Here is a 111,592-nt window from a genome sequence, read left to right on the forward strand (position 1 = left end):
TATCAGCTCCAATCCGGTAAGAATCTCTCCATAAGGGATCTTACCGAATACTTTGGTATCAGCAGAAGAACGGTGTTCAGAGACCTTAGAGTTATTCAGGACCTAGGTGTTCCTATTATTCATGATCCCGAAACGGGTTACGGCGTAATGCGTGACGGCATGATTCCACCCATTATGTTCCAATTCAGAGAGCTTGCTGTCATTGTTATGGGGCTTTCCTTCGTAAAAGCGCAGGTTGACAGGGAAATGGTAAAAGATGCAGAGAATGTTCTTTTAAAAATTAAAAACGCAATCCCCCCCTCTCTTCAGAAGCAAATAGACGAACTGGAAAAAAGAACACTGGTATCGCCATATATAAAAAACATTAAGGACAGAGAGAAGGGAGGTGACTGGTTTGTGCTATGTTCATCATTTATCGAAAACAGACCCGTGTCATTTGTATACTTGAACGAACAGGGGGTTAAAAAACAGAGGACCGTTGACCCTCACATTCTTGTCTATTTTTCTGATCACTGGAATGCAATAGGGTACTGCCATGACAGGCAAACACTCAGAAATTTCAGACTCTCAAGAATGTCCGATATCAAGCTTTTGGAAAGTACCATACAGAAACCTTTCCATGACGTAACCGTCGACGAGCTGCTTTATGGGAGATTTGAATCAAGTACCACGGTAGTTGTTTCCATAGCAAAGGAAAAAGTATTCCAGTTTTTAACCGAGCTTCCTGGCAAAATAATCGACAAACAACCTGATGGTGACAGGATCCGAATATCATTCTCCATCGACAACCTCTCATATATCAATGAATGGTTGCTGAAATTCGGCCGGCATGTCCAGGTAGTAGCCCCAAAAGCTCTTCAAACAATGAGAGCTTCCTTGCTTGAAGAGCTTTTGGTGTCAAATAAATAATTTCTCCCTAGCTCTTTCACCCTTTACCATGCAATGATTGCAAAGAAAGCATTATCGAATACGTGAACATCAAAATAGTTCCAGATTTTGAGACGTTCTAAGCCTGTCATTCCAATATAAACAAGGCTTCCTACTCCAGACTCATCTGACCACCGTTTTCATCATCCGGCTTGTCATTATCGTGATCCGAATCAGAATCATTATTATTGCCCGGACTACCTTTAAGATCTACCTCCTCTCCATTCTCTCCGACCTTTTTCACACTATTGGTATCATCCTCACTGACAACACGGGTGATTCCAGAGATAGTATCCCCTCCACCCAGTCTCATCATCCGGACACCCTGCGTATTACGGCCCATAGATCGGATATCTTTACTGTGCATGCGAATGATCTTGCCCTTTTCGGTAATGATCATCAAATCATCATTGTCGCTAACTTCTTTTAGCGCAATAAGTTTGCCGGTTTTGGGAGTAATCTTGAGAGTAATGACACCCTTACCTCCCCTTGTTTGTTCGCGGTAGTCTTCAACCAGACTACGTTTGCCATAACCATGTTCTGAAACAGCGAGAACCGTGGCATCTCGAGTATTCTTGATAACCACCATATCCACAACCTTGTCATTCTTGTCGGAAAGACTAATTCCGCGAACGCCTCTGGTATTTCTTCCCATCAGACGAACATCCGTTTCCTTGAAGCGAATAGCTCGGCCGTTCTTGGCACCAAGAAGGATCGTACTGTTACCGTCTGTTAGACTGGCGCTCAACAGTTTGTCATCATCATCCACATTGATTGCAAGAATTCCGTTCCTTCTGGGCCGGCTGTAGGCATCCAGACTTGTCTTCTTAACAACCCCTTTCTCTGTTGCCATAATAATATTATGGCTGTTGGTATAGTCCTGGTCATCAAGGGTTTTAACAGGTACAAATGCCTGAACATGATCATCTTTGTCAATCTCAATGAGATTGACAATAGCCCTGCCACGGCTCAGCCTGGAACCCTCCGGTATCTCATAAACCTTCAGCCAGTAACAACGGCCGTTCTTTGTAAAGAACAGGATATAGTTATGATTCGTCGCTACAAACAGATGCTCTACATATTCATCATCTTTTGTAGTTGCACCTCTCATCCCGGATCCACCCCGCTTTTGTCTTCTGTAGCCACTAACAGGAGTTCTTTTGATATAGCCCTTATTGGAGATAGTTACAACAACATCTTCATCGGCGATCATATCCTCGATATTAAACTCGTCCGCAGAGTGTACAATCTGCGTTCTGCGTTCATCCCCATATCTTTCCTGAAGAGAAACAAGCTCCTCAATAATAATTTCGTTTTGGGCGTCCCTGCTAGTAAGAATTCTGCGATACTCCTGAATTTGATCAAGAATGTCTTTGTATTCCAGCTCAATCTTGTCCCTTTCAAGGGCGGTCAGTTTCTGGAGACGCATATCCAGTATTGCTTTAGCCTGAAGGTCTGTCAGCCCAAACCCTTTTCGAAGCCTGCTGTTTGCTTCCGGGACATTCTTTGAAGAACGGATGGTTTGAATCACTTCGTCAAGATTATCGACACCAATCTTGAGACCTTCCAGAATATGAGCACGCGCCTCCGCCTGATCCAGATCATACAGGGTTCTCCGAATGATCACCACAATTCGGTGTTCAATAAAATGCTCGATAATCTCTTTGAGATTCATAACCTTCGGACGCCCCCTCACAAGTGCAAGGCTGTTAACTCCAAAGGTGTGTTGCATCTGGGTATACTTGTACAACTGATTCAACACGACACTGGGCACGGCACCGCGTTTGAGCATGATGACAATGCGCATACCCTCGCGATCCGATTCGTCCCTGACATCCGTGATTTCAGTAATTTTTTCTGTCTGAACCAGGAATGCGATTTTTTCAATAAGGCTCGCTTTATTTACCTGATACGGGATCTCGGTCACAACAATCTGTTCCCGGTTGCCGCGTAATTCTTCCACAGAAGCCAATGCACGCAGCACAACTCGGCCACGACCTGTTTCATAGGCCTCTTTTACACCTTCGTATCCGTAAATAATTCCACCGGTAGGGAAATCCGGAGCTGTAATATGCTTCATCAGCTCGGAGATTTCTATTTCGGGATTGTTGATAAGCGCCTTGATACCCTCGGTGACTTCCGTCAGGTTGTGAGGCGGCATATTGGTTGCCATCCCAACCGCAATCCCCGATGCACCGTTAATCAGCAGGTTGGGAACCATAGACGGCATGACCGTGGGCTCGGTCAGCGTATCATCAAAGTTTGGCTGATAATCGACGGTATTCTTATTGATATCCGCGAGAATTTCCTCCGAAATTCGATCCATTCGGACTTCGGTATATCTCATTGCCGCAGCCGAGTCACCATCCACAGAACCAAAGTTACCCTGCCCGTCCACAAGCGTGTATCTCATGGAGAAATCCTGAGCCATTCTGACAATGGTATCATATACCGCCGAATCTCCATGCGGGTGGTACTTCCCGAGCACTTCACCAACAATTCTCGCACTTTTTTTGTACGCCCGGTTGTGAAGCATGCCAAGTTCGCTCATACCAAACAGGACCCTGCGATGAACCGGCTTCAGTCCGTCCCTGACATCAGGCAGTGCCCGTGAAACGATAACCGACATGGAATAGTCGATGTACGAAGACTTCATTTCGTCTTCGAGATTGATTTTTATAATCTTATCAGACATTTCTTATAGTTGTGCTTTAGATATCAAGTTTGGCATACTTGGCGTTTCTCTCGATAAATGCCCTTCTGGGTTCCACAAGATCGCCCATGAGTACAGTGAAAAGCTTGTCGGCAGCCGCCGCGCTTTCTACCGTAACTTGTTGCAAGGTTCTTGTTTCCGGATTCATCGTTGTTTCCCAAAGCTGGTCGGGATTCATTTCACCAAGACCCTTGTATCTCGAGACATCGATTTTGCGTGTTGTTGACCTCAATGACTTCAGTATTGCATCGCGCGCATCATCATTCCACGCATACTCGATCTTTTTGCCTTGCGTGATTTTGTAGAGAGGCGGGGTGGCGATATAAACATGTCCTCCTTCAATCAGGGGTTGCATATATCTGTAAAAGAACGTCAAAAGAAGAGTGCGAATATGAGAGCCGTCGACATCCGCATCTGTCATTATGATGATTTTGTGATAACGCAGATTTGAAATATCAAAATCCTCTATAAATCCGACACCGACTCCAAGTGCGGTAATCATGGCTCTAATCTCATTATTCTCAAGAATCTTTCCGACTCGCGCCTTTTCCACATTGAGAATCTTGCCTCTGAGAGGAAGAATAGCCTGGAAACTTCTGTTTCTGCCGGTTTTGGCAGATCCGCCGGCAGAGTCACCCTCAACAAGATAGATTTCACAATGGGCCGGATCGTTTATGGAGCAGTCTGCCAGTTTGCCCGGCAATCCCATTCCTGCCATAGCACTTTTGCGCTGGACGAGTTGCCGTGCTTTTCGGGCCGCCTCACGCGCTTCGGCGGCCCTCATGACCTTTTCAATTACTGATTTGGCAATCTTCGGGTTCAACTCAAGGTATTCGTTGAGTTTTTCGTAAACCACAACCTCAACGGCACTCTGCACTTCCGAGTTTCCAAGTTTGGTTTTGGTCTGACCTTCAAACTGTGGTTCCGCTACCTTAATGCTGATAACGGTAGTAAGTCCTTCTCTGAAGTCTTCGCCGCTGACACTTACCTTGCCCCGGATCAATCTGTTCTTCTCTCCATAGTTTTTCAGAGCCCTTGTCAATGCCCTCCGAAAACCGGAAATATGTGTTCCCCCCTCATGCGTATTAATGTTATTGACATATGAGTGTACATTCTCCGAGTAGGAATTGTTGTACTGCATTGCCACTTCAACCGGAACATTGTCGATTTCTCCAGAAAAATAGAGCGGTTCCGGCACAATGGAGTCCCTTCCCTCATCCAGGTATTTCACAAAGTCTCTGATTCCACCTTCATAGTGAAACACTTCGCGAAGTGGTTCCGCCTCTCTCGTATCCGTCAATTCGATGGTAATTTCCGGATTGAGAAATGCCAGTTCCCGCATTCGTTCAGCAACGATATCAAAACGGAACTCGTGACCTTGTGTAAAAATGGTGGGATCCGGAAGAAAATGGATGCTGGTCCCGGTTTCATCCGTCGTTCCCGTCTTTTTAAGGGGCGTTACGGTTTTTCCATAGGCAAAACCCATACGGTGAATTTCGCCATCTCTGTGAATTTCGACATCGAACTGACTGGAAAGCGCGTTCACACAACTTACGCCCACACCGTGAAGTCCCCCAGAAACCTTGTACGAATCCTTGTCAAATTTTCCACCAGCGTGCAGTTTGGTGAGAACGAGTTCCACGGCCGGCATTCCGAACTTTTTATGCATATCTACCGGAATACCCCTGCCGTTATCAACTATCGTAATGGAGTTGTCTTCATTAATAGTCAGTGATATGTAATCACAATAACCGGCAAGCGCTTCATCTATGGAGTTGTCAACCACCTCGTTAATCAGGTGATGAAGTCCTCTCTGCGAGGTATCTCCAATATACATGGAAGGCCGTTTTCTTACCGCTTCCAGGCCTTCGAGAACCTGGATATTGGATGCTCTGTATTCCGGTTGTTTTGCTTCACTCATGGTACTATAGCCAGGTTGATTGAATTAATCACAGAGAGGCCGGAAGGACCCCACCATTTTTCTTCCATTTTAATAAGTGAAAATAGCCCTTAATCGCATCTTTTCAAAACAAGTAACCATCGAATTCGGCTTCAGACACAAAATGCCACTGCGCGCCATTATGACCCTGCCCCTGAACTTGTTACTTGTTTTGAAAGAGAAAAAATGTTTGTTACTTGTTGATAATTCCTCTATTTTTGCTTTCTGTTTGCAATAATTAACTTGAATGATCTGAACCACCATGTCATTACGAGACGATATATTCGGAAGCAAGGCCCAAAACGGCTATCGGTCTTCCAAGTCCAATAATAAAACGAAGCATCGTTTTAAATTGAATCTTCAGAAAAGGAGATTTTACATTCCTGAAGAAGATCGCTGGATCACATTGCGTGTTACTGCCAAAACCGTTCGGACGATCAACCGAAAAGGTGTAACAGCGGTTTTGCAGGAAGCCAGAAAAAAAGGCACCCTTAACAAAAACATCTGAATCCCGTTATGGCCAAGGCTAAAGGTAATCGCGTACAAGTCATTTTGGAATGCACGGAAGCGCCCGGAACATCCCGGTATGTCACCACGAAAAATCGCAGAACGACCACTAATCGTCTTGAGTTGAAGAAATTCAACGCGAAACTCAGAAAACACACTCTACACAAAGAGATTAAATAAGGAAAGGTATTATGGCCAAGAAACAGGTTTTCGGTGAAGAGGTACTTGCTGCAAAGGCAGCCCAGAGGAAAATGGCCAAAGTGATTCTCTCAAAAAAATCGGCCAAAGGAAAAGTCTCTTTCAGTGAGACAACCATTGACCAGGACAACGTGAAAGATTTTATCTCTCGCAACAAATCCTGACAGCATCTGTTTATTCGATTTAAAAAGGTTACGCATCTGTTTGTGTAACCTTTTTTTGTTTAATGAAACTGACTACTTTGCCATATATGCCGGGCCATCATTTTCGGGCATGGTATCCTGTTACAAACATGTATATTCCCCTTTCGCTATGAGCAAAACGTACGAAACCATTTTGTCGGATCTAAAAACAGCCATGAAGTCGAAAGATTCCGAACGGCTTCAGGTACTGCGTTCTCTCAAGTCCAAACTTCTTGAGAAGGAGATCAGTGAGAGAAAGGGCGATGAAGTAAAACTTTCCGAAGAGCAGGTCAGGGAGGTGCTGATGAAAGCAGCCAAGCAGCGCAAGGACTCGATTGCTCAATATCGGGACGCCTCCCGCAATGACCTTGCCGAAACGGAGGAAAAGGAGCTGGAAATAATTGAATCCTACCTTCCCGAAATGCTCTCGGAAAATGAAATCAGGTCGATCGCCATGGAAACGATCAAGGAGTTCGGTGCTGATTCTACTGCCGAAATGGGAAAGGTGATGGGAGCTTTGATGCCAAAAGTAAAAGGAAAGGCCGACGGGGCACTGGTTAACCGTGTTGTGCGCGAGTTACTTACTTAAGTTATGAATCTACTGGACGGCCTCGCACTTTTGTTCATTCTCTACTTTGCCTGGAGGGGATATCGAAACGGGCTGATCAAGGAGGTATTCAGAATCGTTGGCCTCGTTCTTGCGGGATTTGTCGCCTTTCAATATGCCGATTTGGCGGGTTCATTAATCAGGCCTGTACTGGATATTGACCCGCAGTTCATCCCTTATATTTCCTTTACGGCTCTGTTTGTTTTGGCCATGGTTGCCGTTCAGCTGGGCATTGCATTTCTGGACGCCCTTATCCAGCTCCTGTTACTGAGTATTCCAAACCGACTTTTGGGTTCCCTTTTTGGTGTATTAAAAAGCAGCCTCCTGGTAAGCATTGCCCTGATTGTGCTGTCCGGTTTTGGCATACCCGGCAGTGAAACCCGAAACCAATCCGTTTTATATAAATCGCTTGTAAAAGTTGCGCCGGCTTCCTACGACATTGTTGCCAGAGTGCTCCCCGGCGTCAAGCCCTACAAGGAGTCTGTAGAAGAGTATCTATCCATCCCTGATTAACCGATTAAAATTCATGTCCGCTTTTTTGCCCGTAGAAGAACAGCTTGAAATCATTGAACGAGGGACTGTCGAAATCGTACCCCGTGAAGAATTGAAACAAAAACTGGAAAAGTCGCGGGAAAGCGGCAAGCCTCTTCGAATCAAACTCGGATGCGATCCAACACGTCCCGATCTTCATCTTGGACATTCGGTAATCTTGCGGAAAATGAGACAGTTTCAGGATCTGGGTCATCATACCATACTGATTATCGGGGATTTTACGGCAATGATCGGCGATCCGTCAGGTGCAAACAAAACGCGGCCGGCCCTGACCAAAGAAGAGGTACTTCATAACGGAAAATCCTATTTCGATCAAGCTTCGAAAATTCTGGATCCTGATAAAACCGAAATCGTCTACAACTCGGAGTGGTTGTCACCCATGAGCTTCGGGGATGTCATCCGCCTGGCTTCCCACTACACCGTTGCACGTATGATCGAACGGGATGATTTCACCAAAAGGTATCAGAACAATGACACCATCTCCCTCCATGAGTTTCTCTACCCCCTTGCCCAGGGCCAGGATTCGGTACATCTCCGATCCGATGTCGAACTGGGCGGTATCGACCAGAAATTTAATCTTCTTGTGGGCCGCCACCTGCAGAAGGAGTTTAGCCAGCCTCAGCAAGTTTGCCTGATGATGCCTCTGCTTGTGGGTACCGACGGCACCATGAAAATGTCGAAGTCGTACGAAAACTACATAGGTATCGATGAAAAACCAGAGGACATGTACGGCAAGACCCTTTCTATTCCCGATGACCTTATTTACCCCTACTTCGAGCTGCTGACCGACGTTTCTCTTCACGATTTACCTGAAATCCGTGAAAAGGCTGAAGAGGATCCAAGAAACGCGAAGCACGACCTGGCCTGGACCATCACTAAAATGTACCATGGATCAGATTTGGCCGATCAGGCCCGGGCGTTTTTTGAAAAAACGGTGGTCAAAAAGGACATTCCGGATGAGATCCCTGAGTTTGCTTTGGATGCCGGCCGGCAGTTGCGACTTCTGGATCTTATGAAGCACGTCGGCTTTGTAGCCAGTAACAGCGAAGGCCGTAGAATGGTGACTCAGGGAGGTGTTACACTTGACGGAGAAAAGATCACCGATCCGCAATATGAACTGGTTTTGGAAGAGGACAAAGAGCTCATTTTGAAAGTAGGAAAGCGTAAATACGGCAAACTTGTCACGAAATAACTCTGTGTTCCGCCCTCCGGCAACTAACTGCCCGAGCGCAAAACCCGTCCGGCCCCATCTCCTTTGCTATTTCCCGTTTATTTTGCTCGCGTTGTAGATACACATCGGAGGAATGTTGCGGTATTCCATCTCCGTTTTGACACTGGGAAAAAACTTTTTCAAATGGGATTCGAGATGTTTTGAGGTTTGATATCCCAAAAACATGCCGTCCTCCGACAACAGCTCCCATGATTTTTGGAGAATGTTGTTCTTCACCTCTTGATCCAGAAAAGAGAACGGTATCCCGGATATTATGACATCGATGTTCTGCCAATCCAGCGATTTCGCTATCCGGCCGGCCTCCTCTGCGCTGGCATGAAATACGGAAAGCCTTCTGTCGTCGATGCTGACAAGGGAAAGGACAAAATCGTCGTTTGTTTCAATCGCCGCGATACCGGAACCTGCGGTCATCTTCTGAAGCAAAACCCTGGTAAAGACACCGTCCGCCGGTCCATACTCCATAATCCGCAGATCTTTGGAAAAATCAATATTCCGGCAAACCTTCTCAATGGTAAACCGGGATGTTGGCGTAACAGAGGCAACGCCGGGGTCTTTCAAAAAGTTTTTCAGGTAGCTGATAGTACCCATGGAAAAAATGAATTTGTATTCTCATTGGGAAGAAACTGGACAGCATCAACCTGCCTGCCGGAACTTCTTCAGATAACAGACCGGGCAAAATCCGCAACAAAAGCCGATCATCGAAAGCCAAATGTATCACGACTCCTATCATACGAATCGTCACGTTAAATTGAAAGATGCGGCCATATAGCAGTTTTATATCTGCTTTTCGACCTGTTCGATCTGATCCCTGATTCTAGCCGCTTCTTCAAATTCCATATTCTTCGCAGCCGTGCGCATGGCTTCCTTGAGGTAATCCACAAAATCCTTCTTCTTCTCAAATACGATCTCTTTCATAGCGGGAGAAGCCTGGTAGCGGATACCATCCTCGGCAACTTTTATCCTTTCCAGCGCATCGGTGCCGGCCCCTGATTCCGTCTCAATTTCAAAAGAGCGGGCTCCGATCAGTTCCGGATCAACCAGTGGCTTAAGTTCTTTGGCAACCGTCGTCGGATTAATTTTGTGCTTTTTGTTGTACGCCATTTGAATCGCCCTGCGCCTGTCCGTTTCATCGATTACCTTTCGCATGCTGTCGGTGACCTTGTCGGCGTACATGATGACACGACCGGCCACATTTCTGGCGGCCCGGCCGGAAATCTGAAAGAGGGAGGTTTCCGATCTGAGGAACCCCTCCTTATCCGCGTCCAGGATGGCTACGAGCCCAAGTTCGGGTATATCGATACCCTCGCGAAGCAGGTTAATACCGACAAGCACATCATAATCTCCCCGACGATAACGATAAAGGACTTCCACGCGCTCAAGCGCATCCAGCTCGCTGTGCATGTAGGCCGCCTTGAGACCGAGGTCCTTCAGATACTGCGACAGTTCTTCGCTCATTCGTTTCGTAAGTGTCAGGCAAAGAACGCGCTGACCCGCTTTCACGGCTACCCGGACTTCCCCGACGATATCGTCAATCTGGTGCTTAAGTGGCCTGACTTCAATTTTCGGCTCCATGAGTCCCGTGGGCCGGATTATCTGCTCAACAAATGCTCCTTCGCTTTTTTCAAGCTCATAATCAGACGGTGTTGCGCTGACAAAAATGCATTTCTTTATTAGTGACTCCCACTCCTCAAATTTCAGCGGCCTATTGTCAAGAGCCGAGGGAAGGCGAAATCCGTGCTCAACCAGATTGATTTTTCGCGATCTGTCACCGCCATACATGGCGCCGATTTGCGGAACGGTTTGATGAGACTCATCCACCACAAGCAGGAAGTCTTCAGGAAAGTAATCGAACAGACAATAGGGCCGTTCTTCCGGCTTTCGTCCCGCCAGATACCTTGAATAGTTTTCGATACCCGGGCAAAACCCGATCTCCTGCATCATCTCAATATCAAACATGGTACGCTGCTCCAGACGCTGCGCTTCCAGGAACTTTTCCTCGGATCTAAGTACCTCCAGCCTGAGATCCAGTTCATCCTGAATCTGCACAATGGCCGTTTTGAGCCGGTCCTTCGTCGTGACATAATGCGATGCCGGATAGATAAAAAACTGATCGACCTCATCCAGCAATTCCCCGGTAACAGGATCGAAGAGCGTAAGCTTTTCGATTTCATCACCCCAGAACTCAATGCGAAGCGCATGTTCGGAATAGGCTGGATACAGATCCACCACATCGCCCCTTACACGGAACCGCGCCCGCTCAAACTCCTGGTCATTGCGGCTGTAGTGCAGATCCACCAGATCATACAACAGCTTGTTTCTGGCAATTTCTTCACCGACCTTCAACCGGATAATCAGTTTGGCATATTCGCTGGGGGAGCCGATCCCATAGATGCAGCTGACCGAGGAGACAATGATGACATCCCTCCTGCCGGACAGCAGTGAACTGGTGGCGCGCAGCCGCAGCCGCTGGATTTCATCGTTAATCGAGAGATCCTTTTCGATATACTTGTCCTGGGCAGCGATGTACGCTTCCGGCTGGTAGTAGTCATAATACGATATAAAAAACTCCACACAGTTTTCAGGGAAGAAATCGCTCAGCTCCCGGTACAGCTGGGCAGCAAGCGTTTTGTTGTGACTCATCACAAGGGTTGGCTTGCCGGTTTGCTCAATCACCGAGGCAATGGTGCGGGTTTTACCAGATCCGGTGATGCCAAGCAGCGTCTGAAATCGCTCGTCTCCCCTGATGCCGCCAACAAGTTCGGCGATGGCCGCAGGCTGATCGCCGGCGGGAAGATAGGGCGATACCAGTTTGAAATCAGACACAGGTTCCTTTTCCATTAAAGAAATTCTTACTTTTTACAGCTCCCGGGCAAACAATCGGCAACTCCGAAGCCACTATTTCCCATGTTACTATGATATGATCCGCTGTTCCCCTGTTCATTACCAGGAAATTGGAGCAGGGTCACAAAAACGAAACAATGAGCGACAAACAACAAAGCCTCAACATCCACCGAAAGCGTATCGACGATATTGATGATGAGATATTGCGCCTGCTGCAAGAGCGCAACGATACGGTAAAACAGGTGATCGACACAAAAATCAAGAACAAGCTGCCGATTTTTGTAGCCAATCGTGAAGAACAAAAAATAACGGAATTTCGTGACAAAGCGAATCGCCTTGGGCTCGATCCTGAGTGGGCCGGTGATTTTCTTCGAATGATAATGAGTTCTTCACGCGCGTATCAGTCCGGCAAGACCTTTCCCCAGACCAGTGCCGGGCCAAAAAAAATTCTCATGGTTGGTGGCGGAGGAGGAATGGGCTCCCTATATGCCCGAATTGCCAGGGCGTCTGGCCACAGTGTCGACATACTGGAGCGGGACGATTGGGATCGTGTCGGTGAGTTAACCAGCGGCAAAGACCTGGTGATCATAACCGTACCCATCAAAGTTACGGAAACCACCATCGAGCGTATTGGTCCTCATCTCCAGAAAAACACCATTCTCGCGGATTTCACCAGCAACAAAACGCATATTCTGGACGCGATGATGCACGCGCATCAGGGGCCTGTCGCCGCGCTCCACCCGATGCACGGCCCGGATGTCACCCATGTTTCCAAGCAGCTGATGATGGTGTGCCACGGCCGCGACCGTCAAGCCTACGAGTGGATGCTGGAGCAGTTTCAGTTATGGGGACTCCGCATCAAGTCGGTGGATCCCGAACAGCATGACCGCGCCATGCATTTGATACAGGGCTTGCGTCACTTTGTTGCTCTGCTGCACGGTTCCTTCATGCGGGAATTCGAGCTCAAGCCGGAGGAGATGGCCGATTTTTCCAGCCCCATTTACCGGGCGGAGCTGATGATGACCGGACGGATCTTCGCCCAGGACGCCGAACTCTACGCCGATATTGTGTTTTCGAACTTCGAAAGAAGGACCCTGCTAATTGAGTTTCTCGAACATCACCATAAACTGGCCGATCTGGTCAAAAGCAACGATCGCGACGGATTTATCCGCGAATTTAACAGTATAACCGAGTTTTTCGGCGATTTTGCAGAGCAGGCGCTCGAAGAGAGCAGCTACATGATCAATCGCCTTGCTGACCGATTCGGCTGATCTCCCCCCAATAACCCCCACTTTATGCTTATGATATCCAAAACGCATGTATTGTTGATCGCCGGTATTATTCTGACCGCCGGCATGGTTACCCTTTCGGCCGCCCTGCCAGGCTCAATGCCGGGCAGTGAGTATGATAACAAGGACATTCCGTACGCGCAGAACGCGCTGACTCCTGAAAAGCTGTGGCAACTGAACCGAATTGGTGCACCCGAACCGTCCCCGGATGGAAGTCGGGTGATTTTCCCGGTTACAGAATATGATATCGATTCGAACAGCTCGGAAACCAATCTCTATCTCCACAGCTTTGAACGCGACGAACCCCGCCGTTTCACCTCTCAGGGATCGGACAGACAGCCGGCATGGAGTCCCGACGGAACCCGGATCGCATTTGTCTCCGGCCGTGGCGGTTCGCCGGCCCAGATCTATGTTATTCCGGCCGATGGCGGCGAAGCCATACGGATAACCGAAATGCCGGTGTCGGTTTCCGCTCCGAAATGGTTTCCCGACGGGCGCCATATTGCCTTTTCGGCAAGCGTTCTCCCCGGCTATGGCGGTGATTTTGACAAGCTGGAGGAGATGATACGTGAGCAGAATAATCAAAAAGTGTCTGCCAAAGTCACCGAACACAGGATTTACCGCCACTGGGACCGCTGGCTGACCGACGGGCGCTATCCCAGATTGTTCAAACTCGATGTGGAGACCGGAGAGGTGACCGACCTGATGCCCGGATCGAGAAATTATTTTGCCATGATGGGCGCACCCGAATATGATATCTCACCGGACGGCAGCGAAATTGCCGTTTCCGCAAACAGCAATCCGCCTCCGTACGAATACCTCAATTACGATATCTTCCTGATACCGACCGATGGCAGCGGAGATCTCATCAATATAACGGAACACAATCCGGCAAACGACCTGAGTCCGGCGTACAGTCCGGATGGCAACACCCTGCTCTATGGCAAAAGACGCAGTACCGATTTTTACGCCGATCGTGTCCGCCTTGTGTTTTATGACCGAAATACCGGTGTCCGAAACGTTGTTGAAGAGGTCGTACATGCCGGCATAGATCTGTCGCCGTCCGGTTTTGTCTGGGCGGATGACAGCCGCGAACTCTATTTCTCGGCGCAGGATCGCGGAAATACCTCCCTGTTTTCGTATGATGTTCGCCGCGACCGCACCCGGGAAATCTACCGGGGCGGCACAAACACCGGAGCGGCCCTTGCCGGTAACCGCCTGGTTTTTGTTCATCGCTCACTGAAACAGGCTCCGGAACTCTTCCGGATACAGCCCAACGGACGCAATCTTTCCAGAGTTACAGAGATGAACCGTGAGATCATGGAGGATACGCGTTTGGGCCGTGTCGAAAATGTGACCTATGAGGGTGCCAAAGGCGTTGATGTCCAGATGTTTGTGGTTTACCCTCCCGATTTTGATGAAGAGAAAACATGGCCGCTGCTGGTGCAGATCCATGGCGGCCCTCACGGAATCTTCGGTGACGATTTCCACTTTCGGTGGAATGCGCAGCTCTTTGCGGCGCCGGGCTATGTTGTGGCCATGCCCAACTTCCACGGCTCCACCAGTTTCGGTCAGGATTTCGCCAAGTCAATACACGGAGCCCACTCGGAGCTGCCCTATCGCGACATCATGAAGGCCACCGATTACATGGAGCAGAAGGCGTATATCGATCCGGAGCGAACGGCTGCTGCGGGAGGAAGTTACGGTGGATACATGGTGAGCTGGATTGCTGGACACACCGACCGGTACCAGGCACTGATCAACCATGCAGGGGTTTATAATATTATGACCCAGTTTGCAGCCGATGTAACCTACCACCGCGAAGCGGCCTACAGTGGCGCGCCATGGGACGGGCTGGAGCAGTTGCAGCAATGGAATCCGGCCGTTCATGCCGAGAATTTCTCAACGCCCATGCTGATTCTGCATGGGGAGCTGGATTACCGTGTGCCCGTAACGCATGGCCTTGAAGTTTACGGCGTGTACAAAGGATTGGGACTTGATGCCCGCCTGGTTTACTATCCCGACGAAAACCACTGGATTCTTACCCCGCAAAACTCCATCCACTGGTTTGGGGAATTCCACAGATGGTTGTTGCGTTATATTGGTTCAGGTTACGATAATTGATACAATAAATTGTTTGTAAGTCTGTTATAAACCCATACCATACCCTCCCCTCAAAAGCCCGTCCTTGATCGGACGGGCTTTGCTTTTTTATAAAGGTAGTATCATCGGTTCAGATTGAGCCTCCAAGCGGCTTGCCGAAAAAGCCGGCGCCCGTTGACCAAAAGTCCCACACTGACTCGTTGCCTGAATTCCCAGCCGGCAAACCAGCCCACCTCCCCATTTATCACCTGTTTTTAAAAAAGCTCCCCAAATCAAAAACCGGCCTTTTGCAGGATCGTATTCCACGTTTTTCAATTGAATGTCCGGACTTGCGGCTCATTTGATCAGGGTGACCGGGAAGGATTTTCGGTGGTAGCCCGCTTCAGCCACAATAATGTACACCCCGCTTGCCCATCCTCCCGCATCAATTCGAAGGGAATGCACGCCCCGCTGCAATCTCCGGTTATGCAACTCTCCGATACGCCGGCCATCCACCGAGTAGGCAGAAATCCTTACCGTCTTTTCCTCCGGCAATTCAATCTGCAGCACGGTGGAGTGGTTGAATGGATTCGGGCGGGGGGCCGCCGCTTTGAAGATATGCGGTCCATCATCATACTCTCCCTCACTGCCCGTTGAAGCATTCTTTCGCCGAAATACCGCTTTGAGGGATTCGTTCTCCTCAAACGAAAGCAGATCCAGCTGCCGCCCTGGTTCACTGTGCCCTTCCCAACCGGAAAATTCGTAGCCATCAGCGGGGTGGGCGGTCACCGTAACCGGAATTCCCTGGAAGTAGGTGCCCGACCAGGGCCAGGGATCCTCAGAAACACCCACCTCGCCGCGCTTTAATCTGATGGTATTCACGGACAGGTATCCCCCTTTTGAGTCATTGACATCCAGCTCAAGCTCCAGCATGCCACGGAGATTAAAAAATCCCAGAATATGCTCTCTTTGAGCAGCAGGCCTGTTTTCAGCAAAGGAGCGCATCGCATCCACCTCATTTTCCCACTGAATGAGCGAGGCGGGGCCGCGCCAGCGGCGTATGTGCTCCTCAATATGCGGTTTAAGTGCTTCGTGCATTCTGTCGATTTCCCGGATCACTCGCTCGGGGGCAAAAGCGGTATTCAGCAGATCGGCAAACCGGTTGATGAACTCATTCTGAAAGTTGTCATTGCGTAATGCGCCTCGGAGCATTGCAACAGACCACTGCGGGTTTGGCCAGCCGCCGGTTCCCTGCACAGCAAAAGCAAGCGTGTTGTGGTTGGCTCGCTCATTCCTGCCAATCACATAGTCAAAATCCAGATTAAACCCGAAATCGGTGTCATAAAGCAGCCACCGCCAGCGTCCGTCGTGGCCCATGGGTGCATCATCACGAGGCCCGTTGGTCCGCTTCCTCCAGAAATCAATATTGTTGCCGGGCCAGTCGGTGTTCCGGTAGTAGATATTTGCGATGTGGTAATCGCGAAAATTCACGATATCCATACGGTTCTCTACCTCCTGCCATACATTCGCATCATTCACGGCCCCCTCTTCCAGCAGTGTACGAAGATCCAGATATGCCCGGCGATCTGCCGTCGTTCCCTCCTTGATTTCAGCATTGCCTTCAAAAAGTACAAGATCATCGCGATTTATCTGGTACATGGATTCAAAATAACGGTGATCGAAGCGTTTGCGGATATTCTGAATGCCCCAATACTCACCATTGATGAAAACCACTGCTGGGCGGTAATACTGGGTCTCCACGCCGGTATGCGCGATGAGTTCCTGCATCAGGGCGTCTCTGAAAAAGGTTCCATCCCAGTCGTTTCCCGAATTTCTCAACAGAAACCTTTTGTAGGTGTCTACAGGTGCATCGGGGATGAGGGGATGCTCGAACCAGGCTTTACCGTAAGATCTTCGCGCATAGATGCGCAGCGATTTCAGGGGTCTTCCCCGGGAAGTGCCGCCGTGAATACGGACTCCGGCATCCTGAGCCAGAACGGATTTGCCGCCCGGCTCATAGAATTCAACATGCACCGGCCTTTCCCACTCCTCTGTTCGATTCCAGAAATTGCCATGGGCATAAATTCCTCTGTCATGTGAAAAAAGATGCTCTCGGTCGGTTGCAAGAGAAATTACCGGGAAACGATAACGATCTTCCAGATTGCTGCCCACAAAAAACGATCGGCTGGCTACGCCAACAGGTTCCGAATCTGGGGCTATGGTTACTGCCCTTACCACGGTTCCTTTGAAGACCTGCCCCTCCGGCTCCTTCCAGTTTTCGTTATAGGGGTGGTTCGCGTCATAATTGTTCGTGGGTATCATGGAGATATCGTTGGGATACTCCGTCCGGTCCACAATAAGAATAGGTCCCGTGTAGAGCTTGCCGCTATTCGGACCAGGCTCGCTGCCATCGGTGGTATACCGGATTTCAGCACCTTCGGCATTGTCTGGAAGGGATAGCCGCAATTCGAACGCATCGGCATGGAAGCCACCCTCATGCGAAAAAACGGGGGGGTCCAGCATCCGCCCAACGCTTTCCGTTTCATTAGGAGCTCCAGGGGTCGGTTTCGAAAAGAACGCCCATTCATCCGTTTCACCAGGGACCCGTCCGTAGGAGTAGTCGGTCGGTATGGCAACCGGCGGAACGGTATCAAGCCTGTTTCCATCGATATCACTGAGCCGCAGCGGCTCACCCTGGCGGTCCAGGCTGAAGTTGGCATGAAGCGGGCTTCCCGGCGAACGTCGGTCTTTTCCCGATGCCCATATCAGCATAAACTCACCGGGATAAATGGTCGTGTCGGGAAAAACCCAGCGATGATGATCCCCGGCACGGTCGGTCAATCCATACCATTGAAGCGGAACCGGTTCATCGCCAGTATTCCATAGTTCAATCCAGTCTTCGTTATCTCCGTCTTCATCCCGTAAACCTTCGTTGTTAGAAGCGAGAATCTCGTTGATTATCACCTGGGGATGCATATTGTCTTGTGCACCAGTTCGTTCCGGAAGCAGCAGCAGGGGCAGAAGTAATAAAGTGAGAAAGCGATTCATCAGACCGTTTAATCATTCAATAATTTCAGAACAGCAGGACAGGTAAATGATAAAGGAATATCACTACATTCGTTCGGTCACACGCAATGGCAAGGAAAGTGCTGTCCCGCCGGACGCACCTCGGGCAGCCATTGTCCGGGTTCATCAGAAAAACAGATATCCAGGGAGACCTCCGTTGACCGTATCTCTGAAACGTGCCGGAGTTGCCTCTTATTTCCGTCACGTTACCTTGCCCGGGTTAAATTTCTGATGCGGCAAGCTTGTTTGACACAAACACCGCAAATCGCTGCGCCTCCTTCCAGCGCTCTCTTTGAGCAGGACGTAATTCCGCCCAAAATGCGCTATCGTCTTTTTTACTAACCGCGTTATTGAACGTTATGCCTCTGCCGATATCCAAAAAATAACTGTAATGAGGCAACTCATCGAAACCTCCAGGTTCTGATTCTGCCTCAGCCATGCGCAATGCATCGCACCTTGCCTCCTCTACGGTCCTCCTTCTCGGACAGGGCCGGTCAAAAATCGCGGGGGTTGCAAATACGAACCCGGCAAGTTTCCGCTCTTCTTCATTGATGTCTGTTTGCATGACCGCCTCCCGCCAGGCCACAACGGCACCGGGCAACAACTCAGAATACGCTGCTTCAAGTGAAGAAGTGCGATAGGCTTTCTTGAAAAGGTCAATATCATATTCTCTGAGCAGGAACGAGGTAAATGACCCCGAAACCGCATAGGCGACAGCGCCCGGCCGCCGGTAAAAGCCCGTAAGGGAAAACAGCTCCTTCAGATCTTCCTTCGGAATAAAAGCTTCGTTGGAAGCGACCAGCTGATCCGGCGTAAGGCGGCTTGATGAGCCCGGGGACAGCGCCACGGCAAGCCCCTCAACCATCCCTATACTCCAGGAGGCCTTGAGGAACCGGTTGCCAAACTCACGGGCGATTACATGGACCATTTCATGCCGGAGAGTCCGATCAATGGCGCCCTTCCGAATATGCATTTGTGGAGCCCGCTGCCAGACCGGCACAAAACTTACGCGCCTGGCACCTGTGTACCGGTGCATTTGCCATTCATGCGCGTAAAGATAACTTTTAATTCGCTCGCCTTCCGGCCAATCCACCCGCAAGGTATCCACCAGCTCACGAAAATGGAACTCATGTAAATGCCCCAGAAACCCGATCTCATCATCCGTATAATGCCGCTTTGAATAATAAAGTGTAAAATGTTCGGTCTGATGCGTTCCGCCCAGTGACGTTTTGAGATACGATGCCGTTGTAACCAGGCCGTTGCGCGGTGCCATGACATACTGGCTCCCCAGAGCGACAACAAGCAACAGGATAAGCAGCCTGAAGCGGACACCGGGTCGTCTCAAACGGGGAATCAACCAGAAAAAGCCGATCCATGTCAGGGTCAGCAATCTGTACAAAATCATGCGGTTGTCAAAGACCACCTGTTCATCATAAATCGAACCCGGCCAGTAACCCAAAACATGATTGAAGGCATAGATTTGAGGAAAAAAGAAAAGCGTGCCGGCAAGGCCCGCTGCCAATATCAAAAAAACAGAGGCTATCGAAACCATCCGCGCATATCCTGGTGTGAGATGCCATGCGCACCTGCCGATTACGAAACCGAATGCGGCGCTAAATGGAGGAATAAAAAGCCAGAAAGCTACTCCGTCAATGGAAAAACATCCCGTAACAAGATCACCAACTACCAGTGGAAGAGAGCTGACGAACAAAAAGAAAAGGATCAATAACAGTGTCCGTGCGCGCGAACTCTCTGCGGAAGCCATCCATGCCGAAGCAAATGATCCGGCAACACCCGCCAGCATTGCCGAGTCCAAATGCAATGATCCGGCCAGCGGAACAAACAGCAATAATGATCCAGCTGCAAGTGCGAGAGCAGAAAGAAACAGCAGACCGGAACCCGACGATTTAAAATAGTGCCTGGGAATTATCAAAAGAAATCGTGTGTAGTTGTTGATCTGTAACAGTAAATGATGGCTGCCACATGCGAACGACTGTAAGAATGTCCGCATGCCATATTATGGAATCCCGGGTAATTTTCTATAGATCTGACATTTTTAACATTTGTCCGCTTGCCGCTTGATGCCATTATGATTATATACTTATCAATAACTTGCGCCGTTAAACCGCCAAGTAGGCAACGCCAGTTAGTGCCCTTCTGATTCCGGAATTTGCAAATGGACCGGCCTGTCACCAATATAAATTTGAAAAGGAACGTCTGAATGCCTGTTAATCGCACACTTTCAGGACGAATAAATCTTCTCCGGATCCCATTACCGGCGAAGATTCTGACTGCTCTGGTGCTGTTTTTCGCAAGTTCACATACAGTCACACAAACAAACGTTGCGGCACAACAACTATCATTTGGCGCAGATCCGGATGAAAACCGTGTCGCGGTCCGTTTTATCACAAAAAAAGATCGTATTTCGGAAACGGATTCGCCGTTCTGGGTGGGACTCCACATGGATATTAAAGAGGGCTGGCATGTTTACTGGAGAAATCCGGGCGACTCCGGTCTGCCTACCCGTATCACCTGGAGTGATAGCGATGACGTTGAGCCCGGCGAAATCCACTGGCCCCTTCCTTCCAGATTTGATGAAGAGGGAATAACCACGTACGGATATTCCGACGAAGTTACCCTTCTGATTCCCGTTTCACTTTCACGGATGCCGATTACCGGAGAATCGATCGCGTTGGAAGCCAATGTCCAATGGCTGGTGTGCAAGGACATCTGCATCCCCGAATCCGCCCGGGTTCCGTTTGAAATCGGCGGACGGGGAGAACTGCAAGGGCTGGTCGATCACGGTGGAGACAGAATTTCCGGGGCTCTGTCGCTGCTGCCTCAACCCTCCGACGCCTGGTCAGCTGAGGCTTTCGTAGCAGAGCGGGAACTTACCCTGGACATCAGGCCAGAATCAGCGCCGGCAATCATGCCGAATCCCGAAAATGTCTACTTCTATCCATACCATCAGGGTGTTATTGAGCACACGGCACCTCAGAAAGTATCTGTATCAGACGAGAAACTGACCCTAACCCTGCAGGTGTCGCGATACTACAACAGCGGTATTTCGGAGATCCGGGGAGTACTGGTAACCGGAACAAGCTGGATTGAGGGCGAAAGCCACACCGGACTTGAAATATCCGCAGAAATTATCCCCACATATTAAAACGGAGAACCATCATGAAACATCCCATCATCAGTATCCTGATCGTCTCATTAACCGTATTTGCATTGCTGGGAGCGGGCAGCCTGAGCGATGGCGGTCCCACAGTTGGCGAACGCGCCCCTGACTTCACCCTCACCGATGCAGCCGGAGAAACACACTCTCTCTCCGATTACGAAGGTCAGTTTGTTGTTTTGGAGTGGCTTAACCATGAATGCCCGTTTGTTGTCAAGCACTATGGGAGCGGAAACATGCAGATGCTGCAGGAACATTACCGGGATCAGGGCGTCGTATGGTTTTCCATCATCTCCTCGGCACCCGGCAAACAGGGTTACATGGAACCAGACGAAGCGGTTCAGGTCACCAGCGAAAAAAATGCCCGACCCACCGCAGTACTGCTTGACCCCGAGGGCGTCACCGGCCGGGCCTATGACGCACGCGTGACGCCACACATGTACATCATTAATCCGGATGGTGTTCTGGAGTACATGGGTGCCATTGATGATAACCCCTCCGCCAACCCCGCCGACATTGAAGGGGCTCGCAATTTCGTGAGCGAAGCCCTGGATCTCCTGCTGGATGGCGGAAGTCCGGAGGTGACAAGCCATCCCCCATACGGTTGCACTGTCAAATATTGATAATGTAAGCCTAACCGTTGCGTAATTTTCCGGTAATCGGGTTTTTGTTTCTTTGAAATAAAAAAACCCGTTGCATGGAAAACCGTAGAAACGTTGATATTGTAGTACTGTCGGATGTGCATCTTGGCTCATTCGGATGCCATTCGGCAGAGCTTGTCGCCTATCTTAAAAGTATTAAACCCCGCATAATTGTATTGAACGGGGATCTGCTGGATGTTTGGCAGTTCAAAAAGTATTACTGGCCAGACACCCATATGGAGGTGCTGAAATGTATCATGGGAATGCTCGGAGATGGCACCAGAGTGTATTATCTGACCGGCAACCACGATGAGCTTCTGCGAAAATATTCCCCTTTCCGACTCGGCGGGTTTCACCTTGCCGACAAGGTAGTGCTCAATATAGACGGTAAAAAAGCATGGATCTTTCACGGGGATGTGTTTGATGTTACCATGCAATACTCCAAATTCATAGCAAAGCTCGGAGGACGAGGGTACAATCTTCTGATTTTGCTAAATAAAATGATCAACTATGTGACCATGCGCACCGGAAAAGGGCGGATGTCATTTTCAAAAAGAATTAAGGACAGTGTAAAAACCGCCGTTAAATTCATCAGCCGCTTTGAAATAACGGCAACCGACCTCGCGATTGAAAAAGGGTACGACTATGTCATCTGTGGACACATTCACCGTCCCAACATCGAAACGTTTACGAATAAAAAAGGAACGGTTACCTATTTGAACTCCGGTGACTGGGTGGAAAACCTGACCGCATTGGAGTATCATGAAAAAAAATGGTCCATATACCGATATCCATTGGACGGCAACCTGCTGCAGCAAGCCGAATACAAGAACCGTAATACATCCGAACAACTGCCAATTTCCGAGTTTGCGCTGTTTGAGGAGTCGATGGAATTCGACTCCATTGACGATCTGGGTAGTTTGATTAATCACAATATTCTGCTGAACGAGAACGAGTACGTTGTAACCAACGGCCATCAGGTGCCTGCGGACAATACCCGCTGATGAAGATTCTTTATGCCATTCAGGGAACCGGAAACGGACACATCAGCCGTGCAAGGACATTCATCCCGAGGCTCAAACAGATTGCCGATGTTGATGTTCTTGTCAGTGGTTCCTCGTCGGAAGTATCTCCGGGGGTGCCGGTAACTTACCGGGTTTCCGGCCTTGGATACCGTTTCGGAACAGACGGCGGGATTGATTATGCCGGTTCAATTCGTGACTTTCATCCCGTTACATTGGTGCAGGACGTACATCACCTCCCTGTAAATGATTATCACTTTGTTATATCCGATTTCGAACCGGTCTCGGCATATGCGTGCCGAATTGCCGGCAAAATGTGCTTCGGATTGAGTCACCAGGCCTCTTTTCTTTCACAAAATAGCCCCCGTCCACCCCGCAAAAGCTTGTTGGGGGAAGCCATCTTTCGGCACTATGCGCCATGTACCCATCCCGTTGGTTTTCATTTTCGCGAATATGACCAGTTCATCTATCCGCCGGTAATTCGGGATGAAGTCAGAAAACTGGAAACCCCGCCCTGCTTCGAGAAGCAACCGGTGTTAATCGCTGGAAATGGCTCGGCAAGTCGTCCAAACCCGATCGGCCGCCGCTCCCATATCACCGTATACCTTCCCGCATACGACGATTTACTGCTTCTTAAGCAGTTCGAGCAGATCACCGATGTGGATTGGCATATTTTTTCGAAAGCATCAACCCGCAGCTATGAAAAAGGACATATGCATGTTCGGCCGGTTAGCCAGAAGGAGTACCTGGAGAGCCTGAAACATTGTGCAGGAGTAATTTGCGGAACCGGTTTTGAAGCCCCATCAGAAGCGCTGTTTCTTGGCAAACCACTATTAACCATCCCGATGCGGGGGCAGTATGAACAATGGTGCAATGCCGCCGCTCTGGAGTTGGAAGGCATATCCGTCTGCCGGAGCATCGACCGATCCTTTCCCGACAAACTGCGCAATTGGCTGAGTCACCCCAACCCAAAAAAAATTCCGTTTCCCGACCGTACCGACGATGTAATAGCACACATCCTGGCTGAATACGAAAAAAGCCGAACCCGCGTCGCCACACCCTCATCGAGCAGTCATTGGCAGAAGCACGCTGAGCTTCAAAGCAACCCTCATTAGAGTTCTTAATGAAGTTTACGTGCCGCCCTGCGCCCACCGAACGACCGGTAACAAGACTGAAATCCCTGGCCTGCAAATTGCACATCCCTGCCAAAAAGATGTCCTTTTCATACGAAACTATTTGCCGGTTCTGAAATAAATCCGTAATAATAAGATTACCATAGCGTTACCAAACGCACCCGGTACAAAATTCGCTGTTGGCTCATTTTTGATGATTACTCTATGCAGGCATAAGCTGTTAATGCGTTTAAACAATATTTGTTGCAACATGCATTTATCTTTCTTATCATGCTACCTTCCGATCATAGACCAGCTGAATAATGTACGAGGCAAATCAAACATCAACCTCTCGATTTCGAAACAACCGCCACAAGGCTGTCGCGAACATCCTGTACACCTACAACACGGTAACTTCAAGACTGCAGAGAATACTCGGTGAAAAAAACCTGACGCTTCAGCAGTACAATCTCCTCAGAATTCTGGCGCGATTGCATCCCGAGCCGGCATGCAATTTCGCCATTCGGAATCAAATGTTTGACTCCAGGTCAGATGTAACCCGAATTGTGGACCGTCTGATCAAGGAGGGGCTGGCCGTCAGGAAACATTGCTGCCAAGATCGTCGCAAGGTAGACATCAACATCACGGAAAAAGGTCTTTCACTTCTTGAAGAAATGGACAGGCTGAATGACAAAATGGATGGTATTGTCAGTTCATTAACGCATCAGGAGCTGGAGGAACTGAACCGAATCCTGGAAAAGGTCAGATCCAGCACTTAATCCCTCTACTTCCATAGTTTTCAGAACAAATTTTAATTATCCGGAGCATAAATGACAGCCAAACTCACCGAAGAAGAGATCAAGAAGCAGGAGGAGTTCAATGCGGAAATAATCCCGCATCTGGATGCGACCTATAATTACGCGCTTCGCCTGACTACAGATCCGAATGATGCCGAGGACCTGCTACAGGACAGTATCGTCAAGGCATTTCGGTTTTTCAGCAGTTTTCAAAAGGGAACCAATGCCCGAGCATGGCTCTATCGGATCGTAAAAAACTCCTATATCAACAATTACAGGAAAGCGTCGCGACAACCCCCAAAAGTGGATTATGACGAAATTGCCACTTACTACGAGACCATCCGGAGCGAACAAAGCGATACGACGGATCTGCAAACCCGTTTTTACCGGAGCGAATATGACGACGACTTCAAAAAGGCTCTCGATGAACTTCCGGAAGATTTCCGAACCCCCCTCCTGCTCTGTGATGTCGAGGACTTCACCTATGAAGAGATATCCAACATGTTGGATGTGCCCATCGGGACTGTCCGTTCTCGGCTTCACCGTGGCCGCAACCTTCTGAAAGAGAAAATCAGTGATGTCGCCAAAAAGCGAGGGTATCTGAATAATTAGAGCGTGGCGTCCGCCAATTGACGACCATCATGGAAGATCTACCGGAAAGGGAGCATGCTTTTTCCACCAGTGTGCACCCCTGAGAATATTTGTGACGGTTTTGCCATCAGTGAGTTCCCCGTTCAGAGCCATGCTGACAGCCTCTTTGAACGGTAATCGCACGGGCTCCAGAAACTCGTCTTCATCCACATGGTTTTCAAACGTTTCAAGCTCCCATGCCAGGTAGAGGTGTATGACTTCATTGGTATATCCGATGCACGGATGGAACGGCCCCAGCGACAGCCACCGATTTCCCCTCACCCCCGCTTCCTCTTTCAGTTCCCTTTTGGCAGTTACCATCGGGTCTTCCCCCGGGTCAATTTTTCCCGCAGGCACTTCCAGAAAGTGTTCCTGAAGCGGATACCGAAATTGCCGTACCAGCTGCACTTCGCCCGTTTCAAACACCGGAAGTACTGCCGACGCTCCGGGATGGTCTATCCACTCCCTGACCGATGATCCACCATCGGGCAAACGTGCCTGATCACGGTAAACATGCAGCAGGGTTCCCGAGAATATTTTTTCGGAGCTGATCCGTTTCTCCTCAAGTGATCGGGGGGATTCTTTCGCGTTCATCGTTTAAATTTCTATTTTAGGATGCCGGGTGACAAGTTACGGGTGCCAATTTACGATGAAATGCCCGAAAATATAAGTTACATGTTGTCGAAGAGCCCGGGAAGATCCCTTTTCATAACGTGCTGATGAACGATGTAATTCCGGAGACCTGTGAGCGAGAAAGAGCATATTGATGGCAAAATAATTCCAGTGAAAAATGATGTACTGACGGTAGCCAATGCCATTTCCCTCTCACGGGCGCTCATTGCCGTACCCATTCTGTTTCTGCATCATCAATCCGGTGAAGAAGCCACCTGGCTGATTGTCGCATTCATTGCCTATGCCTTCATATCCGATTACCTGGATGGCTATTTCGCCCGCAGAATGAACCAGGTCACAGAATTCGGCAAAATTGCCGATCCGCTGGCCGATAAAGTCTGCGCGATTATTCTGTTTCTATATGGAGTGCTGATTGATATTATTCCCGCCTTTTTTGTGGTGATACTGATTGTTCGCGACGGATTTATTCTGGCCGGTTCGCTGCTTATTAAGAAAAAAAGGGGCAAATACGCCATGTCGGTGCTTTCGGGGAAAGTGGCCGTCAACGCCCTTGCCATCTACTGGATTCTCGCCTTTTTCTTTCCTGAAAGAGAACAAACTATCCATTTTTTTATGGTGTTAAGCATTATTTTGCTGCTCTATTCACTGGGATCTTATATTCACCGGTTTTATCTCATTCAAAAGAAGGGAGCCGAATACAACTGATCCCGAATTGAACCATTGTGATCATAATCTTTGAGGAATTCTAATGGGCCTGTTTGACAAACTGGGTTTCGGCAAGAAGCAGGAAAAGCTGCAGCAGGGGCTCGAAAAAACCAGGAGCAGCTTTTTCGATAAAATGGGAAAGGCTCTGGTCGGAAAAGACAAAATCGACGATGAGGTTCTGGATGACCTCGAGGAGGTGCTGATCACGTCCGATGTCGGTGTAAATACAACCCTGGAAGTTATTCGGCGTATTGAAGAGCGTGTTGCCAGAGACAAATACGTGAGCAGCAACGAGCTTCAAACCCTGCTTAAAGAGGAGATCACCAGCCTTCTGAAGGACAATGAGCCGGAACGGCCCGCCGAGTTTGACGCCGAGCTCACACACAAGCCGCATGTGATTATGGTGGTGGGCGTAAATGGCGTTGGAAAAACCACTACCATCGGAAAATTATCCAGCATGTACCGGCAGGCCGGAAAAAATGTCATGCTGGGGGCCGGCGACACCTTCCGTGCCGGCGCTGTGGAACAGCTTAGAATCTGGAGCGAGCGGGCTGGTGTTCCATTGATACAACAGGGTCAGGGAGCAGATCCCGCTGCGGTAGCTTTCGATTCCGTGGCATCGGCAAAATCTAAAGGGGCGGATGTTGTTCTGGTGGATACGGCCGGCCGCCTTCACAACCGCAAATCTCTTATGGACGAGCTGGGAAAAATCAAGCGTGTGATGGGCAAGGTTGTGGATGGAGCTCCGCATGAAGTACTGCTGGTGCTGGACGCTTCAACAGGACAAAACGCACTGCAACAGGCAAAGGCATTTACGGAAGTGGTCGCCGTAACCGGGCTTGCCCTCACCAAACTGGATGGCACCGCAAAAGGCGGTATCGTGATCGGTATTTCCCACGAAATGTCGGTCCCCGTTAAATACATCGGTGTGGGCGAAAAAATTGAAGACTTGCAGGTTTTTGACAGGGTGCGTTTCGTTGAAGCGCTCTTTGAAAAGGATACATCCGGTTGATATTCCCCGGTTAGCGTGATATCACTCCCTGACGGTTCCAGGGGTTTCTGTCAAATTCCGGTCGTGAAGTATATTCAGCAAGTCTCCAAACATACTCGACAATAAACTCTGTACGAGCGGTGAGCTGTTTCCACGCAATTCTGTCTGCCGTATCGGATGGCGTGTGGTAGTAGTCATGCAGCCCGGAGAAGAAAAACACAAAGGGGACTCCCTTCTCTCCGAAAGCCCACTGATCGCTTCGCCGGTAGAGACCTGAAGGATGATGGATACTGTTGTATTTCATGTCCAGGTGCAGATCAGGGCGTGCCCGTGATGTTTCACTCAGCAGGTTTTCAAGGTCAGAGGAAACGAGTCCGGCGCCGATGACATACATATAGTCACGAGACGGCTGGTCTGAATACCGCTCATCCACCCATCCCACCATATCCACATTCACATTGGCTATGATATTCTCCAGTGGCACCGGACTGTTTTCAACAAAATGACGGGCACCAAACAGCCCCCACTCTTCTGCCGCGGCGTGAAGAAATACCAGTGTTCTTGATGGACGGTAACCGGTTTCTGCAACTTTACGGAACGCCTCTGCCACCTGCATCAAAGCCGCGGTACCGCTGCCGTTATCATCCGCTCCGTTATACACAATATCGTTGTTGTCATCGGGTTCGCCCAGGCCCATATGGTCATAATGCGCACTCATGACAATGACTTCCTGATCACGGCTTTCATGGCTTCCTTCAAAAACCGCAACGATATTTCGCTCTTCAAAAGTGCGGTTTTCAAATTCCGGATTATTAATCAGTTCAAAGCCGGTATGCTGCCACATTTCTCGTTTATCGTCACTTTTCCACCGGTATTTCAGGCTGTCCAGCTGATCGTGGCGGGTCAGACCAAGCAGCTTCAAAGCCATATCCGGATGGACCGACAAGGCGGTAGCGGAACCATGCGTCAATGAGCGAAATCCGCCGCTTTTCCGAACCGCAAGCGGCCTGTCCAACTGCCGGCTCATGTATCCAGCCTTTTGCTCCCACTCTTCTGCCGACAAATCAGATATGTAAATGACACCGGCGGCGCCGTAATAGCCGCTGATTCTTTGAATCTGCTCTGTCCGGCTCCACTCCTCATCACCGGATCCGGAGGCATCCGTATTCTCAAACATCAGAACCCAGGCATCTTCCAGAGTATGATAGTCCTCACTAACGGTATGATCCGGACGGGATACGGGTCCGTGGCCGGTAAAAATGACCGGCGCCTCTATTCGGTCGGTTCCGTTCATCACCGGATAGAAAGCCGTGGTACCGCCTTTCTCCAGGACATATGAACTATCCTCCCGGTTATCCTCAGAATTCAACCGGGAAAGGGTGTAGGTGACTTGCGTCCAGAAATACCCTTCCAGTTCAAAAACCTGCTCTTTGACCTCAAAGTCCTCCATTGCCAAAAAACCGGGCGACTGGTAAAAATCAAGAATGTAGTCGGCGGTTTTGGCGGCGCCAGGTTGTCCGGTTCCCCGACCCTCAAGGGTATCATGTGCCAAGACATGAAGGTGTTCGAAAATAAACGACTCAGAGACATGAACAGACGGAACGGGATTCGGTTCCGCATACCAGGATTCCGATGTCAATTCCGTGGGAAGCGTACACCCCTGCATCAACAGAAGCAACAGTGTACAAAGCAATACACTGCGGTGCTGAGCACAAACAGGAGAATACTTTTTCCGGGACTGATTCTCCATTTGCACCGGCATAAAATGGGGCTCGGACACAGGGGACCGGGTGTTACGAAGCGGCATGAGCGGCATCCAGATCTTCAGGGGTAAATAGTTCGAGATAAAAATCCATCTGGTTCTCATCCACAAAAAGCTTGAGGTCGTTTTCCTTGATCAGTTCAAGTACGGCAAGAAAGGTGACAATTACATAGATGCGTGATGTTAAAACGGAACAAATCTCCCGGAAGGAACTGCGCCCGTGCTTTGAAAGATGCTCCACCACAAACGACGACTGGGTTTCAACATCGGTTTCAAACCGTTTGACATCATGATAATGCACCTCGCTGACCGATAACATGACATTCCGGAACGCTGCCATAATGTCGAGCAGCGTAACCTCGCGAAGCGCCTCGCCTTTCTGCTCGTGCTCAACCTGGTCCGGTTGCACATATCCTCTGGTGTAGCTTAGCCTCGCAGTTTTTTCAAATTGCGCCATATCTTCAGATACCTCCTTGTAGCGCTTGTACTCCAGCAGTGCCTGCACCAGTTCATATCTGGGGTCTTCCTCACTGAACTCATCCTCATCGGTTTCCGGTTCGGGAATCATCATGCGTGCCTTGATCGCCATCAGGGTGCTTGCCATATAGATAAACTCGCTGGCAACCGAGAGGTCAAGCTCATCCAGAAACCGGATATACTCCAAAAACTGTTCGGTTATATAGGATATGGGAATGTCGTAAATATCCAGCTCATCGCGCTTTATAAAAAAAAGTAGCAGGTCAAGCGGACCCTCGAAATTTTGTAGTTGTACTCTGTACATTGGCAAAACCATCGGATTCAAAAACGGATGTGGAGAAACCTTCCTGTAAGCAAAAAGTGAGCGGTATTCACTAAAGGTACAAATATCCGATTAACCTGCCACCCGGAAAAAAATGATCTGATATCTCACTTAAGCGTATTATTTGATACCTTTTTGTGTCGGTATATTGAAAATAATCCGGGATATACTTTATTAGAACCATCAGAATCAAATGGAAGTCATTCGGGGAAAATCGGCAAAAAACCGTTAGGACAACCTGTAATGCACAACATGGATTACAAAAAATTCATAGAAACCATTCAGAGCGGATCCACCAGGGAGTTAAGTCATCTGTATGACGAGATTTTCAAAGTCCTTTGCGGTTATTTGCGTACACACATGAGGGCCAACAACCTTGACGCGGAGGAGTGCGCGCAGCATGCACTCACAAAAACGTTCGAGCGAATACAAAAGAATGCGATCCGTGAGCCGGAAAACCTCTATTCGTATTTGCTGCAAAGTGCAAAAAATCGTTATCTCAGAATTTTAAAAGAGAATAAACGCAACAACTATCAGGATAATATGGAGTACTACGTTTCATCAGAAGAACCATTGGATTTTTTATCTTCTGATCAGGAGCAGCGGGCACTTGACGTCTGCCTGGAAAAACTGCCCGATGAATCGAGGGCATTCATGGAATACTGGCTTGAACACCCGGATGCGCAGGCAGCTGATGTCGCTGCGGCATTCGGTATCTCCGTAAATAATGTCTGGATTCGAAAACACCGGATTATTAAAAAGCTTTCCGAATGCATTCAAAAAAAAATACAGGAATAAATGTAAGGATTGGGTAGTTCCCGTCTCTATAGGTTGAATATATTATTAATCGGTTACTTTTATGGATGATGATATCCGGTCAAAACTCACATCGTTGATTGATGCCTATGTTCGGGGTAAACTAAAGCCGGAAGAAACGGATTTTTTGTGGACAGAGTTGCTCAGGCATCCGGAGTATTATGATATTCTTCGTACAAGAGTGGCCCTTCAGAAAAAAATGCTTACTTCCCGCAAAGGCCGCTACAATCCACAGACAACCCGAAAACCCGCCATAATTATCGGTATTGCCGCTGCTTTGCTGGTTGGCCTGCTTTTTTCGTGGTATCAATTTTCCTCTTCTTCCCAGCCGACGCCTCTTCTGGAAGAAATCCGAATTGTTCATATGATTTCTCCTGAAGTCACGAGATCCGCCGGGGATATGCCGCAGCATGCAGAGGCGTATCTTCAAAATGCCTTTATTCAAAGTGCCTCCGGAAATACGGAGGAAGCCATAGAAAAGTATATCTCGTTGCAAGAGCAGACGATGTTTCAGGATACGGTCAGCTACAACCTTGGAATTCTGTATTACAATTCCGGAGATTTTGAACAGTCAGCCACCGCTTTTGCAAATTCCAACTGCACCAGTTTCCCATCATCAATACTGCAGGAAAAATGTTTCTGGTTTCGCACCAATGCCTACCTGGCCATTAATGATTATGAGAATGCCCTTGTTAGTGCCCGTGAAACCGTGAATTATCATGGGGTTCATGAGCAGGAAGCATCGACAATAGTACGGCGACTCTCCCGCTCCAGGTAATCAGCAATTGCCCGGGATAAATAACCGGTAGTTGGTAATTATGCATGACGGATGTGTATTTTGTATAATGTAACTCAACCACTACCAAAATCTCTCTATTGTGGCTAACCCGCTCCTGAGTGCAACGGAACGTGATTCCGGTTTTGAACAACACATTCGGCCTTCACGGCTTCACGACTTTATAGGACAGAAGAAAATTATCTCCAACCTGGAGGTATTCATCAAGGCAGCCCGGCAGCGAGGCGAGGCCCTGGATCACGTCATTTTATCCGGCCCCCCGGGGCTCGGAAAAACCACTCTCGCCCACATCATCGCTCACGAAATGGGTGTTCAGATGAAACCCACAACGGGACCGGTGCTGGAAAAACCGGGAGATCTGGCGGGAATGCTCACCAATCTTGAACGGGGTGATATCCTGTTTATCGATGAAATACACCGCCTGAACCCCATCGTTGAGGAGTATCTCTACTCGGCTATGGAAGACTTCAAACTCGATATCGTCATTGACTCCGGCCCAAGCGCCCGCAGTGTTCAAATCGACCTAATGCCGTTCACCCTTATCGGAGCAACTACCCGAAAAGGCCTGTTAACATCGCCTCTGAGAGCACGTTTTGGTATCGATCTTCGGCTGGATTATTATGGCGCCGAACTGCTTCAGCATATTGCCATGCGCTCCGCCGGAATCCTCGGACTGAAAATTACCGATAAAGGAGCTTATGAACTGGCCCGCCGAAGCAGAGGAACCCCGCGAATCGTGAACCGGCTTCTGCGAAGAACACGGGATTTTGCCGAAGTAGACAAGATTAATATCATCGATGAGAAAATTGCCGACAAAGCTCTCAACGCACTGGATGTGGATCCAAGGGGGCTCGATGAAATGGATATCCGAATCCTGAGCAGCATCATTGAAAACTATCGGGGCGGACCGGTTGGCCTTGGTACCCTGGCCGTTGCTGTTGGAGAAGACAAAGGAACTATTGAGGAAGTCTATGAACCTTTTCTGATTCAGGAGGGTTTTCTTCAACGAACCCCGAAAGGGCGGATAACCACCCAAAAAGCCAGCGAATACCTCGGATTTCCTGCGCCGGGCCCCGGAAATCTTTTTACGTCCGGGTAAAACGTCCCTTTCTGTTTCTGATTTGTGACGCCGCTTCGATTGCAAATACATTTTTTTGTATATTTCCCCGCTGTTTCAGGTATCCGGTTGCCGTATGATTTCCCGGATCTGACGTCGTTTTTTCTTCTCATCATCAAATTCATGATGTAACGAAACCTGATTCAGCTCCGCTTGTTTCCCGCTTGTGGCTCATGCACAACAAACAGCTTTTGAAGCACAAGGATATATCGCTTTCTGCATTGTTTGAATACACACTAATTTGCTCATAATGAATAGCCTTTTTACCTCCGAGTCGGTCTCCGAAGGCCATCCCGACAAAGTTTCCGACCAAATATCCGATGCCATTCTGGACGCCATGCTCGAGCAGGATCCCGATTCCCGCGTGGCTGTCGAAACCCTGGTTACCACCGGTCTGGCTGTGGTATCGGGTGAAGTGACTACCCGGGCCTATGTCGATGTTCAGGAAATCGTACGCCAGGTAATCCATGATATCGGCTACACCAAGCCCGGTTACCGTTTTGATTCGGAGTCCTGTGGAGTGATGGTCTCGATTCACCAACAGAGCCCGGATATCGCCATGGGTGTGGACAGGCTAGGGGCCGGCGATCAGGGAATGATGTTCGGTTACGCCTCCCGCGAAACCGATACGTTTATGCCGATGTCACTGCAGTATTCGCACAATCTGGTACGCGAACTGGCCGATATCCGGAAAAACACCTCTCAAATGCCGTACCTGCGACCCGACAGCAAGAGCCAGGTGACCATTGAGTACAATCAGGAGAATAAACCGGTCAGAGTCCATACCATCGTAGTGTCGACCCAGCACGATGAAAAGGTCAGCCAGGAGCAAATCCGTGAGGACGTGCGCAAGTTTCTGCTACCCCGGGCGATCCCCGAAGAGCTGGTGGACAATGACACGATCCTGCATGTGAACCCAACCGGCAAGTTTGTGATCGGCGGTCCGCACGGCGACACGGGACTGACCGGCCGCAAGATCATTGTCGATACTTACGGCGGCCATGGAGCGCACGGCGGCGGTGCCTTTTCGGGCAAGGACGCATCAAAAGTCGACCGAAGTGCAGCCTATGCCGCCAGACATATCGCCAAGAATATTGTGGCAGCGGATCTTGCCGATGAGTGTCTGATTCAGCTGGCTTATGCCATAGGCGTTGCCGATCCCGTCTCCATTTCGATCGACACCCGCGGCACCGGTACGATAAGCGATGTCCGCCTGACCGAGCTGGTTCGCAAACATTTTGATTGCACCCCGGCAGGGATCATTGAACGATTCGGTCTCAAGCGGCCGATCTTCAAGCAAACGGCTGCCTACGGGCATTTCGGTCGTGACGAGTTCCCCTGGGAAAATCTTGATTATGTCGACCGCCTCAGGCAAGATGCCGGCGTGTAAAACCGTTCCTGTGTTGTATGCTTCAACACATTCAAGGCTATCCCGTTTACGGACTTCACGACGATCAAACATTACAGCAGTTTCTGGATGTAATGAGCAGAGCGGAGTGCGGCGCACTCATGGCTGACGGTCACCTGGGCTATGTAATGCCTATCGGCGGTGTAGCCGCCTATGATAATCGGATCTCCCCCGTTGCCGTTGGTTTTGATATTGGATGTGGAAATCTCGCCGTTCGCCTGGATTTGAAAAAGGAGGATCTGCGACTGGAGAAACTGCTTGACCGGATTGAATCCGGCATTTCATTCGGTATCGGTCAGACCAACCCCGAAGCACCAAAGGATCATCCGCTGTTTGACAGCGACGACTGGAATGCGTACGGTTCCGAGTCAAGAACAGCCTCGCTGAAAAAGCTGGCACGCGAACAACTGGGAACCGTAGGATCGGGAAATCACTATATCGATGTGTTCTCCGATGAACAGGACCGGATCTGGATCGGTGTTCATTTCGGCAGCCGCGGACTCGGTCACAAAACCGCCAGCGGTTTCATGAATCTTTCACAGGACCGGCCATGGGATACCCGAGCTGTGGAGAAAGAGGTGCTGCTCGATCTTGACAGCGATCTTGGCGAACGCTATTACCGCGCCATGAGGCTCTGCGGTGCCTATGCCAAAGCCGGCCGGGAATGGGTTTGTGATTACGTGGCAAAACTGGCCGGTGCTCCCATAACCGAACGAATCCACAACCACCATAACTACGCCTGGAAAGAGACTCATCACGGACGTGATCTCATCGTAATCCGAAAAGGCGCCACTCCGGCTTTTCCCGGTCAAAAAAGCTTTGTCGGTGGAAGCATGGGCGATATTTCCTTCATTCTGGAAGGGGTGGACGGCAACGAGAGCAAACATGCGCTGTACTCTACCGTACATGGAGCCGGAAGGGTCATGTCGCGTAGAAAAGCGGCCGGAGCATTTCGTGGCCGTGGAAAAAAGCGCCGTCAGATTAAACCCGGAGCCGTAACCCCCGAAATGATGAAAGAGTGGCTTCGGAAAAAAAATGTTATTTTGCGGGGCGGGGGCCTGGACGAATCCCCCCATGTTTACCGCCGTATTACCGACGTCCTTAATGCCCATCAAAATACCATCACAATACGCCAGCGCCTGACACCACTCGGGGTTGTTATGGCCGGCCCTGATGTTTTTGACCCGTTCCGAGATTGACATGAAAATTCTGCGTTTCCTGATATCGCGTGTGCGTGAACCCGCCAACGCCTATACCCACCTGGCGGCGGTACTGCTTTCCATTCCGGCACTGGTGCTGCTGATACACAGAGCGCTTCTGTACGGACAGCCGACACATGTGGTCGCCTTTACGATTTTTGGTTCCAGCATGACACTGCTCTATCTGGCAAGCACGCTCTACCATATGCTGCCCCTGTCCGAAAAGGGAATCAAGCTGCTTCGCCGCATAGATCACATCATGATCTATGTCCTTATTGCCGGAACCTATACGCCGATTACACTAATCGCCCTCGATGGTTTCACCGGTTGGGCGCTGTTTGTCACGATCTGGTCTCTCGCAGTCTTCGGTATTTTTTTCAAACTGCTTTGGTTTCATGCTCCGAAATGGGTTTCACTGGTAATCTATCTGGGGATGGGATGGCTGGCCATTTTTTTCCTGCCTTCACTCTGGAAAGATTTCCCGCCGCAAGCTTTGGCCTGGATCATTGCCGGAGGTGTTATTTATTCTGTCGGAGCGCTGTTATACGGACTGAAATGGCCCAACCCATCTCCCAAATATTTTAATTTTCATGCAATTTGGCATATAATGGTGATGGCTGCCAGTTTTTGTTTTTTCTGGGTCATGTACCAGTATGTTGTCTTTATTTAGACACACCTCGTTTTCCACGTTTATTAACGAATATCCAGGATGAAGAGATCTCACAGGGGGGTAGTTGTATCTCTGACCGTGTGGATTCTGATCGTATCGGCGTTTGCCGGCAAGGTGTCTGGGCAGGTGTATGAAAACATCTACAGACCGATCCGGCCGGCCTGGCAGCAACTTGATACACCCCACTTCAGAATAATTTTCCAGAAAGGCGAAGAACGGGCCGCCTTCAAAACAGCACATATTCTGGAAGAGCAGTATCCACACGTACAGGCTCTGGTTGGCGGATCCCTGAAAAACATGCCTGTAGTTTTGAATTCACAAAACGACCGATCCAACGGCTATGTTTCCTCTCTGAATTTCCGGATTGAAGTGGAGGTACCAAGACTCAAGGGCAAGGCCATGAATCCGACGGACGGAAACTGGCTGAATACCGTGATGCCGCATGAACTTGTCCATGCACTTCATCTGAATGTGCTTCCTACTCCCGGAGTTTCCGGATTTCTGAAATATTTTTCACCGGATATGGCCCGGGGCATGCATTTTGCCGCTCCGGTCGGAATGATTGAAGGCATTGCCGTTTTTCACGAATCACATCACCTCTATGGAATCGGTGGAAGAGGTAACCACCCCTATTTTACCCGGCAGTTTGATGCAAATTTCGACAGTGAACACCGCTGGTCACTTGCACAAAACCTGACCAGCCCGCTCGAAACCTATCCAATGGGCCGTCACTACATTGGCGGTTATGAATTCATACGTTGGCTGCAATACGAATACGGCATGGAAACAACCAGGAGAACCATCGACTTTGTCTCCAGATGGCCGTTCCTGGGATACGGCAGCGCGCTCTGGTACCACACCGGAAAACGACCCTCCCGGCTTCAATCGCAATTTGAAACGCAGCGAAATGCGTCCGACTCTGTTCCGCGATCGCATACCCGGAACCTGCCGGATACCCCGTTTCATTTTCTACCGGTAATGAAGCAGGCCCGAAACCAGCGACCTTTCTGGCTCTCTGAAAACACCCTTGTTTTTTTCTCATCATCCTACGACAAAAGGCCCGGCTTTTACAGCTTTAATATTCAAAGCAAGGAGCTGCGAAAACTCTTTGAGACGGGAACCGTTGGTGATTTCATTTTTTCGCTGCATCCCGATACATCCCGCTTTCTGTATGCCAGATATCACCGCCATCCGTATTATCACAACCACAACCGGATGCATGTCCATGAGTTGTCGGTTCCACACAGCAATGCCCGCGGTGGTGACGAGCTGAACCGAATCAACCGGGTTGAAAACAGGCAAATTACCGGCACCGACCGGGTTCATGCACCGGCATATGGTCCAAAGGATTCAATATGGGCACTCCAGACGCATCATGAAAATAACCTGCTGGTCCGTTTTAAAGATGATGCAGGTCCCGATACCCTGCTCATCCCCGAACAGGGCTATCTGGTATCCCTGGAGTTCAATCCCCGCCAAAGCGACACGCTTTTCATCCTGGGTAACCGAAACGGCATGCAGGGAATCTGGCTGCTCGACAAGAACCACCTGCCGGAGTACAATCAACGGGCACCCGATATCGCATTTGAACGCGCTGCCATATATGATCCCGCCTGGCATCCCTCTGGACGAAAACTTCTGTTTACATCCGACCTCTCCGGCGCACTCAACCTGTATGAATTCGATGCCGAAAAATCGGAAGTTCGGCAATTGACCGATCATCCATACGGTGTAATGGAAGGATCGTACAGCCCGGACGGTTCAAAAATCGCCGGTATTATGCTGCAAGATAACCGGCAGGATGTGTTTTGGGTCAACCGCCAGGACTTGCATCCGGTATCTGTAGCCGGCCACCTTTGGAACAATCCGCCCGAAAACGGACCGGTACCGCCCCCCCGGGGAAATTCTGATACCCTGCCCGACAGCTGGACGCTCTCCGACCACAAATCCGGTTTACGCTGGCTTCGCCCAAGAATGCTTTTCCCATACGCGGATTTTGACTCCAGAGAAGACAGAAGTAACCGCTACGGACTTATCCTGTCAAGTGGCGATGTTCTAAGAAGAAACAGCTATTATGCCGATCTATATTTCGCCCACGACCGACTCTGGTATGATGTGGAATATCGTTTCAGTGGCTTCTATCCCGGATTTCGGATCAACACATTCCGGGAACCCATTGAAACAAGCTGGAGTCTGCAGCAAATTCAGGGCGTCGGCCTGGACGTTCCTTTCCGGTTTCAAATCGACCAAAACACGCGTACATCAGGCTTTTTTGTTACACCCGGAGTGGATTATCTTCAACAACGCCATGTAGATGAAAGCATTACTCCGGTTTTTTCACGTCTCCGCGGTACACTGGACATACGCTATCAGCATCGCCTGCAGCAAAATCTCAGGGATGTTCAACCTAATACCGGCTGGCTTCTTTACCATGAAACCGAGTGGGATTTCTACAGCAGCAGAAGAAACCATCACCTGCGTGCAACCAGAGCCGGTGTATACCGGTATCTCTCCTCGGGTTTGCCCGGAAACAGATCATTGAGACTTGGCCTGGAGGGTTTCACACAGAACCGACCCTATTTCAATATTACCGGTTTTTACTCGCGCGGTTTTGATGAACGAATCCTTGCCGGCTACAATAATGCCGCCCGATTCACTACCCGCTATGCGATTCCGCTATGGTATGCCGACCGCGGATGGACCCTTGTACCGGCTTTTCTGGATCGTGTCTACCTGGTTCTGTTTACGGAAACGCTCGCTCCGGTGCGCAGACATAGTAACGCCGAGCAGCTTCTTGATGAATCCAGGACACTGGTTGGTACAGGTCTGCGGCTCCGCATGCGATTCTTCAACATTCCGGTTGATTTCGGAGTGGCAGCGGTTTATGAACCAACCCGCAACCGAACCGCCGCATTCACAGGTCCGTTTTGAAAATCATTTTTGATTGAAGCAGTTATCGTCAACAGACCGCAAAGCATCTGCCCTACGATATCCGGCCTATCTCCAAAATTTCAAACTGCTCGTGTGAAAAACCATCTATCAGCTCTTTTTTCTTATCTCCGGAGACGATGGCAGTCAGGCCGATTCCCAGATTAAAAGCCTGGCGCATATCTTCGACGGGCACATTCCCCTCTCTCTGAATCAACTTGAAAATTGCAGGCCACTCCCAGCTGTCCCAGTCAATGGAAAGTGTTCTGCCTTCAGGTATGATTCTCCGGGTATTCCCTTCAATACCACCACCGGTAATGTGGGCAAACACCCTTACACCTTCCCGGCCTCGCAACGAACGGATCACACCCAGATAGGATGGATGAATTTTTAGCAGATTCTCAGCAAGTGACATGCCCAGCTCCGGTACCTGGGTATCAACTCGGTATTTTTCAAACAGAATGTTCCGGGCCAGCGAATATCCGTTTGTGTGAAGGCCGTTGCCGGTAATTCCCAGGACGACATCCCCCTTCTCAATATCGGATCCGTCAAGAATTCGGCTTCGGTCAACCACTCCCACAATGGTACCCGCCAGATCAAACTCCCCTTCGGAATAGATATCGGGCATTTCGGCTGTTTCACCACCTATCAGTGCACAGCCGTTTTGCCGGCATGCGATAGAAAAACCTTTAACCACATCGTAGGCAATATCCTGTTTCAGTTTACCCGTGGAAAAATAATCCAGAAAAAAAAGCGGCTCGGCCCCGCAGACGGCTATGTCGTTGACACAGTGATTAACCAGATCCTGTCCTACTGTATCATACACCCCTGCTTTGAAAGCGACAATCAGTTTTGTTCCGACTCCATCCACACTGCTTACCAGTACCGGATTGTCATAACCGGAAAAATCGGGTTGAAACAGGCCGCCAAATCCGCCGATACCACTGACGACCTCCGGTCTGCGGGTCTGTTTAACCAGATCCCCGATGGATGCTACAAACGCGTTTCCGGCTTCGACATCAACCCCTGACGATTTGTACGTTTTCTGTTTGGACATAACGGATTTATATTCTGATCGGTTTTCATTTGAGCGGTACTGCACGTGGTTGGCAGAACGATTTTAAGTTTGGAACAATCTGATATAAAACCAAATCCCCCTTTCTGTTTTTTTCCACACGGGTTTTCTATGAATAAAGAAATTTTAAAATGTTTTGTTTATAGATATTGACCCTGTGGATATGTGGAAAAAAAAGTTTTCCTTTATTATTTGATGATTATCAACAAATTCAGGGAGCAGGGTGTGGGTAATTATTGATGCCTGAAAGCCTGACTGACCGAGGGTGTCTGGCTTGTTAACTTTGAATATGATTCGCACATAATGTTATCATAAGGTTTCCCACAGAATGTTTTGGTGAGATAACATGTTTATACCCTGAGTCACATCGTTGATTCCCGGGGCTATTGTTAACAAACAGTCCCTTGATAAAACAGATCAACAAGTTATGTAACGGGTTATCCCCATACTTGTTAACAAAATGGTAATGTATGAGAGCAGTAGTTCAGCGTGTATCGGAAGCATCCGTTAAGGTGGATGGCGCCGTGAAAGGAAAAATAGGAAGGGGGTTGTTGATTCTGGTGGCGGTGCACAGGGAGGATGGTGAGGAGCAGACGGCATGGGTAGCTGACAAATGTCGACGGCTGCGTATATTTGAGGATGAAGATGGAAAAATGAACCGCAGCGTGGAGGATGTTGGCGGAGAGATACTTGTTGTTTCGCAGTTCACTCTGTATGGCGAGGTAAAAAAAGGCACCCGCCCAAGTTTTATTTCATCGGCCGGCCCGGATAAGGGGAATGATTTTTATGAACGCATGGTCCGGAACCTGGAAACGGCAATGCCTGGAAGAGTACAAACAGGGGTATTTGGAGCTAAAATGGATGTATCATTGGTAAATGATGGTCCGGTCACAATCATTGTAGAGCGCTGATGTCCCTTGTTTTTGTTTTTCTGGATGGTGTAGGGCTGGGCAAAGAGCGGAGCGAAAACCCGTTTGCGGAGTACCGGTTTGAGACATTTGAAAAAATGGCCGGTGGCGTTCCGTTCACGGAGAATGCAAAAGCGGTGCAAAATGGAGAAACCTTTTTTTCGCCGATAGACGCCTGTCTTGGTGTGGAAGGATTGCCCCAAAGCGGAACCGGTCAGGTTACCCTGTTTTCAGGAATAAATGCCGCCCGATCGCTGGGCCGTCACTTCGGACCCTATCCGCATTCCAAAATTAAACAATACCTGGAAGAGCACAGTATTTTCCGGAAATTTATGGGAAAACAGGGAAGCGCCTATTTCATGAACGCGTTTCCGGACATCTTTTTCCAGTATTCAGAAAAACGCAACCGCTGGTCAAGTACCACATATATGACCAGGTCGGCCGGCTTACGGCTCAACACCATTGCGGAAATTCACAGGGGAGAAGCTATTACGGCAGAAATAACCCAGGATGTATGGAGGTCCCGGCTGTCGCTGAATGTACCGGTGATTACCGAGGAACAGGCTGCGTCACGTGTAGTGAATGCGGCCGGCAAGTACGATCTGGTACTCATGGAATACTATCTTACCGATAAAGCCGGACATGGCAGGGATAAAAAAGGTGCCCGGGACATATTGAGCAAACTGGATCAGTTTCTGTCACATCTGCTTAATCTGGCAGTAAAAAACGGGCATACCATTTTGATAACCAGCGACCACGGCAACATCGAGGATCTCTCTATAAAAACGCATACGAGAAACAAAGTTCCCTTTTATGTTAGCGGGGAAGGTTCGCAACATTTCCACGGAATACGGTCAATCCAGGATGTGACCCCGATGAGCCTCGCGTGGTATGAATCAGCGCTTGGGCAGAGCTGACAAGATTCGCTGGAAAATTTCATCCACCGTACCGGTCCCGTCGACCGAACGGAGAATTCCGGCATGCTGATAATGATCCAGTACCGGCGCAGTCTCCTCTTGAAAAACTTTCAGACGAAAGCGAATTTTGTCGCGGGTGTCGTCGCTTCGTCCTTCACCCCGGTTCAGCATGCGGCTAATCAGCTCATCATCAGGGACATGAAGCGAAATAAAGGCATTAATGGACTCATTTCTGCGTTCCAGCAAATCATCAAATGCCACGGCCTGTTCCATGGTCCTTGGAAACCCGTCAATAATATATCCGTTCTGAAAATCTTCATTCTGAATGGTCTGTTCAACGACATCCACTACGGTCTGATCGGGAACCAGCTGCCCGCTGTCCATGAAATCCTTAATACGCATACCAAGATCGGTACTGTCTTCCATCGCACTGCGAAAAATTTCTCCGGTGGAGAGATGCGTAATTTCAAAATGACGGGCAACTTTTTTCGCCTGTGTACCCTTTCCTGAGCCGGGTGGCCCGAAAATTATAATTCGCATATTATCTGATAATAGTACGGGTTGTTGTGTTTCAGAATAATGATCACTTCCAGTATTCGGATAAGATATCGGTTCCGGAAATATAAAAAATATTTGATAAGCCAAAATCCGGGAATCTTTTTTTGACACGTCGCGTAATAATAAATAACACAAAGCGTTATTTATCATAACAACCACCAAAACAAGATTTCAGGCCGATGAGTGAGCGAATAATAAAGCGGTATGCCAACAGGAAAATGTATGATGTGGCTGAAAGCAGATATGTGTCTCTTTCGGATCTGGCCGAGATGATTCGTGCCGGGGAAACGATTCGCGTCACCAATAAGACGGGTGATGAAGACTATACCTCAAGAATACTTCAGCAGATTATTCTTGAGCAGACAAAGGAATCGGACAAGGCAACGGTAGGCACATTGCATGAATGGATCAGGGTGGGCGGATCCTTTCTGGATGAGCAGCTGATGGAGTTTCGGTCAGGTATGGAGGATTGGTTAAAAAAACAGTCTTCCCGCCTTTTTCCGGGCTTGAACCGAAAAGAGTTTGATCATCTGAAAAAGAAGGTGGATGAACTTGAAAAGAAACTGGACCAGATGAGCTGATTTTTTTGATTTAACCCTAAAACAGAGGTAATAACCATGACGGACAAAGAGAAAAAAAGCAAGGAAGAGCACGAATGGAATAAAAAGGCGAAGGAAATCTGGCTGGCCGGACTCGGGGCTCTCTCCGCCGTTGAGGAGGAAGGCAGCAAGCTGTTCCGCACCCTGGTTGATCGCGGAAGCGAGTTTGAAAAAAAGCGTAAAGACCAGATTGATGAAATGTGGGAACAGGTGAATAGCCGCTACAAAGATGTCGAAAGCCGTGTTGGTGAGAAGTTTGACAAAGCCGAGGAACGAATGGAGAAAAACATCAAATCCATGGTCTCCGGTTTGGGAATTCCTACCCGCAATGAGGTGGATGAACTGTCCAATAAAGTTGATGCCCTGATCGCCAAACTTGAAAAGCTGGAGAAGAAGGAATCCGGATCCGGCGGCAAGGGAGCCGGAAAAACCGGCAAATCGGGAGCGTCGGACAAAAAGAGCTCATGATTATTCCTGCTATGGCAACCGTGCGAGGAATGACCGGAATCCCGGCCAATGATGGCTTTGGTTCGAGTGGATGAGCGGGTCACTCTTCGCGGGCAATGGACCATATATAGCGGCCTTCCTTCTGCACGGTGCGTTTTTTATCCAGACCGCGGTTGCCGTAGGGCGGTTTGCGCCATCTTCGGAACAGAGTAAGTAATAACCACCCGAAAGGCAGATAATAGCCAATCAGATCCCAGTCGCGCAGCCAGCGGCCGGGATTTTTTTTATTCGTTTTCCGGTCATGGAAATCACGGTAGTGCCTGGTGAACAGGATCGGCCAGCCAAAAGGGCTGGTGAGCCAACGCCGGCCTTTGATACCTTTCATGCTCCGATAGAGAGTGCGGAAGTTGTAGGGCTTTTTTCCGTGATCTTTCACAAGGCGCGACAGATTCTGCTGCATCTCCTGGCGGATTTCCTCGGCAAGGATTTCAGATTCCCGGCGCCCCGGGTTTTGCGGGTCATCCCGCCCGGCTTTCCGGATCCGTTCACGGACAGATATGGGCTTTCCGGCAAAAAATTTCATCTGGCAGGGAAATCCGAAATAGAAGAAAAACGGGAATACCAATGCCAGAAAAATGAGGGGAAGCGGAATAAACGGAACGCCCGTAATGCGGTTGCAAATGGAATCAATCCACCGGAAAGTGACATTCGCCGGGTTAATCCACTCGGCATTAATGCCGTAAACAGGAATTACGGGAACGTCGTAACGTGCGGCAAGTTTGATAAAACTGGGTTGAAAAGGTTGGAGCCGGTAGCGTCTGTTGAATCCTTTACCAATACCGGGGATGCCTTCGGGATAGTAGATGACCCTGCCGCCTTTTGCAAGAATGCGATCAAAATTGAGATAGGTTTGATCGATTGCTCCAAACAGGCGCCACCAGTTATCCAGTCCGAACGGACGCATCCACCAGTTAACCGCAAGCTTTGGAGAATAAAGCGGTCTGATTTTGTTATCATGCGTGAAATCGGCCTGTTCCCAGATCAGTTGATCCAGCACAAAAGAGTCGTGTGGAAAAGCGTTGCCGCTGTGGTTGGAAGCCAGGATGACCGGTCCGTTGGCCGGGATATCATCAAAACCGTGAAATTCCGCCCGGTAATAATGGCGGATGATGTCTGCAGAGACTTCTTTATTAAAGCTTTGCAGATACTCAAAGTCGATGGGATCGGTTTCGGTAGAAAAACTGGTGTAGCGGGGCGGCGAAATCATAACTATCTATTGATCAGGAAGAACAAACCTCCAAGAGCAAACAATGAGGCCCAAAGCGGCCATGGTCCGCCCTGTACTACGGCAAGTGTGCCGCCAAGGATACAGGCTCCGCTGAGGATGCTTCCACGCAACCCGTGGATCGGGTCCTGAGTCGGCGTTCGGTCGTTTATGGTGTTGTCGAGGTAGTTGAGGGTATCGGCGGTAATCCGCGGCAGGCGCATCAGGGCATCGACGAGTTCGGGAGTTCCCCGCCAGAGTTCATTGATAATGGCGGCAGGATGGAACTGATCCTTGAAAATACGGAAGGCGTGTTTTCGGGAAACAGACGGGATATCGATATTCGGATACAACATTTTTCCCACGCCTTCATAGGTGACCAGCGCTTTGGTCATGAGAGTCATCTCCACCGGAAAAAACACCCGGTAACGGGCACCAATCGACATGGAGTTGACGATCAGTTCACCCAGGCTGAAATCACCGTAAGCGGAGTGCTGATAAAAGCGGCGAAGCAGGTCGGCAACCGAGCGGCGGAATCCATACGGATCACCGTTTTTGCCGATTCGGGCCAGTGCCGTCAGGTTTCGGGTGGCGCCGTCGATATCGCCGGATACCAGAGAATGGAAATAATAGAGCATGCGTCTGCGAGTTGACTCTTCAAACCTTCCAACCATTCCAAGATCGATGAAGCCGATTTCGTCGTTTGGAAGAATCAGCAGGTTTCCCGGGTGCAGGTCGGCGTGAAAAAACCCGTCCTTGTACAGCATTCGGATGATGGCATCCGCACCCAGGTCGATTATCTGCTTTCTCCGTTCTGCGGGTATCTCCCGAAGCTCTTCCGAATCCGGTTTCACCCCATCCAGAAACTCCATGCAAAGCACATTCTCCGTACTGTACTCGCGGTAGATTTCGGGAAACCGAATATGCCGGTTATCGTGAAAGTTGGCTTTAAAGATCTCGGCGTTATCCGCTTCATTCTCAAGATCTACCTCTTTGATGGTATAGGAGCAGAATTCCTGGATAAGTCTCTTGGGCTGGTACTGGGGGATGGTCACATTGAGAAAGTGGCCGAGCCAGCGCAGCAGCACGATGTCGGTTTCGATGGTATCCTTGATCCCGGGCTTTATGACTTTCAGTACCACCTCTTTGCCGTCTTTTGTGACGGCTCGGTGCGTCTGGGCAATAGAGGCGGAGCCCAGCGCTTTTTCATCAACAGAGATGAAGTAGGTATCCAGGGAACCGCGAAGATTCTTTTCAATGATGATCCGGATATGTTCGAAAGGGACCTCCGGAAGTTTGTAGAGGAGGTTTTTGAGTTCATTCGTGATAATGGACGGCAGGATGTCTTCACGAAGCGACAGGATCTGGCCCAGTTTGATATAGGTAGGCCCCAGCAGTTCCAGCCGTTTCCTCAACTGAATGGGAAAAGGCTGGTTGCGCAGATCACGTTTTACAAAGGGCTTAATCAGGAAGGCGATAAATCGAGAGGGAAAGGAGCGAAATCCCTTTTTCCGTTCACGGGACAGGGAGGCCACATACGCGATTATGCCTCCCATGAAGAGGCCGGTTACATGCCGGTGAATTTGAAAAAAACGCCGAACCACCCCTTTGTACGGGGCAAGCGGATCAAAATGGAAATTTCTGTTCGCCTCGGAACCGGAGGCCACTCTTTCTCTGGATTCGGGAGTGGTTTCCGGTTTGGAAGCGTCCTCGAAGTTTTTTGAGGTCATCCGGCAGGATTATGGCGTGATCTGAAATAACAAAACAATATAGGCAAAGTAAAAAATATCCGGTGGTTCTTCATCCCGCCAATAATTTACGTCTGGCCGGTTGCTTTCCATAATGTATATCAGGAGATTGTAAGCCAAAGAATTCATTAGATTTTCAGTCGGATAACAGGAATAATGGCCGCAAATAACAGCATGAGCGTATCTAACGGTGAGCGATACTCCATATGGCTGAAGCCGGAAGACGAGGTGCGCCAGGCATTAAAAAAAATTATCGCGGATCTTTCGAAAGAGTATGGCGCGCCGGTATTTGATCCGCATGTAACCGTGGCGGGGGGCATTCACCAAACTCCCGAAGATGTGAAAGAGGTATTACAGAGCGCTGCCGCCATCAGAGAACGGATGACGCTTCATTTAACAGAAACAGATTATCTGGATTCTCTCTATCAGTCGCTGTTTGTCAAGGTGGCACCCAATGAATCGCTCTTTGCATTGCGTGAACACTGCCTCTCCGCACTGAATCTGGAACACCGGCCGTATCTTCCGCATGTGAGTCTCATCTACAAAAAGCTGGATGTTGCGGAAAAAGAACGCATCATTGCGAGTGTTGGAAGGAGGTTTGATTATCTCTTTACCCCAAAGTCACTGTTTCTGGTGCGTACCAGCGGATCGCCCGAAACCTGGGAGGAGGTCATGAGCGTCCCTTTTCAGCCCTGATTAACCACGACAGGAGCGTCTTAAGTATCTAACATCTGTTTTCGTGAACCCACCAATAAAAATTAGTTTTCATGGCACCGTATGAGTTTTTCAAAAATGTTAATGCAAACTTCGACCGCGCTGCGGGCTATCTCTCCATTGAAAAGGGACTGCTGGAGCAGATAAAAGCGTGCAACAGCACGTATCACGTGGCGTTTCCCCTCAAAAAGGATGATGGAACGGTTGAGGTTATCCATGGATGGCGTTCGGCACACAGCTCGCATAAATCGCCCACCAAAGGGGGAATCCGCTTTGCCATGGCGGTGAACGAAGACGAGGTAAACGCCCTGGCCGCTTTGATGACCTACAAGTGCGCGGTGGTATCGGTGCCGTTCGGGGGTGCCAAGGGTGGAGTGAAAATCGACCGAATAAGGTATTCGCAAGCGGAAATCGAACGGATAACCCGGCGTTTTACCTTTGAGCTGATCAAGAGGAATTCCATCGGTCCGGGCATCGATGTCCCGGCCCCAGACTACGGTACCGGAGAGCAGGAGATGGCCTGGATACTTGACACTTTCCGCACGATGGTCGGTTCACTGGACAGCGACGGGTGTGTTACCGGAAAACCGATTCACCAAAGTGGAATCAGCGGAAGGACGGAGGCCACCGGGCGGGGAGTCTTTTTCGGCCTTCGGGAGGCTTGTTCCAACAAGAAAACGATGAAGAAGCTTGGACTCTCAACCGGGTTGCAGGGCAAGCGGGTGATTGTCCAGGGTCTTGGAAATGTAGGATATCACTCCTCCCGTTTCCTGAGAGAGGCCGATGCGGTAATTGTCGGTGTTGCTGAAGCACATGGGGGCATATATGACGAAAAGGGAATAGATGTCGACCGGCTGAAAGAATATATTGCACAGACAGGGTCCATTCGCGGCTATTCCTCCGGAACCTTTGTGGAGGATTCAAAATCAGTGCTTGAAATGGAGTGTGATATTTTGATTCCGGCGGCACTTGAGAATCAGATCACCACAGAAAATGCGCACCGAATCAAAGCCAAAATTATCGGAGAGGCGGCCAATGGTCCCATTTCCGGTGAAGCGGATGAAATCATCAAGAAAAAGCCGGTGCTGATAATTCCGGATATCTATCTGAATGCCGGCGGTGTGACCGTCTCCTATTTCGAGTGGATCAAGAACCTGTCGCATATCCGGTTTGGGCGGATGGACCGTCGCTATGAGGAGAACGCGATGGGCCGGCTGCTTACGGCCATCGAGGGAATTACCGGTACTACATTCAGCGAACAGGATATCAGCAGACTGGGAAAGGGTCCGGACGAGTGGGATATTGTGGATTCCGGACTGGAGGACACCATGGTGACGGCCTACCAGATGATGTATGCAACACATGAAAAGCATGGCGCCGATCTCCGGACATCCGCGTATATCAGTGCCATTAAGAAAATCGCTCTTTCCTACCAGCAGCTGGGCATCTTCCCCTGATCTGCTACCAGTCAGCCGATGAAGGGCTCTATTTCCAGAATGTAATTTGCAAAGGCAGAGAGCCCTTTTTGTGTTACCCGGTAGCGGGATTCCGTTTTGTTCTCTCCCTGAACTTTTTGAACCGAGATATACCCCGCATCTTCAAGTTTCGCAAGATGTGTGCTGAGGTTTCCGTCGGTTGCGTTGAGGGCTTTTTTAAGTTCATTAAAACTGATATCATCCACGCGTGTAAGCACGGACATCAGGGCCAACCGGATTCGCGAGTGAATCAGGTTGTCCAGCTTTCGGTATTCAAGTTTCGGAAGTTCCAAGGCCATTTTGACGGCTGAAGCGTGATCTATTTCTGAATCAGAGGATCAATCCGGGATCAGATTAAAACATCACAACGCCATTTTTTAAGAGTATAAAAAAAATCCCGAAAAGCAAAGAGTGGCAACACTATATTTTAAAGTACCCATTTCAAACACGTGAAAGCAAAAAGCCTTCCCAGAAAAACCCGTGAGCAGAGGGAAAGAGCCGAAACTCTTTTGTCGGATCTGTATGCGCATTACCCGAACCCGCATTGCGCCCTGAACTTTACCAACCCTTTTGAGCTGCTGGTGGCTACCATTTTGAGCGCCCAGTGCACCGATGTTCGTGTGAACATCGTAACCGAGGAGCTGTTTCGGGTGTATCCATCGCCCGAAGCGTTTGCGGAAGCGCCGCTGCAGGAGCTGGAGGAGGCCGTCCGGACCACCGGATTCTACCGAAACAAGGCTAAGGCAATCAAGGAAACGGCACAGAAAATTGTGGATGAGTTTGGCGGCGAGGTGCCGAAAACCATGGAAGAGCTGCTTTCATTGCGAGGTGCGGCCAGGAAAACGGCGAACGTGGTGCTGGGAAATGCGTTCGGTATAGATGAGGGTGTGGTGGTGGATACACACGTGAATCGTCTGGCCAATCGCTTTGGTCTCTCAAGGCACGCTGATCCCGTAAAAGTTGAAAAAGACCTTATGGCGCTTTTTACCCGCGAAGAGTGGACCAACCTGTCGCATTTGCTGATTGCACATGGCCGGGCAGCCTGCAAGGCCAGGTTTTCGAAACCGCCGGATCACCCTGTTTGCATAAAGTATGGCCGGAAGTGTGAGTGCAGCAAAATGCGCTGACGGACCCGTTGCTTGTGAGAGGAGCAGCATTCTGCGTCAGACACAAATCGGAACACGTAAATGAGTGATAGAAGAACCCTTGAGGAGCTGCTGGTCAGCGACACGAATATGAAGTTGCCGCCGGTAAGATCGGATGTCGAGATGCTTCCGGTGACCCATGAGGGGCGGGAAATGATCTATTTTCACGATCCCCAGGGATATATGGTCAAGCCATTTGTCCTGGACAAACAGGTGGCCGCTCTGTTTCCCATGTTCAACGGGCAATTCTCCATTCGGGATATCAGTGACGAGCTAAAGCGCATTGAGAGTCCGGTCGGTGAGAAGGAGCTTCTGGCATTTGTGCGTCAGCTTGATGAAGCCCGCCTTCTGCTGTCACCCTGGTTTCGCCACTTCAAAAACCGGACGGAGGAGCAGTTTGAACGAGCGGGTGTCCGGCCAGCGGCATGTGCGGGCCAGTCCTATCCGGCCGACAAAAAGAAGCTGACAGCCATGATGCAGTCGGCTTTTTCCGGTGACGGGGCCGATGAAAACCGGTATCCGGAGGCTTCCGGCTCGACAGGGTTGGCGTCCGGACGGAAAGCCGGGCATCCCGCCAATACATCAATCCACGATGATCGGCAGCACAGTAACGAGCACCCGCAAAAAAATCCCCCGAATAATCACGGAAAGATTAAGGCGCTGTATGCCCCCCATATTGATCCGAGAATTGGATTGTCTTCGTATGTGAAGGCGTTCCGGCCTCTTGCCGATGAAAAGCCGACGCGGGTCGTGCTTTTGGCGACGTCCCATTATGCCGGCATGTACCACCCGATATATGACGGAAAACCCTTCATTGCAACCAGGAAATACTTTGAGACACCCCTTGGAAGAGTTGGTGTGGATCAAAAAGCTCTAGATCTGCTGGAGGCAGAATCGCATCAAACGGGGTTCACGCTTCTGGACCGCGCCCATCGCAATGAGCACAGTATTGAGCTGCATCTGATTTTTCTGCAGTACCTCTGGTCACATGACTTTGAGCTGGTGCCTATCCTGGTCGGTTCGCTGGATGATCTGTTTTACATGGAAAGCGGGGATACGGGAAAAAAGGTGAAGTGCATGGCCCGGCTTCTCCGGGAACAGTACGGGCGGGATGACCAAACGCTTTTTCTTGTATCCGGCGACCTTGCGCACGTGGGCAGGAAGTTCGGTGACCGGCAACCCGCATCCCAGCTGTTCGGCAAGGTTGAAGCATTCGACCGGGATTTCATGGAGAAGGCGGGATGTGCTGATCACGACGCACTCCTGAAACTGGTTGCAAAAGAGCAGGACCCGTACAGGATTTGTGGCTTTCCACCGCTATTTACAGCGCTGCAATCACTTTATGATACAAAGGGTGAGGTGTTGAGCTATGATCTCTGGGATGAACGTGAGCAGGAAAGCGGTGTGTCGTTTGGTTCTATTTTGTATCGCCAATACTCCTGATGGCCTCAATAAGCATTTTCTTGCTCGTAGGCTTGCGAAAAAAGCGTTGAATACTGTCATCCAGGCCGTATTTGCTGAAATGGTTTTCATCAAAGCCGCTGAAAACAAAAACGGGAATGGATTCGTATTCCGGATTCTTCTTTAATTCGCGAATTAGTGTTGCGCCATCCCCTTCCTCCTGAAGATTCAGGTCGACGATAACCAGGTCCATCGGCTGGCTGGCCAGGGCTTCATGAGCCTGACCGGGTGTTTCGGCGATGATCAGATTCCACGGTTCGTTTTTCAGAAACAGCTTAACCAGTGTGTGGTTATCAAAGTCGTCTTCAACATACAGGATATTTTTTTCTGGCATGGTGTGTAGTCTCTCTGGAGTTCAAACGGCGCGGTCAGGAGTCCGGTTTTTCTGCAATATTCATTTTTTCAGCGAAATAGGCACAGAAATCACGCATATCTCCGGCAATCTTTTCATCATCTACGGAACGTTGCAGGGTATCCGCCAGGGTTTTCAGTGTTTCATAGAAAAAGATTTTCATTTCGTCCCGGCTCATGTTTTTGGTCCACAGATCCAGCCTGAGCGTATCCTTGTTGTTGTGATCCCACAGGGATAACAGCATGGCTCTTACCTCCTCGCCCCTTTTTTCCAGATCATCGGCATCCCATGAGATTCGCTCGGGAACATGGTTTTCGTCAAGTTCAACGTTAATCTGAATCTTTTTTTTCATGGCCGATTTATTGGTTCATGGTGCGCGTTTATTTTCATCAACGATTGAGTGGTGGTGCGGGTTTCGTGTCCCTGGCGGTTAGAGGGAAAGTTTTGGGGACAATTGCTTTCAGGTTCCAAAAATAGGGTAACCGGGCGGAAGGAACAAATGAGGCTGTCTGAAAAAGGTCAGGTGCAATAACGCGTGAGTTTTTCGATGGTTCGCTCCATATCATCGGGCAATGGGGATTCGAAATGGAGCCATTCGCCGGTATCGGGGTGCTCGAACCCCAGAATCCGGGCATGAAGGCACTGCCTTCCAAGATCAGAAAATATATTGTGAAACATGGACTTTCGCGTTCCGGTATTGGGTCCGTATCTGACACTATTGCCGCCGTAAACCGGATCGCCGAGAACAGGGTGGCCCAGCCAGGAGCAATGTACCCTGATCTGATGGGTGCGCCCTGTTTCAAGGATCACATCCACAAGAACAAGGTGGTCGAACCTTTTCAGAACCTCGAAATGTGTGACCGCCTCCTTGCCCTGGCCGTCCGCTACAACGGCCATCTTTTTCCGGTCTGAAGGATCGCGTCCCAGCGGTTTGTCAATGCTGCCGGTATCTTTTTGCGGAGATCCCCACAATACCGCCCGGTAAACGCGATCCACAGTTTTGTCCGCAAACTGTTTGGAGAGATGATGGTGCGCGTAATCACTTTTGGCAACAACAAGGAGGCCACTGGTGCCCTTGTCAAGCCGGTGAACAATACCCGGCCGTACGGCATCATCCTTATTGGCCGTAGAGAGCTTTTGAGTTCGAAACAGCAGTGCATTCACAAGGGTGCCGGTCCAATTTCCATATGATGGGTGCACGACCATCCCCGGTGGCTTGTCGACCACCAGCAGGGTGTCGTCTTCGTACACCACGTCAATGGGGATATCCTCGCCGACGGCCTCCGGGGGAGGCGGCTTTGGAATTACAATCGCAATTTCATCCAGAGGCTGGACCCGGTAGGACGCTTTCTCCAGATGGCCGTTAACCCTGACCCACCCCTTACGAATTCCTTCCTGAACCTTGTTGCGCGTGGCGTTTTGAATGAAACCGGTGATGTACTTGTCCAGGCGCATCTGTTCCCGGTGGCCTTCCGGCACAACAAGATCATACCGGATGTAATCCCCGCGCTCTTCTTCGGAAAAAAAATCGGCGTCGGATATGATTTCGTTGTTCATTGTTTTTGAGGAGCTTATGTCGTGACGATCGGATCCGGTTAACGTTAATTAATGCCTATTTTATGACTTAAAGAGTACTTTTTTAAAAAAAGTATGTAAGGAATGGACCTTTTGCTGCTCTAGGTAGCAACTATTGATTAAGGTGGAAAGCCACAAATCTTACGGATTGTGGTTCACCAGGCCTTCACTCTAACAACGTTGAACTATTTCAGCGTTGTTAGACGTGGCTTGTACTGAAAAGCCGGCTGTTGCTGTCACTTCCCGGTGTAACCGTTGCTCTTGTTTTCAGATGAAACATCCATGGCCAATAATTCGGACCTACAGGCGAATGATAAAATCCATGGATGCTGCAGGTGACATTATAAATCTGAAACTTTAAACAGATGAAATGATAATGACCGGGCTGGTACCGGGATACGCAGTCGCATGATTAAAACCGGTCATGTCATTCTATCTGACATAATAAATCTGAAACTTTAAACAGATGAAATCAATTTGAGAAAATCCGGAGACCGGAAAACGTGTTCAAATGTCTCGGAAATATGGTTCACACCTGTGATCGTAAGCCCCTCTTTCACCTTGTCGGGAATATCGGCAAGGTCCGGCATATTTTCTGCCGGGATAATCACCGTGACAATTCCCTTGCGCTGTGCGGCCAGCAGTTTTTCATTGAGCCCTCCGATGGCGTAAACATCCCCCCTGAGGGTAATTTCACCGGTTACCGCAACATCATGCCGGACAGAAGAATCTGTCACAAGCGATATCATTGCAAGAGCCATCCCCATGCCGGCACTGGGACCGTCCTTCGGAATTGCTCCTTCCGGTATGTGTATATGGATCTCGTTCTTTTCAAAATAGTCGTCGGGTAACTGGAGGAAGGAGGCGTGCGAGCGGATATAGGTAAGCGCCGCCTGCGCGGATTCTTTCATGACATCACCCAGCTGACCGGTGAGCAGCAGCTTGTTTTTCCCTGGCATTCGGGCTACATCAAGTTGAAGGATGCTTCCACCGGTGCTGGTCCAGGCCAGCCCGTTAACACTGCCTACCCGATCCTTCTTGTCCAGTGAACGATCTTTATACTTCTCCACACCCAGAAACTCACGCACCCGACCGGTGTTGATGGTAATACTACCCGTTTGTTTCCCGTCTTTTTTCCGGTTAATCGCCCGTTTTGCAACTTTTCGACATAAAGCGGCCAGTTTTTGCTCCAGCTCCCGAACCCCGGACTCTGATGTATAGCGTTGAATCACGAGCCGGATGGCATCATCCCGAAACGTTACCCGGGATCGCTTGAGGCCGTGCGATGTGAGCAGGCGGGGAATCAGATGCTGTTTGGCGATTTCGACTTTATCATGCTCCAGATATCCGTGCAGGGGTATTACCTCCATACGGTCCAGCAGGGCCGGCTGAATGTTGCTGGCTACATTGGCGGTCGTAATGAACATCACTTGAGAGAGGTCGAACTCCAGATCCAGGTAATGGTCGTGAAACGTATCGTTCTGCTCGGGATCGAGAACTTCCAGAACGGCGGATGAGGGGTCACCCCGAAGATCGTGACCAAGTTTGTCAATTTCATCCAGGATAATCACGGGGTTCATGGTACCCGCTTTTTTTATCGCCTGGATTATTCTTCCGGGCATGGAGCCGATGTAGGTGCGGCGGTGGCCGCGGATTTCCGATTCGTCGCTCACTCCTCCCAGCGAGATCCGAACCATTTTTCGGTTCATGGCTTCGGCAATCGACTTGGCCAGGCTGGTTTTTCCCGTTCCGGGAGCTCCGACAAAGCAGAGAATCTGCCCCTTGATTTTCTGCACCAGATTCAGAACGGCAATATATTCGAGAATCCGCTCTTTGGGCTTTTCAAGTCCAAAGTGGTCTTTGTCCAGCGCCTGTTCCACAGCAGTAATATCGAGCCGGTCTTCAGAAAAAGCTCCCCACGGCAGCGCCAGAATCCAGTCCAGATAATTTCTGGACACACTGTACTCCGGCGACATGACAGGCGTCTTTTTAAGCCGTTCCAGCTCTTCATCGGCTTTTGCGCGAGCCGATTCCGGAAGAGGCCGCTCATCCATCATTTGCTTGATTTTTGCAAGTTCCGGATCGGCATATCCATCCTCGTCCAGCTCATCCTGAAGCACCTTGATCTGCTCCTGAATAAAGAACTTTCGCTGGGTCTCCTGAATCTCGTCCTGTACCTTCTCGTTGATTTCATTCGAGACGGCGAGCAGCTCCAGCTCCCCGGTCAGATGCGTCAGAATGGCCTTGTACTGCTTGTTCAGGTCTTTTTCCTCGAGCAGCTGCTGTTTCTCATGGATATCAAGGTCCAGATAGGATGCCATGAAAAAGAGCAGATTGCGGGGATTGTAATTCTGCTCAAAACCAAGCAGAACTTCTTCCGGCAGCTCCTGGTTCAAAAGCACCAGGCGTTCAAATCCCTCTTTGGTTTTCCGGATGAGGGCCTTGAGGCGCGGATTCATCCGTATCTTCGGTTCCTCCGGCAAATGAACGGAAGCTGTGAAAAAGGGCTCGGTCTGATTAAAAGACACGGCCTCGGCCGTGTGGATACCGCTGATCAGAACCTTGAGCAGGTCATTGGGCAGATGAAGCACCTGGATGATTTGCGCAAGGGTACCCTTTTTGTGCAGTGCTTCGGGCGCCGGATGTTCTTCATCGGGGTCGAGCTGCGCACAGAGCAGCACGTACTTGTCACCCTCGACGGCGCTGTTGACGGCGGCGATGGTGGATGAGCGGCCGACCAGTATCGGAAACATGGTATTGGGGAAGATGACCGTATCGCGGAGGGGTACAACAGGAACACGGTCGGGCGCATCCAGGGAGTCCGGAAGATCGTGATGTAACGGTTTCTTTTCCATTGTCACAAAATAGCCATTTTTCACCCAATTACGCAGTGTAAGGTTTGGCTTTTTTCCCACTCATATGGCAACAGAAGCTGGAACACTATCAGATCCGGGAAACGCGCCGTGGATTCAACAAGTATGAAAAAAACTCCTATCTTTGCATTATTCCATGAACCCGGAACAACGAATTCACCCGATAGACCTGTCGCAGTGATCCAAAGCCTCTATATAAAAAATTATGCACTGATTGATGAGCTGGATGTCAGGTTTCATGAAGGGCTGAATATTCTGACGGGGCAGACGGGCGCCGGCAAGTCCATTATCATCGGTGCCCTGAATGCGGTTCTGGGTGAGCGCGCAGATACAGAAACCGTCAGAGAGGGAACACGAAAGGCGGTAGTTGAAGCTATTATCAGCACAAGCTCACCGCACGATTCCCGGCTGGGAGAGCTTATGCGCGACCGCGACATCGAATGGGATGGCTCCGAGGTAATTTTGCGCCGCGAAATTCGTCCGTCCGGCAGCCGTGCGTTCATCAACGATACTCCGGTCTCCATATCCGCCCTTCGTGAGATAGGTGACCGCCTTGTGGATCTCCATGGGCAGCATGACCATCAGCTTCTGCTTAAACAGGATCACCATCGGGAAGTTGTTGATGAACTGATTGGTGTTCGCGCCGCCAGGGAGGCCTACTCCAGCGCTTATGGCAATGTCCGAAAAATCAGAAATGAGCTGCAGGAGCTGAAGCGCAGGGAACGGGAACTTGAAGAGAAGCTGGAGCTCCACAGGTTTCAGCTACAGGAACTGGAGGAAACGGAACTGGATGAAGAAGCCTTCCAGGAAATGGAAGCCGAAATGAAGCGCCTGGATTATGCGGAAGAGCTGGATCAAAAAGCCGCGATGATTGTGGAAGCCGGCTCCGGCGGCGAGTACAACCTTCTGGATCTGCTGGCCATGATCGAAGAGGCGCTCTCGGATATGAAGGAAAGGGAGCCGGAGTTCGAGTCGTACTGGCAAGAGCTTAAAACCGCTCATATTAGCATTCAGGAGCTGCTTTCTTTTACAGAGCAGTATAAGTCGCGCATAGAGTTCAACCCCGGCCGCCTTGAGGAGATTCGCATGCGGCAGGCGGAGGTGAGGAGGCTGGAAAAGAAGTACGGCCGCGCGTTGCCGGAGCTGGTTTCGTATCGTGATGAGTTGGCCGAATCGGTCAATCTGGCCGAGAACTTTGATCTGGAGCTGGAAAAGAAGGAGAAGGAGCTGAAAGCGGCTTCGGAGTTGCTTCGGGAGCGGGCCGAAGCGTTGCATGCCGCCCGAATCCACGCCGGATTGGAACTTGGGAACAGGATATCAGAAGCCCTGAAAGAGCTGGGTATTCCCAACAACCGTTTTGAGACCCGGGTGGAGTGGCGATATGATGATTCCGGCTGGATTGATATAGAGGGTCGCAAGGTGGGGTGCCATTCGGACGGCCCGGACGATGTCGTTTTTTATATCAGCACTAACAAGGGTGAGTCACCGCGCCCCTTGGCCAGAATTGCATCCGGCGGAGAGATTTCGAGAGTCATGCTTGCCATGAAATCGGTTATTGCCAGGGACCATCATCTGCCCGTCATGATTTTCGATGAAATTGATACGGGTATAGGCGGCGCCGTTGCCGAGCAAGTGGGCAAAACCATGCTGGATCTCTCTGCTCATTGCCAGATCATCGCGATAACGCATCAGGCGCAGATTGCGGGCCAGGCAGACCACCATTACAGGGTCGAAAAACAGGAGGAGGGTGACCGGACCATCACCCACATACGTCCCCTGGATGAGGAGGCGCATATCGCGGAAGTAGCCGCCCTGATGAGCGGGTCGGAAGTGAGTGAACATGCCGTGGCGAGTGCCCGTGAAATGGTTCAGAAAGCCAGGAACAGGCGGGAATCGTAATGATCAGCACCACCATATCCGGCATTGCCGGCCTTTATGTCAGGAAATAAAGCCATAATGGAAGCAGCAGCGCATCAAAAACACACGTATGAATATGGCCCTGGCGGTCAGTTTGTGTCATATTACAAAACCGGCACGGGTCCTCCGCTACTGATACTTCACGGCTGGGGAAGCCGGGCGTCGGTTATGCTGCCCCTGGCTAACGCCCTTTCGGATATCCGGACATGCTATATTCCCGATCTTCCCGGTTTTGGAGACTCACCCCCGCCGACAACTCCCTGGAATGTTGACAACTATGTTGATTTGGCATCATCGTTCTCATCGAGTATCGCTGGCGAACCGATCGATGTGCTTGCGCATTCGTTTGGAGGCCGGATTGTACTGAAATGGTGCTGCCTGCAGGAGGCGAAAGAGCTGTTGAACAAGGTGGTAGTTACCGGGGGAGCCGGAATGAAGCCGCGCCGTTCTCTTTCCTATTACCGCAGAAGGATTTCGGCAACGGTACTGAAAGCACCCTTTCTGCTGTTGCCGGAAAAGCTTAGAAACAGGGCACTGGAGCGTCTCCGCAGATCACGGCTCTGGAAATCCCTGGGATCTTCGGATTACAGCCGGCTTGAAGGGACCATGAGGGAAACATTTGTGCGGACCGTCTCGGAGCATCTTGAATCCTGTCTGCCGGAGATCCACCAGGAAATTTTTCTACTTTGGGGCAAGGGGGACGATGCCACCCCCTGGTATCAGGCGGAGCGCATGGAAAAAGGATTGAGAAACGGAACCCTTGTTGGTATCGACCAGGCCGGACATTACGCCTTTCTGGATCAGCCGGTGCGGTTTACGAGGATTGTAAGGGCTTATCTGGACCCAGCCTGACCCAGGCGGCAAACTCGGGGGCAATGGCGGTCAGTTCAGGAAAATGTAACGGAAATCACTCCAGGTGAAATCAGTGCCGTTGCTTCGGTCGGTCCAGGAATGGATTGCCCAGTCGCCGCTCTCATCCCGTTTCATAGTTATGATGAGTCTGCCCCGTGCCTCGGTCGGCAGTAGCTCGGGCCCCCGGTTGTGGTTGACCGTCAGCCGGTAATTGGTCTCGAACTGCTCTTCGTTTTCGCCCAGATTTACGAGGGAGGCCTCATCAAACTGCAGACCGTGTCCGCTGCGGCCCTCCGTCTCGGAACGCATTGCTCTGAAATAGTCAACTTCCTGCTGATATCCCCAGCCCTGCCAAAGACCGGGATTATTGCTTTGGGCATCGGAAGAGGGCCGGTAGGTGAAGTCGGCCTCTGAGAACAGCCGCTGATAATGGTCGGTATTCATGTGAGTTACGGCATTGACCAGGTTATCAATTACATTCTCCGGCCGGTCGGTTTGAATAAAAGGCGGACCCGTAGTGGTGCCGGGCTCTTCGGGATCCCGTGTCTCAAACAGGCTGCATGAGGCAGCCATGGGCAGAATCAACAGAAATAGCAGGATCCTCGATGGATTCATGGTAAGGCCGGGATCGGAGTAACGGGTTATTCTGTATTGAAAACGGTTCGAGAGGCAAAATACATATCATTGCGTATTCGTCAAACGCATCGGCTGAGCAGAGTCCCCGTATGAAACATTAAGGCTGAAGAGCTTCCCGGTAACCGGAGAGGTGGAATGAAAGGTTCAGGGATGGAATCTCCATTGCATGATGAACCAGTGATATGGCTGAGTTTTGCATGGGAAAGCCGTTTGTTTTACCCGCGGGGCGCCGTGTGCCCGGTTGTACGGTTCTGTTTCCATAAACCGGGTCGTCAATTATCGGATGTCCCCACTCCCGTAGATGAAGCCGAATCTGGTGCGTACGTCCGGTTGCAGGGCGGCAAGCAACCAGGGCGGAGCTGCCATTCGTGCGCAATACGCGGAACTCTGTCAGAGCCGGTTTCCCGCCGGGAGCACATTCAAACAGATAGCCGTTTTTTCGGCGGATGGGCCGGTCGATAGTTACGGCTTGCTCATCCGGAACCCCCGACACAATGGCAAAATAGTGTTTTGACACACGGCCCGTCTCGAAAGCCTGACGAACCCTGCCGGAAAAGTCGGGATTCCGTCCAAACAGTACCAGTCCGGTGGTGACCGCATCCAGCCGGTGCAGAATATGCAACCCTGATTCCCGGGCAGGATTTTGCCCGGTTGCAAAACCATTACTTTGAGAAGCAAAGCCCGGGTTTTCACCCGCTTCCTCCTGCAGAATCGAGAGGAGTGTGTTTCTGTAATAGCGCCCGCCGGGGTGCATGGGGAGCGGTGCCGGCTTGTAGACCAGCAGAAATTCGGGGTGTTTATCCAGGATTTGGATTTCATCGGGTACAGCCGGTTCCGTGAATCCCGGCTGAAAAATCGATAAAGCGGGTTCATCCGCCAGAGTGTCACCAGGCTTGAGCCGCCGGTCACCCTGGGTGATCCAGCCGGAACGAAGCCGTTCACTCCACACCTGTTCACTCCGGAACGGGAACCGGCCTGTCAGAAAGCGGATGATCTCCTGGCCGGTATCCTGTGGTCGAACACGGCAGGTAATGGTCCGATTACAGGGAGGGGCAATACGGATACGGCAGAATGAATCACGGTGAGTCGGATAGAAGGTGTCAGCGGCAGAAGGCTGACCCGGAAAAGGGAACAGAGAGCCCGGTTCGGATAGAACAGAATGGTTTTCGGGTGCTGGAGGGGTTTTGGAGCTTTTTCCGGGTCCGGCAATATATTCCGATTGACTTGTCATCGTTAGCTTCTGTTTTCAGAACGTTTCCCGCTGACCTCAACGGCTCAAACCGGTTCTCTGGTGTTTCCCCTGTTTGAAGGAGACATCAAAATAGTGATACCATTTTCGAAAAGGAGCATAGGCTTTATCCGGGTTGAAAGGACGTCTGCGCGGGTTTTGCCGGCACGATTCGCTGCAACAACCCTCCATCCGCTCGGCTCCTTTTGGCGAGCAAATAAACAACCGGTTGCACTCCATGTTGGCGCAATTGATGTACATGTCGCAGGGGTCACCGGTGATTTCGCAAAAACTGACGGGCTCTTGCTCCTCCGGATTTACCGGAACGACCAGACGATCATCAAACACAAAACATTTGCCACGAAAATGGCGCCCAGCCTGCTTGTTTGCGTAATTCAGAATGCCGCCGTGCAACTGGTTGACATCCCGATACCCTTTTTTCTTCATCAGTACCGAGAACTTTTCACAACGGATTCCGCCGGTGCAGTACATGAGCACTTTTTTGTTCTTCGGGATGCCGGCCCCATCCAGCCAGTTCGGAAAATCATAGAAATTTTCCACATCGGGCCTTTGTGCTCCTTCGAAATAACCGATGCGGGATTCATAATTGTTTCGGACATCAATCATGATATAGTCTTCACCCGATTCCATGACCCTCCGCCACTCGTCCGGCGAGAGATGACGCCCCCCTTCCTCGAGCGGATCCAGGTTTTCTCCCGATTTCAGGGATACCAGCTCGGGTCGATGCTTGACAATCAGTTTTGCAAAAGGCACCTCATCCGAAAAATCTTCTTTAAACTCGGTACCAGAAAACCCCTCTTTGCTTCGTAAAGCGTCTTTATAGCCAGTAATATCCAAAGTTTTGCCGGACAGGGTTCCGTTGATGCCTTCATCAGAGATATAAATGCGCCCCTTGAGACCCAGCCCGGAACACAACTGTTTTTGTTCCGCAACCATGTTCTCTGGCGATTCGATTCTGGCAAACTGATAAAAGAGGATGACGGAATACGGGGTGCTCATGGAGTAGTGTTTAGCTGAATGGATATTGCAACAGGTGCCGTCCTGAAATGAAGGCGTGTTTAAAGTAGAATGGTAAAATATGAAGAAACAACAACAATAGGGATGACGCCTCCCGGCCGGAGCGGAGTTTTTCATTCGTCCCGTATTGCGGAGGGATCTCATCCGGAACGACACCCCGCCTTTGCAGTCGAGAGCATGCGGTACGAAGATATTGTGCTGTAACGGAATGCGTCTTTATTCGTATATCCCGGCCAATATCAATCAGGGCATATGGCGAAGTGAAGAGCCGGAAGCAAGGATTGATGCTTTACGTGGTCCAAATATCATGGTATCGGTTCCGGTTCAGCCGGACTTGGTAATCCTGTACGGTAATAGTACCTTTATATTCTATGAATTTCGTTTGCAAATCACCCATGCGCTCAGCCCCACTCCTTGTATCCTTTGCTCTGTCGGCGACACTTTTTATGATGCTCCCCCCGGAACCGGTAAAAGGGTATGAAGCTGCCGCCATACCTGCCTCGGAACGAACGTTTGACACCAAGGGAAAGGAATCGGATCGGCCGGCTCATGCGGCACAAAAAGGACCGGGCCATGATGATCCTGTCAAATGTTTCACACCACATGTGATTCGGCACCAGGCGGATCCTGCGTCAACAGACCCTGAAGTACTTGCCAAAATGCAGGAGGTCCAAAATCTGCTAATTCCCGGAGAGCAGGAGTTTTTGTCGGAGTCCGGCCGCTTCCGGCTCTTGTATGTTACCGAAGGAACTCATGCTGTTCCGACAGAAGGCAGCAACGGGTCCGGTGTCCCGGATTACGTGGAGTGGGCCGCCGAATATGCCGATTACGCGTTTCGTAAACAGGTGGAAGAGTTGGGTTTTGTGGACCCCTCGGTGCATCAGGGCGTTGAGTGCGGTAGCAGGATTGGCGAGTGGCAGGATACCACCCTCTCCATCCGGTTTCGCTCTTTCGGGTTCTATGGACTCTTTTTCCCCAGTAGTCCGTTTGAAATTCAGGTTCACAATAACTTCAGGGGGTTTCCTCCCAATACCGATCCGGACGGACATGTTCACGGAGCGCTGAGAGCTACCATCGCGCATGAACTGAAGCACGTGATCCAGTATGCAACCAACTGCTTCCAGGGGGATGCGGGCAATCAGTCGTGGCTCGAAATGGACGCCACCATGATGGAGAATATCGTTTTTCCCCAGGTTAACGACTATTATAACTACATCACTTCCAACAGTTCGGTATTTCGCGCTCCGCACCACGGAATTCCTTCCGAGAGTGTAGCAGATTCTTACGGGCATGTGACCTGGTCGCTGTTTTATGCCGAATACCTGACAATGGATTACTGGGCCGGCACCTGGGATGCCATCGCCGATGACCATTTTATACCCATGGCCGATGCGATGAAAAAAACGCTGCGGAAACCATCCGATGCCGCCAGTGACCGGGCATTTTCCTCAAAACTGGCAAGAAACCATCTATGGCATGCTACTGCGGGATCGCGACAGATTCCGGGATATGGATTCAGCGAAGCGGATGCATACCCCGATGCTTATATGGCGGAACAGGTTTATCCGATACCGGAACGATATAATGACTGGCTCGAGCTCCCTCCCCTTTCGGGTACGTACCGCATGCTTCGGCCCGGCCCGGGTCAAATCGGAGAAATCGACCTTCACTTTACCCATAACCACCATCAGGCAGCGGTCGGTATTGTGGGCTATCAAAGGGATGGCGGCGCCATGGAATGGATCGTGCCGGCTGCGGAAGGAAACGAAACACAGAGCGTGTCCCCTTTCACAACAGCCGATCTGGACTCTTTCATCGTTGTAATTGTCAACGCGGATCGCTCTGAGCCGCTGGATTATTCCATTGAGCTGAGTGTTCGCAGTGTTCCGGAAATTGCCACACTGGAACACAATTACCCCAATCCTTTTAGTACCTCACGGGGCGCTCCGCACACGCGGATTGTTTTCAGTGTGCCTGAGGATTCCAGGGTATCCATAACCATGTATGATGTGCTTGGAAGGAGAGTCAGGGTTATTCTGGATGAGGAAATGAAGGCGGGACGTCATGAGGTACCGGTGGATGCCGGCGGACTCCCATCCGGAGTCTATCTCTATCGTTTTCGCACAGAAGATGTACAACAAACAGGTAAAATGACGTTGATACGGTAATGGGGAGTTTCGTTTGCACATTGATGGCGGCGGCCCCAACGACCTCAAACAGGGTGGTTTGCGGAGGAAGCAAAATCAGCAACCCCGAATACACCATTGTTACGATTCTTGCTGCTGAGATTGCACTATGAGGAAAATAGGCGTTTTGCTTCTGGTGATGTTCGCATTGATGCGACCGGGCCTGCCCTCCGGTGAGGTTTACGGGCAGCACACCATCCGCTGTATGCTCCCCTATGAGGATATATCCGGAGCGTCGCGCGATCAACTTCCACCGCATACAAAAGCGTTACTGGCCGCATCTAAAACCAGCACAGACACGACAGGGCTCAAAAGCTATATTTCCGATTCGGGAATATTCCGGATTCTGTACACTACCGAAGGGCGCGATTCCGTGCCGGCGGTGTACACCCTGAACCCCGATGTGCCCGACCATGTGATACAGACCGCGCATTATGCCGATTCATCGTATCGCTATCAGGTGGAGACACTGGGCTTTACCGACCCGACGGTGCGCCGGGTCAATGACTGCAGGGAATGGGGAGACGGAAGCCATCAGGATACCATGATCACCATCCGTTACAGTGACTTCGGATTTTACGGGACCTTCAGCCGTGAAAGGCCCTTCGAAATTGTCGTTCACAGCAATTTCGACGGTTTTCCACCCAACGACTATCAGGACCACCGGCTCGGGGCGCTGAAGGCGACCATAGCCCATGAGTTCAAGCACGCCATTCAATACGCCACCAACTGTTTTCGCGGTGACGCGGGCAACACCTCCTGGCTGGAGATGGATGCCACCATGATGGAGAATATCGTCCACCCCGATGTAAATGATTACTATAACTACATTGATGAACCCTGGTCGCTGTTCCGGTCACCCGAGAGCACCGTGCCATCCTCGAGTGTCAGTCGCTCCTACAGCCATGTGACCTGGTCGCTGTTTTATGCCGAACACTATGGCATCTCATACTGGGTGGATGTGTGGGATCGCATCCGCGATAATCATTACCTCCCGTTTATCGAGGCGATGAGTGCCGAACTGGTGAATCGCGGTGATAATTTTGAATCGGCTCTGATTCGCAACCATCTCTGGCACATGGCCCCCGCAGATTACACATCGGCCGCCGACATGCCGGGAGAACCAGATCCCGTTGTGTATTACGGCTTCTCCGAACAGGGGCGCTATCCGGCAGCCGGCATGTATGCGCAATACACCAATCTGCCCGGTTTTCCGGATGATCCTGTGGAGATTCCCCCGAGAGCGGCCAGATACTTTGAGTTTCAGGCGGATGAAATCGGCGAAAAGGGTCAGGCTGCCCTGGCATTGTTTGAAGACCGCCCCGGAATCGGAATCGGCCTGCTGGCAAAAACCCTGAGCGGTGACCTCATCGAGCTGATAATTCCTTCCTCAACGAATAATCCCCCAAAACACCGCTTGCCGCTTCAATGGGAGGAGCTGAGGTGGCTGGGCATGGTCGCCGTCAACAGCAATCATCAGCTTCCGGTGAATAACCAGATTTTTGCCGGATCCGGGGATGCGATAGACGGCATTTGGGCCTACGGGGATCTTCTTCGAAACGGTTTGCCGACACATGATGACGCACAAAATATTCTGTCATACCCCGTCAACAACGCTTCACCATCGGCATTTCAGCGTTACATCGGCGATGTGAGCGGCAACGGGACGCTCACCCCCTACGACGCATCGCTGCTGTTCCGCCATCTGGACGGCGACCTCCCGTCATTTCCGGCAGACAGCCGTGGCACGGGCAAGGCTCCATCATGGGAAGCGTTCGGTAGTATCGATGCCAGCGGGAGTACCGTTTTTCCGGCTGCCAAACTGGATCCGGATTCGGGGCCGCGGGATACGGTTATCGTAGAATTGCGAACCAGGAGCAGTGTGGTGTTTGCCGATCATGATATGTCGCTCGTATTGTCGGTGTCGGGAGCATCCGATTCGTTGTGGTATTCCCTGTATCTGGAGCTGGATATTGATTATCCTGTCGGGTACGATGGCAGCAAGCCGGAAAACCTCGGGCTGCGGTTTCTGGATGATTTGGAAACAGCCAATGAGCCCGGACAGTCGGAAGGCTGGGAGTATTATTTTGATCAGAATACGCTCCGGCTGGCGTATGCCTCTTCGGTTCCGATGGGCTCCGGACCGGACTGGATTCTGGAAAACACGCCGGATGACCTGCTTGTGCTGAACTGGAGGCCAAGCAATAGCGGGGACGTACATTTTTCCGTAGCCGACTTCCGACTGGATGAGCATGAGTATGTGGTGCACCACCCCGCTATGGATACCATCGTTGTTAGCGCACCGGTTGACGCCGGGCCGCCATCACACACCCCTGCAGCTTTTGAACTGAGCCAGAATTACCCCAATCCGTTTAATCCTGAAACAAGGATCTCATTTACACTGCCGGAGCAGGTGCCGGTCAGGCTCGAAGTGTTTGACATTACCGGCCGGCTGGTAACCACCCTGCTGGATGAAGTAAGAGGCGAAGGGTACCATTCCGTTCGCTTTGATGCCGGAAATTATCACGCCCTAAGCAGCGGGGTCTATTTGTACCGAATTCAGGCCGGGGCATACCGTGAAACCAGGAAAATGACGCTTGTCAAATAGTGCCAGATGGCTACAAAGGGGGCCTATCGTGGGCATGTGACCCAAACAAGGAATTATGAGACAAGGATCCACACGGTTTTAAGGACAACCGCTTGCTCTTCGTTTATCGCACCTGCAGTACCTTGACGGTAATGTAATCCGCCAGCATTGTACCGTTTTCTGTCAGGCGCAGGGGGTTTCCGGGGGCTATCAGCCCCTCATTTCGAAATTGCTTGATGATCTCCAGCTGGTTATCGGTGAGCTCATACCCGTAATTGCTTTTCAGCACATCAACCGAAATCCCTTCCGCCATCCTGAGGCCCATCATAACTCGCTCCTCAGCAAGGGTTTCAGGAGAAAGATTTTCAACAGTGGAGTCGGGTTTTCGACCGGTTGGATCCCTGTCCGCTGGCTGGCCGCCTGGTTGGGCCGGCGGGATATTCGTTTGATTGGAATCGGGGGAATGCCGTTCCGGTTCATGCCAGGTATTTGATTCCCCGGATGCCGGTGATTGGGCGGCGGCGGATTGGGAGCGGGCCCATTTTTGGGAATAGGCGTGCAAATCCGGTGGATTATGGCGGCGTGTAGCTGTTTTGCCATCCGGGTCCCGGAAAAATGAGTGGGCGGCCGGCCCCAGTCCGAGATAATCGACATGCCGCCAATATGCGGTATTGTGCACCGCTTCGTGACCAGGCACCGCATAATTGCTGACTTCATAGGGCTCAATTCCGCGAGACCGGAGTGTACGACGTATCAGCCGAGCCTGAATAGCGACATCATCATCATCGGCGGGGATCAGTCGCCCCAGCTCCAGTTGTTTGCCAAGACGGGTTTTTGGTTCCAGGGTCAGCGAGTATGCCGAGATGTGAGGTGGTTTGTAGCCGAGGAGAACATCCAGGTCCTCTTCGAGCTGATGCACACTTTGTCCGGGACTGCCGTAAATCAGGTCCACGCTGAAGGTCTCGAAGCCGGCAGCCGCAACCAGTTCCAGAGCACGATGCGCCTGTGGGGCATTGTGCGCCCGGTGCATGAAGTGCAGTAGCTCCGGCTGAAAAGATTGGACCCCCATGCTCAGACGGGTCACCCCCAGCATTTTCAGATGCGACAGCCACCCGGCGTTGACATCCTCCGGGTTGACTTCCACGGTGAATTCCCGGAGTTGTGAAAGGTCGAACCGATGATGCAATGTTTCCACAATGCGGTCGAACTGCGATGCATCAAGCCGGGAGGGGGTTCCGCCTCCGAAGTAGAGGGTCTGCAGTGGTTTGCCGAGGATAGATTCCGGGATATCCGGATTCCGGCCGACACTGGAAATCTCGAATACAAGAGCATCAACAAAAGCAGGGATAAGCTGCTCGCGTGTGACAAAATAGAAGTCGCAGTACGAGCATGCCTGTCTGCAGAAGGGAATGTGAATATAGATACCGCTCATTTGATGCGTGATGAAGGGTGATGAGCCGCTAATCGGCAATAGGCCGCCAGTAGGAACGAGCGACATGGGCGGCATTGCCCACCACAAACAGGAAAGCCTCCCCAAACAGGAACCAGAGTCGCGATGCCAGTGCAATGGTGGTGCCTTCGCCGACACTGAGTCCGAGCTGATTGAGGTAGATTACGATCATGGTTTCCCGGACACCAATGCCGCCGGGAGCAAAAAAGGCGATGACTCCAATGTTGGCGGCCAGAGGAAAACAGAGTCCGGTGAGCAGGGGTACATCATGAGGCACCAGCGCCTGGACCAGCAAATAGAAGCCGGCACCCCAAATGGCCCAGTTCAGCAAACTGTAGGGCACCACCCGCCGAATCATGTGCCAGTCCAGGGGAGTGATGTTTACCTCCCGTTTCATGACGCGCATCATCACCTTGTTCACAATATTGGGCAACATCGAACTGAATATGAACGGGGTGATACCAAGCCAGATAAGGGCGCCGGTAATGCCGCCGACAGAAAAGTTGCCGGCCAGATTGTAGCCGATCAGGCCCAGGAAAAACCCCACCCAGATGCTGATGATCTGTTCCTTGAAGGAGAGCAGGGAAAGCGGCCCCAGACTGTGGTCGCTGTGCTTTTCCACATAGGCGGAGCGTCCAAGCAAAACCCACAGGCGTCCCGGAATGTATTTTCCGAAAATGGAGAGACCGGCGCTGGCCATGATGGTCCGGTTTCGGATGTCACGGTACTCCGAGCCCAGAACTTTTCCCCAACAGACACTGTAAAGCAGAAATCCTGCCCACAGGAAGAGTACGGAATAGAGCAGATAGGCATGCGAATAGATCTTGGGCCTGACCAGATAGTCGGCATAGTACAAGCCGGCAAGCAAAAAGATCAACGATGTGTATATGATGATCTTGCTCAGGTGTTTGGAGAGAAACGTAGGCAAAGCGGGATGGTTGAGTCGGACAGGTTCGCGGGTCGTTTGACAGAGAGTCCCTTCATGTGTGTAAGATGCGGATAATCCTGAATATTATAAACAGCAGGTTGGCCTGTGCCCGGGCAGTGTCGCCAACTCTTGCCGTCGGTTCATACCGCTTGGCGGAACGCCTCTTAACCGACACAATCAGCGATCATAAAATGGATTTTTTTCATACGTATCCTTTTGCTGATAGGCGCGCATGTAGGTGACATAGTGGTCGGAATAGGTAACCAGGGAGGAGCGTTCTTCGTCGGTAAGCCTGCGGACCGGCCTGGCCGGCGATCCCATGCACAAATATCCGGAGGGCATGATTTTACCCGGCGGCACCAGGCTGCCGGCAGCAAGCATGCAGTCGGGCTCAATCACGGCATGGTCCAGTACAACGGATTGAATGCCGACAAGAACACGGTCGCCGATCGTGCAACCGTGGATGACCGCACTGTGTCCGACAGTCACCTGATCCCCGATTCGCGTTGGTGCAGTGCGGTTGGTGACATGAATACAGGCGTTATCCTGGATATTGGTCCGTTGACCAATTTCTATATAATTCACATCGCCGCGAAGGGTCGCGTTAAACCAGACACTTGATTCGCTGCCAAGTGTCACATCCCCGATTATATCGGCACTTGGGGCAATAAAGCAGGATTCGTCGAAGTGCGGGCGGGCATTCAGGAATTCGTAAATCATGGTTCAATGGACTCCGGTTCGGTTTGTCGTTACTGGTAATGTCGTTATAATCATGGACAGTTCTCAATCTAACGGTGTCGGCAGAAATATTCAGAAGTTGTTCAATTATGCAGATGGAACGAAAAAAAATGCTATCGTCAGTCGATCCTGCCTTAATGTGGGAATACACGCAGTTTTTATCGGTACTAAAGAAAGAGGCCGGAGCGCATGAAAGCGTTATCGGAGAAAGCGAGCAGGGTAGGCCGATATACGGGTTTGAGCTGGGCCACGGTCCGATAACAATTAGTTTGGTTGCCGGCGCTCATGCGGATGAACCTGTTGGCCCCAACACACTATACCGCCTGATATTGTCACTTTTGCAAAACCGGCAGGCGTTTGACGGATTGCTGTCCCGTTTCCGGTTTTTGGTGATTCCGCATGTGAATCCGGACGGAGATGCGGCAAACGCTTCCTGGATAAGGCACTGGCCGGACCCGGAACGGTTTTTTTCACTGGTTGAGCGGGAGCTTCCCGGCAGGGATATTGAGTTTGGTTACCCGGATATGCGGGTGGAAAACCGGGCGGCATCGGAGTTTTGGTGGAAAAGTGGTCCTGCGGATATCCATGTAAGCCTCCACGGCATGGCCGTATCGGAAGGATTTCTGCTGCTGGTCAACGACGCGTGGGAATCGAAAACCCGCGATTGGCGCAACCGGTTTCGCTCGGAGATGGAGCAGCAGGGGCTGATGCCGCATGATCACGACCGCGCCGGCGATAAGGGCTTCAACTACATGGGGCCGGGCTTCTCTTCAACTCCAAAAGGATCTGCCATGAGGCAGTTCTTTTTGCAGAAAGAGGACACTGAAACAGCCGCCATGTTTCGTGACAGCTCCATGGAATTTCATCTCGGGCTCAACCCTTCCGTGTTTTGTCTGGTTACGGAGTTTCCCCTGTTTCTGCTGCCACACTCCGGCAATGACGGTATTCCAAAAAATTATCAGCTATTTCGGGAAGTCTGGAAAACCGGGGGAAGCATTGCGGAGGGGCGGTTTGATGTCCGGCCGATGGCTCTTGAGAAGGCCATGGACCTTCAGCTGTACACGGTTTTATCAGCCGCAACATTTGTAGAGGAATTTTTTGCAGATGCATAAGGTGCCGTTTGAAGCCGAACCGAAGATATGTCCGGTGCCGGTACTAAAGCCGGCACGTTGAAAAGTCATGAGAGACTTTCTGAGATAAGGAACAGATCGCTCATGTGACCTGGAAGCTGCATGTAGCCCACATGGTTAGTCGCTCGATACAGCCCGATCCGCCACTCTGCAGAAACCGGGATATAAGCAAGTCATATCGAGCGATAGCGGAGCATCTGACCCCGGATTTCGGAATCTAATCCATCGATTATGCATTAAGAAGTGTTAATACTTGCAGCGGATTGATTGACATTGTTACAGATTATTCGGTTCTTCCGTTTTCTTATGAAACTGAACATGACATACAATCTTTGCAATGATAGCCGCCGTCGCCGTTTTCGCCGTCGCCTGGAAAGAGATCTGTGCAAAGATTGTGTCTGAGAAATTTGTGTATTAAATAATTGAAAGGCAGAATCTTCGCAGGTTCTGCCTTTTTTTTTGCCTATTTTTTATGTCGTTACAAGAAATATCCATGGCGAAGCAGGAGCTTTAATTAACAGCTGAATGATTAAAACCGGTCATGTCATTCTATCTGACATTAGAATCGAAGATCACGAAGTGCCCAGTGTAACGCGTAAGCGAATCGAAGATCACGAAGTGAAATCAAAAGTTTTAAACAGATGAAATGGTGGGAAGAAATGAACGAAGCCAGATTGCCCGTATTCATTAAATGGTATAATTATGAATGATCCGATAGTATTGGCCTATAGTGGGGGACTTGATACCAGCTTTTGCATCCCGTACCTGAAAGAAGAATATAATAGCGATGTGCATGCCGTGATCGTGGATTGCGTGGGCCTGACCAGGGCGGAAAAGGAAGCGATCCGGGATCGCGCCTTGTCCCTTGGTGCCGCTGAATTTGCCAGTATTGACGGCTTCCCGCCGTTATATGACCACATCCTCTCATACCTGATCAAGGGGAATGTGCTGCGCGACCGGACCTACCCGCTTTGTGTGGGATCGGAGCGCTATATCCAGGCCGAGATGATTCTGGAATATGCGAGGCAGCAGGGAACCAACCGGATTGCTCACGGCTCCACCGGGGCCGGGAATGACCAGGTGCGCTTCGACGGGGCCCTGCGAACCGGCATGCCTGATGTCGAGATAATCACGCCTATTCGCGACAAGGAGCTGACGCGTGAACAAACGACCGCTTACCTGGCAGAGCGTGGGTTCGAAGTTCCCACGAAAACTACCAGCTATTCAATCAATGATGGTATCTGGGGAACCAGTGTGGGCGGAACCGAGACCACCAGCAGCGACCAGGCGCTTCCATTTGAAGCTTTTCCGCATCTCAAGCCGCCTCATGAACTGGAGGATGAACCCGAGGAGCTGAATATCGATTTTGCGCATGGCCTGCCGGTTGCGGTCAACGGACACCAAATGGACGCATCCGCACTGCTGGAGGCACTGCGTGAATTTGGGCGCTATCACGGCATTGGCATGGGGATGCATCTCGGGGATACGATTCTGGGAATCAAGGGCAGAATCGGTTTTGAAGCACCCGTAGCCAGGATCCTTTACCTGGCACACCATGAGCTGGAGAAACTGACGCTAAGCCAGGATCAGCGGCAAATCAAGGACAACCTGGCAGACCAGTATGGTGCCATGCTGCATGAAGCTCGTTTTTATGATCCGGTGATGCGTGATATCGAAGCTTTTTTCAACTCAACACAGGCGCGTGTAACCGGAGAGGTGACGCTTTATGCCTGCCGGGGCTCATTGTTCCCGCTAAAGGTATCATCCTCTTACAGCATCATGAATAATTCCGTTGCGCGGTATGGCGAAGAAGCCGGGGGCTGGAGCGGAACCGAAGCCCGGGCTTATTCCAAAATGTACAGTATCAGAACACAAATCTATAACAGGTCACGGTAATTGCTGGCGGTTAATCAGAAACAAAGACAGGTGTAAACAAATATGGAACTGAAAGAAATCAATGCCGATATCATCGCATCCAGTTCGGCTTCGGTTAAATTGGGTCATCGGGTGAATATCGCCCCGAATATTGTCGCTGAAGAGGGGTATCTGGTAGCAGTGAGGACGCTGGATGTCAAGGATAAATACAATACGATCGAGACCAGCGAGGGGGTCATTATTCCGTATGGCAAGGATCAGATTGTGGTTGGTGCCCTCGGTGAGCGGCAGGCGCTGCGCGGTTACAGCGGAATCATCCCGAGGTCGGTCAAGAAAGGAGATATTCTGCATATTTTGAATATGGGCGGAATAATCGGAAGCTGCCAGTCACCGCACCCGGATCATGGTCCGGCCATGCGGGTGGAGGTGCTGGGCGCCGTCATGATTCCCGACGATGAGGATGGAGGCGACCTGCAGAAGCATGCCTGTATCCAGGATTATGCCATCGACTGGGAATATAATCTCACCGAAAGCGCACCGCTTATTGCCGTGACCGGTACCTGTATGCATGTGGGGAAAACGATGGCCGCAACCATGATTGTCCGCCAGCTTTCCGCCAGGGGGTACAAGGTGGCGGCGGCGAAACTTACCGGGGCCTCCCTGATGCGGGATACAAGGGAAATGAAGGAAAACGGAGCGATTGCTTCGGCTCACTTTGGTATGGCCGGCCTGGTTTCGACTACCGGCAAGAACATCCTTCCCATGGCCAAGGGCCTGATCAAGCACCTGAACAGCGTTAACCCCGATGTGATTGTACTGGAGTTCGGCGATGGTATCATCGGCGCGTATGGTGTGGACAGCCTTTTGATGGACAAGGAGATCATGCAGTTCACCCGCACGCATGTGGTGGCCGCACAGGACTTCATGGGATGCTGGTCGGCCGATCATTTCTTCAGAAAACGTTATACCAGTTCTATATCGATCATTACGGGCCCGGTTACCGACAATTTGGTCGGGATTCAGTTTATCCAGAACACCCTTGGAATCCGGGCGGTAAATGCCGTGGCGGATCCCAAAAAACTGGCCGATATGGTAGTTGAAATTACCTTTGCCGCGCCAACAAAAAAGGAGCCGTTTTTATGAGTACCGTCTATAATGTGTCGATTGCAGGTGCCAGCGGATATACCGGTATGGAAACTGTTCGAATCCTGCACGGCCACCCCAATGTGGAGATCGGCAGACTCTACGGAGCCAGTTCGGCAGGGTCGCAGTTTCATGAGCAATACAAGGCGATGCAGTCGCTGGTTGAGTTGCCCATATCGGATTTTGAGGAGCTTGCAACCGATAACTCCGACGCCATATTTCTGGGTCTGCCCCACGGCAAATCTGCAGAAGTAGCAAAAGTCCTTTTGGACGCGGGCTACAAGGGGCGCATTATTGACATGAGCTCCGACTTCCGGCTTAAGAACCCCGCAGATTACGAAACCTGGTATGGATGGACCCACCCCCACCCCGAGCTGATCGACAAGTTTGTATATGGCCTAACGGAGTGGTTTCGCAACGACATTCGCCTCGCTTCCCATGTTGCGAACCCCGGCTGTTTTGCCAGCGCCATCCAGATGGGGCTGCTGCCCTTTGCCGGCCGCGGTCTTGTTTCCGAATGTGAGGCGATGGGGATCACCGGCTCGTCCGGATCAGGCGCTACCCCCTCTGCCGGAACCCATTTTTCAAGCCGGTTCGGTAATGTCAGGGCCTATAAAGTGTATCGGCATCAGCACATGGGCGAAGTAAACCAGAGCCTGTCCCGGCAGATTCCCGATACTGCTTTGCAGCCTAAAGTTCGGTTTATCCCGGTTTCGGGTCCTTTTGTACGGGGGATATGGATGACGCTGTCCCTGACTCTGAACCAGGATGTTCCTGCAGAGCATGTGCTTGAGGAAGAGTATTACAACGCTCCGATGGTCCGGTTGCGGCAGGGTATGCCGGAATTGAAAGAGGTTGCCGGAAGTGCCTTTACCGATATCGGATTTGTTCAGGACGGCCGCAAGGTGGTTGTAGGTGTGGCCATCGACAACCTGCTGAAGGGAGCCGCATCACAGGCCGTTCAAAACTTCAACCTGATGTTGGAACTGCCCGAGGAGACCGGCCTGATGTTTCCTCCCGCAATTGTTTGATTTCGAGCAGGCATCACTTCAAGTGCCCGTGTGACATAATATAAGAGGGTTACGGTGTGGCGTAACCTGCACCCGATCAATAACTTTGAAAATAAAAGTACTAAAGCGACAAACCAATGAGCAGTCGACTAGATTCAGCAAGCCACTTCCTTCACCTTTCGGACTGGAACGATGCCGGGTTGCGGGAGGTGCTTGACAAAGCTAAGCAGCTTAAGGAGCAGGATTACCGCGAACCGGTCGCCCGGGGCAAGGTGCTCGGTTTGATTTTCTTCAATCCGTCGCTGCGGACCCGCATCTCGTTTGAAACGGCGGCCGTGCATCTCGGGGCCGGCTCTTCCATCATCCAGCCGGGCCAGGGTACCTGGACCTTCGAAACCCGCACTGGCGCCGTCATGGACGGTGACCGTACCGAGCATCTGAAGGAGGCCGTTCAGGTAATTTCCCGCTATGCCGATGTCATCGGGGTTCGGGCTTTTGCCGGAATGCAGGATCCCGACGCCGATTTCGAGGACCGCTTTATCCGGGATATCGCTGAATATGCTACGGTGCCCGTAATCAATATGGAAAGCGCGCGTGAGCATCCGTGTCAGGCGCTGGCTGACGGGCTGACCATCATGGAGCGGTTCGGAAACCGGCCCGAAGGAAAAAAGTTTGTTCTGAGCTGGGCACCCCATCCCAAAGCGCTTCCGATGGCAGTACCCAACAGCGCGCTGGAAATAGCCGCAAGGCTGGGAATGGAGGTTACCCTCGCCTGCCCGCCCGGCATGGAGCCGGATCAACGGATCCTGGACGGCATTTCGGGGCATGCTGAAAGAAACGGATCGTCGCTGGATGTCAGTCACGACCAGCAGGAGGCGTTTCAGCAGGCCGATATCATCTATGGAAAATCGTGGGCCGGGCCGCTCGTTTACCGGGACACCGAAGCCGAGCATGCCCAGCGTACCGAAACCTACGCCGACTGGACCATCAACGAGGAGAAGATGGCACTGACCAGCGACGCCGGCTTCATGCACTGCCTGCCGGTCCGGCGAAATGTCGTCGTTACCGACGGAGTGCTGGACGGACCCGGAGCAATTCACATAGGTCAGGCCGAAAATCGGCTGCACGCGCAAAAGGCGGTGCTGTTGAAACTCTGGGGCTTGTTATGACAGAGCCGGCAACAATAACACGGCTTGAAATCACCCAATGAAAGAGAAACAGGCGGATACCATCATAATTAAGCTGAGCGGCAATGTGATCGCGGATTCCAGCGCGCTCGGAAAACTCGCTGAATACATCATCCGTGAGAGAAATGCGGGCAAACGGATTGTGCTGACCCACGGCGGCGGCAAGCAGATCACCGGGTTGAGCAAACGGCTGAAGATACCCGTACAGCAAGTGGCCGGACGGCGCATCACCAATGACGACACCCGGGAGGTTCTGCTCTATACCGTCGGAGGCAAAGCCAATCGCGAACTGGTTGCTTTCCTCAGGAAGCAAGGCCTGTCGGCCGTTGGTATTTCCGGCGTGGATGGAGGCCTGACCACCTCGCACCGCAGGCCCCCGTTTGATATCGACGGAGAGCCCGTTGACTTCGGCCTGGTCGGTGAAATTGATGCCGTTGACACCACTCTGCCCAAAGCCCTGCTGGATTCCGGGTTCATCCCTGTCATCGGATGCCTGACATGGTCACGTGACGAGGGGGTGCTCAATGTAAATGCCGATACTTTCGCCATCCGAATCTCCCTGGCGATGCAGGGGGATGAACTGATTATGCTGATGGATCCGCCGGCAGTGCTGGATGCCGCTCAAAAGCCGATCGCAACGATGCGACGGACCGACTGGCAGCTCGGCCTCAGGGAGGGCTGGGTCAGGGACGGGATGAAGCCGAAACTGTTGACCGCGTTTGAAGCATTGGAAAAAGGGATTCCGTTGGTGAGAATGACCAATGCGGATACCCTTGCAGCCGGTGGCGGCACACGCCTGGTCGCAGACGACCGGGAGCCCGGCCCCTCCGGCACTCACCCGGATCACGGCCCCGGTTTCGGTCCGGACGACGGTTCCGATCCGGGCGACGGTTCCGGTCCCGATTCCGATAACCCGGAGGTGCCGCCCCCTTCCCGCCCCTCCGATGAGGGAATAAACTGATTTCTTGTCATGGATTTTCTGAAAGACATATCGGCGGTCGCGCTTCTGAAAGAGCTGATTCGCTTTCCAAGCGTCAGCACGAAGGAGAAGGAGCTGGTGGATTGGCTTGAGTCGCAGGTGGCCGCAACCGGACTTCTGGAGGTGGAAAGGCACAAGGATAATCTGATATTTCATTTGGGCTCGGGAAGACCCTGGATGCTGATGAATTCTCACTCGGATGTGGTTCCTCCATCTGCCCGTCATGCGGGCGACCCTTTTGAACCCGTGGAAAGAGAGGGGCGGATCTATGGGCGGGGCAGCACCGATGCCAAGGCGTCGGTCAGCAGCATGCTGGTCGCGCTGCTCGAAATGGCCCGCACGGGATACCGGCCACAAGGTCGGGTGAGCCTGGCCGTGACGGTTTGCGAGGAGAGCGCCGGTTACAACAACGGCATGGCGTATTTGAGGGAAATCATTGAGCCCCCGGATGCCGCCTTGATCGGTGAACCGACAATGCTCCACCCGTGTGCCGCGCAAAAGGGCCTGCTGGTGCTGAAGCTGGAGACCGAAGGCGAAGCGGGACACGCGGCCCGTGTTACCGGTCCCAACGCAATTTACGAAATGGCTTCCCGGCTGGAGCTGCTCAAAGCCGTCGACTTCCCCGATGAAAATCCATTCCTGGGAAAAACCCGGATTACACCGACGACGATCGAAGGAGGAACGACACGCAACGCGTATCCGGACTCCTGCAGGGTGTATCTGGATATCCGCACCATTCCCGAGGTGCCGAACGAGGTCATCATTGAACGGCTGCGGAAAGTGCTTCAGATCCCCGTGGAGATTCACAGCGACCGTTTCGTCTCCACCAGCACCGATCCGTCGCATCCGGTGGCCCTGGCTGCGGAAGAAGTAACGGGCAATCCGCTGTTTGGCTCGCCGACCAGCTCCGACTGGGTATTCCTGTCGGATGTGCCGGCAATTAAAATCGGACCGGGCAACAGCAGCGACTCTCATACGGCCAACGAATCCATTGCCGTTGAACAGGTTGAAAAAGCCGTGCCGGTCTATCAGAAAATCATCAAACGCTTTTTTGAACGAATTCACAACCATGAAGATGGAGACGGACAAAGCCGCAGTGCGGCCACCGGATCACCGTAAACTAACCGGCATCCAATACCATCCAACATCACCGTAACCCTCATCCCGGATAACCGTCCCGTGAAATGATCATGACCGGGCGGGTATCAGGACACATAGACGCATGATTAAAACCGGTCATATCATACTATCTGACATTAGAATCGAAGATCACGAGGTGCCCAGAGTAACGCGAAAGCGAATCGAAGATCACGAGGTGAAATCAAAATTTTTAAACAGATGAAAACACTATGGCAAAAAACGGAAGGAAAAACCGGCGCCCGGGAGCACTCTCAGTCAGACCGGACCTGGTTCTACCGTTTTACGGCGGAAGAGGACCGGGAACTCGACCGGAACCTGGTCCCGTATGACATCCTGGTGAACCTGGCCCAGGCGCGCATGCTTCTCCGCGTCGGAGTGTATGACCAGCCGGGCTATGAAAAAGTGGTCTCCGCATTGAGGAACGCCTGGCAGGAATGGGAGGATGGAGCCTTCGGTCTGGGTCCGGATGACGAAGATGTCCACTCCGCCGTGGAAAAGTACGTGACGGAGAAAGCCGGCCGGGATGGCGCGCGTATCCACACGGGCCGCTCCCGAAATGACCAGGTACTGGCCGACATGCGGCTGTTCATGAAAAAATCGATTGTTGATATCGCTGCGGAGTGGCTTTCCGTGGCAAACCGCCTGGCGGGAATTGCCGAATCGTACAAGGGCGTCTTTTTTGCCGGAATGACCCACACCCAGCCCGCCATGCCCCACTCGGTGGATGCATGGGCCGCCGGGTATCTGGATCTGCTGGCATCGGACCTCAAGGCGCTGCAATCGGCATTCACGCTGGTGGATCGGTCACCGCTGGGAAGCGCCGCGGGATACGGAGTCCCCTACATCCGTGTGGATCGGGAATATGTTGCCGGGCAGCTGGGCTTTGCCAGTGTGCAGGAGCCGGTTGCGGCCTCCCAGTTGTCCAGGGGCAGATTTGAAATGCAGGTGGTGGATGCACTGGCCTATGGTGCGCTGACGTTCAACCGGATGGCTTCGGATGTCGTGCTGTTCATGCACCCCTCCTGGTCGCTGGTAACCCTCAGTGAAGACCAGGTGTCGGGCAGCAGTATCATGCCGCAAAAGCGTAACCCCGATGCGTGGGAACTGATTCGTGGCGCGTACCATGATTTTCAGGCCGCAAGAACACACCTGGCGGGTATTCCGGCAAACCTGGGTTCGGGTTATCACCGCGACCTGCAGGTAGTGAAAAAGAGTGTGGTTTCTGCCGTTCGGCAATCCATGATGCTGGCCGAAGCGGTGCGCCACGCGCTGTCGGGCCTTGAGTTCAACCGCGACCGTGCACGCAGCAGCCTGACACCGGATGTCTATGCCACGCATGAAGCCAACAGGCTGGTTGCCGGAGGCATGCCCTTCCGCGAAGCGTACCGGAAGGTTGCGGAACGGCACGGCGCGGAGAGCAGACAGAGCGCTGCGGACCCGGAAGATGCAGCCAACCAACAGGGCTCGGCCGGCAGGGAGGGTGACACAGGGCAGCAGGATGTGCCCGGGAAGTCCGATACCTCGCAACCGGCGACTTTCCGGGAGACTTTGGGTGCCACAGAGCAGGTAGGAAAAACAGTTTACCATCACAGCGGCGCGCCGGGATCCGGAGTGCCGGAGGCGCTTCTTGGAGCCGTCAGGGAATCGGAACAATGGACGGAGGCCAGAAAAAACGAATGGGAACGGACCAAAGCGAATCTCTTGTCCTGAAACTCAGAAAAAACACAGTCCGGGCATTGTGTCCATCCCGGAATACAAGTATCATCCAACAAAAGAAGAACGGAGCGTAGTTATGTCAGATCAGATTAAAAACAAATTTCATGCAACCTGTCTGGGCGCCGCAATCGGAGAGGCCATCGGCATGCCGGCCGAAGGGCTGACACCCGGGGAAGTGTCTAAGGAATATGGTGAAATCACGGGTTTCATAAGCCGAATCGGGCAGGAGGATTTCAGTCCGGTGAGCGAAAGGCACTCCGTACGCCAGACCGAGGCCCTGCTCTCTGTTCTGGCAGCCTCCAAACCGCTGCCCGACCTGCAGGAGTTTGCGTTTACGATCAAGCAGGCCTTGAACAAGTATCCCGAGAAGTGGCCGAAATCAACCACTTTTGCCTGGCCTCCCTTTCCCGATGGCGGGCACTATACGTTCTCTTTCGCTATTCCGGCCGCGAGGCTGTTGAACGAGGGTCGGGTCACACTGGAGGAGCTTATCGGGTGGATGCAGTCGCTCACCCCCTCCTCGGTCGTATGGCAGCAGAGCATCTGGTTATATCTCCGGCTGCTCAACTATCTGTTCAGCCAGACCCCGGCCTCCTTTGACCCGGATGATTTTCTGCTGCAGGCTACGAAGTTTATCCGCGAAGCCGAGTCGCACTTTCCCGGCGATTACAAAATCAGGCGCCGAATGCAGGTAACCGAGCCCATGATGGACGAGCCCCTCGAAGCTATTGCAAAATCGTGCGGAAATGTCAGCAAGCTTGCCGAAGATATGATCACTTTTGTAGGAGCGGTCTTCCACCGGCACCATAATGATTACCGGAAGGCCTTGTTGGCTGCCGCAAACCTGGGGGGCGAGAGCGAGGCGTCTTGCTTCTATCTCGGCAGTTTGTTTGGAGCCCTGGGAGGAGTGGAGTTGCTGCCGCCGGACTGGATGGATAGCTATGCCGAACGCAACAGGGTTGAATCGGCACTGGAACAGTTTGAGGCCGGCATCAAGTCCTGACCCGGTATTGATAACAGACGCGGGAATTCGGACCGCATCCGGATGAAATCAACGCAACATGACGGAAGCGAGAAACAACAGTTCGAGACCGGCTGAAGTCATCCCCGTAGAGGTGTTGATTGAAGGATACGCCAAAGGAATCTTTCCCATGGCACGGTCCCGAAATGACCCGGAATACCACTGGTATACGGCGGTACGTCGCGGCGTGATTCCCATTGACGGCTTCCACATCTCCCGTAAAACCCGGCGTCTGATCCGGAACACGCCTCACCGGTGGAGTGTCAATAATGATTTCAAGGCAGTAATCGAAGGGTGTGCTGACCGGAAATCGACCTGGATCTCCGGCCGGATCATAGATTCGTTCGTTCAGTTGCATGAAGCGGGCTACGCTCATTCGGTGGAGGTGTACCGGGAAGGCCGGCTGGTCGCAGGTTTGTATGGCGTTGCGCTCCGCTCCGCCTTTTTTGCCGAATCCATTTTCCAGTATGAACCGGAAATGGGCAAGCTCGCCCTCTTTTATTGCCACAAGCGGCTTCAGGAGCGTGGGTTCCGTCTTTGGGACACCCAGTTTTACACCCCGCACCTCGGCCAGTTCGGATGCATTGAAATTGAAGCGAAAGAATACGACCGGCGTCTTGACCAGGCGTTGCGTTATCCGGCAAGGTTTGATGACGGACCCGCCCGCCCCTCCTGATCCGCCCATATCGCGTTGCGCGTTATCAATTCTTGAATTAATTCCGTATCTTTTGCGCTCGTTATGCCGGATGCGCATAACAAGCCTTCCTTATTGGTGAGATTGCTCAGTTCGTTCCCTTTTCCTGCAGATCAAAGAAGTGTACCTGGCGGCAATATCAGAAGAGGGAGAAATATGCGTTCCCGAAATGCGGGATCGTTCATCCTTGCGTGACAAGGAGCGTCTGTACACCAAATAATTACTCTTGTGAATACCCAACTATTTACTGGTCTTGGAATCAGTACGCCCATTTTCAAAGCTATTCAGGAAATGGGATTTGAAGCACCGACGAAAATTCAGGAAGTTGCCATCCCGGTCATACTCACGGGCAGGGACGTTGCCGGCCAGGCACAGACCGGTACCGGGAAAACGGCGGCATTCGCCATTCCCGCTCTTCAGCGAATTGATACATCTTCGAAACATGTTCAGGTTATCGTTATGTGCCCGACCCGCGAGCTGGCGGTTCAGGTGACCGGAGAGTTCATCAAGCTCTCAAAATTCATCAAAGGGGTGCAGGTGACCCCGGTTTACGGCGGGCAGCCCATCCAACGTCAGATACGGATGATCAGGGAAGGAACCCAAATTGTGGTAGGTACCCCCGGCCGGGTCATCGACCATTTGAAACGCGGCACTCTGAAACTCGATCACCTTGAAATGGTGGTGCTGGATGAGGCCGATGAGATGCTGAATATGGGCTTCCGCGATGACATCGAAGAGATCCTGGGTTTTGCCGGCCAGGAGGTGCAGAAGCAAACGATCATGTTTTCGGCAACCATGTCACCGGAGATCAAAAGAATCATGGCCCGGTTCTTTCACGAACCCGAGATGATTCAGGTGAAGGGCAAGACACCGTCGGCTGACGGCATCCGGCAGTTTGTCGTTGAGGCGCGTGACTCCATGCGAACCGAGGGTATCTGTCGCCTGCTGGACCTTCACCAGTACAAATTGGCACTGATATTTTGCAATACGAAACGGACCTGCGACCAGCTTATCGGGGAGATGCAGGCGCGAGGATACTCCAGCGACGCACTTCACGGGGATATGTCACAGGCAGTACGCGACAAAGTCATGAAAAAATTCCGGCAGGGCCGGATCGATGTGCTGATAGCAACCGATGTTGCTGCCCGCGGACTCGATGTCGACAATGTCGATGTGGTTTTTAATTACGACATCCCGCAGGATCCGGAATATTATGTGCACAGGATCGGACGCACCGGTCGGGCCGGTAAAACCGGAGTCGCCTATACGTTTTCAGCCGGCAGAAAAAGCCGGAATATCCGGTATATAGAGAGCAAACTGAAAACCCGAATCGAGGTCATTCCTCTCCCGTCCATCAAGGCTGTAGAAGCCAGCAAGATGGGCGCGCTTCTGGAGGAGGTGCGCTCTACCCTGGAGGCCGGCGGCTTGCGCCCCTTTATCGAAGAGATTGAGGCGATTGCCGCCGACAGGTACGCGCCGGTGGAAGTGGCTGCGGCTCTGCTGAAGCTCAGACAGGGGAATGTCCGGGGCGGAAATTCAGGAGGCAGCCAGGGAGCATCGGTATCCGGAGAACAGGCATCGGAAGCCATTCCGGCAAGCGGCAAGGCCGACGGTGAGATCGCCGATTATCCGGATTCGCCCGGGAAGTCAAAGAAAAAGCATCGCAGGGATGCCGGCTTGAAAAAGGCAAAAAAGAGCAAGAAAAAAGCGAAAAAAGGCGAGCCGTTTTATGCGCCTTTCGTGAAAAAAGGGCAGGCAAAGAAATCCACCCGGCGCCGCAAGCCGTAGACGTATCGGTTTACCAGGGCAGGCGTTCGGGCATATCCGCCAGTATAAAAGCCATTACGGCAACCGCGGCTACGCATTCTGCAACTTCGTCGGGATCGAGTTTGTCGACGGTGTCCTTGGCGGAGTGGTGATACCAGAAATACTTCTCGGTTTCAACATCGAGTCCCATGATGGGCATGCCTTCGCGATGCAAGGGACCAACATCCACCGTTCCGTAAGCGCCTTCCCGGAGGTGCATCTCCCGTAAAGGAGCCATCAACGCACCCACCGGGCGAAGCATTTCCAGCGCTTCCTCCGGACCCTGGAAACCAAAGCCAAGCGGCTTGAACACCCCGAAATCCACCTCAAAGGCAATTTGATGGTGTTCAAACTCGCCGTTTTCGATGACCATGTCGCGGTAGGCGCGTCCGCCCATCACCCCGTTCTCTTCATTGGTCCATAACACAAGGCGGATCGTCCGTTTGGGCTGAAGGTTCAGCTCGTGAATGAGGCGCAGCGCCTCCCAGGTAACGACTACGCCGCCGGCGTCATCCATGGCGCCCTGTCCGATATCCCAGGAATCAATATGTCCGCCGATGACGACAATCTCTTCCGGATATTCGCTCCCGGGAATTTCAGCGATGATGTTGTGCGATAGCGCAGGCTCATCCATGGTTTTTGCTTCCATGTAGAGCGACACGGTGGCGGGATCGTTGCGCTGGTCAAAACGGTGCAGCAGCCCGGCGGCTTCGGCGGAAATGGAGGCAACGGGAATCTCGGGGACATCATCGGAGTATCGGGTGCTGCCGGTGTGGGGATGACCCATGGAGTTGGGAGAAACCGCCCGCAGCAATACCCCGACAGCTCCGTGGGCGGACGCCCGGTCGGCACCGAAAACGCGATACTGAACGGCCTGGCCGTAATCTTCAAAAGGCTGGTTGAATACAACGATGTTGCCGGGAATCTCCGAGCTTCTCTTTTCAAGCTCATCGAAACTGGAAACCACAACGGTTTTGGCGGTCAGTGTATCTCCGCCGGTGCCAACGCTGCCCCCCAGGCCCAGCATCGGCAGATCCATGTGATAGGGCTTGGCAACGGCTGCAAACTCATTCCCCCTAACCCAATGGGGTACAATTACTTCCTGCTTCCAAACCACAGGTATGTCATCCGCTTCAAGTTCGCTGACCGTCCATTCGATAGCCTGCTCAAGCATGGCCGAACCACTCAGCCGGTGGGGAAAATAGTCAGAGAGATAGGCGACCCGCTCAAATGCGCGGTGGGAACCGGTCGCCTCTGTAATGATTCTCGCGGCTGTTTCGCGATACTGCTCAACCAGGTCCGCGCTTTCGGCCTGGGATTTATTACCAGCCAGAGCGGTTTCATTTGGAAGCAGCGTGGATGACAGGGCAACGGCAATTGACAGGAAAATAGCTGGAAGGCGGTGATTCATGATAGATCAAGTGGAATGGTGAAAAGAACGGGGCCAGTACCGGGTGATGCGCCCGAATCGATATATGGACTTTGTGATGGTGAGAAACTGGAGGTTATCATTCGCAAAGAGGCACAATATACAACGGCTGTACAAAAGGGGGAAAAAGAAAGCTTCCGGGGCATAACGCAGATATGTAGGCCGGCTGGAATCGCGTGGCCGTTCTTGCAGCAGTGGGGATATGTGCTTTTGTGTCTGTGCCCGGACATATTATAAAGCGGCACGGCTTGGGAGCCTGGGGAACGCAGAGCAAGTCAGAAGCGAAGCGGTAATGGCAGCTGGTCGCCGCCCTCCCCGCTTCCCTCCCGGATAAAGCCGGACACGGTAACGCCCACCAGGCGCACTTTGCGGGTTCCTGCTTCGGTTTCCCGCAGCAGCATAACGGCAATTTCGGAAATTTCGTCGGCTTCAGAGATGGTGTGCCCAGGAGACATGCTGCGGGTTATGCTTTCAAAATTATCGTAGCGCAGCTTAAGAGTTACGGTTCTTGCCTCCGCCTCCTCCTTTTTCAGCCGGTTTGCCACCCGGTCGCTCAATTCGCCAATAAAATCAGCCAGCCAATCAACAGAAGCGATATCCTCTTCGAATGTTTTTTCCTTGCCGATCGACTTGGGGATGTGTTCGGTCTTGACCGGCCGGTCGTCGACGGCCCGCGCGATGTTATAATAAAACGAACCGACCTTGCCAAAATGGCGGTTAAGGTCCCACTCTGTCCATTGCCGCAGATCGGCACCGGTCCGGATACCCAAACGGTGCATTTTCGCCTCGGTTGCCTTGCCGATTCCGTGAAACTTGCCGATTGGAAGGCCGGCGATAAAGTCAAGCGCCTTGTCGGGCGGGATCAATGCGAGTCCGTCCGGCTTTTTGAGGTCCGATGCAATTTTCGCCAGAAACTTGTTGATGGAGATACCGGCGGAGGCGGTAAGCCCGGTCTGTTCCCGCACTTTCTGTTTGATTTCGCGTGCAATCAGGGTTGCGGATGGGTTATCCGGTTTGTTGAAGGTGACATCGAGGTAGGCTTCATCCAGCGACAGCGGTTCCACCAGATCGGTGTACTGGTGAAAGATGGCGCGGATTTTCGATGACTCTTCCTTGTACACATCAAACCGTGGACGAAGAAACTCCAGATCGGGACACAGCCTCACAGCACGGGCCGCCGGCATGGCCGAGTGAATACCGAACGTGCGCGCCTCGTAACTGGCGGCCGCCACCACTCCCCGGCCCTGCGGTGAACCGCCAACGACCACGGGCTTGCCGCGCAGATGCGGATGATCCCGCTGTTCAACGGATGCAAAAAAAGCATCCATGTCAATATGAATAATTTTTCGAACAGACATTTTTCATTCCGGTTATGATGATACCGGAATTCCTGAATCATTGAATATGGAGATGGAAACGCCCGTATCCGGCCTGTCGGCAAAATGACAACTCTGTCCATAAGCCACTAAAAGACAGTATCAAACACGGCCCGACCTGATGTGAATTATGAAAAAAAAGAGTATCTTGGTTACTGTTCATATATCTTACATATATTACACAATATAAGACACATCATGGCCATTTTTGTAACACTTTTGTTTATCGGGGTTATTACCGGGTGGATCTATAAGGGGTTTGTAGGTGAAGCGGGTCCGTCTCAGGGATACTGCATGGTGTTCGGCGTGACCGGCGCCCTGTCCGGCGGCCTCATCTTTCTGTTTGCCGGTCTCGGCGGTGAGCTTGTAGCCGGACTCCTGGCAGCCATCTTTATTACCATGTCTGCGGATGTGTTGAGCCGTGAAGTAGCTCATGACTGATCCCTCTCGACAGGGATAGACACATGACATTCGGTAACTCGCGGATCCCGTCGCCGGCAGCAGCTATTGATACCTGACGGGACTCCAAATTGAGCCGTGCAATAAGCCGCGGGATTTTGTAACTTATCCGATTGATCCTATTATTTTTTAATCCTTTCAGGATCATGCGTCAGAATAAATCCACTCTATTATTACCGTTGGGTTTACTGTAGAAACTACTATTGAAATTTTTAATGCAGGACACAATTCCATGTATGTTATTCAGAGCAGGAGCCTGCTGGCTCCCGGAATCGCGGAGTTTGTTGTTGAGGCACCTCTGATTGCGAAAAAAAGAAAACCCGGAAATTTTGTCATTGTTCGGCCAACCAAAACCGGGGAGCGGATACCGCTTACCATCGTAACCTCCGATGCCGGTCAGGGAACCATAACTCTGATTGTACAGGCAATCGGCAAAACAACCCGTATGATGCACCAAATGGGTGAAGGGGATGCGTTTGAGGATGTTGTCGGGCCCCTTGGCGAGCCCACTCCGGTTGCGAACTATGGGCGCGTAGTGTGTATCGGCGGAGGGGTAGGAACCGCGGTGATCTATCCGATGGCAAAAGGGCTCAAGGATGCCGGGAACGAGGTCATAAGTATCATTGGGGCCCAGAAAAGCGATATGGTGATTCTCGAAAAAGAGATGGGGGCGGTGTCGGACGAACTGCTGATCACAACGGACGACGGATCCCGCGGTATGAAGGGATTTGTCACCCAGGCGCTTGCCGGGGTAATGGAGCGCGGTGATCAGATCCACGGAATCTACGCCACCGGTCCGCTTCCCATGATGAAGGCTGTCGCCGACCAGACCCGGGCATCCGGTACCCGGACCCTGGTGAGTCTGAACCCTATTATGATGGATGGGACCGGAATGTGCGGCGCTTGCCGGGTAACCGTTGGAGATTCTCTGAAATTCGCCTGTGTGGACGGACCTGAATTTGATGCTCATGCCATCAACTTTGATGAGCTCATTACCCGCAACAGGGCGTACATGAAGCAGGAGTCGGAAGCCCTGAAATCACTGGAATCAGATCAATCATGCAAGGCGGTCAGAGCGTTATGAGCAAAAAGAAAGAAGCCAGGGAAAAGTTCAAAAAAATCATGCCCATGAAGCCCCGGGAGCGGATGCAGATCCCGCGGCATCTGCCTCTTGAGCAGAAACCGGAGTGCCGGATCGAGAACTTCGCCGAGGTATCGAACGGATTTAATGTGGAGCTGGCAGCCGAGGAGGCGCTCCGCTGTCTGGAGTGCAACGATCCGGTGTGCATGCAGGGGTGTCCGGTTAATGTGGATATCCGGTCATTTATCGGAATGGTCTACCAGAAGGACTATCAGGGGGCCATCAACAAAATACGAGAGTCCAACTACCTGCCGGCGATATGCGGGCGTGTTTGTCCGCAGGAAAGCCTGTGCGAAAGTGTCTGCCTGGTAGGGAAGAAAAACGAACCGCTGGCCATCGGCAAGCTGGAGCGTTTTGTTGCCGACTACGAGCTGAAAAACGGAGGATTTACCCCGCCGCAGAAAGCGGAAGCGAAGGGACAGAGCGTGGCGGTCGTCGGATCGGGTCCGGGCGGACTCACCGTGTCGGCCGAGCTGGCACGCATGGGCTATGACGTCACCATTTTTGAGGCACTTCATGAAGCCGGCGGCGTACTCAAGTTCGGTATCCCGGAATTTCGTCTGCCGAAACACATTGTTGACGCCGAAATTGACCGGGTCAAGGCCCTTGGCGTCAAAATAGAGACCAATGTGATCATCGGCCGCACCCTCACCATCGATGAGCTTTTTGATGAGATGGGATTTGAAGCCGTCTATCTCGGGACCGGCGCCGGATCCCCGAGATTCCTGAACATCCCCGGTGAAAACCTGAGCGATGTCTATTCCGCCAGTGAGCTGCTTACCAGGGTCAATTTGATGAAAGCGTACAAGTTTCCGGAATATGACACGCCGCTCAAGCTGGGCAGGCGCGTTGCGGTTATCGGAGGCGGTGATGTGGCGATGGATGCGGTGCGCACGTCCAAGCGGTTTCATCCCGAGAAAACGATTCTGCTGTACCGGCGGTCCAGGGAGGAAATGCCGGCCCGTGCCGAAGAGGTGCATCACGCCGAAGAGGAAGGCATTGAATTCCACTATCTGACCAACCCCGTGCGCATTCATGGTAATGAGGACGGCAGTGTTCGTGCCATTGAGTGTCAGAAAATGGAGCTGGGTGAGCCCGATGAGCAGGGGCGGCGACGGCCGGTGCCGGTAAAGGACTCGAATTTCATGATGGAGGTGGATACCGTCATCGTTGCCATCGGTCAAAGTCCGAATCCCATCATCCAGCAGACCACACCCGGACTGGAGACTTCCAAATGGGGTACCATTATCGTGGATGAGCATGGCGCCACCAGCCGCAAGGGCGTTTTTGCCGGGGGGGATATCTCCCGCGGCGGAGCCACCGTGATTCAGGCGGTTGCCGACGGCAAGCTGGCCTCCCGTTCCATCGACAGCTATCTGGCTTCCGTGAGGGAGGAGCGATCTACAAAAGCGTAAGCCGACTGCCGCCAGGCGGTCCGCAGCGAATGAGCCAAAGATGCCGCCGGATGTCGGGTGGAGTGAAGCAGCCTACAGCTCTTTCAGCGCCTGCAGCAGCCGGGAGAGAGATGCCTTGGCATCACCGAAGAACATATAGCTGTTTTCGCCATAGAAGAGCTGGTTGTCGATTCCTGCAAAGCCGGGGTTCAGGCTTCGCTTGAAAACGACGACCGATCGAGCCTCGTCCACATTCAGAATTGGCATGCCGTAAATCGGACTCCCGGAGTTGTTGCGGGCATCGGGATTCACTACATCATTGGCCCCGATCACAAGTACCACATCCGTTTTTTGAAACTCCTTGTTGATTTCATCCATGTCAAACAGCTGGGGGTAAGGCACATTGGCTTCCGCCAGCAATACGTTCATGTGACCGGGCATGCGGCCGGCAACCGGATGAATTCCGTAGCGGATATCCACGCCTTTTGATTCCAGCACATCGGCGACTTCCCGGATGACATGCTGCGCCTGGGCGACCGCGAGTCCGTAGCCGGGCACAATGACCACCCGTTTGGCATAAGCGGTCATCACCGAAAGGTCTTCGGCGGTAACTTCCTTGACGGATTTGCCAGTCCCGTTGCTGCTTCCGGTCCCGCCGCTGGCATCAGATCCGAAGGCCCCGAAAAGAACGTTTACCAGAGGCCGGTTCATGGCTTTGCACATGATCATGGTGAGGATGAATCCGGCAGCGCCCACCAGTGTTCCACTCACAATCAGCAGGTTGTTGTTCAGGACGAATCCGGTGGCGGACGCGGCCAGACCGGTCAGGGAGTTGAGAAGCGAGATGACCACAGGCATATCGGCGCCTCCGATCGGAAGCACCATGAGAATTCCCAGCAGCAGGGCGATACCGGCGATCACAAGGAAATACGTCGTATTGTCGGCGTCCAGGACAAACAGCACGGCGCACACCAGCACGCCCGCGAAAATAACGGAGTTGACCACCTTGTATCCGGCATAAACCAGCGGACTTCCGCCAATAAGCCCCTTTAGCTTACCGAACGCGATCAGGCTGCCGGTGAACGTGAGTGACCCGATAAACAGGGAAATGACCATCGTCACCAGTTCGTAACCGACAAAGGGGCTTTCGACCATGGAAAGCCGGAAATATTCGCCGCTGGCGACCATCGCGGAGGCGGCGCCTCCAAACCCGTTGAACAGGGATACCAGTTCGGGCATCGAGGTCATTTTAACTCTGCGGGCAAGTACGGCTCCTATCACGGATCCGATCACAATACCGGCCACAATGAATTGGAAGGAGACGATCTCCCGGTCAAAGAGGGTAACGGCCACGCCGATGAACATACCCAGCGAGGCGAGCAGGTTTCCGGAGCGGGCGGTAGCCGGCGAGCTCAGGCGCTTCACACCCAGGATGAACAGCACCGAGGCAAGCAGGTAGGCCAGCTGAATGGTATTCGGGATATAGCCGGAGAGGGCTTCAGGTACCAGTGGATTCATTGTTCATCCCCCTTCTTTTTAAACATTTCCAGCATGCGGTCGGTGACCATGAACCCGCCGACAACGTTAATGGTGGCAAAGATGATGGCCAGAAAGCCGATATAGCAGGTGATGTTGCAGACAACATGGCTGGCAACCAGCAACGCTCCGACCAGTGTGATGCCGGAGATGGCATTGGCCCCGGACATCAACGGCGTGTGCAGGGTCGGAGGCACCTTGGAGATCACCTCGAAACCGACGAAAGCCGCCAGTATAAAGATGAAGAGGTTTACAATGAGTGTTTCCATGAAGGTTTGTGATGTTTTGTGATATATCCCAATGCGGTTGTAACCGGAATCCGCCTGCTGTCGATGGCTGCGGTGAAAAACCTGAAAACGTCCACAGTTTGTGGCGGAAAGTGAATCCCCAGATCCCCAGGGAGACGGGGTTCGCTATACAAGCAGAGAGCTGACTACCTTGCCCTGATGGGTGATGGTCGCCTGACCGGTGATTTCGTCATCGAAGTCCAGATGGAGCTCGCCGTCTTTTACAAGATGCATGAGAAGCGCCTGGATGGTTTTGGCGTAGAGCTGTGAGGCGTGAATGGGCATGGCCGCGGGGAGGTTCAGCGGTCCCCGAATAATCACCCCGTTGTCGGAAAAGAAGTCTTCGCCGGGCCTGGTGATTTCACAGTTCCCCCCCTGCTCCGCCGCAAGATCTACGATGACGGCACCGGGCTGCATGTCCGCTACCATCTCGGCTGTGATGAGCGTTGGTGCAGGCTTGCCCGGAACAAGGGCAGTGGTAATGACCAGGTCGGTTTTTTGGATATGCTTGTGGAGCATTTCCCGCTGCTTATTCTGGGCTTCCCGGCTGATCTCCTTCGCATATCCTCCCCTGGTCTCTGTATCCTTCTCTTCCAGGGGGATGTCGATAAATGTAGCGCCGAGACTTTCGACCTGCTCCTTGACGGCGGGCCTTACGTCAAACGCTTCAACCACGGCTCCCAGGCGACGGGCTGTGGCAATGGCCTGGAGTCCGGCTACCCCGGCTCCCAATACCAGGACCTTCGCCGGGGCAATGGTCCCAGCAGCCGTAACCAGCATGGGCAAATACTTTCCCAGGGCATTGGCTCCCAGCAGAACCGCCTTGTACCCGGCAATGGAACTCATGGCGCTGAGCGCATCCATCTTTTGCGCACGGCTGATTCTGGGCAGGGCTTCCATGCCCACGGCGGTTATTTCGGCTTCCTGCAGTTTTTCAACCAGCGCCTGATCGGACAGTGCCCACAGTAGCGCAATTAAAACGGTGCCCGGCTTCATCAGGGCGATCTCCTCCTCATCCGGCTTCCGGACTTTCAGTACGACATTCGCACCGCTAAAGAGGTCCTCTTTGCCGGCTATCACTTTGGCACCCGCCTTTTCATAATCGGCATCGGTAAAAGAGGACTGCATTCCGGCCCCTTTTTCGATGGCCACTTCCAGTCCGTCTGATACAATGTTTGATACAACAGACGGGGTTAGGGCGACCCTGGTTTCCCCGTCGGCCGTCTCTTTTGGAACGGCAATTTTCACAGCCTTTACTCCTCACAGATAGAGTTCATAAAAAGTTGCACCAAACATACTTAAATGTTTACTAATAGAAAAGGTTCATGTTGATGCGCCTGGAACGGATATTCTGTTGATTATTAACAAGTTCCCCAAAAACGGAAAAGCGTTTTTCCCGTATCTGGAAGGTGTTGATAATGGCGGGAAACATATATATATTTGTATATATAAAACAGGGCAGCGGTTCATTCGAAAAAGAAAAATCAAAGTGATACCTTTTCCTGTGGAGCCAGATTGCTGAATCGGCCGGTTTTTCGGGTTGCGGTTATCCGGGGCCGGGCGGCCGGTTGGTTTGGTTACGCGGAGCCGGGTGGATGCGGATGAATGGCTGCCAAAACACAACATAATGCACGACATTTGAAGAGCAGACATATGGAAGATATAGCAGGAAAAACAATGGAAGTGGTGATCGTGGGTAGCGGTCCGGCCGGACTCACAGCCGCTTTGTACGCCGCCAGGGCGGATCTGAAGCCGCTTGTACTGGAGGGACCGGAACCGGGCGGGCAGCTGACCACTACAACCGATGTCGAGAATTTTCCCGGATATCCCGAAGGGGTGATGGGTCCCAAAATGATGGATGACTTCCGGCAGCAGGCATCGCGTTTTGGCGCCGACTGCCGCTGGGGTACAGTGAGCTCCATCGATTTTGAGAAACGGCCGTTCAGGGTGACAATCGATGAAAAAACCGACGTTTTCGCAAAAGCCCTGATCGTGTCTACCGGGGCATCCGCCCGGTGGCTGGGTCTGGATAGCGAACAGCGATTGCGCGGCCACGGTGTGTCTGCGTGCGCAACCTGCGACGGAGCCTTTTTCCGGAATCAACATGTGGTGATTGTCGGAGGCGGCGATACCGCAATGGAAGAGGCGCAATTTTTAACAAAGTTCGCATCCAAAGTAACGTTACTGCACCGCCGCGATGAGCTGCGGGCCTCCAAAATCATGCAGAAGCGCACCCTGTCCAACCCGAAGGTGGAGGTGATGTGGAATACGGTACTGGACGAAGTAATGGGTGACAAGGTTGTGGAGGGCGTCAAAGTGAAGAATGTAAATACAGGTGAGGTTTCTGTGCTGGAGGATGTTACAGGCGTCTTTCTTGCCATCGGGCACAAGCCGAACACGGATCTGTTTAAGGGAGTGCTTGATATGGACGAAACCGGATACATTCAGACCCGCCCCAAAAGCACTTACACCAATGTTCCGGGAATTTTTGCCTGCGGCGATGCCCAGGACAAGGACTACAGACAGGCGGTTACCGCAGCGGGAACCGGATGTATGGCCGCCATAGATGCCGAACGCTGGCTTGCGGATCAGGAGGAAGAAGCAAAAGAGACCGCCGGAGCCTCCTCGTAGGGGCCTTTTGGCGGTACAGCGCGTGCCGGTTTGCGCAACTTCCCGGTTGCGTTGTGCCCTGTCGTAAGGGTGTCCGGCGGCAAAAATTGCGGTTTTTTTCGGCCTTTGGATGAACGCGCCCGTTTTTCCGGCAGTTCGTCTGTCGCAGGGGTCTCATCGCGCGAAATCCGGGATGAGTTGCGCCCGGTTGCAGTGGCGCTTAGTTACAGGTGATTGAAACGAGGAGGGGTTGGCTGAAAAAAAAGCCCACTTGCGGTCTAATCACCCTGCGGGTCAATGATTTCGAAATCGGTTTCAATTTCAAAAGGGTCATTGCCGGTACCGGATCTGTGCCGAAAGCGCTCCGGGTCAGGGTTGTCCGACAGCTCGTTTTCAATGAGTCGGTAGCGCCTGCCGGAAGAACGTTCAACGACTATCCGGGCATCCCGGGCAAAAAAGGCAAAAGCGGCAATCGAAGAGAGAATCGGTGCCAGGGCAAAAGCGCCGCCGACACCAACCATGCCGACTGAAAGAGGGATATCGAACAAGATTTCATCCCGGCTGTTTTTAATGACCAGCCGGCGGACATTGCCCTCACGAAGGATGTCACGGACCCGGTCGACCAGCTCCCTGCCGGAAACGCGGAATTCCTGAACAAGATCATGTGCCATGTTGCGACTCCTGTGTGGTTAGGTGATGGGCTGATAATCGAATGTGAAGTGGTTTTGTAATTTCGGGTACCGATACGTCCGAAGGGGTTCGTTTTTGTGATTCCGTTTGTAAGAGACCGCCGGCCTGTTTCTCTGTTACGGTAAAAACGGAGGAAAGATACATGCTGGCGCATGCCTATTGTGCCTCTACCTTTGGGGTTGATGCGCATCTTATTGATGTGGAAACCAATAACGTGAATGGCCTGCCGCAATATTTTCTGGTTGGACTTCCGGACAGGGCGGTTAGCGAATCACGTGACCGGATTGAGGCTGCCATTCGAAACTGCGGGTTTGAAATGCCCCGGGGGCGCATAACGGTTAATCTTGCTCCTGCCAATCTGCCGAAGGAGGGCAGCTCATTTGACCTTCCCATTGCCGTTGGCTTGCTGGCCATGTCGCGCCAGATCAGTTCGGCCAAACTCAGCGACTCGCTGATACTCGGGGAGTTGTCGCTGGAAGGTACGCTGCGGCCGGTCAAGGGTGTCTTGCCGGTGACAATCGAGGCCAAAAACCGCGGTTTGCAAAACGTGTTAATTCCGAAAGCCAATGCAAGGGAAGCAGCCGTTATATCCGGTGTAGATGTGTACGGGTTTGATCATCTTTCGGATGTGATAAAATGGCTCAATGGCCAGTCCGGGGAAAGTGTTCCGGTAAGGGTGGATGTCAAGGCGCTGTTCAGGGAGGCGGACGGGGAGAATACGCTGGATTTCCGGGATGTGCGGGGGCAGGAGAACGTTCGAAGAGGAATGGAAGTGGCGGCCGCCGGCGGCCATAACATTATCATGATTGGTCCACCGGGTTCGGGTAAAACCATGATCGCCCGAAGGCTGGGGTCCATACTGCCTCCTCTATCGGTAGATGAGGCGCTGGAAACAACCCGGATCCATTCCGTTGCAGGCCTGCTTTCGCGCGGCTCCTCTCTGGTGGTGCGTCGCCCGTTTCGCTCGCCGCATCATACCATTTCGGATGTGGCCCTGGTCGGGGGCGGAGGCATCCCGAAACCCGGTGAAATATCGCTTGCCCATAATGGTGTCCTTTTTCTGGATGAACTGCCGGAATTCCGGAAAAATGTGCTTGAGGTATTGCGGCAGCCCCTGGAGGATGGGTATGTGACGCTTTCCAGGGCACGAATGAGTATCAGCTACCCCTCCCGGTTCATGCTAATCGCATCCATGAATCCGTCACCGGGCGGTGACTGGTTTGACCCGGACAACCCGGGAAGCATCCGCCCGGAAGATGTACAAAAATATATGGGCAGGGTGAGCGGGCCCTTGATGGATCGCATCGATCTTCACGTGGAGGTCAACAAGGTAAACTACGAGGAGCTTTCATCCAGGGATAGCGCAGAGAGCTCCGCTTCAATCCGTCTCCGGGTCATTGAAGCAAGAAAAAGGCAGGATAACCGCCTGAAGAACCATCCCGGGATTCATAACAATGCACAGATGCCAACGCGGCTGGTCAGGCGTTTCTGCGAACCGGATGCCGCCGGCCTTGGACTTTTGAAAAAAGCGATGTCAAAGCTCGGGCTTTCCGCCCGGGCCTATGACAGGATTCTGAAAGTCTCCCGAACCATAGCCGACCTGGAGGCGTCGGATGACATCCGGTCGCATCATGTGGCCGAGGCGGTGCAATACCGATCCCTTGACCGTTATCAGATGCGCTGATCAAAGCAGCAGCATGGCATCCCCAAAAGAATAAAACCGGTATTTTTGCCGGATGGCGTGGGAGTAGATTCTATGCATTTCATCCACGCCGACAAAGGCGGAGATCATCATCAGCAGGGTGCTTTTCGGCAGGTGAAAGTTGGTGATGAGTGCATCTACGGCCTGGAACCGGTATCCCGGGGTGATGAATATGTCCGTTTCCCCTTCCGTGGCAGCGAAGTTGCGGAAGCGTTGGTGCGACCCGGTACCCTGAAGAGGAGCCTTGCCGGCAGATTCACTGGCTACGGATTCCAGTACCCTGGCACTGGTAGTACCCACGGCAATAATGCGCTCCGCACTGCGAAGTCTGCCCGCCGCATCACCGGAGATGCGGTACCATTCGGAATGCATGATGTGCTCATCCAGCCGGTTCGTCTTCACGGGGGCAAAGGTGCCGAGACCGACATGAAGCGTTATTTCGGCAATGTCAATGGACTTGCCGGAGAGAGCATCAAACACGCGATCTGTAAAATGGAGTCCGGCTGTTGGAGCGGCTTTGCTTCCGTCATCACGGGCAAAAATAGTCTGGTAACGCTCGGCGAGCTTTTCGTCGGGGCGGATGTAGGGGGGAAACGGGGTGTGACGATGGCTATCCAGCTGCGTTGAGTCGATGGGGACATTCAGCCGGATCGTTCGCTGGCCATCATCCGTTACAGAAAGGACTTCCGCCTGGACATTGGTTTCTGTCAGAGAGATTGAGCGGCCGGTTTTGAATATTTTGCCGGGCCTGACCAGAGCCTCTACGGTGTACGGATCTATCACACGGGTGATGAAAATCTCTCGTTTGCCAAACAGGAGGCGCGCTTTTTCCACCCGGGAGTTATTCAGGGTAAGGACGGACCCGCCGGGAAGATAATCCGGAAGCCGGTGAAAAACATCGTCTGTGATGGATTGGTCGCTGCGGTTGTATACCAGCAGCCGGGCATGGTCTCTTGGTTCAGCAGGCTCCTGGGCAATCAGGGACTCCGGAAGGTCGTAATCAAAATCGGACAGGTGGTAGGTTTGTTTGCTCATTTGAGAATTGATTCGGTATGTAAAACCCGGGATACGGTCGCCCGAAAGATAGAAAATTGTACTATTTTACGTTGCCAAAGTGCACAGGAGCCGGACTTGTGGAATAATTGCAACGTAGCATCTTTTCGATGCTGCGAGGGTGCTTGGATTCTGAGCGACAAGGCGGTATCCACAGCGAACGAACCCGGCTCGATAACCGGAATCATTTACAACAGGATTTACTCATGATATTACATTCGGTCTTTTTTTACCTCAAGGACAGTTGCCCGGCAGAGACGGCGAGCAACATGAAGGCAGATATTGAAACCCGGCTTACAAACATTGAGCAGGTCAACGACATATGGGCCGGAGCTCCGGAAGGGGTAGACCGTGACGTGGTTGATAACGAGTATCACATGAGTCTGCACGTGTTTTTTGAGGATATAAAGGCGTTGCAGGCATACCAGGTGGATCCGGGACATGTAGAGTTTGTTGAAACCTACAAGCCCTATTTTGAGCGCATTAAAGTTTTTGACACACGGGTAGGTTGAAAACCTGAAACCGGTCAGGAGACCATGGAGCGCCACCTGCATGCTGTTATGGCAACAATCACACCCCGGCCGGATTCACCACCGCCAGACAGGAACCGAGGCGTGACACCCGCGTGCCGACACGGGCCGGCTGGAACAAGGGGGATGTGTAATTATTCCTTGGGCAATGGCAATCACTCTAACCAGGCAACCGGTGGTGGTGCTATATATCCCGAGATGCCGCCGGTGTCCGGAATCCACAGGAGTCCGGTCGATCCGGCCGAGGTCGAGAAAGCAGAAATAATGATACGCCTGCAATACCGTCAGGAAGCGGCGGTATTGCTGTCCGGGTCATCCACATCATCTACAAACAGCGTGATGACGGCAGCAAAAACCCAGGTTGCGGCACCCAGCATGAGTGCGTAAATCGCCTGGCCGTCGAACAGGTTTGCAACGATGAATCCGAGTACAGCGGCTGCCAGCATCTGCGGGAGCACGATGAAGAAATTGAAGATACCCATGTAGATGCCCATTTTCTTTGCCGGAAGCGCCCCGGCCAAAATGGCATACGGCATGGCCAGAATACTCGCCCATGCAATGCCGACACCAATCATGGAGGCCAGAATCCAGGTCGGATTAGGCACATAGTAGACCGATAGTAGTCCGATGGCACCGAGAACAAGTGCCAGGGAGTGAGTGATCTTGCGGTTGGTAAATCGGGCCAGAACGGGGAGCAGGAAGGCTATCAGTGCTGCAAAACCATTATAGACGGCAAAAGCGATGCCTACCCAGTCGGCACCGGTGTTGTACTCCTGCTGGATGTAGAGCAATTTGTCACGCATCTCGTCACTCATACCGGCCTCATCTCCCTGGCCCAGAAAGAAGTTCACAACGCGCATACTGGCGACAACCTCATCCGCACCTTCATCGATCGCTTGCTGAAACTCTTCCAGATCACGGTTCACCCTGGGAAGCCGGCTGTGCCAGTCGGCTTCGGTATAGGCCTCCATTTCGCCGGCCATGGTAACAAGTGCGGCCACTTCGGGTTGATCGAGCTTCATGTCGTAGTGGTGGCTCGTAACCCCTGACGTCGTATAAATCCACATGGTAAACAGAGCAAACCATGAAAAGAACTGAACTACCGAAAGTTGTTTCATGGTGCGCGGCATGCTGTAAAGGTCATCCATAACAACTACCAGCCCGTGTTCCCCGGATCCCGACTCCTGAATGCGTGTTGCAATCATCAAAAGTAGTCCGAGCAGCAGGAAGCCCCCCGTGACGATATACAACTCCTCCGCCCAGCCCTGCCAGTAGACCAGTAGTGTCAATGCAATCCCGGAGAAGAAAAACGCGGGCCCGTGCTTTCTCTTCTTTTCAGCCCGCTCTATTGCGGATTGGGAATCGCGTTCTCTCTGTACCTTCGCCGCTTCGGAATCTTCGGGGGGTTCGGCATCATCAAATGACTCAAGCTCTTCCGGACTGTATTCCCGTGTTTTCAGAACGGTTACCAGAATGGTAAGGATAAAAACGGCTGCTCCGATATAAAATGACCATTTGACAGAGTCGGGAATGACCCCTTCCGGCGCCACGTTGGAGACACCGACCCAGTTGGTCAGGGCGTAGGGGAGTCCGGAAGCAATTACGGCACCCGTGCCAATGAAAAAGCTTTGCATGGCAAAGCCTTTGGTGCGCTGTTCTGATGGCAGCATGTCACCAACAAAAGCCCGGAAGGGCTCCATCGAGATATTGATGGAGGCATCCATGATCCACAGCATACCGGCCGCCACCCATAGAAAGGGGGAGTTGGGCATGATGATAAGTGCCAGCGATGCAAATATGGCACCAATGAGAAAATAGGGCCTGCGTCTTCCAAATCGGTTCCAGGTGTTGTCGCTCAGATAGCCAACGATAGGCTGTACGATCAGACCTGTTACCGGAGCGGCAATCCACAAAATGGGAATGGTTTCGACATCGGCACCAAGAGTTTCAAAAATTCGGCTGACATTGGCGTTTTGAAGCGCGAATCCAAACTGAATTCCAAGAAAACCGAAACTCATGTTCCAGATTTGGAAAAAAGACAGGCGGGGTTTCTTCATCGATCTGATTTTGTTGGCTGTTGCAGTAGAATGAAAATGTAAGGGCTTTCATTTGCCTTTGGAGAAGGTAGGGAACTTTAATTCGAAAAAAAATACCCGCACAAAAGAAGGTTCGGACGCAGGTTTGGGAAGGCCATGCGGGGACGAAACATGCGGCGAATGGAGCCTGGAAGATGGAAGCTGACCGACGGATGCCGGCAATCGAACGAAGCGCAGAATGTCTCCGATTTCAAGAAAAACCCTATCAGCGCTAATCCCGAGGAGTGGAAATGCGCGTTTCCAGAAGTTCTATCGCCTGACGGGCGAGGCCTTTCGGATCCAGCCCCATTTCTGCATGCAGCTCCAGCTGGGTGCCGTGTTCGATGACATCATCCGGAACCCCCAGGATTTTCAGAATCGGCCGCTTCTCCTGTTCCATATAATACTCCGCCACAGCCGAACCGAATCCGCCATATTTGGCGGCATCTTCGATGGTAATCACAATGTCGTAACTCCGGGAGGCCCGGTCCAGAAGATCGGTGTCGAGAGGTTTGGCGAAGCGCATATCGTAATGGCCGGCCGATACTCCGGTTTTTTCCAGAAGGCGGATGGCTTCAGGGACATAGTTGCCGATGGTGCCATAACTCATGAAAAGAATGTCGCTGCCTTCTTTCAGGATGTTTCCGGTGCCGGGCCGGATAAGCTCAAATTCACCCTCCAGGGAAATTCCGGTGCCGGAGCCTCTGGGGTAGCGAATGGCGAAAGCTCCATCTTCATAACGTGAAGCGGTGTACATCAGGTTACGCAGGTCCCGCTCGTTCATGGGCGCGGATACAACCATGTTGGGAAGACATCGCAGATAGGCGATATCATACAGGCCGTGGTGTGTTGGGCCGTCGGCGCCGGCGACACCAGCCCGGTCCATGCAAAATACCACCGGGAGTTTTTGAATCGCCACGTCATGAACGACCTGGTCAAATCCCCGCTGCAGAAAGGTTGAATAGATGGCAACGAAAGGCTTCACGCCCCGGGTTGCCAATCCGCCGGCAAAAGTGATGGCATGCTGCTCCGCGATTCCGACATCAAATGCGCGATCCGGAAACCGCTCCATCATTTTGAGCATACTGGTACCGCTGGGCATGGCGGCGGTTATACCGACCAGGCGTTCGTCCTTTTCCGCCAGTTCAATCAGGGTATCGGCAAACACATCCTGGTACTTCGGTGCGGGTGTCGCGGCCGGAGCATGGACGAGCGAATGACCGGTGACTTTGTCGAACGGGCTGCCCGATGCGTGCCATTTCACCTGGTCGCGTTCGGCGGGGGCAAAACCCTTGCCCTTGACGGTTACGATATGCAGCAGTTTGGGTCCACCAACTTTTTTCAGATCGTTGAGCTGACGAACCAGGTTCTTGACATTGTGCCCGTCAACAGGGCCGTAATACTTGAAGCCCAGGGATCGGAACAGGGACCCGGGAGTAAGAGCTGAGGTCAGAGCCGCTTCCATTCGGGAGGCGATTTTCCTCATTTTTTCACCGGCGCCTTTGAAATAGCCCAGCATATCGTACAGATCATCCCGCATCCGGTTGAACGTCTTGGTCGTGGTGATGTCTGCCAGATATTCATTCAGAGCCCCAACATTGGGGTCGATTGACATCCTGTTATCATTCAGGATGACAAGGATATCGCTGTTTTGCACACCGGCATTATTCATTCCCTCAAATGCCAGTCCGGCGGTCATGGCACCGTCACCGATCACGGCAACAACCTGGTTCTCGTCCCGTTTCAGGTCACGGGCAACCGACATGCCCAGTGCCGCAGAGATGGAGGTGCTTGAATGGCCAACTCCAAAAGCATCATAAGGGCTTTCCGAGCGCTTGGGAAAACCGGAGAGCCCGTCGTGTTTTCGGTTGGTGTGGAAAATGTCCCGGCGCCCGGTCAGGATTTTATGGCCATACGCCTGGTGACCGACATCCCAGATCAGTTGATCTTCAGGCGTTTCATAGGCATAATGAAGAGCGGTGGTCAGTTCCACAACACCGAGGCTGGCGCCGAAATGACCTCCGTGAACCGACACGATATCTACAATAAAGTTGCGGAGCTCCTGACAAACCTGGGGTAGTTCATCAGGGGACAGCTTTTTCAGGTCATCCGGACTGTTGATGGTTGATAGAAGGGGTCCGGGTTGTACTGCGCGTTGCTCCATATCATTCCGTATCTTTGCTGGAAACCTGTTCGATGCGCAATTCCGCTTCTTCAAGTTTCTTTGAACACATTTTGGATAATTTCATGCCTTCTTCGTAGAGGTCGATGGCCTTTTCAAGCGGCACATCGTCAGATTCGAGTTCTTTCAGTACTGTTGATAACCTCTCTAAAGCATGTTCAAAATCGAATCGTTCCTTATCCCCGGAGTTATCCATGGCGTTATCAGGTGTGTGAAAAATTTCTGCGATTAAAATAACCAAAAAAAGCGTACAAAGAAGTCGCAATTCGGAACCGGGGTATTGTGCAGATGGTTCGCTTTTTTAGTATAATGCCAACTTAGCTGTCCGCTGAGGTATTATTTACGGCAGGTTGGACACGGTCAAATAATTCGGCTACCCTTGCTACACCAACATATTCTACATTTTATCCGAGACTGGAAAGAAACGGGAGCGGTGATGCCGAGCTCGAAATATCTGGCGCGGGATGCTGTTCGCCGTATCGTTGATCGATTGAAAGAGGAGAACCGGGAACCTGTTTCGATACTGGAACTGGGGCCGGGTACCGGTGCTTTTACCGAACGGATTTTGCCGCGGCTGGCGGAGAAGGATCGCCTGGACACAGTGGAGCTCAACGCCTACTTTTGCAAAATCCTTAGGAGGCGATTTCGGGATAATCCCAAATTTCGGCTTCATCACACAGACTTTCTCTCCTACGAATCCGACCGTCATTACGATTTCGTCATTTCAAGTCTGCCGTATGAAAGCATCCCGTCCCGGGTTACACGGATGATGTGGGAGCAGAAGCTGGATTTTTGCAAACCCGGCGCCTATATCATTTACTACAAGTATGTCAATTTCAATCACTTCAGAAGCCGGTACGAAAAACACCTTGTCCGAAGTTATTGTGAGGATAAAAAGCTGGTTTTTCTGAATATGCCGCCGGCTCAGCTGCTGACGCTCCGCATCGGGGAATCCCGAAATGGAATTAACGGAACAGTGCAAAAACAGATCGGCAGCGAGTCAACGGGGAAGAATGGTGCCAACGGAGCACACAGCGTTTAGAAATCGGAAAAGATTTCGTCCGAGTTCTTCTTTATCCACTTTTTTGCCGCCAGAACATCAGGATAGAACGTTTCAACACAGCGCCAGAAGTCACGGCTGTGATTGAAATGGCGCAAATGGCATAATTCATGGATAATAATGTAGTCCTTAATGGCAGCCGGACACTTTATCAGTCTCCAGTTCAGGGAAATCGTACCGCGCGCCGAGCAGCTCCCCCATTTTGTTTTTTGATTTCTGATGGAGATCCTGGACGGCTGGAAAGGAAGCCGGTTGCTCCAGTAGGCGACCCTGTCCGGTATTTCTTCAACGGCTGTATTACGATAAAACGCCATTACAAGCTCTGGTGACGGAAAGGGGCCGCACCTGTCTTGTGAAGAGCCGTTTCCGGATTCGTGGCGGTAAATGATGTCCTGCCCGTTTTCTACCAGGACGGGTTTACGGAGTTTGTGTACCGGAACGACACGAACCGGTTTTCGATCACCCCGCAGCAACAGCGTCCCCCTGTACCTATCTCTCAACTCATCCAGCATCTGCCGCCGCTGTAATTGCCGGCTCCAGTTTTTGTAAATCCAGCCGCTTTTCTCCTGCACAAACCCGAGCAGCCTTTTTTTTGAGACCGTAGAAGGCCCCGAAACGATGATCCCGTCTTTTCGCACCCGAATTCTCATGGTGCGCTGTCGCTTGCGCCGAATAATGGTGACCGGCGGCAACTCGGACGGATCTGTGAACTTCTGCGTGTGCATGAGTAACTGCGGTGGAGTAACCAGGATGTGGATTGTGTTTATAACTTGGATCCCGCCCGAAACAGCATAGCTCACTTCAACCGGTATAATTCAAGCGCTTCGGCAGCCCGGGCTCTATGGGGATGATCGATTTCGGGAGTTGCGGCTCTGCTGTAGAAATACCGTGCTTCCTCCCTGTTGCCCCTGATGATACTGATTTCTCCCAAAAAGTACAGAGAAGTGATCAGGTTGCGCCTTTCGGCAAAAGGACGCAGAGCTTCCGCCTCCCTGACGGCATGGACGAAGTGACCGGCCGCGTCATCAAAATCTTCGCGCAGGAAGGCAATCTGTCCGAGAACCGTATAAAGCTCTTCCCGAAGCACCGAGATTTCGTGTGAGTGCACATCGTGCCAGTGGTCCAGTGCTTCCTCGATTATGGTTTCGGTCTCGTTGAACCGCTCAAGCAGGAAAAGAGAACGGATATAGAGCCTGCGGAAATAGGTGTTTTCGGGGTAATCAATGTAAAGACTGCTCAAATATGTCAGCGCCCTGTCCGGCTCGCGTTCAAAATGAAGATAGATGTGTCCCAGAAAAAAGGTCGCCTCAGCCTCCATGAAAATACTGTGATCAGCGGCCATTTTCAGCTGTTGCAACCCTTCCTGACGATCCCCCCTCGGAAGCATCCACCCTATCGGCCTTGCAAGCGGATATTCATCCAGAAGAAAAGCGGCAAAATAGCGGTACATGCCGATTCCGAAATTGAGATCGGGGATGTCCGGATGATCCTCTTCGATCGTGAAAAAGTCACGCAAAGCTCTTCGCGCATTGCGGAAACTACGATACCAGCGGTCCCGGTTGGAATAGTAACGCGCCAGCTGTCCATAGGTGATGGAGCGGACAATACGGGCATCCAGGTGGGAGCCATCATCATCAAGAAGCGTGTTGCAGTAGTCTATAAGCTCTTTGGATGCAACAACAAAGGCGTTATCATATGAAGTGTTTTCAAGGTCTATCAATACGGGCCACCAAAGTTCGAGGGACTCCATCATCCTCCAAAGCGGGTGGGCGGGGTAGCGTGTGCGCCATGATTGAAGCTGTTCCCGGGATGCTTCGTATTCACGGTTGTAGTGGAGGCGGATGGCCTGCCGAGAGTCCTGGATGAACGCTTCTTTTAAGAGCAGCGAATGGTTGGTGCCGGTATGATGGTAGTCGCGGGATGTGGTGTGGGCCTGGCCGGCAGGAGGCAGGATCAGCATCAGCATCCCGGTCAGCACCGTCAGCAGAAGGACCAGGCGGGTCATGTCAGCTGCGTGAATCCTGTTCAAGGGGGAGCAGCTTGACCATCTTTCGCAACTCATTAATCTCGTGTTTACGCAGTTTTCTCCATCGTCCGGTTCGAAGGCCCTTTTTTTGAAGCGGACCATATCCGACGCGGTCCAGCCGAACCACTTCGGCACCGAGGGCATCGACCATGCGCCTGACAATATGGTTGCGCCCCTCATGCATACTCAGGGTGACCATGTTCAGGTATTGGGGGTGCCGGCTTGCCCGGTACGCTTTCGCAGGGCCGTCTTCCAGGGCGATACCGGTTCGAATTTTTGTTAACTCATCATCCGTAAGCTCCCTGTTGGTTTCAACTTCGTAGACTTTCCTCACTTTATAGCTTGGATGCATGAGCCGGTTGGCAAGATCGCCGTCGTTGGTAAGCAGAATCAGGCCGGTGGTATTGCGGTCGAGTCTGCCAACGGGATACAGGCGGAGGCCGGTGGCGTCTTCAATGAGGTCCATGACGGTTCGCCGGCCGCGTTCATCACTAGTGGTGGTGATGGTATCACGGGGTTTATTCATCAGGATATATTCAAAAGGCTCAGGCTTGATGGATTGCCCGTCAACGGTGATGCGGTCAGCCGGGTTCACCTGTACCCCCATCTCTTTGCATACCTTTCCGTTGACCCGCACCTTCCCGGCCTTGATGTATTCATCCGCCTCCCGGCGGGAACAGACCCCGGCATGCGCGATGAATTTGTTGAGGCGCAGGCTGGTCGCGCTTTGAGCCGTCGTATCTTCAGAAGCGCGGGATGAGCCGCGGTAGGGAGTGCGGCTCCGGTATCCGCGCCCCGGACTCTCATTTTTGCCGGCGGGGTTTCGCTTTTGCCTACCGCGTTCGGGCACATCGTCGCGATCGGCCGTTTTCCTTGCTCTTCGTTTACTATCGAATTTTCGCTGTGTCAACAGAATTGATTTGAATGGTGATTGGTGGCTACTCCGACGGGCGCTGCTCCTCGCCGGTCTCGTCGGGGGGGCGGTTGCCATTGCTGTCCCTGTTTTCAAACTCCTCGCGAGGCGGCTCTGCTCCGTATTCTGCCGGGGGTGGCGGAAGCAGATCCGATTTCAGCTCCAGCATAAGTTGACGGTGCTCGGCCATATCGTCATCTTTCAGAATTTCCTCAATTTCACGCGGTTTGGGCAGTTCATCTATGGAGTTAATCCCGAAATGCTGCAGAAAAACGGGGGTGGTCCGGTACAGAAGCGCCCTTCCGGGTCCCTCGTAACGGCCGGCAACTTCGATCAATTGCTTTTCCAGGAGCTGTCGGACAATATACCCCGAATCGACGCCACGAATATGATCCACTTCCGGCTTGGTCACCGGTTGGCGATATGCGATAATCGCAAGAGCTTCTATTGCCGACGGAGATATTTTGCGTTTGGCATTCTGATGCTGGAAACGTTCTAGCCAGGAGTGGTAAACAGGTTGTGTGGCAAAGGTATAGCCGCCTCCCTGAACAGCGATGTAAAAAGCCCGGCCGCCCTCTTCGTATTCGGAATTGAGTCCGTTGATGACCACCGAAATATCGCTTTCATCTATGGGTGGAGAGAGCTCGGTTTCGGTGATGGCTCTGGCGATGTCATCAGCCGAGAGTGGTTTTTCTGCAGCAAACAGGATGGCCTCTACGATGGCACCGAGTTTTTGGCCGTTTATTTCCGTGTCTTTGGGATGTGACATCTGCACTTCTCTGTCTCAGTCAGCTTGTGATCTTGCGAATCGTAATATTACTAAATTTATCCGCCATTTTTATAGTGTAAATCGGGATGAGAAAAGTATTTCGGCGCGGGGTCGGGCGCAACGGCTGTCGTTCTCATGATCGGGCTTGTTACCGGCAAGAGGGGGCTAATTTCGTGCGATGTGCCGACATGGCTGCCGGCCGAACCTTGTCAGTGCATGGTGTCCACATTGACCGTGATTCGCACTCTCCCCGAGTTGCCGGGCTTTACCCGATCGTACTCCCTGAAGAGGGTGTCAAACAGTGACTCAATGTACCCGGCCGTTTTATCCGGGGCCAGTTTGATATGCGATTCCCAGGAGAATCGTCTCTTCATCCGGGTAATGGTGGATGGTGACGGTCCCATCACCCGCTCGGCATCGACAAAACGCAACGTTATTTCGGTGAACAGGTTCGCTACGTCGGCGACAATTTGAGCGTCATCCGAACGGAAAAAGATTTTTACCAGCCTGGAGTAGGGCGGATACCCCAGTTCTTGTCGGCTTTTCATTTCATTGCGGGCGAAACCGGGAAAGTCATGATTTTTGGCAAATTGAAGTGCCGGATGGTCGGGCATGAGGGTTTGCAGAAATACTTTTCCGGGTTTGGAGCCGCGGCCGGAACGCCCGGCCACCTGGCTGATCAGCTGGTACATACGCTCCGATGAGCGGTATGACGGGAACGCCAGTTCGGTGTCGGAGTTAATCACTCCTACAACGGTCACATTTGGAAAATCGAGACCTTTGGCGACGATTTGTGTACCCATCAGAATATCGGCATCCCCCCTGCCGAATTTTTGCAGGATGGTGTCGTGGGCGTTTTTGCCCGAGGTGGTATCCTGATCCATGCGGAGCATGCGGGCATCCGGAAAAAGCTCTTCCAGCTCGGCTTCCACTTTTTGGGTGCCGGTTCCGAGTTCACCGACCGCTTCGCTGTCACAGGAGGGGCATGTGCGGGGCATCAGCCTGCTGTAGCCGCAGTAATGGCACCGCAAATGTCGCTTTGGCTTGTGATAGGTAAGCGAGACCGAGCAATGGGGGCATTCCAGCACCTCCCCGCAATCCTCACACTGGATGAAGGTGGAGAAGCCGCGCCGGTTATGCAGCAGAATAACCTGTTCCCTGCGCTGCAGGGCCTCTTCCACGGCAAGATAGAGTGGCACGGCAAGCGGTCCGCGCATGGCCTGCCGGTACTGTTTCAGGTCCAATATGGCTACTTCGGGCAATTCGGCCAGGGCGTGCCGGTTGTCCAGCCTGATCATGGAGGCTTTCTCTCCCGCGGCTACTTGCAGGCTTACCAGGCTCGGAGTGGCCGAACCGGTGAGGATGACGGCCCGGTTATACCAGGCGCGCATGACGGCGGTCTCCCTGGCATGATAACGCGGGGCGGGATCTTCCTGCTTGTAGGAGGGATCGTGTTCCTCATCGATGATAATCAGTCCGGGATCTCTGACCGGAGCAAAAACGGCAGAGCGTGGACCAATGGCAACCTTCTTCTCCCCCTTTTGAAGGGAGGTCCAGGCATCATAACGCTCCCGCTCGCTGAGGCGGCTGTGCAGCACCGCCACCTGGTCGCCAAAAACGAGGTGAAAGCGGCGAACGGTCTGTGGGGTAAGAGCGATTTCCGGCACGAGTATGAGTCCGCCCCGCCCCTGCCGGAGCGTTTCCCGCAGCGCATGGATATAGATTTCGGTTTTTCCGCTTCCGGTGATACCGTACAGCAGAAAACGCTTGAACACCCGGTCGCTTATGGCCTGTTTTACCGGTTCAAAAACGGTTTGCTGTTCCTGGTTCAGCCGGCTGATGGCATTCGGATTGAACGGAAGTTTTGCCGGCAAACGATCGGCCGCCACCTCTCGGGATTCAACAAGGCCGGAATCCTGAATACGTTTCCAGACATAAGGCGTGATCTCCGGGTGCTCCAGAATCTCCTTGCGGGTAGCCGGAAGGGGAAGATCTTTCAGGATCCGGACTCCATGCACCCATTTTGGGGTCTTTTTACCGGGTTCGGATGTGTTTTCGTCGGGGGAGGCCATGGCGGAAAGCGGGTCGCGGGTGTCGTCGGTCCAGCTCCATACAGTGACCGTGCGGGGCGTCATGCGCAAACGGGGGATTTGCCATATCTCAATCAGCCCCTTGCGGACAAGCCGTTCTATCGCCCGTTCCCCCTTCTTCCCCCATCTTCGCGAAAGGTCTTCGTAAGGGATGTCGGTGTTGTCGGGATGGTTGCAGATTTCGTCGTAAACATCACGCTCAATCCCGCGCGACGGTACTTTATGCCGGCTGTCGGTTTTACGGATTTTGGGTTCCGTGAGAAAGTTCATGCCGGCGGGCAGTGCCGCCTGAATAGCTTCCCCGAATCCGGAATAATAGAAGCGATGGACCCACTCGGTGAGTTTGAGCAGATCGGGCGATAGAACCGGCTCGGAGTCGAGCACCCGGACAATATCGCGGGTCTCGAAATCGGGACGATTGCTGTGAACTTTTACAACCATGCCGACGGCCATCTGATTCTTGAGCGGTACCCACACCCGCATTCCGGGTTGAATGTCTTCGCCGTTCTGATCAGCACGTTCGTCGGAGTTTCGGGTTGGGGGGTGTCCGGTTTCCATGCGTGCCGGCCTGTCCGGAATACGGTAGGTGAAACACTGCCTGATGGCGGCATGAAACGCGATATCTGCATATCTGGACATGAATCAAACAGGGTGGATGGTGGATGGAGAACGAAAGAGAGTCCGGTCGCGGGCGGCGTCACGCCGGAAAGATACAATATCCGGCGCGTTTTTAATGACCGGGATTTGACACAGCGGCGTCGTTTCGTTGCCTGTGCCGGATTGGCCGGTGGATACGCCGGCACTACATTAATTGTCTGTGCAGAAGCTTCGAAAAAATCGTATATTTGATGCTCTTTTTTGGATGCGCCCGTAGCTCAACTGGACAGAGCGTTAGGTTCCGGTCCTAAAGGCTGGGGGTTCGAGTCCTCCCGGGCGTACCAAACAGAAAAGAGCGGCAAGCAGGCCGGTGGTCATCGGTTCTCCGTGTGAAATCGGATTTCGGTATGGAGCCGTAACGGTGCCCGAACGGCTTGCGATGCCCGAGTGTTTGATATCAGCGTATGCGCCCGTAGCTCAATCGGATAGAGCGTCTGACTTCGGATCAGAAGGTTGGGGGTTCGAGTCCTCCCGGGCGTACACGAATCCAATGCCTTGTGTTGCAGCAACTTGCTGTGGCGCAAGGCATTTTTTGTTTCAGAATCTGTACGTCGCCGAAAACACGCTGTAATGCAGCCAGGCGAAGTTATAAACAGATTCGACGTCAGCGCCGCCTTCAAGGGTGCGGTAACCGGCGCTTATGCCCCAGTAGTCATTGATGGCGTAGTTCACCTTCAGAGCGACATCAAAAGCGCGACCCGGTCCTCCGGCCAGACCCTCGGCATCTAACAGGAGATGCCACTTACTGGCGAATTGAAAGTCGGATCGGATACTCAAAAGGGGCACAAAGCCCAAATCGGTATCTTTGCTGGTCGTATTTTCCTGTGTCAGTTCAATTTTTGCGTCACGGAGTTTTGCAGTAAAGCCGACCGAGAAGTTGAATCGCTCATGGGCAAATAGTCGATAGCGGTAGCCCAGACGCCAGGAGTTGAATTTGTAGGTGGCATTTAGTGAAGATCCGGGCTCGTAGGTTTCGCCGGCGAAATTCACCGGACTTGTAAACGCACCGGTTTCGGTGTATGATAGTGGCGCGAGCAGCCCATACAAACTGTTGCGGTCATTGATATTCCAGGTTAGATAAAGTCGCACCGAAGGCCAATAGCCATTCCCTGCAAGTTCGGTAAGTGAAAACCGGGTGCCATCTTCGGAGTTGGGAATCTGAACAGAGTTACGACTTTGCCATACCGGGCCAGCTTCAAGCGAGATTTCGAATCGTGTATCATGTTGTGCCGAAACCGATGGTGCCGCCAGGCAAAAAAGCACCAGCAAAATGAATGGGTAAAACATCATGTTCTTTCGCAGCATCTTATACCTCATTTTGTAAATAGTTGCGGTGTTGCAGCGTGATAATCTGACGGAAAGCGGAGTGTATTTGGCCATGACGTGAAGCAGTTTTTCATCTGTCGGATTCAGCGGGGATTTCGTTATTTTACAAGAATTCATGGGTGGTAAACTCGCAAGCCTTCAGGGTTAATTATGTACATTTTGCCGGCTTTTTTGTGCGCATAAAGAGCAGATTGTTGAAAAATATGTAATATTTCTGTGGGTGTGTTATCAATCATCAATACATCATAAAAATACTGACCTTTTAGTATGATAAATGATTGTATAGGGTGCTAATCGACAGACGGGTTTACTTTATATTTCTGTTTGGATAGGCCGCAATTGTGTATTAATTTGGCTCAATATTGAATCAGGGTCGGTTGTCTCCTTAGCAAGCAGTTGAAAGATATAAAAGGTCAGGTACAAAGCAGGTTTTTCTGATAGAAAAAGGATGATTTTTGTCAGAATAACTTGAAGTATATGGGATGGCTTGATAACATGTTTTATAGCTTGATTTATCATTGAATCGATGCAAACAGCCAATTATTTCGGCCCCACAATCTATAACAAGGTTAAAAAT

96 protein-coding genes and 2 tRNA genes (1 of these 98 running past the window's edge) are annotated in these 111,592 nt (G+C 51.8%); 57 read left to right on the forward strand and 41 right to left on the reverse strand.

All coding sequences use genetic code 11. The annotated features are described in order from the left end of the window. Positions 1–909 carry the 3' portion of a YafY family protein gene (locus tag QA596_05860; protein ID MDG5766983.1) on the forward strand. Its footprint begins 33 nt before the window's first position, so the window shows 909 of its 942 coding nt (coding positions 34–942); its start codon lies beyond the left edge, outside the window; the stop codon is at positions 907–909. A gap of 130 nt (positions 910–1,039) precedes the next feature. Here QA596_05860 and gyrA read toward each other — a convergent pair whose 3' ends face one another. After that, the gene (gene gyrA / locus QA596_05865; GenBank protein MDG5766984.1) at positions 1,040–3,622 is read right to left on the reverse strand and encodes a DNA gyrase subunit A; all 2,583 of its coding nucleotides are present in this window, start codon (positions 3,620–3,622) and stop codon (positions 1,040–1,042) included. Positions 3,623–3,638: 16 nt separating this feature from the next. Next, positions 3,639–5,561, reverse strand: coding sequence for a DNA topoisomerase (ATP-hydrolyzing) subunit B (gyrB, locus tag QA596_05870; GenBank protein MDG5766985.1), 1,923 nt, complete (start codon positions 5,559–5,561; stop codon positions 3,639–3,641). Positions 5,562–5,841: 280 nt separating this feature from the next. Between gyrB and rpmB the strand changes: the two genes are divergently transcribed. The 6 genes from rpmB (at position 5,842) to tyrS (ending at position 8,817) form a co-directional block, all read left to right on the forward strand. After that, positions 5,842–6,087 (forward strand): 50S ribosomal protein L28, encoded by a 246-nt coding sequence (rpmB, locus tag QA596_05875; GenBank protein MDG5766986.1) that lies wholly within the window; start codon positions 5,842–5,844, stop codon positions 6,085–6,087. Between the two features lie 8 nt (positions 6,088–6,095). Beyond that, positions 6,096–6,266 carry a 50S ribosomal protein L33 gene (gene rpmG / locus QA596_05880; GenBank protein MDG5766987.1) on the forward strand — a complete coding sequence of 57 codons (171 nt, stop codon included), beginning with the start codon at positions 6,096–6,098 and terminating at the stop codon, positions 6,264–6,266. An 11-nt stretch (positions 6,267–6,277) separates the two neighbouring features. Beyond that, on the forward strand, positions 6,278–6,448 hold the full coding sequence (locus QA596_05885) for a DUF4295 domain-containing protein (protein MDG5766988.1): 171 nt from the start codon (positions 6,278–6,280) through the stop codon (positions 6,446–6,448). 148 nt (positions 6,449–6,596) lie between these two features. Continuing rightward, a complete protein-coding gene (locus QA596_05890) occupies positions 6,597–7,055 on the forward strand; it encodes a GatB/YqeY domain-containing protein (protein MDG5766989.1) in 459 nt (152 codons plus the stop codon). 3 nt (positions 7,056–7,058) lie between these two features. Further along, positions 7,059–7,586: a CvpA family protein gene (locus tag QA596_05895; protein MDG5766990.1), complete on the forward strand. Its 528-nt coding sequence runs from the start codon at positions 7,059–7,061 to the stop codon at positions 7,584–7,586. 13 nt (positions 7,587–7,599) lie between these two features. Then, positions 7,600–8,817 (forward strand): tyrosine--tRNA ligase, encoded by a 1,218-nt coding sequence (tyrS, locus tag QA596_05900; protein ID MDG5766991.1) that lies wholly within the window; start codon positions 7,600–7,602, stop codon positions 8,815–8,817. A 66-nt stretch (positions 8,818–8,883) separates the two neighbouring features. On the opposite strand, the gene QA596_05905 is transcribed toward tyrS, so the two are convergent. Together QA596_05905 and uvrB are read right to left on the reverse strand one after the other, a co-directional pair. Then, complete coding sequence (locus QA596_05905; GenBank protein MDG5766992.1) at positions 8,884–9,444, reverse strand: hypothetical protein; 561 nt, start codon at positions 9,442–9,444, stop codon at positions 8,884–8,886. Positions 9,445–9,630: 186 nt separating this feature from the next. Continuing rightward, positions 9,631–11,694 carry an excinuclease ABC subunit UvrB gene (gene uvrB, locus QA596_05910; protein ID MDG5766993.1) on the reverse strand — a complete coding sequence of 688 codons (2,064 nt, stop codon included), beginning with the start codon at positions 11,692–11,694 and terminating at the stop codon, positions 9,631–9,633. A gap of 140 nt (positions 11,695–11,834) precedes the next feature. Here uvrB and tyrA point away from each other — a divergent pair, with 140 nt between their 5' ends. Both tyrA and QA596_05920 read left to right on the forward strand, forming a co-directional pair. Further along, on the forward strand, positions 11,835–12,968 hold the full coding sequence (gene tyrA / locus QA596_05915; protein ID MDG5766994.1) for a bifunctional chorismate mutase/prephenate dehydrogenase: 1,134 nt from the start codon (positions 11,835–11,837) through the stop codon (positions 12,966–12,968). 30 nt (positions 12,969–12,998) lie between these two features. Then, positions 12,999–15,110, forward strand: coding sequence for a S9 family peptidase (locus QA596_05920; GenBank protein ID MDG5766995.1), 2,112 nt, complete (start codon positions 12,999–13,001; stop codon positions 15,108–15,110). 315 nt (positions 15,111–15,425) lie between these two features. Here the strand turns inward: QA596_05920 and QA596_05925 are convergent, their stop codons facing one another. After that, positions 15,426–18,116 (reverse strand): CotH kinase family protein, encoded by a 2,691-nt coding sequence (locus QA596_05925; protein MDG5766996.1) that lies wholly within the window; start codon positions 18,114–18,116, stop codon positions 15,426–15,428. Between the two features lie 238 nt (positions 18,117–18,354). Further along, on the reverse strand, positions 18,355–19,662 hold the full coding sequence (locus tag QA596_05930; GenBank protein ID MDG5766997.1) for a hypothetical protein: 1,308 nt from the start codon (positions 19,660–19,662) through the stop codon (positions 18,355–18,357). A gap of 124 nt (positions 19,663–19,786) precedes the next feature. Here QA596_05930 and QA596_05935 point away from each other — a divergent pair, with 124 nt between their 5' ends. The 7 genes from QA596_05935 (at position 19,787) to QA596_05965 (ending at position 25,496) form a co-directional block, all read left to right on the forward strand. Next, positions 19,787–20,050 carry a hypothetical protein gene (locus tag QA596_05935; GenBank protein ID MDG5766998.1) on the forward strand — a complete coding sequence of 88 codons (264 nt, stop codon included), beginning with the start codon at positions 19,787–19,789 and terminating at the stop codon, positions 20,048–20,050. Between the two features lie 305 nt (positions 20,051–20,355). Next, positions 20,356–21,300: a protein-disulfide reductase DsbD family protein gene (locus QA596_05940; protein MDG5766999.1), complete on the forward strand. Its 945-nt coding sequence runs from the start codon at positions 20,356–20,358 to the stop codon at positions 21,298–21,300. A gap of 14 nt (positions 21,301–21,314) precedes the next feature. Beyond that, positions 21,315–21,935: a thioredoxin family protein gene (locus tag QA596_05945; protein ID MDG5767000.1), complete on the forward strand. Its 621-nt coding sequence runs from the start codon at positions 21,315–21,317 to the stop codon at positions 21,933–21,935. A gap of 74 nt (positions 21,936–22,009) precedes the next feature. Beyond that, positions 22,010–22,957 carry a UDP-2,3-diacylglucosamine diphosphatase gene (locus QA596_05950; GenBank protein MDG5767001.1) on the forward strand — a complete coding sequence of 316 codons (948 nt, stop codon included), beginning with the start codon at positions 22,010–22,012 and terminating at the stop codon, positions 22,955–22,957. Beyond that, positions 22,957–24,090, forward strand: a complete 1,134-nt coding sequence (locus tag QA596_05955) for a glycosyltransferase family protein (protein ID MDG5767002.1) — start codon at positions 22,957–22,959, stop codon at positions 24,088–24,090. The genes QA596_05950 and QA596_05955 overlap by 1 nt, the downstream gene beginning before the upstream one ends. Before the next feature lie 320 nt (positions 24,091–24,410). After that, complete coding sequence (locus QA596_05960) at positions 24,411–24,866, forward strand: MarR family transcriptional regulator (protein ID MDG5767003.1); 456 nt, start codon at positions 24,411–24,413, stop codon at positions 24,864–24,866. Between the two features lie 51 nt (positions 24,867–24,917). Beyond that, positions 24,918–25,496, forward strand: a complete 579-nt coding sequence (locus QA596_05965) for a sigma-70 family RNA polymerase sigma factor (GenBank protein MDG5767004.1) — start codon at positions 24,918–24,920, stop codon at positions 25,494–25,496. A gap of 27 nt (positions 25,497–25,523) precedes the next feature. Here the strand turns inward: QA596_05965 and QA596_05970 are convergent, their stop codons facing one another. Next, complete coding sequence (locus QA596_05970; GenBank protein ID MDG5767005.1) at positions 25,524–26,108, reverse strand: NUDIX hydrolase; 585 nt, start codon at positions 26,106–26,108, stop codon at positions 25,524–25,526. 150 nt (positions 26,109–26,258) lie between these two features. On the opposite strand from QA596_05970, the gene QA596_05975 reads away from it, so the two are divergent. Both QA596_05975 and ftsY read left to right on the forward strand, forming a co-directional pair. Next, the gene (locus tag QA596_05975) at positions 26,259–26,852 is read left to right on the forward strand and encodes a CDP-alcohol phosphatidyltransferase family protein (GenBank protein MDG5767006.1); all 594 of its coding nucleotides are present in this window, start codon (positions 26,259–26,261) and stop codon (positions 26,850–26,852) included. 43 nt (positions 26,853–26,895) lie between these two features. Then, on the forward strand, positions 26,896–27,864 hold the full coding sequence (gene ftsY, locus QA596_05980) for a signal recognition particle-docking protein FtsY (protein MDG5767007.1): 969 nt from the start codon (positions 26,896–26,898) through the stop codon (positions 27,862–27,864). 10 nt (positions 27,865–27,874) lie between these two features. On the opposite strand, the gene QA596_05985 is transcribed toward ftsY, so the two are convergent. Together QA596_05985 and QA596_05990 are read right to left on the reverse strand one after the other, a co-directional pair. Beyond that, positions 27,875–29,395: a M28 family peptidase gene (locus QA596_05985; protein ID MDG5767008.1), complete on the reverse strand. Its 1,521-nt coding sequence runs from the start codon at positions 29,393–29,395 to the stop codon at positions 27,875–27,877. Between the two features lie 241 nt (positions 29,396–29,636). Then, positions 29,637–30,386, reverse strand: a complete 750-nt coding sequence (locus tag QA596_05990; GenBank protein ID MDG5767009.1) for a segregation/condensation protein A — start codon at positions 30,384–30,386, stop codon at positions 29,637–29,639. Between the two features lie 270 nt (positions 30,387–30,656). On the opposite strand from QA596_05990, the gene QA596_05995 reads away from it, so the two are divergent. From QA596_05995 to QA596_06025, 7 genes are all read left to right on the forward strand, one after another. After that, positions 30,657–31,202 (forward strand): sigma-70 family RNA polymerase sigma factor, encoded by a 546-nt coding sequence (locus tag QA596_05995; GenBank protein MDG5767010.1) that lies wholly within the window; start codon positions 30,657–30,659, stop codon positions 31,200–31,202. Positions 31,203–31,263: 61 nt separating this feature from the next. Next, positions 31,264–31,998, forward strand: coding sequence for a hypothetical protein (locus QA596_06000; protein ID MDG5767011.1), 735 nt, complete (start codon positions 31,264–31,266; stop codon positions 31,996–31,998). 100 nt (positions 31,999–32,098) lie between these two features. Next, a complete protein-coding gene (gene ruvB, locus QA596_06005; GenBank protein MDG5767012.1) occupies positions 32,099–33,115 on the forward strand; it encodes a Holliday junction branch migration DNA helicase RuvB in 1,017 nt (338 codons plus the stop codon). 268 nt (positions 33,116–33,383) lie between these two features. Beyond that, complete coding sequence (gene metK, locus QA596_06010) at positions 33,384–34,523, forward strand: methionine adenosyltransferase (GenBank protein MDG5767013.1); 1,140 nt, start codon at positions 33,384–33,386, stop codon at positions 34,521–34,523. 17 nt (positions 34,524–34,540) lie between these two features. Then, positions 34,541–35,740, forward strand: coding sequence for an RtcB family protein (locus QA596_06015; GenBank protein MDG5767014.1), 1,200 nt, complete (start codon positions 34,541–34,543; stop codon positions 35,738–35,740). A gap of 1 nt (position 35,741) precedes the next feature. Beyond that, positions 35,742–36,410: a hemolysin III family protein gene (locus QA596_06020; protein ID MDG5767015.1), complete on the forward strand. Its 669-nt coding sequence runs from the start codon at positions 35,742–35,744 to the stop codon at positions 36,408–36,410. A 39-nt stretch (positions 36,411–36,449) separates the two neighbouring features. Beyond that, positions 36,450–39,341 (forward strand): hypothetical protein, encoded by a 2,892-nt coding sequence (locus QA596_06025; protein ID MDG5767016.1) that lies wholly within the window; start codon positions 36,450–36,452, stop codon positions 39,339–39,341. A gap of 52 nt (positions 39,342–39,393) precedes the next feature. Here QA596_06025 and purM read toward each other — a convergent pair whose 3' ends face one another. Then, a complete protein-coding gene (purM, locus tag QA596_06030) occupies positions 39,394–40,395 on the reverse strand; it encodes a phosphoribosylformylglycinamidine cyclo-ligase (GenBank protein ID MDG5767017.1) in 1,002 nt (333 codons plus the stop codon). Positions 40,396–40,883: 488 nt separating this feature from the next. Here purM and dtd point away from each other — a divergent pair, with 488 nt between their 5' ends. After that, on the forward strand, positions 40,884–41,324 hold the full coding sequence (gene dtd / locus QA596_06035; GenBank protein ID MDG5767018.1) for a D-aminoacyl-tRNA deacylase: 441 nt from the start codon (positions 40,884–40,886) through the stop codon (positions 41,322–41,324). Further along, positions 41,324–42,238 (forward strand): alkaline phosphatase family protein, encoded by a 915-nt coding sequence (locus QA596_06040; GenBank protein ID MDG5767019.1) that lies wholly within the window; start codon positions 41,324–41,326, stop codon positions 42,236–42,238. Before dtd ends, QA596_06040 begins: the two co-directional genes overlap by 1 nt. Here the strand turns inward: QA596_06040 and QA596_06045 are convergent. Beyond that, positions 42,218–42,778, reverse strand: a complete 561-nt coding sequence (locus tag QA596_06045) for an adenylate kinase (protein MDG5767020.1) — start codon at positions 42,776–42,778, stop codon at positions 42,218–42,220. The genes QA596_06040 and QA596_06045 overlap by 21 nt on opposite strands. 197 nt (positions 42,779–42,975) lie before the next feature. Between QA596_06045 and QA596_06050 the strand changes: the two genes are divergently transcribed. Together QA596_06050 and QA596_06055 are read left to right on the forward strand one after the other, a co-directional pair. Beyond that, on the forward strand, positions 42,976–43,377 hold the full coding sequence (locus QA596_06050; GenBank protein ID MDG5767021.1) for a polyhydroxyalkanoate synthesis regulator DNA-binding domain-containing protein: 402 nt from the start codon (positions 42,976–42,978) through the stop codon (positions 43,375–43,377). A gap of 36 nt (positions 43,378–43,413) precedes the next feature. After that, positions 43,414–43,863: a phasin family protein gene (locus QA596_06055; protein MDG5767022.1), complete on the forward strand. Its 450-nt coding sequence runs from the start codon at positions 43,414–43,416 to the stop codon at positions 43,861–43,863. A gap of 79 nt (positions 43,864–43,942) precedes the next feature. Here QA596_06055 and QA596_06060 read toward each other — a convergent pair whose 3' ends face one another. Together QA596_06060 and QA596_06065 are read right to left on the reverse strand one after the other, a co-directional pair. Then, complete coding sequence (locus QA596_06060) at positions 43,943–45,109, reverse strand: 1-acyl-sn-glycerol-3-phosphate acyltransferase (protein MDG5767023.1); 1,167 nt, start codon at positions 45,107–45,109, stop codon at positions 43,943–43,945. Between the two features lie 2 nt (positions 45,110–45,111). Next, the gene (locus tag QA596_06065; protein ID MDG5767024.1) at positions 45,112–46,836 is read right to left on the reverse strand and encodes an AarF/UbiB family protein; all 1,725 of its coding nucleotides are present in this window, start codon (positions 46,834–46,836) and stop codon (positions 45,112–45,114) included. 192 nt (positions 46,837–47,028) lie between these two features. Here QA596_06065 and QA596_06070 point away from each other — a divergent pair, with 192 nt between their 5' ends. Together QA596_06070 and QA596_06075 are read left to right on the forward strand one after the other, a co-directional pair. Further along, positions 47,029–47,550 (forward strand): 2'-5' RNA ligase family protein, encoded by a 522-nt coding sequence (locus QA596_06070; protein MDG5767025.1) that lies wholly within the window; start codon positions 47,029–47,031, stop codon positions 47,548–47,550. Between the two features lie 71 nt (positions 47,551–47,621). Further along, positions 47,622–49,025 (forward strand): Glu/Leu/Phe/Val dehydrogenase, encoded by a 1,404-nt coding sequence (locus QA596_06075; GenBank protein ID MDG5767026.1) that lies wholly within the window; start codon positions 47,622–47,624, stop codon positions 49,023–49,025. Between the two features lie 11 nt (positions 49,026–49,036). Here the strand turns inward: QA596_06075 and QA596_06080 are convergent, their stop codons facing one another. Beyond that, positions 49,037–49,342 (reverse strand): transcriptional regulator, encoded by a 306-nt coding sequence (locus QA596_06080; protein MDG5767027.1) that lies wholly within the window; start codon positions 49,340–49,342, stop codon positions 49,037–49,039. A 150-nt stretch (positions 49,343–49,492) separates the two neighbouring features. Between QA596_06080 and nth the strand changes: the two genes are divergently transcribed. Together nth and amrB are read left to right on the forward strand one after the other, a co-directional pair. Beyond that, positions 49,493–50,170, forward strand: a complete 678-nt coding sequence (gene nth, locus QA596_06085) for an endonuclease III (protein ID MDG5767028.1) — start codon at positions 49,493–49,495, stop codon at positions 50,168–50,170. A gap of 60 nt (positions 50,171–50,230) precedes the next feature. After that, positions 50,231–51,631: an AmmeMemoRadiSam system protein B gene (gene amrB / locus QA596_06090; GenBank protein ID MDG5767029.1), complete on the forward strand. Its 1,401-nt coding sequence runs from the start codon at positions 50,231–50,233 to the stop codon at positions 51,629–51,631. Here amrB and QA596_06095 read toward each other — a convergent pair. From QA596_06095 to lon, 4 genes are all read right to left on the reverse strand, one after another. Then, on the reverse strand, positions 51,606–51,983 hold the full coding sequence (locus QA596_06095; GenBank protein ID MDG5767030.1) for a response regulator: 378 nt from the start codon (positions 51,981–51,983) through the stop codon (positions 51,606–51,608). The genes amrB and QA596_06095 overlap by 26 nt on opposite strands. A gap of 34 nt (positions 51,984–52,017) precedes the next feature. After that, the gene (gene gldC, locus QA596_06100) at positions 52,018–52,353 is read right to left on the reverse strand and encodes a gliding motility protein GldC (GenBank protein MDG5767031.1); all 336 of its coding nucleotides are present in this window, start codon (positions 52,351–52,353) and stop codon (positions 52,018–52,020) included. A gap of 167 nt (positions 52,354–52,520) precedes the next feature. Further along, complete coding sequence (locus QA596_06105) at positions 52,521–53,558, reverse strand: RluA family pseudouridine synthase (GenBank protein MDG5767032.1); 1,038 nt, start codon at positions 53,556–53,558, stop codon at positions 52,521–52,523. A gap of 476 nt (positions 53,559–54,034) precedes the next feature. Beyond that, on the reverse strand, positions 54,035–56,431 hold the full coding sequence (gene lon / locus QA596_06110) for an endopeptidase La (protein MDG5767033.1): 2,397 nt from the start codon (positions 56,429–56,431) through the stop codon (positions 54,035–54,037). A gap of 123 nt (positions 56,432–56,554) precedes the next feature. Here lon and recN point away from each other — a divergent pair, with 123 nt between their 5' ends. After that, positions 56,555–58,348: a DNA repair protein RecN gene (recN, locus tag QA596_06115; protein ID MDG5767034.1), complete on the forward strand. Its 1,794-nt coding sequence runs from the start codon at positions 56,555–56,557 to the stop codon at positions 58,346–58,348. 36 nt (positions 58,349–58,384) lie between these two features. Further along, positions 58,385–59,218, forward strand: a complete 834-nt coding sequence (locus tag QA596_06120; protein MDG5767035.1) for an alpha/beta hydrolase — start codon at positions 58,385–58,387, stop codon at positions 59,216–59,218. A gap of 30 nt (positions 59,219–59,248) precedes the next feature. Here the strand turns inward: QA596_06120 and QA596_06125 are convergent, their stop codons facing one another. The 3 genes from QA596_06125 to QA596_06135 all read right to left on the reverse strand — a co-directional run bounded on the left by QA596_06125 (position 59,249) and on the right by QA596_06135 (position 62,102). Continuing rightward, on the reverse strand, positions 59,249–59,833 hold the full coding sequence (locus QA596_06125; GenBank protein ID MDG5767036.1) for a hypothetical protein: 585 nt from the start codon (positions 59,831–59,833) through the stop codon (positions 59,249–59,251). Positions 59,834–59,951: 118 nt separating this feature from the next. Beyond that, a complete protein-coding gene (locus QA596_06130) occupies positions 59,952–61,085 on the reverse strand; it encodes a pseudouridine synthase (GenBank protein MDG5767037.1) in 1,134 nt (377 codons plus the stop codon). 36 nt (positions 61,086–61,121) lie between these two features. After that, positions 61,122–62,102 carry a rhodanese-related sulfurtransferase gene (locus QA596_06135; GenBank protein ID MDG5767038.1) on the reverse strand — a complete coding sequence of 327 codons (981 nt, stop codon included), beginning with the start codon at positions 62,100–62,102 and terminating at the stop codon, positions 61,122–61,124. 413 nt (positions 62,103–62,515) lie between these two features. Between QA596_06135 and QA596_06140 the strand changes: the two genes are divergently transcribed. Together QA596_06140 and QA596_06145 are read left to right on the forward strand one after the other, a co-directional pair. Continuing rightward, complete coding sequence (locus QA596_06140) at positions 62,516–64,288, forward strand: T9SS type A sorting domain-containing protein (protein ID MDG5767039.1); 1,773 nt, start codon at positions 62,516–62,518, stop codon at positions 64,286–64,288. Positions 64,289–64,415: 127 nt separating this feature from the next. After that, positions 64,416–66,914, forward strand: a complete 2,499-nt coding sequence (locus QA596_06145; protein ID MDG5767040.1) for a T9SS type A sorting domain-containing protein — start codon at positions 64,416–64,418, stop codon at positions 66,912–66,914. Positions 66,915–67,017: 103 nt separating this feature from the next. Here the strand turns inward: QA596_06145 and hemW are convergent, their stop codons facing one another. From hemW to QA596_06160, 3 genes are all read right to left on the reverse strand, one after another. Beyond that, positions 67,018–68,325, reverse strand: a complete 1,308-nt coding sequence (gene hemW / locus QA596_06150) for a radical SAM family heme chaperone HemW (GenBank protein MDG5767041.1) — start codon at positions 68,323–68,325, stop codon at positions 67,018–67,020. A 28-nt stretch (positions 68,326–68,353) separates the two neighbouring features. Then, complete coding sequence (locus tag QA596_06155; GenBank protein MDG5767042.1) at positions 68,354–69,271, reverse strand: hypothetical protein; 918 nt, start codon at positions 69,269–69,271, stop codon at positions 68,354–68,356. A 177-nt stretch (positions 69,272–69,448) separates the two neighbouring features. Further along, entirely contained in the window at positions 69,449–69,991 is a 543-nt protein-coding gene (locus QA596_06160; GenBank protein MDG5767043.1) for a gamma carbonic anhydrase family protein, read from the reverse strand. A gap of 113 nt (positions 69,992–70,104) precedes the next feature. Here QA596_06160 and QA596_06165 point away from each other — a divergent pair, with 113 nt between their 5' ends. From QA596_06165 to QA596_06215, 11 genes are all read left to right on the forward strand, one after another. Further along, entirely contained in the window at positions 70,105–71,121 is a 1,017-nt protein-coding gene (locus QA596_06165) for a M14 family zinc carboxypeptidase (protein ID MDG5767044.1), read from the forward strand. A gap of 720 nt (positions 71,122–71,841) precedes the next feature. Beyond that, the gene (argG, locus tag QA596_06170) at positions 71,842–73,035 is read left to right on the forward strand and encodes an argininosuccinate synthase (protein ID MDG5767045.1); all 1,194 of its coding nucleotides are present in this window, start codon (positions 71,842–71,844) and stop codon (positions 73,033–73,035) included. 42 nt (positions 73,036–73,077) lie between these two features. Further along, entirely contained in the window at positions 73,078–74,157 is a 1,080-nt protein-coding gene (locus QA596_06175) for a hypothetical protein (protein ID MDG5767046.1), read from the forward strand. Beyond that, positions 74,154–75,188 carry an N-acetyl-gamma-glutamyl-phosphate reductase gene (gene argC / locus QA596_06180; GenBank protein MDG5767047.1) on the forward strand — a complete coding sequence of 345 codons (1,035 nt, stop codon included), beginning with the start codon at positions 74,154–74,156 and terminating at the stop codon, positions 75,186–75,188. Before QA596_06175 ends, argC begins: the two co-directional genes overlap by 4 nt. Before the next feature lie 116 nt (positions 75,189–75,304). Next, positions 75,305–76,336: an N-acetylornithine carbamoyltransferase gene (locus QA596_06185; protein ID MDG5767048.1), complete on the forward strand. Its 1,032-nt coding sequence runs from the start codon at positions 75,305–75,307 to the stop codon at positions 76,334–76,336. A 37-nt stretch (positions 76,337–76,373) separates the two neighbouring features. Beyond that, entirely contained in the window at positions 76,374–77,315 is a 942-nt protein-coding gene (argB, locus tag QA596_06190) for an acetylglutamate kinase (GenBank protein MDG5767049.1), read from the forward strand. Between the two features lie 9 nt (positions 77,316–77,324). Next, complete coding sequence (locus QA596_06195) at positions 77,325–78,452, forward strand: M20/M25/M40 family metallo-hydrolase (GenBank protein ID MDG5767050.1); 1,128 nt, start codon at positions 77,325–77,327, stop codon at positions 78,450–78,452. Between the two features lie 219 nt (positions 78,453–78,671). Continuing rightward, complete coding sequence (locus QA596_06200; GenBank protein ID MDG5767051.1) at positions 78,672–80,183, forward strand: lyase family protein; 1,512 nt, start codon at positions 78,672–78,674, stop codon at positions 80,181–80,183. Between the two features lie 82 nt (positions 80,184–80,265). Then, positions 80,266–81,192 carry an ADP-ribosylglycohydrolase family protein gene (locus tag QA596_06205; protein ID MDG5767052.1) on the forward strand — a complete coding sequence of 309 codons (927 nt, stop codon included), beginning with the start codon at positions 80,266–80,268 and terminating at the stop codon, positions 81,190–81,192. Positions 81,193–81,250: 58 nt separating this feature from the next. Further along, entirely contained in the window at positions 81,251–81,886 is a 636-nt protein-coding gene (aat, locus tag QA596_06210; GenBank protein ID MDG5767053.1) for a leucyl/phenylalanyl-tRNA--protein transferase, read from the forward strand. Positions 81,887–82,132: 246 nt separating this feature from the next. Next, entirely contained in the window at positions 82,133–83,692 is a 1,560-nt protein-coding gene (locus QA596_06215) for a DEAD/DEAH box helicase (GenBank protein MDG5767054.1), read from the forward strand. Positions 83,693–83,702: 10 nt separating this feature from the next. Here the strand turns inward: QA596_06215 and QA596_06220 are convergent, their stop codons facing one another. Together QA596_06220 and dinB are read right to left on the reverse strand one after the other, a co-directional pair. After that, entirely contained in the window at positions 83,703–85,121 is a 1,419-nt protein-coding gene (locus tag QA596_06220) for a M20/M25/M40 family metallo-hydrolase (GenBank protein ID MDG5767055.1), read from the reverse strand. A gap of 293 nt (positions 85,122–85,414) precedes the next feature. Then, positions 85,415–86,497 carry a DNA polymerase IV gene (dinB, locus tag QA596_06225; GenBank protein ID MDG5767056.1) on the reverse strand — a complete coding sequence of 361 codons (1,083 nt, stop codon included), beginning with the start codon at positions 86,495–86,497 and terminating at the stop codon, positions 85,415–85,417. A 216-nt stretch (positions 86,498–86,713) separates the two neighbouring features. Here dinB and QA596_06230 point away from each other — a divergent pair, with 216 nt between their 5' ends. The 3 genes from QA596_06230 to gltA all read left to right on the forward strand — a co-directional run bounded on the left by QA596_06230 (position 86,714) and on the right by gltA (position 89,530). Further along, the gene (locus tag QA596_06230) at positions 86,714–86,956 is read left to right on the forward strand and encodes a hypothetical protein (GenBank protein MDG5767057.1); all 243 of its coding nucleotides are present in this window, start codon (positions 86,714–86,716) and stop codon (positions 86,954–86,956) included. A 250-nt stretch (positions 86,957–87,206) separates the two neighbouring features. Continuing rightward, positions 87,207–88,058, forward strand: coding sequence for a sulfide/dihydroorotate dehydrogenase-like FAD/NAD-binding protein (locus QA596_06235; protein ID MDG5767058.1), 852 nt, complete (start codon positions 87,207–87,209; stop codon positions 88,056–88,058). Next, entirely contained in the window at positions 88,055–89,530 is a 1,476-nt protein-coding gene (gltA, locus tag QA596_06240; GenBank protein MDG5767059.1) for an NADPH-dependent glutamate synthase, read from the forward strand. The genes QA596_06235 and gltA overlap by 4 nt, the downstream gene beginning before the upstream one ends. A 72-nt stretch (positions 89,531–89,602) precedes the next feature. Here gltA and QA596_06245 read toward each other — a convergent pair whose 3' ends face one another. The 3 genes from QA596_06245 to QA596_06255 all read right to left on the reverse strand — a co-directional run bounded on the left by QA596_06245 (position 89,603) and on the right by QA596_06255 (position 92,580). Then, positions 89,603–91,027 carry an NAD(P)(+) transhydrogenase (Re/Si-specific) subunit beta gene (locus tag QA596_06245; GenBank protein ID MDG5767060.1) on the reverse strand — a complete coding sequence of 475 codons (1,425 nt, stop codon included), beginning with the start codon at positions 91,025–91,027 and terminating at the stop codon, positions 89,603–89,605. Continuing rightward, the gene (locus QA596_06250; GenBank protein ID MDG5767061.1) at positions 91,024–91,314 is read right to left on the reverse strand and encodes an NAD(P) transhydrogenase subunit alpha; all 291 of its coding nucleotides are present in this window, start codon (positions 91,312–91,314) and stop codon (positions 91,024–91,026) included. The genes QA596_06245 and QA596_06250 overlap by 4 nt, the downstream gene beginning before the upstream one ends. Positions 91,315–91,458: 144 nt before the next feature. Further along, positions 91,459–92,580 (reverse strand): Re/Si-specific NAD(P)(+) transhydrogenase subunit alpha, encoded by a 1,122-nt coding sequence (locus QA596_06255; protein ID MDG5767062.1) that lies wholly within the window; start codon positions 92,578–92,580, stop codon positions 91,459–91,461. Between the two features lie 405 nt (positions 92,581–92,985). On the opposite strand from QA596_06255, the gene trxB reads away from it, so the two are divergent. After that, positions 92,986–93,963 carry a thioredoxin-disulfide reductase gene (trxB, locus tag QA596_06260; protein ID MDG5767063.1) on the forward strand — a complete coding sequence of 326 codons (978 nt, stop codon included), beginning with the start codon at positions 92,986–92,988 and terminating at the stop codon, positions 93,961–93,963. A gap of 257 nt (positions 93,964–94,220) precedes the next feature. Here the strand turns inward: trxB and QA596_06265 are convergent, their stop codons facing one another. Next, positions 94,221–94,613: a DUF4342 domain-containing protein gene (locus QA596_06265; protein MDG5767064.1), complete on the reverse strand. Its 393-nt coding sequence runs from the start codon at positions 94,611–94,613 to the stop codon at positions 94,221–94,223. Between the two features lie 161 nt (positions 94,614–94,774). On the opposite strand from QA596_06265, the gene QA596_06270 reads away from it, so the two are divergent. Continuing rightward, entirely contained in the window at positions 94,775–96,316 is a 1,542-nt protein-coding gene (locus QA596_06270; GenBank protein MDG5767065.1) for a YifB family Mg chelatase-like AAA ATPase, read from the forward strand. Here the strand turns inward: QA596_06270 and queA are convergent, their stop codons facing one another. Then, the gene (gene queA, locus QA596_06275; protein MDG5767066.1) at positions 96,317–97,369 is read right to left on the reverse strand and encodes a tRNA preQ1(34) S-adenosylmethionine ribosyltransferase-isomerase QueA; all 1,053 of its coding nucleotides are present in this window, start codon (positions 97,367–97,369) and stop codon (positions 96,317–96,319) included. It lies immediately after the preceding gene. A gap of 224 nt (positions 97,370–97,593) precedes the next feature. On the opposite strand from queA, the gene QA596_06280 reads away from it, so the two are divergent. Further along, on the forward strand, positions 97,594–97,899 hold the full coding sequence (locus QA596_06280; GenBank protein MDG5767067.1) for a Dabb family protein: 306 nt from the start codon (positions 97,594–97,596) through the stop codon (positions 97,897–97,899). Positions 97,900–98,201: 302 nt separating this feature from the next. Here the strand turns inward: QA596_06280 and QA596_06285 are convergent, their stop codons facing one another. The 3 genes from QA596_06285 to xseB form a co-directional block, all read right to left on the reverse strand. Beyond that, the gene (locus QA596_06285; protein ID MDG5767068.1) at positions 98,202–99,974 is read right to left on the reverse strand and encodes an MFS transporter; all 1,773 of its coding nucleotides are present in this window, start codon (positions 99,972–99,974) and stop codon (positions 98,202–98,204) included. 250 nt (positions 99,975–100,224) lie between these two features. Then, the gene (dxs, locus tag QA596_06290; GenBank protein MDG5767069.1) at positions 100,225–102,156 is read right to left on the reverse strand and encodes a 1-deoxy-D-xylulose-5-phosphate synthase; all 1,932 of its coding nucleotides are present in this window, start codon (positions 102,154–102,156) and stop codon (positions 100,225–100,227) included. 1 nt (position 102,157) lies between these two features. Further along, positions 102,158–102,370 (reverse strand): exodeoxyribonuclease VII small subunit, encoded by a 213-nt coding sequence (xseB, locus tag QA596_06295; GenBank protein MDG5767070.1) that lies wholly within the window; start codon positions 102,368–102,370, stop codon positions 102,158–102,160. A 240-nt stretch (positions 102,371–102,610) separates the two neighbouring features. Here xseB and QA596_06300 point away from each other — a divergent pair, with 240 nt between their 5' ends. Further along, positions 102,611–103,216, forward strand: a complete 606-nt coding sequence (locus QA596_06300) for an rRNA adenine N-6-methyltransferase family protein (GenBank protein MDG5767071.1) — start codon at positions 102,611–102,613, stop codon at positions 103,214–103,216. Here QA596_06300 and QA596_06305 read toward each other — a convergent pair. The 5 genes from QA596_06305 to priA all read right to left on the reverse strand — a co-directional run bounded on the left by QA596_06305 (position 103,213) and on the right by priA (position 109,671). Then, a complete protein-coding gene (locus QA596_06305) occupies positions 103,213–103,959 on the reverse strand; it encodes a SprT family zinc-dependent metalloprotease (GenBank protein MDG5767072.1) in 747 nt (248 codons plus the stop codon). The two genes, QA596_06300 and QA596_06305, sit on opposite strands and share 4 nt — an antisense overlap. 71 nt (positions 103,960–104,030) lie before the next feature. Next, positions 104,031–105,263, reverse strand: a complete 1,233-nt coding sequence (locus QA596_06310; GenBank protein MDG5767073.1) for a hypothetical protein — start codon at positions 105,261–105,263, stop codon at positions 104,031–104,033. Further along, positions 105,241–106,170, reverse strand: a complete 930-nt coding sequence (locus QA596_06315) for a pseudouridine synthase (protein ID MDG5767074.1) — start codon at positions 106,168–106,170, stop codon at positions 105,241–105,243. Before QA596_06315 ends, QA596_06310 begins: the two co-directional genes overlap by 23 nt. A gap of 28 nt (positions 106,171–106,198) precedes the next feature. Beyond that, positions 106,199–106,942 (reverse strand): SMC-Scp complex subunit ScpB, encoded by a 744-nt coding sequence (gene scpB, locus QA596_06320; protein ID MDG5767075.1) that lies wholly within the window; start codon positions 106,940–106,942, stop codon positions 106,199–106,201. Positions 106,943–107,151: 209 nt separating this feature from the next. Beyond that, positions 107,152–109,671, reverse strand: a complete 2,520-nt coding sequence (gene priA / locus QA596_06325; protein ID MDG5767076.1) for a primosomal protein N' — start codon at positions 109,669–109,671, stop codon at positions 107,152–107,154. Positions 109,672–109,896: 225 nt separating this feature from the next. Between priA and QA596_06330 the strand changes: the two genes are divergently transcribed. Then, positions 109,897–109,973 (forward strand) — tRNA-Arg (locus tag QA596_06330). A gap of 122 nt (positions 109,974–110,095) precedes the next feature. After that, positions 110,096–110,169 (forward strand) — tRNA-Arg (locus QA596_06335). A gap of 57 nt (positions 110,170–110,226) precedes the next feature. On the opposite strand, the gene QA596_06340 is transcribed toward QA596_06335, so the two are convergent. Both QA596_06340 and QA596_06345 read right to left on the reverse strand, forming a co-directional pair. Then, on the reverse strand, positions 110,227–110,994 hold the full coding sequence (locus tag QA596_06340; protein MDG5767077.1) for a hypothetical protein: 768 nt from the start codon (positions 110,992–110,994) through the stop codon (positions 110,227–110,229). A gap of 406 nt (positions 110,995–111,400) precedes the next feature. Then, positions 111,401–111,592: hypothetical protein (locus QA596_06345; protein MDG5767078.1), on the reverse strand; the 192-nt coding region annotated here is incomplete at its 5' end.

Source organism: Balneolales bacterium ANBcel1 (assembly GCA_029688905.1).
GTDB lineage: Bacteria > Bacteroidota > Rhodothermia > Balneolales > Natronogracilivirgulaceae > SLLW01.

Coding starts and splice junctions, on each gene's coding strand:
- rpmG (MDG5766987.1), top strand. CDS start 6,096: ATGGCCAAGGCTAAAGGTAATCGCGTACAAGTCATTTTGGAATGCACG.
- QA596_05890 (MDG5766989.1), top strand. CDS start 6,597: ATGAGCAAAACGTACGAAACCATTTTGTCGGATCTAAAAACAGCCATG.
- QA596_06080 (MDG5767027.1), bottom strand. CDS start 49,342: ATGGCCTTGGAACTTCCGAAACTTGAATACCGAAAGCTGGACAACCTG.
- QA596_05990 (MDG5767009.1), bottom strand. CDS start 30,386: ATGTACAGAGTACAACTACAAAATTTCGAGGGTCCGCTTGACCTGCTA.
- QA596_06135 (MDG5767038.1), bottom strand. CDS start 62,102: ATGAGCACCCCGTATTCCGTCATCCTCTTTTATCAGTTTGCCAGAATC.
- QA596_05970 (MDG5767005.1), bottom strand. CDS start 26,108: ATGAACGCGAAAGAATCCCCCCGATCACTTGAGGAGAAACGGATCAGC.
- QA596_06230 (MDG5767057.1), top strand. CDS start 86,714: ATGGCCATTTTTGTAACACTTTTGTTTATCGGGGTTATTACCGGGTGG.
- argG (MDG5767045.1), top strand. CDS start 71,842: ATGAATGATCCGATAGTATTGGCCTATAGTGGGGGACTTGATACCAGC.
- QA596_05955 (MDG5767002.1), top strand. CDS start 22,957: ATGAAGATTCTTTATGCCATTCAGGGAACCGGAAACGGACACATCAGC.
- QA596_06125 (MDG5767036.1), bottom strand. CDS start 59,833: ATGAATCCATCGAGGATCCTGCTATTTCTGTTGATTCTGCCCATGGCT.
- QA596_05935 (MDG5766998.1), top strand. CDS start 19,787: ATGGAAAAACATCCCGTAACAAGATCACCAACTACCAGTGGAAGAGAG.
- dxs (MDG5767069.1), bottom strand. CDS start 102,156: ATGGAGCAACGCGCAGTACAACCCGGACCCCTTCTATCAACCATCAAC.
- QA596_05925 (MDG5766996.1), bottom strand. CDS start 18,116: ATGAATCGCTTTCTCACTTTATTACTTCTGCCCCTGCTGCTGCTTCCG.
- QA596_06245 (MDG5767060.1), bottom strand. CDS start 91,027: ATGAATCCACTGGTACCTGAAGCCCTCTCCGGCTATATCCCGAATACC.
- QA596_06195 (MDG5767050.1), top strand. CDS start 77,325: ATGGATTTTCTGAAAGACATATCGGCGGTCGCGCTTCTGAAAGAGCTG.
- QA596_06020 (MDG5767015.1), top strand. CDS start 35,742: ATGAAAATTCTGCGTTTCCTGATATCGCGTGTGCGTGAACCCGCCAAC.
- QA596_06130 (MDG5767037.1), bottom strand. CDS start 61,085: ATGACAAGTCAATCGGAATATATTGCCGGACCCGGAAAAAGCTCCAAA.
- QA596_06145 (MDG5767040.1), top strand. CDS start 64,416: ATGAGGAAAATAGGCGTTTTGCTTCTGGTGATGTTCGCATTGATGCGA.
- priA (MDG5767076.1), bottom strand. CDS start 109,671: ATGTCCAGATATGCAGATATCGCGTTTCATGCCGCCATCAGGCAGTGT.
- QA596_06340 (MDG5767077.1), bottom strand. CDS start 110,994: ATGCTGCGAAAGAACATGATGTTTTACCCATTCATTTTGCTGGTGCTT.
- QA596_06185 (MDG5767048.1), top strand. CDS start 75,305: ATGAGCAGTCGACTAGATTCAGCAAGCCACTTCCTTCACCTTTCGGAC.
- ftsY (MDG5767007.1), top strand. CDS start 26,896: ATGGGCCTGTTTGACAAACTGGGTTTCGGCAAGAAGCAGGAAAAGCTG.
- purM (MDG5767017.1), bottom strand. CDS start 40,395: ATGTCCAAACAGAAAACGTACAAATCGTCAGGGGTTGATGTCGAAGCC.
- gyrA (MDG5766984.1), bottom strand. CDS start 3,622: ATGTCTGATAAGATTATAAAAATCAATCTCGAAGACGAAATGAAGTCT.
- gyrB (MDG5766985.1), bottom strand. CDS start 5,561: ATGAGTGAAGCAAAACAACCGGAATACAGAGCATCCAATATCCAGGTT.
- QA596_06300 (MDG5767071.1), top strand. CDS start 102,611: ATGCCGAGCTCGAAATATCTGGCGCGGGATGCTGTTCGCCGTATCGTT.
- QA596_06075 (MDG5767026.1), top strand. CDS start 47,622: ATGGCACCGTATGAGTTTTTCAAAAATGTTAATGCAAACTTCGACCGC.
- QA596_06095 (MDG5767030.1), bottom strand. CDS start 51,983: ATGCCAGAAAAAAATATCCTGTATGTTGAAGACGACTTTGATAACCAC.
- QA596_06160 (MDG5767043.1), bottom strand. CDS start 69,991: ATGATTTACGAATTCCTGAATGCCCGCCCGCACTTCGACGAATCCTGC.
- QA596_06250 (MDG5767061.1), bottom strand. CDS start 91,314: ATGGAAACACTCATTGTAAACCTCTTCATCTTTATACTGGCGGCTTTC.
- QA596_06120 (MDG5767035.1), top strand. CDS start 58,385: ATGTCAGGAAATAAAGCCATAATGGAAGCAGCAGCGCATCAAAAACAC.
- QA596_06280 (MDG5767067.1), top strand. CDS start 97,594: ATGATATTACATTCGGTCTTTTTTTACCTCAAGGACAGTTGCCCGGCA.
- dtd (MDG5767018.1), top strand. CDS start 40,884: ATGAGAGCAGTAGTTCAGCGTGTATCGGAAGCATCCGTTAAGGTGGAT.
- QA596_05905 (MDG5766992.1), bottom strand. CDS start 9,444: ATGGGTACTATCAGCTACCTGAAAAACTTTTTGAAAGACCCCGGCGTT.
- QA596_06055 (MDG5767022.1), top strand. CDS start 43,414: ATGACGGACAAAGAGAAAAAAAGCAAGGAAGAGCACGAATGGAATAAA.
- QA596_06025 (MDG5767016.1), top strand. CDS start 36,450: ATGAAGAGATCTCACAGGGGGGTAGTTGTATCTCTGACCGTGTGGATT.
- QA596_06270 (MDG5767065.1), top strand. CDS start 94,775: ATGCTGGCGCATGCCTATTGTGCCTCTACCTTTGGGGTTGATGCGCAT.
- recN (MDG5767034.1), top strand. CDS start 56,555: ATGAAAAAAACTCCTATCTTTGCATTATTCCATGAACCCGGAACAACG.
- QA596_06265 (MDG5767064.1), bottom strand. CDS start 94,613: ATGGCACATGATCTTGTTCAGGAATTCCGCGTTTCCGGCAGGGAGCTG.
- aat (MDG5767053.1), top strand. CDS start 81,251: ATGACGGAAGCGAGAAACAACAGTTCGAGACCGGCTGAAGTCATCCCC.
- gltA (MDG5767059.1), top strand. CDS start 88,055: ATGAGCAAAAAGAAAGAAGCCAGGGAAAAGTTCAAAAAAATCATGCCC.
- QA596_06140 (MDG5767039.1), top strand. CDS start 62,516: ATGCGCTCAGCCCCACTCCTTGTATCCTTTGCTCTGTCGGCGACACTT.
- metK (MDG5767013.1), top strand. CDS start 33,384: ATGAATAGCCTTTTTACCTCCGAGTCGGTCTCCGAAGGCCATCCCGAC.
- QA596_06065 (MDG5767024.1), bottom strand. CDS start 46,836: ATGACCTCAAAAAACTTCGAGGACGCTTCCAAACCGGAAACCACTCCC.
- QA596_05885 (MDG5766988.1), top strand. CDS start 6,278: ATGGCCAAGAAACAGGTTTTCGGTGAAGAGGTACTTGCTGCAAAGGCA.
- argB (MDG5767049.1), top strand. CDS start 76,374: ATGAAAGAGAAACAGGCGGATACCATCATAATTAAGCTGAGCGGCAAT.
- gldC (MDG5767031.1), bottom strand. CDS start 52,353: ATGAAAAAAAAGATTCAGATTAACGTTGAACTTGACGAAAACCATGTT.
- QA596_05920 (MDG5766995.1), top strand. CDS start 12,999: ATGATATCCAAAACGCATGTATTGTTGATCGCCGGTATTATTCTGACC.
- tyrA (MDG5766994.1), top strand. CDS start 11,835: ATGAGCGACAAACAACAAAGCCTCAACATCCACCGAAAGCGTATCGAC.
- QA596_05960 (MDG5767003.1), top strand. CDS start 24,411: ATGTACGAGGCAAATCAAACATCAACCTCTCGATTTCGAAACAACCGC.
- QA596_06175 (MDG5767046.1), top strand. CDS start 73,078: ATGGAACTGAAAGAAATCAATGCCGATATCATCGCATCCAGTTCGGCT.
- QA596_06105 (MDG5767032.1), bottom strand. CDS start 53,558: ATGAACAACGAAATCATATCCGACGCCGATTTTTTTTCCGAAGAAGAG.
- amrB (MDG5767029.1), top strand. CDS start 50,231: ATGAGTGATAGAAGAACCCTTGAGGAGCTGCTGGTCAGCGACACGAAT.
- QA596_06050 (MDG5767021.1), top strand. CDS start 42,976: ATGAGTGAGCGAATAATAAAGCGGTATGCCAACAGGAAAATGTATGAT.
- QA596_05940 (MDG5766999.1), top strand. CDS start 20,356: ATGCCTGTTAATCGCACACTTTCAGGACGAATAAATCTTCTCCGGATC.
- QA596_05965 (MDG5767004.1), top strand. CDS start 24,918: ATGACAGCCAAACTCACCGAAGAAGAGATCAAGAAGCAGGAGGAGTTC.
- QA596_06000 (MDG5767011.1), top strand. CDS start 31,264: ATGGATGATGATATCCGGTCAAAACTCACATCGTTGATTGATGCCTAT.
- hemW (MDG5767041.1), bottom strand. CDS start 68,325: ATGAGCGGTATCTATATTCACATTCCCTTCTGCAGACAGGCATGCTCG.
- trxB (MDG5767063.1), top strand. CDS start 92,986: ATGGAAGATATAGCAGGAAAAACAATGGAAGTGGTGATCGTGGGTAGC.
- QA596_06165 (MDG5767044.1), top strand. CDS start 70,105: ATGGAACGAAAAAAAATGCTATCGTCAGTCGATCCTGCCTTAATGTGG.
- dinB (MDG5767056.1), bottom strand. CDS start 86,497: ATGTCTGTTCGAAAAATTATTCATATTGACATGGATGCTTTTTTTGCA.
- queA (MDG5767066.1), bottom strand. CDS start 97,369: ATGAGCAAACAAACCTACCACCTGTCCGATTTTGATTACGACCTTCCG.
- uvrB (MDG5766993.1), bottom strand. CDS start 11,694: ATGGAAAAGGAACCTGTGTCTGATTTCAAACTGGTATCGCCCTATCTT.
- QA596_06305 (MDG5767072.1), bottom strand. CDS start 103,959: ATGCACACGCAGAAGTTCACAGATCCGTCCGAGTTGCCGCCGGTCACC.
- tyrS (MDG5766991.1), top strand. CDS start 7,600: ATGTCCGCTTTTTTGCCCGTAGAAGAACAGCTTGAAATCATTGAACGA.
- rpmB (MDG5766986.1), top strand. CDS start 5,842: ATGTCATTACGAGACGATATATTCGGAAGCAAGGCCCAAAACGGCTAT.
- argC (MDG5767047.1), top strand. CDS start 74,154: ATGAGTACCGTCTATAATGTGTCGATTGCAGGTGCCAGCGGATATACC.
- QA596_05950 (MDG5767001.1), top strand. CDS start 22,010: ATGGAAAACCGTAGAAACGTTGATATTGTAGTACTGTCGGATGTGCAT.
- QA596_06070 (MDG5767025.1), top strand. CDS start 47,029: ATGAGCGTATCTAACGGTGAGCGATACTCCATATGGCTGAAGCCGGAA.
- QA596_06205 (MDG5767052.1), top strand. CDS start 80,266: ATGTCAGATCAGATTAAAAACAAATTTCATGCAACCTGTCTGGGCGCC.
- QA596_06285 (MDG5767068.1), bottom strand. CDS start 99,974: ATGAAGAAACCCCGCCTGTCTTTTTTCCAAATCTGGAACATGAGTTTC.
- QA596_05995 (MDG5767010.1), top strand. CDS start 30,657: ATGGATTACAAAAAATTCATAGAAACCATTCAGAGCGGATCCACCAGG.
- QA596_06015 (MDG5767014.1), top strand. CDS start 34,541: ATGCTTCAACACATTCAAGGCTATCCCGTTTACGGACTTCACGACGAT.
- QA596_06060 (MDG5767023.1), bottom strand. CDS start 45,109: ATGATTTCGCCGCCCCGCTACACCAGTTTTTCTACCGAAACCGATCCC.
- QA596_06220 (MDG5767055.1), bottom strand. CDS start 85,121: ATGAATCACCGCCTTCCAGCTATTTTCCTGTCAATTGCCGTTGCCCTG.
- QA596_05945 (MDG5767000.1), top strand. CDS start 21,315: ATGAAACATCCCATCATCAGTATCCTGATCGTCTCATTAACCGTATTT.
- QA596_06045 (MDG5767020.1), bottom strand. CDS start 42,778: ATGCGAATTATAATTTTCGGGCCACCCGGCTCAGGAAAGGGTACACAG.
- scpB (MDG5767075.1), bottom strand. CDS start 106,942: ATGTCACATCCCAAAGACACGGAAATAAACGGCCAAAAACTCGGTGCC.
- QA596_06200 (MDG5767051.1), top strand. CDS start 78,672: ATGAAAACACTATGGCAAAAAACGGAAGGAAAAACCGGCGCCCGGGAG.
- QA596_06235 (MDG5767058.1), top strand. CDS start 87,207: ATGTATGTTATTCAGAGCAGGAGCCTGCTGGCTCCCGGAATCGCGGAG.
- lon (MDG5767033.1), bottom strand. CDS start 56,431: ATGGAAAAGAAACCGTTACATCACGATCTTCCGGACTCCCTGGATGCG.
- QA596_05895 (MDG5766990.1), top strand. CDS start 7,059: ATGAATCTACTGGACGGCCTCGCACTTTTGTTCATTCTCTACTTTGCC.
- xseB (MDG5767070.1), bottom strand. CDS start 102,370: ATGGATAACTCCGGGGATAAGGAACGATTCGATTTTGAACATGCTTTA.
- QA596_06040 (MDG5767019.1), top strand. CDS start 41,324: ATGTCCCTTGTTTTTGTTTTTCTGGATGGTGTAGGGCTGGGCAAAGAG.